Source organism: Altibacter lentus, from assembly GCF_000746845.1.
GTDB lineage: Bacteria > Bacteroidota > Bacteroidia > Flavobacteriales > Flavobacteriaceae > Altibacter > Altibacter lentus.
Genome location: NZ_KN050846.1, coordinates 3048874 through 3142700, shown reverse-complemented (window position 1 = coordinate 3142700; position 93827 = coordinate 3048874). Strand labels below are relative to the sequence as shown.

Genomic DNA, 93827 nt, shown 5'->3' with positions numbered 1-93827 from the left:
CCAATGAACTTTTTTATTTCCTTCGCTCAATCCAAATCGTGTTTTTATAGTCACTCATTGTTTTAGCGGGTGCAAATGTACAACAGTTTTTTAAACCTGCAATACTTTTTAAAAAATAATTTCAAAAAAATTTAGACCGTTGTATTTGCTGCTTTTTATAACAACTATTTGTTCTTCAAAGCGGGTGCAAAGATAGTGTGCTTTTTATCCTGTGCAAACTTAAATCCATATTTTTTTGAGATATTTTTACTACAAAATGATAAGGCTTTGAATGCATTGAACTTAGCGTAAAATTATTTTTTAATCCAGATTATACCTATATATATACACTATTTTTTGCGCTAAGGATTGAGCGGCTGTTTGAGCTCTTTCACTAAACAAGGTTTTGTGAAAAGCGAGCCGCGAAAGCCTGCCCTTTTTAGCTCTAAAAAGGGAGCGCCCAAATTCTTCAATTTCTAAGACTTGTTTAATTATCTCTTGGGATCCTATTGTATAAGGCAGAAACTCGTAGTATCTTTGCCCCTGCCTTTGGGCATCCTATTTAAAATGTAATGTATGATCGATATTACCTTACCAGATGGAAGTGTAAAACAATTTGAAGCCGGCAGTACTCCCATGGATGTTGCCAAGAGCATAAGTGAAGGCCTGGCGCGCAATGTGATTTCTGCCTCTTATAACGGTTCAACCGTGGAAACAAGCACGCCGCTGCACAAGGATGGCTCCCTGGTATTGTACACCTGGAATGATGACAGCGGAAAAAAAGCTTTTTGGCACTCTTCTGCGCACATTCTTGCACAGGCTTTGGAAGAATTATATCCCGGCGTAAAGTTGACCATTGGTCCGGCGATTGAAAACGGATTCTACTATGATGTGGATTTTGGTGCTGAAACGGTTTCTGAAAAGGACTTGCCTACTATTGAAGCTAAGATGCTTGAGATCGCTAGAGGTAAACATGAATTCTCTATAAGAGAAGCCTCCAAGGCTGAAGCGCTTTCCTATTATAAAGAGCAAGGGAACGAATATAAGGTTGAACTGATCGAAGCGTTAGAGGACGGCAGTATCACTTTTTGTGATCACGACACGTTCACCGATCTGTGTCGCGGGGGACATATTCCCAATACCGGGATTGTAAAAGCGGTGAAGCTCATGAGCATTGCAGGTGCCTATTGGCGCGGTGATGAGAACAACACGCAACTAACGCGTATCTATGGAATTAGTTTTCCGAAGCAAAAAGACCTCACTGAATATTTAGAGCTTCTGGAAGAAGCAAAGAAACGTGACCACCGTAAGCTTGGGAAAGAATTGGAATTATTCACTTTCTCCCAAAAAGTGGGTCAGGGATTACCGCTTTGGCTACCTAAAGGAGCAGCCTTGCGTGAGCGCCTGGAGAACTTCCTTAAAAAAGCACAGAAAAAAGCCGGTTATGAAATGGTGGTCACCCCACATATCGGTCAGAAAGAATTGTATGTTACCTCCGGACACTATGCAAAATACGGGGCCGACAGTTTTCAGCCCATCCATACCCCTAAGGAGGATGAAGAATTCCTGTTGAAACCCATGAACTGTCCGCACCACTGCGAGATCTATAAGAGCGGCCCCTGGTCGTATAAAGATCTCCCCAAACGATATGCAGAATTTGGAACGGTCTATCGCTATGAACAAAGTGGTGAATTACACGGTTTAACCCGCGTACGTGGTTTTACACAGGATGATGCACACCTTTTCTGCACGCCCGACCAATTGGATAAGGAGTTTAAAGATGTGATCGATCTGGTGCTGTATGTGTTCGGATCCTTAGGTTTTGAGAATTTTACCGCACAGGTTTCACTGCGCGACCCCAATACGCCGGAAAAATATATAGGCAATGTTGAGAACTGGGAAAAGGCGGAAGCTGCTATTTTAAGTGCTGCCAAAGACAAGGGATTGAATTACGTTGTTGTGGAAGGAGAAGCGGCATTCTATGGTCCTAAACTGGATTTCATGGTGAAAGATGCACTGGGCAGACAGTGGCAATTAGGAACAATACAGGTGGATTACAACCTACCGGAACGCTTTGAGTTGGAATATAAGGGCAGTGACAATGAAATGCACCGACCCATCATGATTCACCGTGCTCCTTTTGGAAGTATGGAGCGATTTATTGCAATATTACTGGAGCATACTGGAGGTAATTTCCCATTATGGCTCATGCCGGAACAGGTTGCAATCTTGTCGTTAAGCGAAAAATATGAAAAATACGCTCAAAAAGTTTTAAATTTGCTTGAAAATGACGAAATTCGCGCCCTTGTAGATAATAGGAACGAAACGATTGGCAAGAAAATACGGGAAGCTGAAATGAAAAAGCTTCCATACATGTTGATCGTAGGTGAGCAGGAAGAAAAAGATGGTACAGTTTCTGTGAGGAAACATAGCCATGGAGACTTGGGCACGATGACCATTTCTGAATTTTCGGAATTAATTAACACCGAAATTCAAAAAAATATCGTAGAATTCAATGTGTAACCATAATAATTTATAGTCATAGCAATACGAAGAAAAAGAAGCAGGGGCCCGGCAAGGGTCATTAAAGAAGATCAACACAGGATCAACCGAAAAATCCGTGCCGAAGAAGTGCGTCTCGTTGGAGACAACGTAGAGATAGGAGTATATCCTTTAAAGAAAGCGCAAGAGATTGCCGAAGAGCAGGAATTGGACCTGGTAGAAATTTCTCCTAATGCAAACCCTCCGGTTTGTAAGGTTATGGATTATAAAAAATTCGTCTACGAGCAGAAGAAGCGAGAGAAGGCGATGAAAGCCAAGGCGACCAAGGTCACCATTAAAGAGATTCGGTTTGGACCGAATACCGATGATCACGATTATGAATTCAAGAAAAAGCACGCCGAGAAATTTTTAAAGGATGGCGCCAAATTGAAAGCCTACGTGTTCTTTAAAGGGCGTTCTATTATTTATAAAGATCAAGGTGAGATCCTTCTGCTTAAGTTAGCTCAAGAGCTTGAAGACTATGGAAAGGTAGAACAAATGCCAAAATTAGAAGGGAAACGGATGATCATGTTCATTACCCCAAAAAAGAAATAATACTTCCTCAGAGAGGAGGACAACGATAAAGCGAAGTAATACTAAAAGAAGAAAACATGCCGAAACAAAAAACAAAATCCAGTGCTAAGAAGCGTTTTAAGCTTACAGGTACAGGTAAGATCAAAAGAAAGCATGCGTTTAAAAGCCACATCTTAACAAAGAAGTCTAAAAAACGTAAGCTTGCATTGACTCATGATACTTTGGTGCATGAGGCCGATGAGAGTAATGTTAAACAAATGCTTCGTTTGAAGTAATCGTTTAACCGGTTAACACAAATTAATAACCCTGGAGTTGGGCTACAAAAAAGACATAACGTCTATGTAAATAAAGTACACGTTTAGGTGTCGCCTGCTACAAAAAACAATTAAATTATGCCAAGATCAGTAAATTCAGTTGCTTCAAGAGCCAGAAGAAAAAAGGTAATGAAGCAAGCCAAAGGATACTTTGGAAGACGTAAAAATGTATGGACCGTTGCTAAGAACGCTGTTGAAAAAGCAATGTCGTACTCATACAGAGACCGTCGCGCAAAAAAGAGAAATTTTAGATCCTTATGGATCACCCGTATCAATGCGGGAGCACGCCAGCATGGCATGTCTTATTCTCAGTTTATGGGGAAACTCAAAGCTAATGACATCGAATTGAACCGTAAGGTTCTAGCCGATTTAGCGATGAACCATCCGGAAGCTTTTGAAGCGATCGTAAACAAAGTAAAATAAGATAATCTAACATTATTATTTCGCCCAAACCCGCTCTTTCCGAGCGGGTTTTTTATTGTTCCGTCGTTCCCCTTATTTTCCTTTTGCCTTCTCACTAACAAAGTTTCCGTATCTTAGTAAAAATCTTCGAATGGATTTACGAACCTTTGTTCTTTTCTGTGGGTTACTGTTTTTAGGACCTATGCTACTTGCACAAAAAGGGACCGGTAAATCGTATCGCATCGATCGTTATTCTTCAATCTATTTGCCGTTAGGAAAGATCTCTTTCGCCGATAGTATTGTTAGTTTTACTATGGGGGATCCTCCGCCCCTCGAAAAGTATGCCGATCCACAACAATCACTTCACGAACCTAACTACAAAAACTATCACTCGGCAAAATTCCTTTCATTAGGCTGTAAGGGAAGTATAACTCTGGCATTCACCGATAATGGCTTTATGAACCTTCCGGGAAACGACCTCTACATCTTCGAAGTAGGACCATCGAAAGAGTCGGCCAAGATCGAGATCTCTGTAGATGGTAATGAATGGCTCTATGCGGGTACCATTGCCGGCGGAAAATCTATTATCGATCTCAGCGACGAAAATATCGAGACCGAAACTGTTTTCTACTATATGCGTATCACCGATCTACAGGACCTTTGTAAAAGTAAAAGCGCCGGGGCCGATATCGATGCCGTAGGTGCCATCAACAGCGTTATAAAACTTTCTATCAATGCCGATGTTCTCTTCGATGTGGCCGAATTCAAACTGAAGCCCAGCGCACAACAAACGCTCGACACTCTTACACAACTCATTAAACAAGTGGACAAGGCAACTATCGTTGTGGAAGGCCATACTGATAGCGATGGTACGGATGCGTCAAACATGACACTTTCGGAAAATAGATGTTATTCAGTGGTCGATCAGCTACGAGCATTGCTCGGGTTTGAAGCATTGTACGATTATGAGATCCGCGCTATGGGGGAATCTCAACCCAAGGCAGACAATGATACTCCGGAGAACAAACAGCGGAACAGACGTGTAGAAATCACTGTCTTGCCTCCCAAAGATTACTATGACGCCCTACCTCAGGGGGATTAGGTCTTTTGTTTCTTCTTCTTGGCAGCCGGGAACAACACATTGTTCAATATAAGTCGGTATCCGGGTGAATTCGGGTGCAAGGCCAATTCGGTTTTAGCATCCCCTACTCTATGCTGATAATCTTCCGGGTCATGTCCTCCGTAAAACGTGAAGAATCCTTTCCCTTTTATTCCGTGGATATAACGCGCTTCATTATTAGATTTGTTCTGCCCCATAATCAACACATTCGCTTTTATCTGATCGCTGTCGTAGGAAGTTGTCTGTCCCATAAATCCTTTTACCAAAGATGTATGGTTTTGGACCAACATACAAGGAATAGGATCCCATTTAGCACTGTAATCCATCAAAGAGAAATAATCGGTCTCCTTTGCGATACTGCGTTTATTGGTCATATCAATAGATGAGAACTCATAGACCATTGGGCTGCGTTCCAAAATAAAATCGGTAAAAGCGAAGGTACGGCTATAGTCGATCTTACTTTGATAGCCGGGTTCGCTGGGATCCCCGTCGAACATGGGTTCGCAAATATCGACACCTTCTGCCGCCAATGCAATATCAAAACTGTCGGTCGCACTGCACATGGCAAACATAAAACCGCCACCTATCACATAATCCCTGATCTTTAAAGCCACATCTCTTTTTGCTTCGGAAACTTTTGTATAGCCCATTTTAGAAGCAAGTGCTTCGGCGCGTTCCTTATCTTCAATATACCAAGGAGCAGCACGATAGGCGCGATAAAACTTTCCGTATTGACCCGTGAAATCTTCGTGGTGTAGGTGCAGCCAGTCGTAAAGCAGTAATTGATCACCCATGACCTCTTCATCGTAAATGATGTCGTATGGAATTTCAGCATAGGTTAGCACCATGGTAACCGCGTCATCCCAAGGTTGGTTACCTTTAGGTGAGTAGACCGCGATCCTGGGAGCCTTTTCGAGTGAGACCGCTTCCATATTTTGTGACGGACTGCTAATTTCTGATAGTATCTGTTCGGTAGCTGCATCGGAGATCACTTCAAAGGAAACGCCTCGAATCTGACATTCTTTTTTTATTTCTTCGGAATCAGGCAAAAGGAAGGATCCGCCGCGATAATTGAGCAACCATTTTGATTTTACCTGTCGTTCCAGAGACCAATAGACAATTCCGTAGGCTTTTAAATGCTCTTTCTGGGATTCGGCATCCATGGGTATCAAAATATAGGAAGCATACGCCTGCCAGGTGAATACGAACAGAAAAAGAAGGGATATGATTTTTTTCATTTTATAAATATAGCTATTTAAAAAAGAGATTCCTGCCCCGGCAGGAATTCTATAACGTCAAAATTTAAGCCAAAAAGAGTATTCTTAACGGATTATTTTAGAAATGTGACCTTAGAATGGCACATCGTCGTCCCCATCGGCCGGTGAGAGATCATCGTTCATAGAACTACCGAATGCTTCTCCCGGAGAGGGCAGATGACTTGTCTTAAACGTATCATCATTTGCAGCATCGTTCATACGGGAATGGATCTCTGTGGGGAAGTCGAAGGTTTCCAGATTTTCGAAACGCCCCAAATGTCCCACAAATTTAAGTTTGATCTCGTCCAGTCCACCGTTACGGTGCTTGGCTACAATAAATTCGGCCTGTCCGGCTGTAGGCGTGCGTTCTTCATCATCCCACTCATCGATCTTGTAATACTCCGGTCTATAGATAAATGAAACAATATCTGCATCCTGCTCGATCGCTCCCGACTCACGAAGGTCGGATAACAACGGACGTTTGCTACCCCCTCGGGTCTCCACAGCCCGACTTAGCTGCGAGAGGGCGATGACCGGAACATTAAGTTCTTTGGCCAATGCTTTCAGGTTTCGGGAAATAGTAGAAATTTCCTGTTCTCTGTTCCCTCCTTTTTGGCTGCCTCCTGCAGTCATTAATTGCAGGTAATCGATCATGATCAATTTGATTCCATGTTGAGATGACAATCGGCGTGCCTTTGCACGCAGGTCGAATATGGACAACGAAGGTGTATCATCAATAAAGAGCGGGGCTTTTTCCAAACCCTTTACCTTCACATTTAATTGTTCCCACTCGTGTTTTTCGAGGTTTCCGGTACGTAGTTTTTCTGAACTGAGACCCGTTTCAGAAGAGATCAAACGTGTGATCAATTGCACCGAAGACATCTCCAGCGAGAAGAATGCTACCGGAATGTTGTGTTCCACAGCAATATTTCGTGCCATGGATAGCGTTAGGGCCGTCTTACCCATACCCGGACGGGCAGCTATAATGACAAGGTCACTGGGTTGCCAACCGGATGTAAGCTTATCTACTTTTGTGAATCCCGACGGGATGCCCGAGAGACCTTCTTTGTTGGCGATCTCCTCAATTCGTTTCTTTGCCTGGATCACCAAGCTTTGAGCTGTTTCGGAAGAACGTTTTATATTCCCTTGCGTAATTTCGTATAATTTTGACTCGGCATTGTCCAGTAGGTCAAACACATCGGTAGTTTCATCGTATGAGTCCTCAATGATCTCATTCGATATTTTTATTAAACTTCGCTGTATGTATTTCTGAAGAATGATACGCGCATGAAACTCAATGTGTGCAGAAGATGACACTTTTTGGGTAAGTTGTACCAAGTAAAACTCTCCTCCCGAAGCTTCCAGCTTTTGATCCTTCTTCAGTTGACTGGAAACGGTTAATAAGTCCACGGGTTCACTATTCTCGAACAAAGTATGAATCGCTTCGAAGATATGCTGGTGGGACTCTTTGTAGAATACTTCGGAGTGAAGAATATCGATCACCTCATCAACTCCTTTCTTGTCGATCATCATTGCTCCTAACACAACCTCCTCTAAATCAGTAGCTTGCGGAGGCAATTTTCCTTTTTCAAGCGAAATTACCTGTGACGGTCGGGCCGAAAATGAAGTGTGAGGTTTCAGTTTTTCCATTGAGCGAATGTAAAGAAAATGTTAAGAGCGGAACGACTTTTTTAAAGAACGATGTTCACCGGTCGTTAACAATTTAACTGTTGAAAACTTTGATTTATTGTTAATAAGGTACAAAAAAAACCGAAGCTTTCGCGTCGGAATTTTGAAAGGGTTTGGTATGATTGAAATTAGGATTTGAACTCACCCATTTTAGAATATTTTTCCATTCGGGTATTGACCAATTCTTTTGGTGATAAGTCTTTTAATTCCAAATATACCTTTTCGATGGCGTTGGCCACGGTAGTGTAGGTCTTTTCCTTATCACTATGGGCGCCTCCCACAGGTTCTTTCACGATCAGGTCAATTAGGTTTTGTTTTTTCATATCACTGGCGGTTAATTTAAGCGCTTCAGCGGCTTGTTCTTTAAACTCCCAGCTTCGCCAAAGAATGGACGAACAGCTTTCGGGAGATATCACAGAATACCATGTATTCTCTAACATAAGTACCCGATCTCCTACGCCAATCCCTAAGGCCCCTCCACTGGCACCTTCCCCAATGATCACTACAATAATAGGCACTTTAAGACGTGTCATCTCCAAAATATTTCGAGCGATCGCTTCTCCCTGTCCGCGTTCTTCTGCCTCTAATCCGGGAAAAGCACCCGGAGTATCAATTAGGGTAACTACGGGCACCCCAAATTTTTCGGCAGATTTCATTAGACGTAATGCCTTGCGATAGCCTTCGGGGTTTGCCATTCCAAAATTTCGGAATTGTCTGGTTTTTGTATTATACCCTTTTTGTTGACCAACGAACATATAGCTTTGGTCTCCAATTTTTCCCAGTCCGCCCACCATGGCTTTATCGTCTTTGAAATTTCGGTCACCATGCAATTCCAGGAAAGAATCCCCACAGATCGCTTTGATGTAATCCATGGTATAGGGACGGTTGGGATGACGGGAAAGCTGAACACGTTGCCAAGGCGTGAGATTCTTATAGATCTCCTTCTTGGTTTCGTTCAATTTTTTTTCTATCTGTTTACAGGTATTGGTAACATCAACATCGCTGTCTTCTCCAATCTGGCAAGCTTTGTCGTATTGCTCCTGCAGTTCTTTAATAGGTAATTCAAAATCAAGATATTCCATAGATCACTCCTTGAAGTATTGTTTGGCTTAGCTTACAAAGATAAAATTTTGTTTTTAGTCAGCACCCAATCGTCTTTTTTTTCTTTCCAATTTCATTTTAATGATTCCATTCGCCACGACTGTCAAGATAATTATAGCAGCGCCGTAATAGAACTGTGGGCTCATATTCTCTCGATCTCCTAAGATAAGAAGCGCCAGAATGATTCCGTAGACCGGTTCCATATTTATGGTTAGCATCACTGTGTAAGGACTAATCCATCTCATTACATGCACTGAGGCGATAAATGCATACGCAGTACATGCTGAAGCCAGAATAAAAAGATACATCCAATCACTGGAAGACAACTGAAAAAAGGAAACGTTGAAGCTTCCGCTAAAGACAAGGTAGACCGAAATACAAAGCATTCCGAAGAGTAATTCATAAAAAGAGATAGCCGTGGCACTATATTGTAAGGCATACTTTCCATTGATTACCGAAAACAGAGCCCCCAGAAAAGCCGAGCTTAAGGCAAGAACAATCCCCCAAAAATAATCTCCTTCCACATTGAAGATCACATAAAGCCCCACGACCACTAACATTCCGAAGAATACCTCATACCCAATAATCTTTCGTCGGTACAACAAAGGTTCGAGAAGTGAAGTGAAGAACGCCCCTGTTGACATGATCGCCAATGTCACTGAAACATTAGAAACTTTTATGGCGCCAAAAAAAGCCAGCCAATGAAGCGCTATGATCAATCCTGCTAGAAAGAATCCGGCCAGGGTGCGATATGTAAAACGAAGATCGATTTTTTTCCAACGCACATAGATATAGATCAAGGCAGCTGCCAGCAACATCCTATACCACACCAGTGGAATGGCATCAATAGATATCAAGGCTCCCAACACTGCCGTAAACCCCCAAATAAAAACAATGAAATGAAGGTGCAGGTAATTGAGAAGTTTATCGTTTCGCATTTTTAAGCAGATAAATGGCTAAAATACCAAATAGAATATTGGGAAACCATGTTGCAATAAAGGGTGAGAAACTACTCTGCTCTGCCATGGTGCCAAATATCTTATCGAAAAAGATAAAGACCATTCCAATACTTATCCCGATGGCAAGATTCACTCCCATACCACCACGGCGTTTCATGGAAGATACCGCAACTGCGATGATTGTTAAGATATAGGCCGAGACCGGTAGGCTCCAGCGTTTATATCGAACCACCTCATATCTATTTATATAACTGGACCCCCGCTCCTTTTCTCTTGCGATAAAATCGTTAAGTTCTGTAAAATTAAGTGTTTCGGCTATGTACTCCACAGGCGTAAGGTCTTCCAGTTCAAAAGAGAACGTGGTGTCGAGTTTCACTTCGCTTTGAAGTATATCCTCGTTCTCACCTATGGTTCTTTTGGTATAATTATACAAGGTATAGGTACTATCCTTCTCGTTGTATTTAATACGACTGGCGGCCAATTTATAGGTCATTTTATTACCTTCGAAATGTTCCAGTGTAAAATTGTTACCGGACATTTCTTTAACATTAAAATAGCTTACATAGATGTAATCATTGTCATTGATCTGCCGGTATACGTTATTTTGCTGTCGGTCTTTCTTGTTGTTCTTTAAATACTGAAACGTAAACTCATTAAAACCCTTACTTGCCATAGGGGCCAGATACATTCCCATGATCAAGGCGCCTATACATACGATCGTAGCACCAATCATATAGGGTCGAAGAAATCGATAATAAGACACCCCGCTACTTAAAAATGCAATGACCTCGGTATTGTTTGCCAACTTTGATGTAAACCAAATAACCGATAAGAAAAGGAACAGCGGAAAGAGTAGGTTTGCAAAGTATACGGTAAAATCCAAGTAATACTTCGCCACCTCAATAAAAGGAACTTCATTGGCCAGTATCTTATCTATTTTCTCTGCAAGATTAACGGTAATGCCAATGGGGATAAAAAGCAGTAACAGGAGCACGAAGGTTCCCAGGTATTTTCGCAATATGTATCGATCGAGAATACTCAGCATACTAGTTACAGGCGTTTATCCATTTGAGCCACCATTTTGTTTTTCCAAGAGGTGAAATCTCCGGCTAAGATATGTTTTCTCGCCTCACGAACCAACCAGAGGTAAAAGCCCAGATTATGGATGGTGGCGATCTGTCTACCAAGCATTTCGTTCACGGTAAACAAGTGACGCACATAAGCTTTACTGTAGGCTGTGTCTACCCAGGTAATATCCATCTCGTCGATTGGAGAGAAATCGGCTTCCCATTTTTTATTCTTAATATTTATGGTCCCGTGCGCCGTAAAAAGCATCCCGTTTCGACCGTTTCTTGTAGGCATGACACAGTCGAACATATCAATACCCAAAGCAATGTTCTCTAATATGTTAATAGGTGTGCCCACGCCCATAAGATAACGCGGTTTATCTTGTGGTAGTATTTCGGTGACCACAGCGGTCATTTCGTACATCTCTTCGGCCGGTTCGCCTACTGAAAGTCCACCAATAGCATTTCCTTTTGCTCCTACCGAAGCTATATACTCTGCAGATTGTTTTCTAAGATCCTTATAAGTGCTTCCTTGAACGATGGGGAAGAAGGTTTGTTCGTAATCGTATTTAAGAGGTGTTTTCTCTAAATGTTTAAGGCATCTTTCCAGCCAACGGTGCGTCATGTGCATGGACCGTTTGGCGTAATTATAGTCACAAGGATACGGAGTACACTCGTCAAAAGCCATAATGATATCGGCACCTATGCTCCGTTGAATTTCCATCACATTTTCCGGTGTGAAGACGTGGTAGCTTCCGTCTATATGGGATTTGAACTTTACCCCTTCCTCTTTGATCTTCCGGTTTGCCGAAAGCGAATATACTTGATACCCCCCGCTGTCGGTTAGGATGCTCCGGTCCCAGTTCATAAACTTATGGATTCCGCCGGCTTTTTCCAGTATATCGATCTGTGGCCGCAAATACAAATGGTAGGTATTGCCCAGAATTATATCGGGGTTGATCTCTTGAGTCAATTCTCTTTGATGCACGCCTTTCACCGTTCCCACCGTACCCACAGGCATAAAGATGGGAGTTTCTACGGCACCATGATCTAAGGTGATGGTTCCTGCCCGTGCTTGACTGTGTGTATCTTGACCCTCTATTTTAAATTGCATGCCTTATTTTTTCTGAAAGGGCAAAGATACTATCTATCGCAGGATAAACTTACGAAGCAACTGAAGAATTTTTCAGAATCCCCGCTGGATCAAAAAGAAAAATCTTTCCGAAGCGAATACCCGCGTTACACTTGTTAACTAAAAATATCAAATCGTTAATAACTGCTCTCTTTTCACCTTGTAAGCCCCTACTGAAACCCGTACTTTTGAGACTTAATTTGATACGATCAACATGCCAGATTTTAACTATCTTAATGATTTAGTGGTTCAGGTACGCAGAGACATTCTGCGACAGGTACATAAGGTGAATTCGGGTCATCCGGGAGGTTCCTTAGGTTGCACCGAGTTCTTTGTCGCTTTATACCAGGTACTCATGGAACGCAAAGAAGGATTTGATATGGATGGAACCGGAGAAGACCTGTTCTTTCTATCCAATGGCCATATCTCACCAGTATTCTATAGCGTATTAGCACGATCGGGCTACTTTCCGGTAGAAGAATTAAATACCTTTCGCTTACTGAATTCAAGACTTCAAGGACATCCAACAACTCATGAAGGGCTTCCTGGAATTCGTGTTGCATCAGGTTCATTAGGACAAGGAATCTCTGTCTCCATTGGTGCTGCTGAAGCAAAAAAACTAAACAAGGATCAACATCTAATTTACACGTTGTGTGGTGACGGTGAGTTACAAGAAGGTCAGAACTGGGAAGCAATCATGTATGCCGCCGCCAATGCTGTAGATAACCTCATTGTTACCATTGACCTCAACGGTCAGCAAATTGACGGAGCAACCAAAAATGTTCTGCCCCTTGGTAACCTAAAGGCAAAATTTGAAGCGTTTGGCTGGGAAGTTCTGGAGATCGAACAAGGAAATGATCTCGAAGCCGTTGTTGAAGGGATGAAACTTGCGAAAGATAAGACAGGTAGAAAAAAACCTGTATGTGTGCTTTTGCATACAATAATGGGTAACGGGGTCGATTTCATGATGCATACACATGATTGGCATGGAAAGGCTCCCAATGACGATCAACTAGAGGTGGCCTTGGGTCAAAACCCGGAAACCTTAGGCGATTACTAATTTCGAATTTAAAAGATCACCCGTTCCATCGGGCAATAGTTATGAAAAAATATACAGACAGCGGTAAAAAAGACACCCGATCTGGGTTTGGTGACGGACTCACGGCATTGGGGAAAACACATGAAAATGTGGTGGCCTTATGTGCCGATCTTACAGGATCTTTAAAAATGGATGCCTTTAAAGAGAACCATCCCGAACGTTTTTTTCAGGTGGGTATCGCAGAAGCCAATATGATGGGGATCGCCGCAGGATTGACCATAGGAGGTAAAATACCGTTTACCGGTACTTTCGCTAATTTTTCTACCGGACGTGTATACGATCAAATACGACAGAGTATTGCGTATTCCGGAAAGAATGTGAAGATCTGCGCCTCACATGCAGGAGTGACCTTAGGAGAGGATGGAGCGACCCATCAAATACTAGAAGATATAGGATTAATGAAAATGTTGCCGGGAATGACAGTGATCAACACCTGTGATTACAACCAGACCAAAGCGGCAACCTTGGCCATAGCCGACCATAAAGGGCCGGTATATTTACGTTTCGGAAGACCTAAAGTAGCCAATTTCACGGCTCCCGATCAATCCTTTAAAATAGGTGAAGCTGTTCACCTTCAAGAAGGGGCCGATGTCACTTTGGTGGCGACGGGACATTTGGTATGGGAAGCGTTGCAGGCAGCAGAGACCTTATACGAACAAGGCATATCTGCCGAAGTGATCAATATACATACCATTAAACCCCTGGACAATAAAGCGATACTTAACAGCGTTAAAAAAACAGGCTGCATTGTTACTGCCGAAGAGCACAACTTCTTGGGCGGACTTGGTGAGAGTGTGGCCAGAGTTTTAGCCGAAAGTACCCCAACTCCACAAGAATTTGTCGCTACAAAAGATACCTTTGGCGAATCAGGAACACCCGAAGAGCTAATGGATAAATATGGTTTAAATGCCGAAGCAATCGTGAAAGCGGCACTAAAAGTGATTGCACGCAAGTAATATCTTTTTTTGCGCCTGTCACGTGATAGGAGAAACCAAATCAAAAAAAAAGCCTCGCAATGCGAGGCTTTTTTAATGGCTACTTTTTTTTATTAATTGTCCGGATCCAGATAGTCCGGGGTTCCGTCACCATCCTGATCATGAAAAACAATGGCGGTAATAATCACTTGGCCGGTAGCACTATTGATCTCCCGATTTACTTCCACTTCAAGGGGTTCCAGAACAGGCTCCTCGTCTCCTTCATTAATGGTGTATGTATTAACGGTAATCTCATTCTTTGTTAAGCGACCATCGTTCTCATCGTCGGTATCGCCATAATTTGGCACTCCGTCGTTATCGGTATCGTCGTCTTCTTCCCATCCGTTGTTATTAAGGTCTTCAAAAGGTGTCGGGATGCCGTCTTCGTCTTGATCCCCGTATTGGGCTTCATATACTTTAAATGAAAAGATCAATTGATCGTAGAGTGCAATGATACTACCAGGAGGGTTGTTAAAATACCCAAGTCCTGAAGGAACAAAAACTGCGCCTACTCCAAAATTCTGAAAATCTACAGTACCGTCACTATTAATAATAGGTTCACCTTCGGCCGTGTTGAACTCGATCAAACCGTCCTGCAAGCCATTCAATATTGATGTTAGATCAAATCGTATAGGTGCATTGGCAGAATCGAACAGGGTTAAGTCCAGTTTTCTCCCTTCGAACTCTAAAGTCACAATGTCTGAAAACTCCACTTTTTCACCGCCGCCCTGACGTACATTCAAATAATAGAGTTTATACGAAACATCGGTATCAATACGGTCTTTTACCGTTTTAAACTCTACTTGTTCTATTAAAGGGGTCTTATTGGCGTTATCACCAACAAGGCTATCGAATTTTATCACGTAATCGAAGCCAATGGGAGGATTCTCAAACTCTTCGTAATTGTAAAAATGGGTTTCGAGAAAGGATTCAATATCGGTAAGTGCCACAAGGGACTCCTCACCGCGATCTCTAGGTGGTGTTATATTATCATCACCATCATCATTCTTGCATGCAGATACGATGAGTAATGTAAACACAAGAAAAGGTATTACTAAAAAAGCTTTTTTCATTCTATCATTTTTGAGGGCGCAAGATACAATTTTCAGTTATTTTTGCTCTAATGATTAACGGAGAATTAAGGGTATTTGTATGAGAGTTGATAAATATTTGTGGTGTATACGGTATTTCAAATCCCGAAGCATTGCCACGAATGCCTGTAAAAAAGGCAGTGTTCGCGTGAATGATGATATTGTGAAGCCCTCTCGGGAGGTATATCCCGGCGATACAATCACCCTTCGTAAAGATCAGATCAATTATCAATTGGAAGTACTTGATCTCCCGGAAAGTAGACTGGGCGCTAAATTGGTGGATATGTATCGAAAAGACACCACACCTAAAGAAGCTTTTGAAAGTCAAGAGCTTCTAAAATATGCCAAGGATTATTACCGTAAAAAAGGCGTAGGCCGTCCCACGAAAAAAGATCGAAGGGATCTGGACGATTTTACAGATTCGGAGCAATTGGACTCCTAACACTATTTACTATCTTTGACAAAAACAATGGGCATGGAACATTCCAATACGATCATTCTTGACAAAAAACAGATCGCACATAAAATTAAACGTATTGCCTATCAGGTCTACGAGACCAATGTAGAAGAAAAAGAAGTGATCATTGCCGGGATACGAAACAACGGTTTTGAATTTGCCAAAAAACTAAAGAAGGCAGTCGAATCGGTTTCACCGCTAAAAGTGACCCTTTGCGAGGTGTTTATTGACAAAAAGAAACCCACGAACCCTATACGCACAAGCTTGGACCCTTCAGACTATACCAACAAATCCTTATTATTAGTAGACGACGTGCTGCATTCCGGGACCACATTAATCTACGGAGTAAAGCATTTTTTGGAAGTTCCCTTGAAACAGTTCAAGACTGCTGTACTCGTGGATCGAAATCATAAGAAATTCCCGGTAAAAGCAGATTTTAAAGGGATCTCTTTATCGACCTCTCTCAATGAAAATGTTTCGGTTGTTTTCGAAAAAAACAACGACAGAGCCATCCTAGAATAGTTTGGAGACGATCTCCTCGACGACGGCAGCTGTATTTTTTTCTGAAGTATCCACCACAAAGGACGCCTGATTATAATAAAAGGAACGTTCGAATAGGTGTTTCCTAATAAAATCTTTTAAGACCGCCGAATCCTGAAGGTGTGCAATGAGCGGTCGTGACTCGCGTTCAGAATCTAATCGACTTGTAAGCACCTCCAAGGAAGTTTTTAAATAAACGGTCGTCACATCCTGGCGTTTTAGCAACCAGGCCATGGTATCTCCGTAACAGGGCGTGCCGCCGCCGGTGGCTATCACACCAATTTCGGCATCTTCTATCAAGTTTTTAAGTACTTCGTTCTCCTTTCTTCGGAAGTAGATCTCGCCTTTGCTCCGGAACAATTCACTTACATAACTTCCCTCCTTTTCCTCAATGGCCGTATCCAGATCGATAAAATTAGTGTTCAGGGTTGTGGCAAGACGTTTTCCTACGGTCGATTTTCCGCTTCCCATGTAGCCAATAAGTACGATTATCATGATGCTCTTCTCTTTAATTACTGAAGGTTCAGGCGATTCTAATTATTTCTCAAATTTAATTTAAAATAGCTTTGAAAAATAAATTTAATGATAGTATATTTGCACCCGCCTACCGAGAGGGAGGCATATAAAGGAAGACCTGGTAGCTCAGTTGGTAGAGCACCTCCCTTTTAAGGAGGTGGTCCTGGGTTCGAGCCCCAGCCAGGTCACCAAAAAAGTTAAACCCCTCGGTTTAACTTTTTTTTTACCGCTGCGCAGGCTACTTTATATGTATTGTGCAGTGTATGCATCCACCCGGGTGCTGGAATTGGTAGACAGGCACGGTTGAGGGCCGTGTGTACTCGTTACGTGTGGGTTCAAGTCCCATCCCGGGTACAAAAAGCCATCTTTGAGGATGGCTTTTTTTATTACCATACGGTGATGTTATTGAAATTCATCTTACGATACAGGCAGTTGCGAAAGCTCTTTTTTTTGCCGTCCCTCTCCTCGACGACGTTTCCACCATTTTATGACCTCATACCAGATCACAGATGCCAAACCAATGACCAGACACAGGATTATTTGACTCGTTGTTAGCCGTTCGAACTCAAAAAATGAAGCAAAGGGTGGGACCAATAAAAGCAATAGTGCAATAGTTACCGTTAACCCGATGATCCATGGAACCAGTCGATTTTTATACTTAAAGGTTGTAAAGACGGAATAGTAAAATGAACGATTTACAAACGTGAGAAAAATGTTTGCTGTAATTAATGTAGTGAATACCATGGTTCTGGTGATCGCTTCGGAAGCACCGGATCTTACCGCAATTTGATAGGCCAATAATGTTCCGATTGTAATTACAAGCCCCTGTATCACACTGGTAATTAATTCCTTCCAGTTAAAGAAAGTAGCTGAATACGGGCGGGGATCCCGCTGCATCGTATCTTCTTCCATAGGTTCATTCTCGTACACAATGGAACAAGTGGGTCCCATGATCAATTCTAAAAGGATCACATGTACGGGAGAAAATATATTGGGATACATCCATCCCAATGCCAACGGGAGCAATACGGTAAGAATAATAGGGATGTGAATAGAAATAATATATTGTATCGCCTTTTTCAAATTCGTATAGATCTTCCTACCCATCCCCACCGCTGTCACCATTTTGGAAAGATCGTCTTTTAAAAGTACCAGTGAAGCAGCCTCTTTCGCTATTTCGGTACCTTTTTTCCCCATGGCAATTCCAATATGGGCAGCCTTCAATGCCGGTCCGTCATTTACACCATCCCCGGTCATTGCGACTATTTCGCCATTTAATTTTAAAGTATTGATGATCTTGAGTTTTGCCTCAGGAAACATACGTGTAAATAGCATTGTTCTAGAAAGGACTTTGGACAGTTCTTCCTCCTGCATGTGCATCAATTGATCTCCAGAAATGTGTTTTTCAAAACCTTTAAATCCGGTTTGTTTGGCAATGGCAATGGTCGTTTCTGCGATATCTCCGGTAATGATCTTTACATCGATACCCGACGCATAGAAAGCTTCAAAAACCTCGCGAATGTGTTCTTTGGGCGGATCGTAAAATGCCACCAAGCCTCTAAATTGAAACGAAAAATCCTGTTGATGTACTGGCCAATTAGGTCCCATAAAGAAACTCTCACCCACCCCCAACACACGGTATCCCTGTAATGCAAATTGTGCTACTTGTTGCATCACTTCTTTCTTCGCTTCTTCGTGTAATGTTGAAACAGCCAACAAAGCTTCAGGAGCGCCTTTGGCTGCAATGATCTGTTCTCCTTTTGTGTTTTCAAAGATATGGGTCATCATGGGGGGCTTTCCTGCTAAGGGATATTCATGTATCATGCGATAGTGCTCACGTTCATCTTTTGAAGTTCTTTCAGCATATACTGCATGCAGGGACCGTTCCATAGGATCGAAAGGAATGGGTTCACTGGCCCACATGGCTATGGTGATAAGGTCCATTTCGTCCGCAGTAACTTCCTCTGTAATTGAACCCACACGACCCGATTCGATGGAATAAAGCTTATCGAGACGCATCTCATTTTGAGTAAGCGTACCCGTTTTATCAACACATATAACGGTGGCGCTTCCCAGTGACTCAACAGTTTTCATTTGTTTTACGATCACGCCCTCTTTCATAAGCCGCCAGGCACCCATAGCCATAAATGTTGTAAAAGCCACAGGGATCTCTTCCGGCAAGATGCTCATTGCCAAAGTGAGTGCTTTTAGCAGGCTGTCCAAGATGTTCTGCGTGTTGCTATAATTAATCCCCCATACGATTATAAAGACAAGGGTTCCCAGGACGACCATCTTCTGTACAAAATTATTTATCTGTAGTTCTAACGGACTCTTCTCTAAGGTCAACGCCTCAATGCTCTTGCCAATGTCTCCCAACATTGTAGCATTCCCTACCGCGGTTATGAGCGCAACCGCCAGGCCTCCTGAAACTTGTGTGCCTTTGTACACTTTATTATGCTGCGGGTTTTCATCTTTAAATACAGCAAATGACTCCCCCGTCAGAACCGATTCGTCCACCGAAAAATCGTTTGAATGAACAATGATTCCATCGGCGACGATCGTCCCTCCTTCTTCCATAATGCACGCATCTCCAATAACAACATCCTCACTGGAGATTTCAACTACCTTTCCTTCCCGAATCACTCGACATTGCGGCTGTACGATCTTTTTTAAACTTTCAATCGCATTGCGACTCCTGGAATCCTGAAAAAGAGAGATGGCAGCCACCAGTATAATAGCCGCCGCCAGGAAGATACCATCCCCTGTATTGCCCGTTACGAAGTAGATAGTAGCGGTTACCAAAAGGAGCACCACCATGGGTTCTTTGAGTAAACTCCACACCATTTTTAGGAGGGGATTGCCCTTTTTCCCTTCTAGCTGATTCCTACCGTATTTCTCCCGGGATCGTTGTACTTCTGCTTCTGAAAGGCCTTGTATATTTAGATGTTCTATAGCCATATTTTAAAAAGAACTTCACACGTCTCTCACGATCAAATATAGCAACGAACAGCATGGCGCCCTATGATATCGCTCATGGAACTTCTGTTCATTACTTATTCTGAAAAATTAAACAATTTAACTTCGTGTTCCATATCTTTTTAGTACTTTCACCTTATACTACAACTGAAGCATGACAGTTAAAACAGAATTCAGCATCAAGGATCTTGAAAATCTAAGCAGCGTTAAAGCACACACGATCCGGATCTGGGAAAAGCGCTACAATCTTCTGGACCCCGACCGCACCGATACCAATATTAGGACATATCAGCTTGAAAATCTAAAGAAGCTTCTTAATGTCACGTTCTTATACGATAAGGGGTATAAAATATCGAAGATCGCAAAACTTTCAGAAGAAGAACTGTTGGCGCTGGTACAAAAGGAGGCCGCCCTCGATCAAGAAGAATTTGCGATCAAGGCACTGAAAACTTCCATGTTCGATTTCGATTATGCGTTGTTCAACGCTACCTACGATCAATTGTTGGAAACCCATGATTTTAGAAGTCTATTCTTTGAGGTCTTTATCCCACTACTTACCGACATTGGAATGCTGTGGCAAACGGGTACGATCGATCCAGCACACGAGCGCTTTATCTCTGAGCTTATTAAGCAGAAAGTGATTTTAAACATTGAGCGGGCGCAACAGAACTTTGAAAAGAAACACGACCCGATCTTTGCGCTTTATCTTCCTTACGAGGAAATACATGAAATTGGATTGCTCTATGTGAACTACGAACTTATAGCTTCCGGTTTTAAATCGATCTATCTAGGTGCTAACATTCCTTTGGATAGCTTATTCCATGTGCTGAAACACCACCCTACCATCACCTTTATCTCGTACTTTACGGTACAACCCGAACGATCCACCTTGCCGGAATACTTTCAAGAATTCCAATCATCGGTTTGTTCTTCTGCCAATTGCTCCCTTTGGATCATGGGATCCCAGACTCACGCACTTGATCCCAAACAATTACCAAAATCGGTCACCAAGATCGCCTCTGTGGAACAATTACGTTCCCGATTGGAAACACTAAAAAAATCATAAAATTAGTCCGGAGAAGACACTTCTGTTTAAATATTACCTATTTTTGTTAAACAAACAATGAAAGACATCGTTATTATAGGTTCCGGATTCTCCTCCCTTGCCGCGGCCAGCTACTTAGCACGCGACGGACATACCGTGACCATATATGAAAAGAATGCTACTGTTGGCGGGAGGGCACGGCAGCTTCAGAAAGAGGGATTTACCTTCGACATTGGCCCTACTTGGTACTGGATGCCCGATGTCTTCGAACGATTTTTTTCAGACTTCAATAAAAAACCATCCGATTATTACGAACTCATAAAATTGAATCCTGCCTACTCCGTCTATTTTGGCACAAATGATTTTATTACCATTGAAGACACCTTAGAAAAGATCTGTGCTGCTTTCGAAAAAGAGGAGCCGGGAAGTTCGGTAAAACTTCGTGGGTTCATGGCAGAGGCACAGGACAATTACAACATTGCTATTAAAGATCTGGTCTACAGACCGGGCGTTTCACCTTTGGAATTGGTGACACCTGTGACCGTGAAGAAGATAGGGCAGTTCTTCAGCACCATCAGTAAGGAAGTCCGAAAGGAATTCGACAATCCTCGATTGGTCTCCATTCTTGAATTTCCGGTGTTGTTTCTGGGTGCAAAGCCTTCCAATACACCCGCTTTCTATAGTTTTATGAACTATGCTGATTTTGGACTTGGAACGTTCCATCCAAAAGACGGAATGTATACGGTAATTGAAGGAATGAAAACGCTTGCTGAAAGCCTTGGGGTAACCATCAAGACCCAACAGAATGTTGAGAAGATCGTTGTAAAAGACAAAAAAGCAATAGGTATTAAGGTAAATGGAGAAACGATCCCGGCCGACGTGGTATTGAGCGGTGCCGATTATCATCACACCGAGACCCTTTTAGAACCAAAATACCGCCAATATACCGAAGCCTACTGGAAGAAAAAGACATTTGCCCCTTCTGCCCTTTTATTCTTTGTAGGCTTTGACAAGAAATTAGCGAATGTAGCACACCATACCTTGTTCTTCGATGTCGATTTTCAGGCACATGCCAAGGATATTTACGATGAGCCACAATGGCCGGAGGAACCACTTTTCTATGCCAGCTTTCCTTCCATTACCGATACCAGCGCAGCCCCGGAAGAAAAAGAAGCAGGTATCTTCTTAATTCCGCTTGCACCCGGCTTGGATGATATCCCTGAATTGCGAGAGGAATATTTCGATAAAATAATGGAACGATTTGAAAGACTTACCAACCAGGAAGCCAAAAAATACGTTATATTTAAAGAGTCTTTTTGTATCAATGACTTCGTGGAGGCCTACAATTCATACAAAGGAAACGCCTACGGGTTAGCCAACACCTTGCTGCAAACGGCTTTTTTAAGACCGAAACTGAAGAGTAAGAAGGTCCGTAATTTGTTCTTTACAGGACAGCTAACGGTTCCGGGACCGGGAGTTCCGCCATCACTCATCTCCGGCAAATTAGTGGCCGGACTTATACAAAAAGAACAGTAGAACACCGAAACGTATGCTAAGGTCTTCTGAAAAAAAATTGAGATGAAAGAATTATTTGATATCGTATCCCAAACTTGCAGCAAGAAAGTAACGCACACCTACAGCACTTCCTTTTCTTTGGCTACTAAAATGCTTGCGCCTTCTATTCGGCAGCACATTTACAACATTTATGGATTTGTTCGGTTTGCCGATGAGATCGTAGATTCCTTTCACGATTACGATAAGGAGACTTTATTTCAGCGGTTTGAGCAAGATCTGGAGCATGGCCTTTCAGAAAAGATAAGTTTAAATCCTATTCTCAATTCTTTTCAGCATACGGTGCATGCTTTCGGAATAGAACGCGACATGATCGACGCCTTTATGCGCAGCATGCGGTTCGATCTTACCAAAAGCGTCTATCGTACAGAAGCGGAGTACCAAGAATATATCCACGGTTCTGCCGATGTCGTGGGACTGATGTGCCTGAAGGTATTTGTGCAGGGAGATGCTGAAAAATACGAACAGTTAAAAGAATCGGCCATGCATCTGGGATCGGCATTTCAAAAAGTGAACTTCCTGCGTGACCTGAAAGCGGATTACGAAGGTTTGAGCCGCACCTATTTTCCCAATACCAATTTGGAAGCGTTGGATGAACTTTCTAAAGAGGCGATCATCAACGATATAGAGGAAGATTTTAGAAAAGGGTATGAAGGAATCCTTCAATTACCTGCCGAAGCGAAATTTGGCGTTTTTATGGCGTACCGTTACTATCGGCGGTTGTTAAAGAAATTACGCAGAACCCCCGCCGTGGATATTAAAAACACTCGTATTCGCGTTCCTAATTATGAAAAGTTCGGGTTGTTGACACGAAGCTATGTGAAGTACCAATTGAAGTTGGTACGATGATGGAGCTAGGCGTTTGTGAAATTATTAAATTGAAGCTTTAATTTAGACATGGATATTGTTTTTTGGATACTTATATTTTTAGGCACCTTTAGTGCCATGGAATTCATGGCATGGTTTACCCATAAGTACATCATGCACGGTTTTTTATGGAGTTTGCATAAGGACCACCATCACAAGGACCACGGCAGCTGGTGGGAGCGTAATGATTTCTTCTTTATCTTCTACGCAGCCGTGAGCATTGGTTGCTTTGTGGGATGGCAGTATTACGGCTTTTGGGCCGGTCTGCCTATTGGATTGGGGATCTTTGCTTACGGAATCACGTATTTCTTTGTGCATGACATCTTTATCCACCAACGATTTAAGCTTTTTAGAAATGCGAACAACTGGTATGCCCGCGGGATACGACGTGCGCACAAGATCCATCACAAACACTTAGGGAAAGATAAGGGAGAATGCTTCGGAATGTTGGTGCCTCCTTTAAAGTATTTCAAAAAATAGCAGAATGAACTATCTGTATCTGTATTTGAATATAGGTTCCTTCCTTATTCCTTTCTTATTCAGTTTTCACCCCAAGCTTCAGTTCTATAAAAAATGGCGTTCGCTTTTTACAGGTATTGCCGTGATGATGGTCTTCTTCATTTCATGGGATGTGATCTTTACCCGCAATGGTATCTGGGGATTTAACGACGCTTATATTACAGGCTACAAATTGCTCAACCTTCCCATTGAAGAATGGCTTTTCTTTATCTGTATCCCCTATGCGTGCATCTTTACACATTATTCCTTGCAGTATTTCTTTCCGAAGGGATCCAACACCGGCTTTTCTTTTGCCTTTTCTGAAAAGACCACCCGTATCTTCTACGTACTGCTGCAAAGTGTATTGATCGTATCGCTCTGGTATTTCTACGATCGTTGGTATACACTTATTAATTTCTGCTATACTATTCTCATACTGGGACTTGTTTTTAATTACCAAAAGGAGGTGCTTTCTACTTTTCTGCCTACCTTTTTGGTGATCCTACTCCCCTTCTTTTTGGTGAACGGAGTCCTTACCGGAAGCTGGATCGAAGATCCTGTCGTATGGTACGATAATACAGAGAATATAGGGCTTCGTATTGGAACCATTCCTGTTGAAGACAGTGTGTATGCTCTGGGTATGCTTTTAACAGTGTTGGGGTGGATGGAATGGAAAAAGGTTAAAATTTAAGTGTTGGATGTTAAAAGCAGTAACAGCATTTTGGAACAGTCCGAACACTGGCGCAACCAACGAAACAGGTTTTACCACGCTTCCGGGCGGTATTATTAGTATTCCCTTTTAGATCACAGTTTAAATGAATATGGGTATTACTGGAGCTCTACGTATACAGGAGGCAACAATGCTTTTTTCTATGATGCTAAATAGGCATTCCAAAACATCTTGAGCACCCAAATTGGATCTTCATGTCGATGTGTAAAAGATAATTAGCGGAGGAACTAGTCTATTAAAAGTTTGATAAACGCCCCTAAAAGGCCACATCAAAGTGTAACGCTCCTGTGCCTTAAATTACTCTTAAGATTGGCTTCACTCCAATGATTATGTTCTATTTTGTATCTGGAATAGGTACTATGGAACCCCTAACTGAAATTTAAAATCTATGGTGTACGGCGTCTCTCTGTATACACTTGGGAAAAAAAGCAAGTTTTCTTATCTTTAATGGTTATTTAAGCAATAGGGTGTTGACTCCTCTCTTCGGCTTTATCCTCTTTGAGTAGCTACTGGAATCATATCCTATCTCCGCAAATAACCTAAAAAACCTTTAATCAAAAATTAATAATCATGTTTCATCGATTCACACTTTTTATTTTCATTATATTATTGATAAGCTGCAATACCCAAAACCGGGATCGATCAAATGAATCTTCAGATCAAAGAGAGGCCGAAGACCTAACCAAAGAAGAAGAGCTTTCGATGGCTGAATGGAAAGACTATGAAAATTCGTACCTCGGTCTAAGTTTGCGCTATCCGAATCGTTGGGAATTAATAGAGCGCACGGGATATTTGGATAATCGGGTTGTGGTTAACATCTTTAAAAATCATCAAGAGCAAGATTCCGAAAAACAACCTGTCCATCTGCACGAATCGGCAGATAAGACCTATCTCGCTATTTGGCCTAAGGGGATTGGCACCGAGATGCCTAGTGGCTCCCAAACTAAATATTCCGAAATCGAAGAACCGCAAGATGAATCCTTTCTTCTAAACGATGAGAGATCTACTGCATTTTTCCTTGAAAATGGTCAGCAATGGGGTGCGTTCTTGTCACCCGATTTGCAAATCACCAATTCGAATTGGGATGAATTTGGTTTTGTATTTGTACAGGCAGCCACAGATAATTTTTCAACCCAGTGTGTGGATGCCGAAAGCGGGGCAAAAATTCCCATGCGGGAATGTGACCCGATGGGCGGCGATACCGTTCTAAAAAAAGGGAATGTGAATCAAAACGACTGGCGCGTCCTCAAGAAGATAGTCGAAAGCATAACTTTTAACGCTACGGAAAAAGCACCTCTTACCGACCTTATAAAGGTGGAACAACCCTTGCCAAATATGAATATTAAATCGCCTTTGAAAATAAGAGGAACGGCCAGAGGATATTGGTTTTTTGAAGGCGACTTTCCTATTGTCTTACAAGATGCCAAAGGGAAAACGATTGCGAAGGGTTATGCAACCGCCAGCGATACATGGATGACTGAAGATTTTGTGCCTTTTGAAGCAACCCTTCAATACTCAGAAAACGTAACGCCCGATGATGAACGCGGATATCTTCTTTTTAAACGGGCCAACCCTTCCGGGCTTTCTCAAAATGACCGCACGTACTCCCTCCCTGTATTATTTCCTCCAAAAGAAAGATGATCAAATTTTCAATATGAGTGTATTGAGTCCTCGACGACTGTCAATTGTTTTTTGGCAAGGCGGCTTTCTTGAAAGTCTGAGAAAAACGAGATAAAGTAAAAACCTCCCTTTAAAAAGGGAGGTTTCTTCTGGAGTTGGAAACCTTCGCCTTATTTTGTGATTATAGACTTTATAAAATATTCTCCTTCCGAATTTTTCACACGAACGAAATATACACCTTTCTCCAAAGTACTAATGTCAAGTTGTTGATGATATGATTTGCTTATTATTTCCTGTCCCAAATTATTAAATACACTAACCCATACAAAGGTTTCACCTTGCTCGCGAAAATTAATAACAGATTCAGCGGGATTTGGATATATAATAAACGGAGCGTTTTTTAATGGTAATTCGAGAGTGCCCAATGTCGCTAAATCAATAGTATATTTCACCACACCCAAATCATAACTGCCAATATAGGCATCCACACTCTGCTCATGGAATTTATATGCCATACTACCCGATCCTACGTGAGCAATTGCTTCAAAAGGTAGTGCCTCCCAAGTTTCTCCACCGTCTAATGTATAAACTATTTGGCTCTCCACTCCATTGCCGGAAGGAATTGTAGCCACCGCGTGTGATGCATTTAATGGTGAGTAGTGCACTTTCCTTACGTTAGTTGTTATATAAACCTGCTCCCAACTGGCGGCGTCGTTAGTAGATCTGTATATTCCATCACTTGCAGTAATAAGATATTCGTTATTGTTATGGGGGTTTCTTTCTATATCAAAAATAATATCCGTCGCTGGGTCAATACCTAATCCGGTACTACTATCCTCCCATGTCTGTCCACCATCTACCGAACGGTATACGTGTGCTCCTACTGTGATGAATACGATGTTTGAATCTAAATCATCGATAAAAACATCAGTTAAGATATCGTTCTCAGGTAGGGTCACCGATGACACCTGCGGGTTATTCATATCATTGAAGTCAATCACTAACCCTCCTTCATTCAAGAATAATGCCCAGATCACATTGGCGTCATTAGGATCTGAGGTAAGATTAATAAGTTGGTCGAAAAAGTTTGTGTGCAATACGGTATAACTGCTTCCAAAATCATTGCTTACCTGCAAGGAAGAACCAATAAAACCACTCTCGTATTTGTAAATACGCCCGGGGATAATTTTATCAACCATATAAATGGGGGCATCAGAATTAAATACTAAGTTGACGGGTTCTACCCCAAATTGCTGTTCAAAGCCAGTTGTCAAATTCAAATGGATCAACCCTCTTTGAACACTGTGAAAGAGGTGATCATCCGTACCTTCTTGCAGTCCTACCACACCGCACGGATAAAATCGATTGTACAATCTATTAAAGGTTGTGCCAGCATCTTGAGAAAACAAAGGGTAATAATCTGCATTCACGAAGAGTTCGCCGTTCTGAAATGGACTGAAAGCCGCATGAACTCCATAGTAATAACCTTCAAGATTGTCTAATGGATATGTAGTCTTTTCATGGGTTGCCCAGTCGTCGAAGGTAATCACTACTTCATTTTCCTCCATTAGTAGTATATTATTGTGATCCAATGGATTATAGACAATTCCTGTGATATTATCTAACGTTCCTTCCTCCCAACTGATAGGAATCACGTTCCAAGTGGTTCCCCCATCTAAACTTCTGTACAGGTTTTCAACATGTCCATTGGCTTCATTTCCAATAAAAGTACCAAGTAGGATATTATTGGCATCTTGTGGATGGAAAGTGATAATATTATAGTTATTATCTGGTATTTTCTCCACCCAAGTATTTCCGCTATCTTGAGAAATAAACAACCCTCCTTCTTCATTATTAGGTCCGGCACCACGAGCAATAAAAAGCTTATTGGAGTTATCCGGACTAATAGCCACATTATTTGGGAATACCCCATTGTAATCCACATTGTAATAGATCATATTCCAAGACGCACCACCATCCATAGTATAATAAACTTTTGCATAGCCGGTTAGGCCAATCCTATATGCCTGATGTACCATAGCAATATCGTGGTTGTTTTCAAAAATGGCGTAGGAGTCGATCCAGACTTTATCGGAGCCAGTGGTTATAGGAGGTGAGTATTGACGTGTAATCTCACCAAGAGATAAATCATAAAAAAATACAGCATTTTCAGAAAGGTTTTCGTTGTACTGTACCGAAAAAGTTAAGGTATTATTCGATAATAGTTCCAGTCTTTGCAGATGAACACCATTGTTGGGATAACTGTATAGTATCTCCCAGGTGAGTCCCTTGTCATTAGACTGCATGATGTGATTTCCTAGTGTGATAGCAAATAATCGATTTTCAATGGTAGGGTGAAAGATGATATTGTACATTCGCCCGTAGTCTTCGGATCCCTTGAAAGTAAGCTGCGATTGGGAGTAAATGCTTCCTCCATATAGACCACTAATAAATGTTAATAGGATAATGAATTTTCTCATAAGTTTTCTTGTATTTGATTTTTACAGGATCAAATATTCAAAATAACAAATGCATTATAAGAAAATTAGACGCGAAAAAGTGTGACATGAATGGGTAAAATTGTGATACTATTTATTAGAACGCTGAAAGATAATCGTATAACTGGGAACTATCCTGAAGGTTCATTTTACGTGAAATTCGCTCCTTTCTCTTTCTGCAGGCACTGTCGGTGATATTTAAGACACTGGCAATTTCCTTTGTGGAGAGATTCATGTAGACATAGGAAATGAATCTAAGATCATTAGAGTTTAACGGTGGGTGCTTTTCTTTCACACTGCTTAAAAAACCTTGATTTACTTCTTCAAAATGTTTGATGAACTGCTCCCATTCATTATCTGTTTTAATAATTCCTTTCAACTTTCTAATATATGCCTTCAATTTGGTTTGTTGCTGAGCGCCATGAGAATCTTCAAGTTCATGAACCAATCTAGAAAGCATTTCATTTCGTTCTAGCAAATGAAGTGCCTTGGCTGATAGTTTTCGATTTCGTGTTTCGATTTCATTCTGTAGCCTTTCCTCTTCTAATAACGCCCTAACCTCTTCTTCCTTGAGTTTTTTCTCGAGCAGAGATCGATCCAATCGTTCCTTTTCCAATGCCAGACTCATTAACTCTTCATTTCTAGCATGAAGTACCTTGCGCTGTTGTCCCTTCGTATAATTGATTCGCAGTGCCCAAATAAACAATAAAATGATAATGACGGCTAAGGCAAGGAATATAATAAAGACATTTCGTTCGTCTCTTAATCGTTGGCGCTGATCCTGCAATTGATTACGGTAATTTTGAATCTCAAACCTTACCTTTCCTGTTTCAAAAAGACGTCCATTTTTTATGTTATGCAATCTTTGAGTTGCCATCAGAACCGAATCCTTGGCTATCAAGGCTTGCTCAAGCTGATTATCCTGCTTATAAATTTTGGCTAATTGTTCATATGCCATTAATTGGCTTTCCACATCATCCGACTCTAATAGCATGTCTTTTGCATATTGTATGGCTTCCGCATTATTCTGTGTTTCTAAAGACAACTCCGAGAGTAAGTTCAATGCATAAAGTTTAGTATCTTGCTGTGTTTTTCCAGTTAACTTGGCTAATTTCTCCAACATTTCCTTTGCAGAAATATACTGCCCTTCTTGCATCATGTTCTCTGCTCGGCCTAAATATGCTTTTTGAAGCATGTCTGGCTTATCTTTTAATAACGGGATGGCTATATCAAAATAGGATCTCGCTTTATCTAACTCATGCTTCTGGTTTGCAACAAGCCCTAAATTAACTGCATAATATGCTATCTTGGTCGTGTCGGCATTTTTGTTAGCAATGGTAAATGCACGTGAAAAGTATTCTAGCGCCTTATCGAAATTATCTTCTTTTAAATAGAGTACCGCGATATTGTTAAGGACGATCATCTCGTACTTTTCACCCAGTTCCTTAATAGCGATCGTATATGCTTGCAAGTAATGGTCGAGCGCTTCCCCTAGATCATGCATGGAATAATAATTGGCCCCCATGTTATTATAGGCTAGGAATCGCTGGTTATGCCAATTGTTCTCCCGTGCCATGGTTTGAGCTTTAACAAGTAGTTCCAAAGATCGCACATGATCTCCTTCTTGCATAAGCTTGACCCCTTTGGATATTAGACTGTCGCAGATTGCTTTACTCTCCTGCTGTGAGTAGACCGAACCCTGGATTAAGAGTACAATATATGAGAATAAAATACCGATTCGTAGCACCATTGATTTTCTGGCATTATCAAAACAATTCCAACAAAAATAGAAAATAGTCTTCTTACAAACCCTATCATCGATCTAGGAAAATTCATACCCCTAATTTCCGTATGGAACAATAGTAAACTAGTTTTTAGATACTGATTCTTACTCTAACACATTTGGATATTTTTACCTAAATACAGCATTGTAGATATGACGCTTTAAAAAGGCAGAAATATATGGGACTTTAGAATTCACCTTTCGGAATACGCCGATTTTCAATCAAAATCGTTAAATTGCTTTTTTTGAAAATTCGCCGCCGTGCACGCTCAATAAACGATTGTAAAAATGAAGAAAATTGTATTCGCAACAGCTTTTTGTCTGTCACTGTTCCTCCCAAAAACTGGAAATGCCCAAATAGATGACGACCAGCTAGGTGCATGGTATATGTACTTCGTCACTACTACCTTTAACGAAAGCCCCTGGGGACTACAGGGAGATATTCAATATCGGAATTGGGACATCATAGGGGATCTTGAACAATTGTTGATTCGAGGGGGTCTCACTTATAGTCCGAAGGAAGAAAAGCTAAAAGTAACATTAGGATATGCTCATATAACTACCGGGGCTTTTGGATCGGACAGCGAGACTACTTCAGAAAGCAGAATCTATCAGGAAGCGTTATTTCCGGTTCAATTTGGCAATCGCTTCTATACCAATCATCGTTTTAGATTCGAACAGCGTTTTGTGGAGGATCAAGATTTTAGAACGCGCTTTCGGTATAATTTGTTTTTAAACGTTGCATTAAACAAAACCGCAATGGAGAAGAATACAATCTATCTTGCGCTCTATAATGAACTTTTTATTAATGGACAACGAGACATAGGTAACGAGAGAACTGTTGAGTTGTTTGACAGAAATCGATTGTATACAGGATTGGGATACATCCTAAATAAAAATCTTAAATTTCAATTGGGCTTCATGAATCAGACCACGGATAATTGGAGTAAGAACCAATTACAGATTAGCGTGCATCAAACCATTTAAATACGAAAATGTAAAACATATTTCCCATGAACACGACTCCGGAACACGACAAACGAATGGCAGAACTAACTTTTGCTTCGGTATATCCACATTATATCACCAAAGTCGAGAAAAAGGGAAGAACAGTGAACGAACTACATGAAGTAATTAAGTGGTTGACCGGCTTCGATGAGGCCAAACTGCAAGAACTCATCGCAGACAAAGTAACCTTTAAAACTTTCTTTGAAAAAGCAGATATTAACTCCAATGCCCACCTTATTAAAGGTGTTATTTGCGGCTATCGAATAGAAGATATTGAAACACCCCTAACGAAACAAGTACGGTATCTGGACAAATTGGTGGACGAATTGGCCAAAGGAAGAAAAATGGAAAAAATTCTAAGAGAATAACATCCGCTTGACACCATATCCTATGCCACATGGAATAGAAACTTACAACAAAGCCCAATCTCATGTCGAGAAAGAAATCTGTGAGAAACTCCAACAGGTGATCGATTTACAATTGCCCGAAGCAGAAAGCAAGATCTGGCACGCACATCCGGTTTGGTTTCTCGACGGCAATCCTGTTGTGGGCTACAGCAAACTGAAAGACTGCATACGATTGCTGTTCTGGAGCGGACAAACCTTTGAGGAACCTCATTTAAAAGACGAAGGAAAGTTTAAGGCGGCCGAAATTCGCTTTACCGATCCCCATCAAATTGATATTTCCAGTCTTAAATGTTGGTTGCAAAAAGCCAGGGAAATACAATGGGATTACAAGAATATCGTGAAGAGAAAAGGAAGGTTGGATCGTTTAAAATAATTTACCTGGTCCTGCTTCTTTAAAAACACGCGGCAACAGAGTTGCCTTCTTATAATTCTAATGTTAAACGAATCAGTAAAGAACACGCATGTTGAAAGCATCCTTCTATAACATGATGAGCGCTTACACCAGCAACAGGAAGTATATTGACCACTGTTGGCAGGAAATAGAATTAAAATATTCTCACAGATCGAGATACTACCACACACTTGCACACTTGGAGATGATGCTTTCAGAATTGAAAAATGTCCTGTCGCAAGTACATCATCAGGATACCTTGCGATTTGCCATCTATTACCACGATATTATCTATAAACCCGGCAGGAGTGACAACGAAGCAAAGAGTGCTCTACGCTTCGAAGAACGAATTTCTAAAACTTCTTTTAAGTTCATCAAGGAGTGTAAAGCACAGATTGAAGCTACCAAAGAACACAAACGCTCTACTGATAAAGACACCAATATCCTAATGGATCTGGATCTGCTTATTTTAGGTCAAACTCCTGAAGTGTATGAGAGCTATTGTAACAATATTCGAAGAGAATTCTCAGCCTTCCCTAATTTCCTGTATCGCAAAGGAAGAAAGGAGTTTCTAGAACGTTTTTTAGCCCTGGATACTATCTATAAAGTCAATTATTTTAAGGAAAAATTCGAGGAGCAGGCCCGTAAGAACCTGCAAAGAGAACTTGAGAATTTATGATTCATCTGTAGACTCACACAAATTTTTTGCGATAGCTGCTGAAGCATCCGGCGTAAAACCTAAGATTCGTTTGTTAGTATTTTTTTATCTTGTACTTCACACTTCTGTAAAATATCGAAAACCGGTCTTTCTGAAAGTTTTAGAATCATGAGAAACTTTTTGTTCTTTATATTCGTCTCCTATTCATTCCTCGGGCAAAATGATAAAATAACTCAATTAAGCTTGCTGAAACTGGATCCCTCAGGTACCCATCCGGTTCACAGCATTCTTTTACATATTGAAGATACCGAAAATGGCCATGTATATTCTAAAGCCTTCGGAAGGAGTTCTGATGGCAGCAGAGCGATTTATCCAAACGACAGTTTCCGTATTGCCAGTGCTACCAAACTGTTCGTTGCGGTTATCATACTTCAACTGGCCGAAGAAGGAAAGCTCGACCTTGACGAGATATTTCTGAAATATCTTCCTCCCACAGGGACAGAGCAACTCAGGTCGCTTCATATCAACAAGGGTACAAATTTAACTCATAACATTACGGTAGAACAGCTACTGTCGCATCGTTCAGGCTTGGCAGATATATTTACCGATGCTGAAGAAGCCTTCGTAGAATACCTCTTTCGCGATCCGCAGAGACAGCATACCCCCGATTCAATTTTAGCAAACTACTTCGATCTTCAACTGCATACAAAGCCTCATTTCGCACCGGGTGAAGGCTGGCACTACTCCGATATGAATTATGTTCTGCTCGGTCTTCTTATCGAGCAATTCGAGCAAAGATCCCTTCCAGAAGTCATTCGCTCAAGGATCTTAGCACCTTTGAACATGCAGGCTACCTATTTTGAATTTTACGAACCGCCCATAAAACCTGCAACTCGCGTAGAACAATTTGTAGGCAATATCAATTTTTCCCGGATCAATACTTCTTTTGATTGGGCCGGTGGCGGCCTCGTAGCGACCAACGGTGATCTGGCGATATTTATTAAAGCATTGTTTGAGGGCAGTTTGCTTTCTGAAGCATCTCTGCAAGCCATGATGGATGTGCGACAAACGAAAGAAAATGAAAGCCCCTATGGACTTGGCATCTATCAAACTTCATATAACGGAGAACACTATTACGGCCATTACGGGTATTACGGCACCTACATTGGCTATGCCCCTGCAACGGGAATGATCCTCTCCTACTGCATCACGCAAACAGATCTGCCATTTAGCGCATACGAATACATTGGCACGGTACTTTCCGGTTTCCATTGAAGTGTTGTGAACGTTTTACTGAAAGGTCAGCGAAAAAGTACATGGCATAATAAATTAATTATCATATATTTAGAGGAACTAACCAAAGTACCATGAAATTTACCTTCCGAAGCTATTTACATTGGCTTTTCTTCGGAACTGCGAATCATTCTTTGAAAATTCGCAGGCTGCGAGCATATATAGTTCGATGCTTCCGAAGCGAGGCGTGCATACTTTCAGCAAACAGAACACATCCTGAATCCCATTTTTTAACCTACCCAGGTGCCTACATTTTCATGCAAAGCATTGTTCTAACTCAAAACCTTTCAGAATGAAAAATAAACCAACCCCTTGGAACAAGATGGAACTGCAAACGTATATCCTATTGCTCTGTGCAAGTGCAGATTCTGTTGCCAGTGAAGCCGAGATCCAGTTGATCCGTACCAAGGCAGATCCTGCCACCTTTAAAAAAATATACGAGGAGTTTAAAACAGATACCGAAGATGAAAGTCTGGAAAAGATAGAAGATAATCTGGAGTGGCATGATTACTCGAGCAAGGAGTTGGCGCAAATTCGAAAAGAAATGCATGCTGTATTTTCGGTAGACAAGCGATATCATATGGCAGAGCGCAATATAGATCGGATTTTGGATAATTTGTTGTATTGATCTTTTAGATGCGAAGCATTGGCGATAATTAAAACACTCATTGTAATTGATTGTTTTTATGCTATCCGGGACGCAGCTATTTATTGGATTGTAAGTGATTTTGAGGATAATTCAGTCACAACAACATAGGGGAATTTAGTAACTTTAAAAGATCCCCGCCATATTTAATATTTCAATTTTTTAGTATCGAGAAGCAAAAAGCCAAAGCGCAAATTATAACTCTATATGAAGGCAAAATCAATAAAAGGAAGCTCCACCCAAGAAATCGAAACGGCATTGGCAACAAATTTAGCGGATGGTTTCGCACCTACGCTCGCCTTGGTCTTTCTTTCTGTATCACAGGACAGAAAAACAATTACAAAGCTTTTGGATAATAAAGGTATTCAAGTGTTTGGGGTCACTACCAATGGAGAGTTTATAGACGGAGAAACCGAAAAGGGCTCTGTAGCCATTCTGTTACTCGATATGAACAAAGATAACTTTCAAATTTATTTTGAAGAATATCCCCGTAAAAATTATAGAGAAGTCGCTGCATCCATAGCAACAAAGGTGAAGACAAAATTCTCCACTCCTGCATTTTTAATCGGGACCAGTCATCCTGCGGTGGATGGGGAAGAAATTTTGCGTGGTTTGGAAGATATCGCCGGAATGGATTTAAATGCTTTTGGCGGGGCTGCAGGAGATGACTATACCTTTGAAGACACCTTTGTTTTTACAAACGGTCAAGAAACTAATGAAGGCATTGTATGTATTGCCCTAGATGAGACCAAGGTAGAAGTAAAAGGTATTGCCACCTGCGGCTGGAAGGCTGTGGGAACCGAAAAAACTGTTACAAAGAGTGAAGGTAATCATATCTACACCATCGAGAATGAACCTGCCCTTGATATAACTGTAAAATATGGAGGACTTGAAAATATAAGTCCAGGCAACAAAGACGTGCTCATGGAACTGGCTACAAATTTTGCCTTGCAATTACAAAGAGAAAAGGGTGATCCGGTGATGCGTCCACCGTTGGTTGTGGATTGGAATGACAAATCATATTATACGAGTGGTACCATTCCGCAAGGATCAAAAATCCGATTTTCTATTCCACCAGATTGGGACGTGATGGAAAAAGTAGTTAAAGGGGTTGAAGAGCTAAAAGAAACCCAAATGCCACAAGCAGATGCTTTAGTGGTCTTTAGTTGTGCCGGAAGGATTTTGGCATTAGGTCCAATGATGAAGGAAGAAATAGAAGGAGTAAAAAATGTGTGGAACGTGCCCATGGTAGGAATGTTCAGCAATGCAGAGCTGGGCCGCGCCACAGGAGGAAACTTAGAGATGCACAATTTAACAACTTGCTGCGTCGCCTTAAAAGAAAAATAACTAATACTCAATAACATGCAAAAAATAACAGTCCTGTATGGACATCCAACAGACCCCGAGGCTTTTGAAAAATATTACAAAAAGAATCACCTCCCCCTTACAGCTACCATGAAAGGTGTTGCTAGACTGGAATTGACGAAATTTTTGGGAACACCGGACGGGCATAAAGCCGAATATTACCGCATGGCCGAGCTGTACTTTTCCACTCCCCAACAAATGCAGGAAACTATGGGCTCGCCCGAAGGGCAAGCAACAGTTTTGGATTTATCCAATTTTGCAACAGGCGGAGTCAATGTAATTATAGGAACTGTAGAAAATGTAAAATAAATTAAAAAAATGATTGCAAAAACAATAAAGGCCCATTCAACTGAAGCCATTATTAAAGAAATTGATACCACAATTGCTGACGGCTTTAAACCCACCTTGGCCATTGTCTTCCTTTCCATGAAACAAGATTGGAAGACAGTAACCCATACGTTGGACAAACTGGGTATTGCTGTTTTTGGGGCTACTACTGCGGGTGAGTTTATCAATGGTGAGATTGAAGAAGGGAGTATCGCTGTTATGTTGCTCGATATTAACACTGCATATTTCAAACTGGAATTTCTTGAAACCGGCGAACAAACAACCTTAGAGAATGCACAAAAAATTGGCATGCAAGGGAAGAAAACATTTTCAAAGCCTGGATTTATTATTGTATCCGGATGGTTGAGCAATGATGGCGAAAATATTGTGGAAGGAATTAGTAAAGGATATGGAGGCGACGTTACCATTTATGGGGGGATGGCTGGCGACGACCTAAGTTTGACAGGTCCAATTGTTTTTACAAAAGGTAAAAGTAGTCCGCAAGGCCTCTTGGCACTTATTATAGATGAAGACAAAATTGAAATAAATGGCATTGCCTCTTGCGGTTGGCAACCTATAGGTACAACAAAAACCATTACAAAAAGTGAAGGAAATGTTGTTTATACCATAGACGATAAGCCTGCCCTGGATATGATCATGAAATATCTGGGTGTAGAATACGATTTCGATTCTGGCAACGAAATAGTAACCCAATTGGGAGCATACTACCCCTTGCAAATGGAACGGGAAAATGTGGCACCCGTAATGCGAACGGCTATGTTGGCCAATAGGGAGGATAGGTCCCTTATTTGTGCCGGCAATGTTCCACAGGGTTCCAAAGTAAAGTTTTCGCTTCCCCCGGACTTTGATGCAATTGAAATAGTGGTAGGAGAATGTAGGGAATTAAAAGAGGAAAGTCAGGAGGAGGCCGATGCGTTGATCATGTTCTCCTGCGTAAGCAGACACCTTGCTTTTGGGATTTTAATGAAAGAAGAAATAGAGCAAGTGCAGCAAGTGTGGGAATCACCCATGATAGGTTTTTTCACCTATGGAGAATTTGGTAAATCGAAAACAGGCAAGCATGAGTTTCATAACAATACATGCTGCCTGGTGGCATTAAAAGAAAAATAAAAAAGCAAGCTTACTTCTTAAAATAAGTTAATAAATGATTTCAAAAACTATAAAAGCAAACTCAACAGCTGCCATTATCAAAGAAATCGATCAGGCCACCTCCGATGGTTTCAAACCAACTCTGGCTATAGTCTTCTTATCCATTGAACAAGATTGGAACGCTGTGAGCGACGTCTTAGACAAGCGCGATATTGCTGTTTTCGGTGCCACTACTGCAGGTGAATTTATTGACGGAGAAGTTGAGCAAGGTAGCATTACCATGATGTTACTGGATATGAATAGTGGATATTTTAACGTAGAATTTCTTGAGACAAGCGCTGAAACCGCTTTCGATACTGCCAAGAAGCTCGGTTCTATTGGTAAACAAACATATTCGAATCCGGCGTTCATAATCGCAACCGGCGGTGTATTTATTGATGGCGAAAAAATTATTGTAGGTATCATGGAGGGATTCGGAAAACGGAGTGCATTGACTCCTGAGAGCGAGTTAACCGTATTTGGAGGGATGGCCGGAGATGATTTATTAGCCGAAAAGCCACTTGTCTTTACCAACGGAAAAAGTGAAGACAATGCCTTGATCGCCCTTATCATTGATCAAGATAAAATAGATGTGCGAGGTATTGCTACCTGTGGCTGGAAGGCGATTGGCACGACAAAAACGGTAACCAAGAGCGAGGGTAATATTGTGTATACCATAGACGATAAACCAGCACTGGACATGTTAATGAAATATCTTGGCGTGGACGTAAAGCTGGATGATAATACGGATATCGTGCCATTTCTAAATTCGTGGTATTATCCGTTGCAATTGGAAAGGGACAATGGAGATACTGTAATACGGGCAACAAGATTTGCCAACCGAAAAGACCGCTCCCTTATATGTACCGGAGGTGTGCCGCAAGGGTCTAAGATAAAATTTTCGCTACCCCCGGATTTTGATTCCATCGAAACAGTGGTTTCGGAATGTGCCAGCATTAAAGACAATCCCCAACAGCAGGCTGATGCCTTGATCATGTTTTCTTGTGTAAGCCGGCATTTATCTTTTGGAGCTTTAATGAAAGAAGAGATAGAACTTGTGCAAAAAGTTTGGGATGCACCTATGGTTGGCTTCTTTACCTATGGTGAATACGGAAAATCAAAAATAGGCATTAATGAATTTCATAACAATGCCTGTTGTGTGGTGTCTTTAACAGAAAAATAATCGAGTCATGAGATCTAAATCGATACACGGAGCATCAGTTTCGGAAATAAAAGCCAATTTGGAAAATTCAACGGCAGATGGTTTTGAACCCACCGCAGCCATCGTTTTTATATCCATCGAACAAGATAGGAAGGCCGTTTGCAACCTTTTGAAAGATCGAAATATTAGTGTTTTTGGTGCTACCTCATGCGGTGAATTTATAGACGGCAAACAAACCAAAGGAGAGACGGCTATTTTGCTTTTGGAGTTGCGCCAGAAGCATTTCAGCATCTTGCTTGAAGCACTGGGTGAAGGAACATTAGAGCAAGGCGCTTCCCGTTTGGCAAATAGAGTAAAAAAAGAATTCAGCAACCCCTCCATCATCCTTTGCCCTACCGGAATAGACAAAAATGGTGCATTTTTTAACGGAGATGAATTAGTGACCCATTTAGAAAAAAAACTTGGCCCGGATAAATTATTTTTTGGAGGAATGGCCGGGGACGATTGGAAATTAAATGGTACGTATGTGTTTACCGAGAAAGAAGAGACCGACCGTGGAATCGTCGCTTTAGTCCTTAATGGAGATGCCATTGAGATAAAAGGCATGGCAATAACTGGCTGGAAGCCCATGGGCATCTCAAGAACTGTTACCAAGAGCAAAGGAAACTTGTTACATGAGATTGACGGCATTCCCGCTGTCGAAATGTACTTAAAGTATTTGGGACGGACAGACCTCGAAGACAAAATAGGATATGATGTGTTAAAGGAATTGTCGTTTGAATATCCTTTTATTGTGGAAAGGGAAAACAATGAGACCATACTAAAGAGCCCAATGAAAATCAATCAAGACGAAAATGCTTTATTTATGGATATTGAAATGCCTGTTGGAACCAAATTCTGGTTTACAAAGCCGCCTGAATTGGATATTGTGGAAGAAGTTTTGGATAAGGTCAACCTCCTAAAGGGCAATCCGGACGAGCAAGCCGATGCATTGCTGGTTTTTTCATGCGCAGGCAGGCAACCGGTATTGGGGCCTTTGGTGAATGAAGAAAATGATGGACTCGCAAAAGTTTGGAAAACACCCATGGCGGGTTTTTTTACGTATGGTGAAATTGGACGATCCTATAACGGCAAACAAAACTTTCATTCGGGAGCTTGCTGTTGGGTCGCTATAAAAGAAAGGATTTAGATGAACCAACACCTTCAAACATTAAAAGATTTGATCCAGCAATCAAATGCCTTTTCCGAAGAGGAAAAAGTATTACTTCTGAAGGCTGTAAAGAACGCAGAAAACGATCTGATGATCTCAGAATTTAAACTGGAACGTACCGAAAAGGTCAAACGTACTACTGCGATCTTATTAGAGGAGACGATTGATGAGTTGGAACAAAAAAGAAAAACGATCGAAGTAGCCAACGAAGCCTTAAGCAAATCCCTGAAGGAGTTAAAAGCCACACAAGCGCAGCTTATTCAATCTGAAAAGATGGCTTCACTGGGAGAGCTCACTGCCGGTATTGCGCATGAAATTCAGAATCCCTTGAATTTTGTCAATAATTTTTCTGAGATCAGTATAGAATTATTGGAAGAGATGATGGAAGAATTAAATAACGGTGATTCCGAAGAGGTACACGCCATCGCCAATGATGTTATTCAAAATCTCGAAAAAATCAACCATCATGGAAAACGTGCCGATGGCATCGTAAAAGGAATGTTACTACACAGCCGAAGCAGCAGTGGTGTAAAAGAAGCCTCAGAAATCAATGTTCTGGTTGATGAATATTTGCGTCTGGCATATCACGGGCTTCGGGCAAAGGACAAGGCCTTTAATGCCTCCATGGAGACACATTTTGACACATCGGTGGATAAAGTAAACATTGTGCCACAAGATATTGGAAGGGTTATTTTAAATCTAATCACGAATGCATTTTATGCGGTTTCAGAAAAGAAAAAGACCGAAACAGATAAATTTCAACCAACAGTTTGGATAGAGACAAAAAACAAAGAAAAAGCAGTGGAAATTTCGGTGAGAGACAATGGCAACGGAATGCCGAAACATGTGGTTGAAAAAATATTCCAGCCCTTTTTTACTACCAAACCTACTGGTCAAGGTACCGGACTCGGACTTAGTTTAAGTTATGACATTGTCAAAGCACATGGCGGTGAGCTAAAAGTGGAAACCGAAGAAGGAAAAGGCACTGAATTTATTATTTTATTACCACTAACCAATTGATTATGAAAGTCGATAAAAAGACACGAACGGAAGTATTTAAAGTCTATGACACTTGGTTGCACGCCTATCTCAATGGAGATGTTGCTACCTATGACTCTTATTTTGAAGATGACTTTCATTTTATTGGCTCTACCAACAATGAAGAATTTTTAAACCGAAAAGACACCACACAGTTCTTTGCCGATACAGCAGACCAATTAGCAGGAAAATGCGATTTAAGAAACGAAACCAAGATCATGGAACAGTGCGAAGGCCTTGTTTTTATAACACATCTGTTCGATGCCTGGTTCAAGAATGGAAACGATTGGGCGTATTACGGACGATTCCGTTGTACAAACGCTCTAAAAGAGAACAATGAAGGCTGGCGTTTTATCTATCAACATTTCTCAACAACCGATTCAAAAACCGATGAAGGGGAAACCATTGGGTTCGATAAAGTAAATGCAGAAAACCAGGAGTTGCGTGAGGCCATTCAAAGACGCACAGTAGAACTGGAAGAAAAAAACCGTGAACTTGAAATTGAAGCTGCTCTGGAACGTGTTCGAAGTCGGGCCATGGCCATGCACAAAAGCGATGAACTTCTGGAAGCTGGCGCATTGCTCTACAAAGAACTCAACCAGCTTGGTGTGAAGAATCTCACCACAGGCTATACGCTGTTTGACGATAAAGTAAAAACTGGGTACAGCTATGGCGTGAACCCAGCCGATGGCACCATAAGGCATCAAGCTGTGGGCATGCCCCATAACGAGACCAAGATCATGAAGGCCATTGCAAAAAGCTGGAAAAAACAGGAACCCCTTTTCGTAATGGAATTGAATGAGGAGGAAACTATTAAGCACCAAACCTATATAGCCGAACATAGTACAAATTTTCCGCTTTCCGCCAAACAATTACTGGCCATTTCCCCAAAAGAGTTAAAGATTCATGCCTTCAATTTTAAACAAGGGTATTTGTTGATTGTAGGGGACACATTGCTCACTTCCGAACAACAGGAAATGGTCACCCGTTTCGCCAAGGTCTTTGAAATGACCTACCAACGTTTCCTCGACCTTCAAAAAGCCGAAATACAGGCACGGGAAGCAAACATTGAAGCAGCCTTGGAGCGCATTAGATCCAATGCTTTGGCGATGAAGGAGTCCTCGGACCTTTTGGATATTGTGGTCACACTCCGTACCGAATTTATAAAATTAGGACACGAAGCACATTATTTCTGGCACATGATGTGGCTCCCGAACAAATATGAAAAAGCCATGACCTCCGGCGACGGGACCCGTATTGGGTTTGTAATGGAACTGCCCAGAAAGATACACGCAGAGATTCCCCTTATTGCCAAATGGGAAAAAAGTAAAGACCCTATTGCCATTTACACCATGGATGTGGATGCCGCCATAGACTATGTGGATAAAATGATTGGTTGGAGCGATTTTCAAAATATAGACCCACGGGCCCCAACCCATGATGATATTAAGCATATTGGTGGGTTGACCTTTATTATGGCCCGCACCACCCACGGGGAAATTGGGTACAGTTTGCCGGGAGTGGTTAAAAATCCGCCCGAAGAAGATTTGGAAATTTTACAACGTTTCGCTGGAGCTTTCGATTTGGCCCACCGCAGATTTTTGGACCTTAAACAAGCGGAGGCACAAGCAAGGGAAGCCCAAATAGAGACTGCTTTGGAAAGGGTTCGTGCCAAAAGCATGGGAATGCAGAAAAGTGAGGATCTTTGGGAGGTTGCAGAACTGCTTTTCGAACAAGTCAAATACTTAGGGATCGATACCTGGTCCTGCGGAGTTAGCCTCTGGTATGATGACGACAGCTATTTTATGGGTTACAACCCGGGGCCAGACGGAAAAATAGGGGCACCTATGCCCATCCCCCTTACAGAAGATATATTCTTTACTACGATCCGTGATGCAAAAAGACGTGGTGAGGATTTTCTGGTGTTTGAATCCGCGGGTAAATCGCTAGAAGAAACCTATCGTTATATGGATACGCTACCTATCGTGGGCGAAGTGATGCGTGGCATCGTCAAAGCCGGATTTGACTTACCTGAATTTCAGGTTACCCATTGCGGTTTTTTCTCCCATGGGCATCTAATGTTCATTACCCTTGAGCACAAACCGGAAGCTATTGACATTTTTAAGCGCTTTACCAAAGTTTTTGAGCAAACCTACACCCGTTTCCTCGACCTTCAAAAAGCTGAAAAACAAGCTCGCGAAGCTCAAATTGAAGCTGCGCTGGAACGAACACGTACTCAAAGTATGCTCATGCAACATTCAGACCAACTGGATGCTACCTCAAAAGTATTTCACGAGCAATTGCAATTGCTGGGCATAGATACAGAATTTTCTTATGTGTGGCTGCCGGACGAGGCTAAAAATGAACATCAATTTTGGGTCGCCTGGAATTCAGAAAAAAAAGAAAGCTCATTAATCCAAAGCAAGGCAATTGTCTATCCGCTAGATAAAACTGAGCCATATACGGCTGCTTGTTTTGAAGATTGGGAGAGTGGCGCTTCTGTGTACATACATCACATTGAGCCTAAAGAAGTAAAAACTTTTTTTACTGCTTGGGAAGAACTGCTAAAAGATGCTAAAAATTTAAGCCCAGAATATTTCCTTAACGGACTCTATTATGCCGAGGCCTTCATGAAATACGGTTGTTTTGGCATAAACATAAAACGCCCTATCACTAACGAAGAAAAGCAAATACTACAACGGTTCAGCATCGAATTTGAACGCACCTACACCCGTTTCCTAGACCTTCAAAAAGCCGAGGCACAGGCAAGGGAAGCCCAAATTGAAGCTGCTTTGGAAAAAATACGTTCCCGTTCCCTGGCAATGACCAAACCAGATGAGTTACAGGAAGTGGTATCTGTTGTAGCCGAAAAATTGAAAGAATTAGGGGTGATATATGATGCCGGCGGTGTGATCCTTTGTACTTACTTCCCAGACAATAAAGATGTAATGCATTGGATTGCCGCTCCAGACTTTACTTATTCAGGCAATTATCTTGTACCCTATTTTAAAAATCCAATTTTTGATGATGCGTGGGAATCCAAGCTCCGAGGTGATGCTTATTTTTCAAAGGAATTTTCGGTAGAAGATAAAAATGCTTTTTTTAAATATGCCTTTGAACACAGTGATTATAGACACTTCCCAGATGAATTTAAACAACATGCGCTTCAGGCCGTCAAGCATACACTCACTGCAGCTTGGCAAAAAAATTCGGCCATCATTATCCCGTCTTTTTCAGGGGATAGGCCGTCTGAAAGTGAAGCCGATATCTTAAAACGTTTTTCCAAAGTCTTTGAACAGGCCTACATCCGGTTTCTGGACTTACAAAAAGCAGAGGAACTCACCAAGAAATCCAAGATAGAAGTGGCTTTGGAACGGGTAAGGGCAAGGGCATTGGCTATGCAGCAACCAGAAGAACTGAAAGAGGTAGCCCAGGTTTTACGTGCCGAAATGGGCTTGCTGGGCATCGAAGAACTCGAAACATCCAGTATTTATATCAATGACAAGGAAACCAATAAGACCGAATGCTGGTATGCCATAAAGGATCTGCGTTCTAAAAAGAAAAAGTTGGTGACCGATCATTTTAAACTCAATTTAAATGATACTTGGGTGGGAAAACAAATGCTTCAGTTTTACGATTCCAAAAACGAAGACACAAGCATCGTGATGACCGGTAAAAACAGGGTGGAATGGATTAGGTATTGCGAGGAACACTCAGCTCCCTTCCGTGGCCACTATGGCAAGATAATACCGGACAGAACGTACCATCTTTTCAAATTTTCTGATGGGGCTATTGGTGTGGCGACTCCGGGTGATATTTCTGAAGAAAACTGGGAACTTTTAAAAAGAGTAGCTGGGGTTTTCTCTTTGGCCTATTCCCGTTTCAAGGATTTAACTCAGGCACGTGTTGACTTACTAAAACTAAAAGACGAAAAGAAAAAAGCCGAGGATGCCCTTTCTGAATTGCAACTTACCCAAAAACAACTCATCCAAAGTGAAAAAATGGCATCACTGGGAGAACTTACGGCCGGGATCGCCCATGAAATCCAGAATCCGCTCAATTTTGTAAACAATTTTTCTGAAGTGAGTCAAGAGCTTATCGATGAACTCAAAGAGGAACTGGAAAACGGAAATATGGACGAAGTAAAAGAAATTTTGAACGATGTGATCCAGAACCTTGAAAAAATAAATCATCACGGCAAGCGTGCCGATGGTATTGTAAAAGGAATGCTGCAGCACAGTAGAAAAAGTTCTGCCGAAAAAGAACCCACAAATATTAACAAACTGGCAGACGAGTATTTACGATTGGCGTATCATGGACTTAGAGCAAAAGATAAATCGTTCAATGCAACCTTGGTAACAGATTTTGACGAAAGCATAGGAATGGTCCCTGTAATTCCGCAAGATATGGGCCGGGTCATCCTTAATCTTATTACTAATGCCTTTTATGCCGTAAGTGAAAGAAAAAAGGCTTCGGAAGAAAATCATTTTGAACCAACGGTTTCAGTTTCTACCAAAAAAGAAAAAGATAAAGTTATAATATCTGTACAAGACAACGGCAACGGCGTCCCAACCCCTGTGTTGGACAAAATATTTCAGCCTTTTTTTACCACCAAACCCACCGGAGAAGGAACGGGACTGGGCTTAAGTATGAGTTACGATATAGTCACAAAGGGCCATAGTGGAGAGTTGAAAGTGAAAACTAAAGAAAACAAGGGAACAGAATTTAAAATAATAATACCGATCACTAAAAATTGAACTTATGAAAATATTGGTAGTAGACGACGAAAAGGATGTTAAGGACCTTTTTTTACAAAGATTTCGTAAGGAAATACGCAAAGGGGAAGTAGAGTTTATGTTTGCATTTTCAGGGGAAGAAGCCTTGCAAACTTTAGACAATATACAGCAAGAGGCCGTATTGATTTTAAGCGATATCAATATGCCCGGGATGAGCGGATTGGAATTGCTTGAAAAAATCAAAAAAGATTACCTAAAACCACCTCCTGTAGTAATGATGATAACTGCTTATGGGGATGAGGAAAATTACAACACGGCCAAAAGATTGGGGGCGGACGATTTCCTCACCAAACCCGTGGACTTTAAATTATTAAAGGATAAATTACTAAACAGTTAGTTATGGCAAAAATATTAGTAGTAGACGATGAAGCAGATCTGGAAACGCTCATTAAACAGAAGTTCAGAAAACAAATTCGCGAAAAGGAATACGAATTTTTATTCGCCATAAATGGCGTGGATGCTTTAGAAAAAATTGACGGTGAACCCGATGTGGATATTGTCTTGAGCGACATAAATATGCCGGAAATGGACGGACTTACCCTCTTGAGCAAACTTACAGAACTAAGGCCACTACTTAAATCGGTTATTGTTTCGGCTTATGGCGATATGGAAAACATTAGAACAGCCATGAACAGAGGGGCCTTTGACTTTATTACAAAACCCATAAATTTTGAGGATTTGACACTTACCATGGAAAAAACAATAAAGCATACAAAACACATCAAGGAAACGCTCCAAGCCATAAAAGAGAACAATATACTTAAGATGTATGTAGATGAAAACGTACTTAATTTTATGGGGAGCCGCGAATACGAATCTACATTAATGGCTAATGAAACCATTGAAGCAACAGTGATGTTCATCGATTTATGTGGTTTTACCAAAATTAGCGAAACCGCCCCTGCGGATACCGTGGTCAATATGATCAATACCTACTTTGATGTGATGGTAAAGGAAATTATGGAACAGAAGGGCTTTATAGATAAGTTTATTGGCGATGCCATCATGGCTGTCTTTAGGGGTGACTATCATTTGGACAGAGCAATAGATGCGGCGTTGGGAGTAAGAAACAAGATAAAGGAACTACCTAAAATTAAAGATCTGCAGAATTTTGAACCCAAAGTTTCCATTGGCATAAAAAGCGGTGATATGATTTCAGGAAATATTGGTTCTGCCAGCCTTAAGCGATTGGACTATACCGTAATTGGTGACACGGTGAATACAGCAGCCAGGCTTCAGGATGCTGCCAAGGAGAACCAGATTGTAATAAGCGAAAATTGCTATGATACCGTCAAAGAAGCCTTTAAGTGCAAAAAAATTGGCAGTATCAACATGAAGAACAAGGCCGAACCCTTAATGGTTTACGAAGTACTTGAGTAAATTCTTAATTCTCCACATAAAAACCAATAATTATGGAAGATCCCGAAAAACCAAAAACACCTAATAAAAATTCTCAAGCCCCTGTAAAGAATGAGCATCTTGCTGATCTTGTAGACCATTATTGGGGAAGCATCAACTATGTAACGAGCCTTATTAAGGCCTCCGAATTGAAAGCCGGACTTATTCTTTCATTTTATGGAATCCTTTTGAATTTTATTTATCAAGGCACCGGTACCATTTTGGCAAATGTGTCCAATGATACCATATTTTATGTTTTGTTGGGCCTCTGGGTCTTTTGTACGGCAACGTCGGTCTATTACTGTATACGGTGCTTTATACCCAAAATTGAAGGTAATTATGATAAAAACATGTTCTTTTTTGGAGATGTTATTTCGAAATATGGTGGCATCAAGGAGTTTTCAAAAACATTTTATAAGGTAAGTAGTAATGAAGTCCAGTTATTCGAACAATTAGGGGAACAGATTTTTATCATTTCAAAAATTGCGGCGTGGAAGTTTCGAAATGTAAAACGAGCTATTAGGTTTTTGGCCATCGGACTCGCACTCCTGTTTGTTACAGCCGTGTATTATGCTGTATTGATATTTACCTAGATTGATTCATCTATGATAAAATTCTTTAGACATATACGCCAACGTCTTATTGGAGAAAACCGTTTCAGTAAATATTTGCTCTACGCCATTGGCGAAATAATCCTCGTAGTAATAGGTATTCTCATTGCGCTTCAGATTAATAATTGGAATGAAGAAAGAAAAGACAATACATTTGAAAAGGAGGTCCTTTCGCAAATTCAAGAAAACCTCGTACAGGATCGCAAAAATCTTTTAGATATAAAAATATGGCACCAAAGAGCTTTTGACGCATCGGAAAAGCTTGTAAATGATAGTATTAGAAATAATAATTTGGACAGCCTTCCTTATTGGTTAGGAGAGGTTGTGCATTTCAGCAGGTTTCAGTCCCTTACCAATTCCTACGAAGTATTGAAATCTGCTGGTCTTCAAATTGTAAAGGACAAGGAATTAAGGAAAAACTTAGGGGTTTATTACGATGACAAAGTAAACCACATAAATAAAGCGTTGGGCGATATTGAGTATGCTTTCAATAACCAGTGGCTACCCCTTATGGAAGCTCACGCCACAAATTTTGAATTTAAGAAAATACTTGAAGTCGGGGATATGAAGCGCTTTTTTTCGGAAACAGATGCGTGGAGGTTACTGATGTTAAACCGTGATAACATTGGAGCTTCCATAGGCAATCTCGAAGATACCATCGACTCGATTGATCGGGTGTTATCCCTTATGCCTAAAAATTTAAAAAATCCTGAATGATTAAATTCTTCCGACATATCCGTCAACGTCTTATTGGTGAAAATCGCTTCAGCAAATACTTACTTTACGCCATTGGTGAGATCATCCTCGTGGTTATCGGGATTTTAATCGCGTTGCAGATTAACAATTGGAATGAAGCCCGAAAAAACACTAAAACAGAAAACGAATACTATTGCAGATTACTCGAGGATTTTGAGCTTGACCGTAATAATATTAAGAGACTATCTGACGAATCAGACTATAAAATCAAAAAGAGCAAAGCACTACTTTTAGACTTACCTAAAAAAGAAAAATCCAAAGAATATCTTATAGACAATTATATTCAAGCGTTGCGAACCAATGCTTTTGTGCCAAGTAAAGTAACGATTTTAGATATTACCTCTTCGGGCAAGCTTAACCTTATAAAGAATGACTCCATTAAAAAAATTCTTATTCGGTATTATGCTGAATTGGACAACTTAGTTTACCAACTGGATTTAAATAGAAACCATAGTATAGAAAGGGCGTTTGATTACGAAGATGATAATCAAGTAGGATTTCAATACGCAGATTACGCCAAAGCCTCTTTAGGAAATGAAGTGATGGCTACCCTGCCTATAAATAACTGGCAATTAGATGAAAACTCGAAGGTCTATAAGCAGTTCCAGAACGACCTTGTTTTTTTTGTACTGATGAGTAATAGAGAAAAACAACATTTTCAGAAAATATTAAACGAAATGCAACCTGTATACAAACAGCTTCAAAAACTATGTAAGTAAATGATCAAATTCTTCCGCCATATTCGCCAATCCCTGATAAACCAGAACAGAACCAAAAAATATTTGCTCTACGCCATTGGTGAGATCATCCTTGTAGTTATTGGTATTTTGATCGCGTTACAGATTAATAATTGGAATGAGAATAAAAAAAATGATCAACAAGAGCAACTTATACTAACGCAGTTATTGGCAGAATATGAAAGTAATTTGCAGCAAATAGAAAGTAAAATTAGCCTTAGAAATGATGTTATTAAATCGTGTATTTCACTTCTAAATTATATTCATAAACGTCCTCAAAATATCACAACAGATAGTATAGATTATCATCTTTCTCGTGCGACTATGAGACCTACCTTTGATCCTCAGTTAGGTGTAAGTAATGAGTTGATAAATGCCGGCAAACTATATTTAATAGATAACACAACTTTACGAAACAGAATATCTTCATATTCGAGTTTTTTAAAAGAACTCAATGAAGAAGAGTTGAACATTTTTAGGTTTACTGAAGAAGAATTTTACGCTTTTTTAATTGACCAATATCAAATAGGTGGCTTTACTACTCAATTTTTATTTGATGAAGAACTAAGGTCTAGATTCACGATAGGTGAAAGTCTTAGTGATTTTTCAGAGTTAAAAAATTTAGTACCAAAGGCTAATTTCGAAAATCTTTTAAACCACCCTAACTTCGAAGATCACATCACTCGCTTACTTGGAATGACACCCTACACTAACGAACAGTCCATTGGGGTTAGAAATAAAACCCAAGAAATAATAGATTTAATTAATTCGGAAACAGCTAAAAACCAATGATTAAATTCTTTAGACATATCCGTAAACGTCTTATTGGTGAAAATCGCTTCAGCAAATACTTACTTTACGCCATTGGTGAGATCATCCTTGTAGTCATTGGGATTCTCATTGCATTGCAGATTAATAATTGGAAAGAAAATCAAAAATTACGTGATCAAGAAATTACATATCTAAACAATTTAAAGGGTGATTTAGAAACTCAAATAAATATGTTGGATGTTTATATTGATTATGAAAATATCATAATCGACCATTCAAATGATATTATAGAACATTACGAATTGAATGAAGGTTTTGATAGTATGGATAGTATTTTCCCAAAATTGAATGATTTAACAACGCGTTGGACTTTTTCTAATGCAAATACGACGCTTTTACAGATGTTAAATTCTAATCAAATTAATATCATTCAAAATATAGGTTTAAAAGACGAGCTCATAGCTTTTAATCAACAAATTGACTTGTTTGCCAAAAACACAAATATCAATAACACCAACCTTGTAGATAATTTAACAACTGGAACTTTTGTTGAAATTGGCGGGTTTGCTTCTTATGGGAATTCTGCCAGAATAGTTCAAAAATTTAATGATTTTTATCCTTTCAAAAATAAAATAGTTAACGATAATGAGCTTAAAGCGATAGTAATTCAAATCATAAACGAACCCAAAAACAAACTAGAGATTATGAACAAAGTTTCGTATAGGAACACGATATCTAGTTTGCAAAAGTCAGGAAACGAAGCTTTAAGAGTGAGAACAGAACAAATCTTAAAGATGGTTAAAAATGAAATTGATTTAAGAAACTAAAATGATAAAATTCTTTAGACATATTTGTGAAAATCTCCCCTCCCGAGAGGAGAAACGTAAATGTTATGATTAAATTCTTCCGCCATATAAGAAAGCGCCTCATTTCTGAAAGTAAATTCAGCAAATACTTACTCTACGCCATTGGTGAGATCATCCTTGTTGTTATCGGGATACTAATCGCGTTGCAGATCAACAATTGGAATGAGGCACGCAAAGAAAGAAACAGAGAAATTAATTATCTCCAAAACGTAAGGGCAGATTTGACCAAAGAGGTTGAAAATAACAAATCCTTTGCCTCCTACCGCTTTAGCAAAGCGCAAGCGTGCTCCACTCTATTAAATGGGATTACACCTGCTTCCATACAGGATGTTGAGGAATATACCAACCGCTATGAGCAGGTTTTTATATGGAATACCTTCCAGCCAAATAACAATACGTTCAAAGAGTTGTTAAGCTCCGGGAATATGAGTTTGATTACAAACGATTCCATTAAAAATGCATTGTTGGAACTTGACAAACGATATGCAGAAATCGCTACGGGAGAAGAACACATGCGAAGGGAATTTGAAGCGTATTTGTATGATACACACGTAGAAAACATAGCTGCACTTGGATTCTTTGATCTTAAAAAACCTGCATACGGATTTCCGGCTAGGTTAAGGATAGAAGATATTCCAAGGTCACAGCACGATAAACTAATTGAAGATGCCCGGTGGCAACACAATAACGAGGTCTTTAAAAACGGGCTCCGCTTGGCTCTAATGAACAACAGTTTCTTGGCTGGAATTCATAAAGATCTAATAGTCTTTATCGAAACAATCATTGGATTAATCGAAACAGAAATAGCCGAATGATCAGATTCTTTGAAAAATCACACCAAAATCTAAATATCGTAAACTTCGTGAAACAGTTTACAACCTTAATGTACAAGCCCATTCACTACTTCATCAATGAGCGTATTTCTGTGGTTGTTGTGCTCTTGATTTTAACTACTATTGGCTGTACAAAAAAGAACCGTTTGCCCGACCCTTTGGCTGCAGGATGGAAAGACCAAGCTGTATGTGAATTGCTTCAGGAAAACGACCATCTAAGGGTATTACGCTGTACCTTTGCCCCAGGTGTGGGGCACGAAAAACACTATCATGCCCCTCACATAGGCTATACAATAGCCGGAAGCCGCTTCAGGATAACAGATACAACAGGAAGCAGAGAAGTGGACGTTCCTACCGGATATCATTTTGACAACGAATATATCGAGTGGCATGAGGTTTTGAACATTGGAGACAGTACGGCGGTCTTTCTAATTATAGAATCGAAATAAGTAATTTTCAATTATCCCTTACCTATCATAATAGCATTTGTAAAAATTCAAATCGACCCTTTTATAATTAAATAGTTATTTTTAAAGAAGAAAGACCCTTCACACAGACAATGTCATGAATAAGATCGCACTATTTCTATTTTTTATAGTAACCCTCACTGCCCACTCACAAGATTGGGAATTTGAAAAACCAAATTATAAAGAGATCGAGAAAAATATTCAGGATGCAGACTCGCCTCTTTTCTATAAAACGCTCATGGATCGTTTTCAAAATGCCGATTCTACTTTAACTCTTCAAGAAAAAAGGCATCTCTATTACGGTTTTAGTTTTAGCGACCGTTATTCGCCATATGGACATTCTAAAAGCATGGACAGTCTTATGGTGATTCTTCAGAAGGATAGCTTATCCGGACAAGAATTGGATCGAGTCATCGGTCTATCAGACTCTTTGTTAGCCGAAAATCCATTCAATGTAAGAGCCATGAACTACAAGCTGTTTGCATTTGAGCAAAAAATGGAAAAAGCGAATTTCGAAAAGACCTATGTAAGAATGAGTACGGTCTTCGATGCGCTGCTCAGTTCGGGAAATGGGGTAAGCAAAGAGGAAGCATTTTACGTGATCTATACAAGCCATGAATACGATCTGCTCAACCTGCTCGGATTTCAATTTGGAGGTATGCAACAACTTATTGAGCACTACGATTATCTTACCGTTGCCAAAAATGAAGCGGGAATCGAGGGCTTCTATTTTGATGTAAGTCCGTGTTTAAATGCCATGTCCAAAATGTTTGGTGAGTAAAAAGAAATTATTTTAACAGGAAAATTATTTTTAGATGACAGCTATCGTGAGAACACATTCTGAAAATGACGATTTCATTTCATTAGTGCGTGAATTGGATAGTTATCTAGCCATCACCGATGGAGACGAGCATGCCTTCTATGACCAATACAACAAACTGGACAGTATCAAACATGTACTGGTAGCGTACGAACACAGAAAACCAGTGGGATGTGGCGCCATAAAACACTTTGATCATGAAACTGTCGAAGTAAAACGCATGTATACGATTCCGGCGGCACGGGGCAAAGGAATCGCCGGTGCGGTATTAAAAGAACTGGAAGATTGGGCACGTGAGTTGGGATATACACGCTGTATACTGGAAACAGGGAAACGCCAGGTGGAAGCTGTTTTGCTGTACCGCAAGAAGGGATATGTTCCCATCGCAAATTACGGGCAATACAAGGGGCAAGAGAACAGTTTGTGTTTCGAGAAACAATTGGACTAAATTCACTCTGCCAAAAGCGCATCGATGGCGGCATGCACCTTAGAAGCGTTCCAGTTGGCAGCGCCTTCTTTCCGCATTACTATGTTTCCTTCTTTTGAAATGAGTATGGTAGTAGGCAATGAACGTGTTTGTAATGCTTCGGGCGGTGATGAATTTGTTATATACACGGGCAGTTTGTAGCCTTTTTTCTGAAGGAATTGGGTCACTACCGGAATTTCTTCATCGGTTACAAAATAGAAATCTACACGATCCCCGTAGCGGTCGTATAGCTGCTGAAGGGAGGGCATTTCAGCAATACAGGGCGGACACCAGGTTGCCCAGAAATTGATTAAAACCACAGAACCTTCAGAAACCGAAAAATCGATCTCTTCCGCAGACAATGATCGTAAAGACCATTTATAATCGTTTAACGTTATTCGATCTTCCGAAGCTATTTCAGAAGGACTCCAGGCGATCAATCGCTGTACGAACACTTGTATAGGAACACGCGTTTGTGGTAGTACAAGTAAGGCTATTGCAACCAAAAATAGGAGGTTACTCCAGTGTTTCTTTAAAAACTTCATAGCGTTAAATAAAAAACTCCCGCAGTTGCGGGAGTGATAGTATAGAAATTTGAACTATTTGGCATTCTGCTTTTTGATCAGGTTTAATGCCGAACCTTCACGGTACCATTTTATCTGTGCTTCGTTATACGTATGGTTCGTTTTAATGGTATCGGTACTGCCATCGGCATGAACGATCTCGATGGTGAGAGGCTTCCCTTCAGAAAAATCGGAAATATCGACAAAGTTGAACGTGTCATCTTCCTGGATCTTATCATAGTCGGCTTCGTTCACAAATGTAAGCGCAAGCATCCCTTGTTTTTTAAGATTGGTCTCGTGAATTCGTGCAAAAGATTTCACCAATACAGCTGCCACACCTAAAAATCGGGGTTGCATTGCTGCATGCTCCCGTGAAGAACCTTCCCCATAATTGTGATCACCCACGACTATGGTCTTGATCCCTTTGGCCTTATATTCTCGTTGCACATCGGGCACACCCCCGTATTCGCCATTTAACTGACTCTTTACAAAATTTGTTTTCTTATTGAAAGCGTTTACGGCGCCGATTAGGGTATTGTTCGAAATATTATCTAGGTGTCCTCTAAATCGCAACCAGGGACCTGCCATCGAAATATGATCGGTCGTACACTTCCCAAATGCCTTTATTAAAAGTTTTACCCCCTGAAGATCACTATCTTTAATAGGCTCAAAAGGTTCAAGTAACTCTAAACGTTCGGATGTTGGACTTACCTTCACATCGATCTTGCTTCCATCTTCAACCGGTTCTAGATAACCGGCATCTTCCACTTCAAAACCTTTGGGTGGCAACTCGATGCCTCGAGGTTCATCCAGTTTTACTTCCTGCCCGTCCTCATTCAAAAGGGTATCATTCATAGGATCAAAATCAAGTCGTCCCGAGATGGCTATGGCTGCGACCATTTCCGGAGATCCCACAAACGCGTGCGTATTTGGGTTTCCATCTGCCCTTTTTGAAAAGTTTCGGTTAAAGGAGTGTACAATAGTGTTTTTTTCATCGCCTTTCAAATCACTTCGATCCCACTGCCCGATACAAGGTCCGCAGGCGTTGGTGAAAATAGTTGCTCCTAAATTCTCAAACACTTGCAGCAAGCCGTCACGTTCTGCTGTATAGCGAATCTGTTCAGACCCGGGATTGATCCCGAAGTCACTTTTAGGTTTCAATTTCTTATCGATGGCTTGTTGTGCAATAGAGGCGGCACGTGTAAGGTCTTCATAGGAAGAATTGGTACACGAACCAATCAAGCCCCAGTCTACCTTAATAGGCCAATCGTTCTTTCGGGCTTTCTCGCCGAGTTGTCCTACCGGAGTGGCAAGATCCGGTGTAAAAGGTCCATTAAGATGGGGTCGCAATTCAGATAAATTGATCTCGATCACCTGATCGAAATAAGCTTCCGGATTTTCGTAAACTTCAGGATCTCCGGTTAGGTACGATCTTAGTTTATTGGCCTCGTCTGCTATTTCAGAACGATCGGTAGCCCGAAGAAAACGTTCCATGGAGTCGTCATATCCAAAAGTGGAGGTGGTCGCGCCAATTTCGGCGCCCATATTACAGATAGTTCCTTTTCCGGTACACGACAAGTTACGTGCTCCCGGTCCGAAATATTCTAAAATAGCACCGGTCCCTCCTTTTACAGTAAGAATTCCGGCTACTTTCAAGATCACATCCTTAGAAGCCGTCCAACCGCTCAGTTCCCCCGTTAATTTAACTCCTATAAGTTTAGGAAATTTTAATTCCCAGGGCATCCCTGCCATAACATCTACCGCATCGGCACCCCCTACTCCTACAGCCACCATACCCAATCCGCCGGCATTCACCGTATGAGAATCGGTTCCTATCATCATTCCTCCCGGAAAAGCATAATTCTCAAGTACCACTTGGTGAATGATCCCTGCTCCGGGTCGCCAGAATCCAATACCATATTTATTGGAAACCGATTCCAAAAAGTCAAAAACCTCATTACTGGTCTCATTAGCTCGTTTTAGATCGGCTGCGGCACCTTGTTTGGCTTGAATCAAGTGATCACAATGTACCGTTGTTGGCACAGCGACCTTTTGTTTTCCGGCCTGCATGAATTGCAGCAACGCCATTTGAGCGGTAGCATCCTGACAAGCGATTCGGTCGGGTGCAAAATCGACATAATCCTTCCCTCTCCTGAACGCCTTGGTAGGCATTCCATCCCAAAGGTGATTGTAGAGAATCTTTTCTGAAAGTGTTAGTGGTTCTCCAACGATCTCTCTTGCTTTGTCTACGCGTTCTTTCATTTGGGCGTAAACATTTTTTATCATGTCAATATCAAAGGCCATAGTATACTTTAATTTTTTTTGAAGTGTAGCAAAAGTACAAAAATTAGAGATTATTTAAAAATATTTAATGAAAGCTTGTTATCACTGCATATAATTTATGATATATGTAAAATATATGTGAATTATTAAGCATATAATATTTTTTTATTGTGATAATTATGAAAATAATAATTTATTATCTTCGGAAATATTGAGTGATACCGGGTCGATCACGCAGATCCATCATGGGCTTCTCATAAAAACGATATAATAGAGAGGATAAAATTATCGTAATGCCAAAATAGACCATTACATAGAGTGCCTTGGCTTCCCGACCAAGCCCATCAATAGAAATTAGGTTTCGCATGATCTGTAAAATGATGGAGTAGTGAAGTAAATACATACTGTACGAGATTATGCTTATAAACGTCACGCTTTTACACCACCATCCACGGCTCTGTTTCCATTGAGAGAGATAAGGAAGCATAAAGGCCATAGCAAGTGAGCCAATAGGAAGGTAGAGCACATTCCATACAAAAGGATGCGTCTCATAACCAAGTTGAAAAAAAGCGATACAAAACAACATACCACAAAAAAGAACCATCCCGCTTAAAGCCAACACCCTTTTGTATTTTTTCCAAAGCAAGGGGCGTGTGATGGACACATAGGCGGCCAACACTCCAATGTAGATGGAATCGATACGGTAAAGGACAACGGCCTTTAGTTGGGTATTCCATTGATCCGGTGTTGTGGAACCCGTATTAAAATGATATACGAGTTTGGTGCTCATAAAAAAAGTAATGATGAGTAAGGTTACGTAAAGAAAGCGTGTAGTCTTTGCTATTTTAAGTGGTAGTGCCACGGAAAGATACAACAGAAACGGCCCGATGATATAGGCAAACTCTTCAATAGGTAAACTCCAGGACTCTGTGAAAAAAAGTCCCATTCCTGAGCTAAAATTCTGCAAAAAGAAAAAATAGGAAAACAAGGATTCGGGCAAGGATCTCCCCAAATATAATACCAGTAAAATATTAACCAGTAGAACAAGGTAATAATTTGGCAACGTTCGGAACCATCGTCTTACCAAAAAATATTTCAGTTGGTCCAGATGAAATGTTTCCGAAGTGAAGATCTTAAACAGAATGCGCCCAATAAGGAATCCACTTAGCACAAAGAACAGTTCCACGCCACTCACAGCCATAATTTTAAGCAATGGAACCAGACCGCCTCGGGCTTCCGGATAGATCCAGAGGGCATGACCCAGCACTACGCTAATAATTGCGATAGCGCGCATGAGATCCAATCCAAAAATTCGTTCGGAGTATGTTCGTGTCATCACTTTAGGGTAGCTTTCCTAAAGCGAAGGTAATGATTTGAAGTAAGTAGGCGTTCTAAAAAAGAGCTGTAATTATCTCTTCGATGGTGAGGCCTTCGGCTTCGGCCTTGTAGTTTTTTATAAGTCGGTGACGTAATATTCCTACGGCTACTTTCTGCACGTCTTCAATATCCGGTGAGAACTTTCCGTGTAAAGCAGCGTTCGCCTTGGCACCCAATATAAGATTTTGTGAGGCTCTGGGTCCGGCTCCCCAATCGATGTAATTCTTTACCTGCGCAGGTGCCGCCTGACTCTTAGGTCTGGTTTTTCCTACTAAAGTCACAGCGTATTCCACGACATTATCGGCGACCGGTATCCTTCGGATGAGCTGCTGGTATTGAATGATCTCTTCCGCAGAGAACAAAGGGTTGACCTTGGTCGTTTCCCCCGAAGTCGTTGTCTTTACTACTTCTACTTCTTCAGCAAAAGACGGGTAATCCAGATTCACGGCAAACATGAAACGGTCCAACTGCGCTTCAGGCAGCGGATAGGTTCCCTCCTGCTCTATAGGGTTTTGGGTAGCCAATACAAAATAAGGTAGATCCAGCTTATAATGATGTCCGGCCACAGTAACAGCGCGTTCCTGCATTGCTTCTAAGAGTGCCGCCTGAGTCTTTGGCGGGGTTCGGTTAATCTCATCGGCCAGGATAATGTTGGCAAAGATTGGTCCTTTAATAAATTTGAACTCTCTGTTTTGATCCAGTATCTCAGACCCCAGAATATCACTGGGCATAAGGTCCGGAGTAAACTGGATACGCTTGAATTTGAGACCCAATGCTTCGGCTACTGTATTGACCAATAAGGTTTTTGCCAGGCCGGGAACACCAATAAGCAGGGCATGACCGCCGGAGAAAATAGACAGCAGTACTTGTTCAACCACTTCATCCTGACCTACGATCACTTTTTTGATCTCTTGTCGTAAAGCCGAATATTTTTGTACTAATTGTTCTACTGCTGTTACGTCTGACATGCGCTACTACTTATTTTTTTAACCAATTACTTGAGAATTCACAATTCATGTAATCTTCGTTCACATGAATATAGGTCTCCTTAATTTTTTTGTCCTGCCATTCTCCAATTGCCTCGATCTGTTTTTCTTTAAGGGCGAGCTCCTTTATTTTTTCATAATCTTTCACATAATCTGCGGTATGCTCGTCATATTTATCGGTGACCATTAAAAGTTTAAAGCTGCTCTTTCCTGTGTAATCGCGGTCTGTAAACACTTTTGACACCTCATCTTCCTTTAGGTTATACACCTGTGCACTAAGCGTAGGGTCCATTTTTGTGAGATCGAAACGTGTATCTCCGGTTACGGGATTTACTAATTGTCCTCCGTTAAAACGTGTTTCTTTTTCATCGGAATATTGTCGTGCGGCATCTGCAAAGGTAATAGCGCCACTTACAATCTGGGTACGGATAGAATCGATCTTTGCACGAGCTTCATCGATAGTTGTTTGAGATACCTCCGGAAATAAAATCACATGACGAACGTCCACCTCTTGTCCGCGTATCTTTTCTACATACAAAATGTGATAGCCAAACTCGGTTTCGAAAGGTTCACTAACTTCCCCTTCAAGCAAAGAGAATGCTTGGTCCTTGAATTCTTTGGCAAGCGGAGAATTTCTGGTAATGCCTCCAATTAACCCACCTTTGGCAGCACTTCCGTCTTTAGAATACAACACGGCTTTGGTGGCAAAACTTGCTCCGTTATCCACTACATCTGCCCGCATCTCATTTAATCTGTCGATGACGTCCTGTTTGGCCTTTGCGGTAATTTCCGGTTCGATGACGATCTGTGCAACTTCCACCTCGGCACTAAAGACAGGGCGGTCTTCCTGAGGAATGGAATAGAAAAAATTTCGCACTTCTTCCGGGGTAACCTCCACTTTCTCTACAATGGTGCGTTGCATTTCGCTTGCCAGTTTCAAGGTCTTATTCACTTCAAAAAGTTCGGCGCGCAGATCGGCGAGATTATCCTTTCGGTAATAGGCTGCAACCTTTTCTTCACTACCCAGTTCACTAATCATGTATTGCAGTTGTTGCTCGATCTTTTGGTTGATCTCTGCATCAGGCACTAAGATACTGTCCTGTTTTGCATGGTGTGCATAGAGTTTGTCTTCCAGCAACTTTCCGAAGAGCTGACATCGCGTGATCCCATCTGTAGTGATCCCTTGTGCTTCCAATTCCAGATAACTCTTATCGATATCACTATCCAGTACAATATACTCACCCACCACAGCGCTCACACCTTCGGCTTTGAACCGTTTAAACAGCTGAATCGTATCTTTTTCAACCTGAGCTACCAAATCTGCATCGTTACTTTTAGCGACCCCTGTACTGTCCACAGTTACTACTTCCTGTGCGTTAACACCGAAAACAACTAACATCAACAGCATGCACAACCGGCTATTGTTCTTGATAGATTTCAAAATTTTTGTTTTTAATAGCATCATTAATAATATCTTTTTCTAGTTTTTTGATGAGTTCCAGCTTTCGCTTGTTAAGAATGATCTGTTTGATGGTAGGCCGAACGTAGGAAAGCGGTGCGATATCGTTCGTAGTAAGAACATCTTGAATTTTCACCAAATATACTCCTAATGAATCTTGTAATTGTGTAAAATTAGATTTTTTTAACAATTGGTCATTTTGACCCCCCAAGGCAGGTATTTCCTCCAGCAATGACTTCTTTTTCACCCATATGGAGTCATTGAAATTGAACTTTTTAAACTGAATACTGATCTCATTAAGTTCTCTTTGGTCCTTTTCGTTAAAGCGATCCAATTTTTGGCGTGCCGATGAAAGATTCGTATAGTTTTCTGCTACATGAATATAACGAACCTTCAGCAGTTCATCATTCAACTTGAAGTTCTCCTTATTCAACGCATAAAAATCCATGTACTCGGTTTCAGAAACCGTACTGTCCAGTTGCTTGGTGACAATAGCGTTCTTGTATGCCTCTGTAAAAAGTTCGTTCTTATATTCTTGCACCAGTTTGTTGTAGGTGTCCAGTTGATCCTGTGGCAGATTGATGGCGGCTTTATTCAGTAAAAGTTGCTGTCTCGCCCACCGATTGATATAGTTGGAGACGATAAGAGTACTGTCTTCTTTTGAAGTAGATTCTGAAACAAGTTGTTGAATATCTTCTTGGTATAGATAATTGTCGTTCACCCTAGCGATAGGTGTACGCGGTGTCTCCTGCTGAAAATATTCGCAGGACATCAGCACCATCGCACACATGAATATACCAACAACCTTTCCCATTAAGATTCCAGCTCTTTTGTTACTTTTTTCAACACTTTTTTGTTCACTTCCACCTTGTATTTTGAACGCAACGACTGCATCCAGTTTTCTTCAACATAATTCTGGTAGTCACTCAACACCTTGCCTCGTACTTCTTCTAAGGTCTTTGGCCCCGGAGGCAGGATCTTATCTACTTTTACCAGCACATACGACTCCCCAATTCGATACGTCTTGGAAACGCCGGTACGCACCTCAAAATCCTCGGGAAGATCGGCATCTCCAATTTCAAAAATGCCCGATGTAACGATCACGTTGATCTTCTCTTGTGTGTTCAATTTCGATTTGATCTCTTCGCTACTGCTGCCCTGCTCTAATAACTGAAGGGCACTCTTAGCTGCCTCACTGTTGGTCGCCGAAACGATCGTCCCTTCCACTCGCTGTCCCCATTGGTATTTATTACGTACCGAAGCAAAATAGGTCTCTAATCCGGTAGAGTCCTTCTTTGCTTTGTTCCACACGTTCTTGTTCATCACATCGAAAATAAGAAGTCCGTCACGATATTCTGAGATCACTGCGGCATAATCGTCATTCTCATCTTCCAACCGGTCGCGAAAATATGCTTTCAATTCGGCGGTTTCAAATTCGTCGTACATCACCTCTATTAAATTATCAAGAGTTTTAAAAGGCCTAAGTTCCCGTTGTCTTTTTACAATATAGTCTGCAAATGTGCGGTAATCTACCTCACGATCTCCCACGATAAAGATCACCTTGTTCTTTGAGGGTTCTAGCGTATCGTAAGTCCAACGTCGCTTTAAAGCATTCTCATCAAGGAATTCTTTAAAAAACGCTGTAGGATCATTCTTCATCTGAAAGCCATACTTCTCCTTTATCTTTTTATTGATCTGATTCGTGATCTTTTTAGAACGAGGCATGTCTGTTACTTTCTGAACAAGTCCATCCTTCATTTCTTCGTAGGTTAGGATAGGATGAACCTCATCCAAACGAATGATATGCCAGCCAAAATCTGTTTTAATTGGTTCTGAAATATCGCCTACATTTTCCAGGGCGTAGGCTGCATCTTCAAATGCAGTGGACCGAAGATCTCCTTTTCCAAACTTATTGAGTTTTCCTCCTTGCTTCCCTGAATTCTTGTCGTCTGAGAACTGCTTCGCCAAACTTTCAAAAGACTCTCCTTGTTGTAACAATTGATAGATTTCTTGAATGCGTTCTTTCGGGTTGAAGGTGCGCGTAGCATCTTCTTTGTCGGACACCATGATATGCGATGTTGTGATCTCCGGAGAACGCTTTCTCTTGTCGTGGACCTTTATGATATGATACCCGTATTGGGTACGTACCACGTCGGATATACCCCCCACAGCCGTGTTATAGGCTGCTGTTTCAAATGGGTACACCAGTGAAAACACCGAAAAATAACCTAATCTCCCTCCTGAATCCTTTGCCGCAGGTTCTTCGGAAGTTTCCTTCGCTAATGCTTCAAAATCTTCCCCGTTCATAGCGCGTTCCCGAATCTTTAAGATCTTGTTATAGGCAGCAAGCGTATCTTGGGGAACATCATCCAGGCCGGACAATACCAGAATGTGGCTGGCATCAACGTCTTCCAGGCTTCGGTTATATGCTTCCAAGGCGAGATCGTCCACAAACTTGTCCTCATACAGATAGTTTCTGGAGAATTGCTCTTGATATTTAGCGTATTCGGAACGATATCCTTCCTTTTCATGTAATTTTTGATCATAGGCTTCGGCAACCTTCAGTTTATAATCAATAAATAAATCCAAATAGCTCTCTACGTTCTTTTGCGACTCATCCTGGACCAGGTCCAGATTTTTCTTGTAAACACGTTTAAATTCCGAAGTATAGACAGGAACATCATCTATGGTTAGAAGTACTTCTTTTTTCTCTTGAGCGAACAGAGAAATGCTACACAAAAGCACAAAAAACAGGGATCCTAATTTTGTATTCATTTTTACATTCTATTTTTTTAAACTAATCTGGCAAAAATAACAAAAAGCAAGCGTTACGCAAGTCTGATTACAGGAACGTTTTTACATGGATTATAGTGCTTTCATGTTAACAGAAATTATACCAAAAAATGTAACTTGCAAGACAACTAAACGATCTAATCATGAAATACAGCAGTGAAATCATCATCAATCTGCCTCGGGAAGAGGTCATTGAGAAACTGGACAATGCAGAAAATATGAAACATTGGCAACGCGGACTTGTAGCCTATAAAATGCTCAACGGCACACCGGGTACCGAAGGAGCTACCATGGAGCTGCAATACAAAATGGGGAAACGCGATATGGTCCTTATAGAAACCATCCTAAAAAACCGGTTCCCCGAGGAATTCCATGCAACGTACGATGCCAAAGGGGTACATAACATCCAAAAAAACTATTTTAAAAAGATCGACGACCACACCACCAAATGGATCTCGGAAACTGAATTTGAATTTCAGGGTTTCGCCATGAAGCTCATGGGTTGGCTTATGCCGGGAGCCTTTAAAAAACAATCTATGAAGTACCTTACCGACTTTAAGAATTTTGCCGAAAATGGTACCTCTGTACAAGAACTGAAATGACAGCGCGCGTCAAACTTATTTGGGATTTTCGCGGCCCAAACGCACACCCGATTGCTGTACATCACGCCAAACATTTAGACGAATTCGCCGGTGCCGAAGGGATCCCCAATGCGCAAACAGGAATCGAAACCTTAAGCAATATGCACACCATCGCATTTCTAATCGTGCCCTGGGAACTTATGGAATCATTGCGCAGCAGGCTAAAACCCAATCGCGGACAAAAGGTGACTGAAACATGAATGCTTTTTTTAAAACACTGTTCGAATACAATCACAGTTGCAACCGCAACGTGATCACACTGCTTCTGGAATCTCCAAACGCCTATTCTAACAGAGCACAGACGCTGCTTAGCCATACAATCAATGCACACCACATTTGGAACAGCCGTATCCTAGCTTCGGTACCAACCTACGGTGTCTGGCATCTTTTTGAACTCCATGAACTTCACATTCTAAATGATACCCTCAAGGCCGAAAGTCTTTCGATACTTTCAAAGCATCCACTTGACAACATGGTTTCTTATACCAACACAAAGGGAGCCTCTTTTAGCAATAGCACTCAAGACATACTATACCATATTGTTAATCATAGCACCTATCATCGCGGACAGCTTATGAGCGAACTGAAGCTACAGGGCGTGTCCCCGATTGCTACCGACTATATTTTTTATAGACGAACGAATACACCCTTGTTGTAACAAGCTGTTAAAAAGTAAGTCTTTAGCAAAATTTTTAGTAGTATTGCAACCCAATAAAAATAGTATGATATGAAATTCTTCAAGTTATTTCTTTTATTCATTTGTGTAAGCGGCTTTGCACAATCTAAAGTAGGCACTATTGATGTTGATTTTATCTTGTCCAAGATGCCGGAACTACCTTCCGTACAGAAGCAAGTAGAAGAATACGCCAAGGGTCTGGATGCCGATTTCGAGAAAAAGATGGCTGAATATAACGCCTTGGTAGATACATACCAACAGGAAGAAGCTATGTATACCCTGCTTCAGAAGCAGGAAAAACAAAAAGAGATCGTAGCCATGGAAGACGATCTGGAAAAATTTCAGAAGAACGGGAGTCAGTTGATCGTGATCAGACAAGACGAATTACTTCGCCCGTTGTATAAGAAAATAGGCACAGCCATGGAGACCGTAGCCGAAGCCGGAAAATATACCCAAATACTTCAAATGAATGAAAATGTGGTGTATATTGATAAGAATTTTGACCTCACCGTTGCTGTACTTAACGAGCTGGGCATCACGCTGCCCGAGGAAAAGAAGTAGTTTTATTGTTTAAGCACTTTTATTGTAACACCTCCTGTTCCATTATCCAACTTTAATAAATGATTTCCAGCGGCGATCCCTGTAAAATCTAGGCCCTGCTTATGCTCTCCTGCCTCTTTCCCTTCGGAAGAGAGAAAAGTACGTATCAACTTTCCGGAGACATCGTATAATGTGATTGAGATCGTTTCAGCTTGAGAAAGGGTATATTCTAAGGTAGTTTCCGAAACAATTGGGTTGGGATAGATAAGCGCGGCGGTTTCAGAAATTGAGAAATCGATTGTTCCTAAGACCAATTCAGGTAGGTATCTTACCAAAACATAACCTCCAACGCCATTAGATACTTGACCGCCTAGAATAATTTTTCCATCCGCTTGTAATCTTGCATCTTGCGTAAAATTTTTAAATCCGTCAATATCTGTAGAAACTATACCATTATTTCCTGCTGACGTATCAATATCACCGTTACTTAAGAAACGAACCAAAACGTAATCAGCACTGTTCGTATCATAGCTGGTGCCAACGATTACAATTTTATTATCATCTTGCACTAAAATCTTAGAGGTTCTTTCTGTTTTTCCATTTAGATCTTTAACCACTACACCATTATTACCAAATTTTGTATCCAAAGTACCGTTAGACAATAATTTAATTATTCCGAAGTCATGATCATTTCCATTGGAAATACTTCCACCGACTAATATTTTATTATCTGGTAAGATAGCAATCGAATAAGCAACGTTATCACCAAAACCGTGATCGTAGCTAAATTTACCATTGGTTCCAAAGGAGTTATCTAGAATACCATTGGAGAGTAACCTAGCTATTGCAACATTATAAATATTTTCATTTCGTGCGATTCCTGCTACTAATATCTTACCATCATTTTGTAACGCAACATCTACAGCAGAATCACTATTCCCAAAAAAATCTATAGTAGAATTGCCACCGACACCAAAAGAACTGTCTAGGCTTCCATTTTCTAAGAATCTTGCTAACACAAATTCCCCAGTATTTTGGGCTCCTGAATTGACTCGCCCTACAACTAGAATCTTATTGTCAGGTTGTACAATTACATCATTTGCAAAAGCACCATTAAAACCAAGTGTTGTTTCAATTATGCCATCTGTTGAAAATTCACTATCTAACATACCCAATTCAGTATGTCTAGTTATAAAAATTTTTTCAATTAGCTCTGAAGATTCTTCATCTAAACTACGACCTACCGAAATAATTTTACCATCGTTTTGAAGACAAATACCTCCTACTATGCTCTCAATATCCCCCGTTTGAGTAAATGAGTGACCGCTATCTGCAAATGTCAAATCAATCGAGCCGTCATTATTAAACTGGGAAACAGTGTTATAAAACATTGAACCATCATAAAATAAACCAGCAGCTATAATTTTTTCATTTGATCTAATTTCCAGTGCAAATAACCCCCCCGACCTACCATCAATTATTTCCCATGCGATCCCATCCTCCCCAAACGTAGGATCCAAGGCGCCTTGTTGACTGAACCCTTGGAGAATGGCTCCTAGCCAAAATAGTGCCGTAACTAACTTGTGAAAATTCATAACTTATTTTTTTAAGATTTGCAAAGAGAATTGCCCACTACCATTACTCAGTTTTAATACGTAATTGCCGGTAGCAATGCCATCGAAGTTTAAAGTTTGTTTATGGTCTCCTGCCTCCTTCTCTTCGGAAGAAAGAAACGTACGTATCAACTTTCCGGAGACATCGTATAAGGTGATTGAGATCGTTTCGGCTTGAGAAAGAGTGTATTCTAAGGTTGTTTCCGAAGCAATTGGGTTGGGATAGATAAGGGTAGCGGCTTTAGAAATTGAGAAATCGATTGTTCCTAAGACCAATTCGGGTAGGTATCTAATTACAATTTGAAAAGTTTCGTTATTCTCATTTCTATAATCTCCAGCGACTACTATTTTTTGATCTGATTGAATTTCCATATTTGAGTCATTAAAATACCAGTCGGTCTTTAAATCAGAAATAACCCTACCATTAGCGCCGGCAGCCAGATCAATTTGACCATTGGACAACAATCGAATCATGGCGTTTCTGTAAAGGCCCACCTCATCGGCATAGGTCATACCCGAAATAACTATCTTGCCATCAGAATTGAGCGCCACCGCATTTAAACGATCGTTTCTATTTCCCGCCACATCTGCTATTAGAACACCATTATCACCAAAGTTCGTGTCAATGTTGCCATTTGGAAGATAACGAACCACGGCAAAATCGTTCGTACCACTTGTCCCGTTATCTGTTGTTCCGGCAGCTATAATTTTACCGTCGGGTTGTAAGGCCAGATCTTCAACGCGTTCATTGCTATTGGCTCCAAAATTTGTTGTAACGATTCCGTTAGTTCCAAAACTTGTGTCCAGGCTACCGTTTGGCAAATAACGAAGCAAAGCAAAATCAATATTATTACCGTTGTTACTAATACTTGCGACTAAAATTTTTCCATCTGGTTGCAGTAAAATGTCGTAAGCACCACTTCCCGAAGTACCCACTTGCGTTTTTACAATACCGTCATTATCGAAGGAACTGTCTAAATTTCCTTCATTAGTAAAGCGAAGTATCGTTACTACACTAATGTTATTGCTATTTTGAGAGCCTCCCCCTACGAGCACTTTATTATCGTTCTGAATAGCAATCGAGGTTGATAAATGATGAGAATTACTTAAATTGTTTATAATAACCCCATCATCACCGAAAGACGTATCTATGGAACCATCTGGGTTTAACCTAGCTGTTGCAAACATAGTTTGTTTACTGCCGTCCGGATTTAGATGATAATGACGCCCGGTAGCAGCTATCTTACCATTCGGCCCAACAGCCACCGCGTTCACATAGCTTTCAACATTTGCGATGAAAACCGAAGCCATTCCATCATCACTGAACGTTTCATCTAAAGTGCCATCGGTATTGTAACGGGTAATTCCAAATTGTGCACCACTACCACCTCCTCCAACAATAATCTTTCCGTCATTTTGTAAGGTCATCGCATTATTGATCCAATTATAACCGGGAGTATCATTGTATGCAATACCATCCTCCCCAAACGTAGGATCTAAAGCGCCTTGTTGACCATACCCTTGGAGAATGGCTCCTAGCCAAAATAGTACCATTAGTAACTTGTGAAAATTCATAAATTATTGTTTTAAAATTTTTAAAGAAAATTGCCCACTACCATTACTCAGTTTTAGTACGTAATGGCCGGTAGCAATGCCATCGAAATTTAAGGTTTGCTTATGGTCTCCTGCCTCATTCCCTTCGGAAGAGAGAAAGGTACGTATCAACTTTCCGGAGACATCGTATAAGATGATTGAGATCGTTTCGGCTTGAGAGAGACTGTACTCTAAGGTAGTTTCCGAAGCAATTGGGTTGGGATAGATAAGCGTAGCAGTTTCAGCTACTGAAAAATCTAACACCCCTAACACTGGTTCTGCTACGTATCTAAACAAAATTTTGAAAGGGGTTCCTTCTTCATCCCTATAACTCCCGGTGACTACAATCTTATCATCATCTTGAATACCCATGCATGATCCCTGAACAAACCATTCAGATTCTAAGGGAGAAATAATGCGTCCGTTATTACCTACCGATGTATCGACAGTTCCGTTTGGTAAAAGACGCACCAACGCATTTTTATAGCTATTTAAAGTTCCGTTTCTGGTAACGCCTGTTACTAAGATTCTGCCATCACTTTGTAAAGCCACGTCATACGCATAGTCATCATTATTCTCTTCAATATCTAAAATAAGTAAACCGTTATTACTAAAGGAATTGTCCAGAGTACCATTAGAAGTATATCTTGCTATACCATAATTACGATCAGTATCTCCAGAATAATATAATGTTCCCGTGGCGATAATTTTTCCGTCTGGTTGAACTGCAAGTCCTATGACTCTTTGATCATCACCTGTTCCAAAATCCGTGCTTACAAGACCTCCATTGCCAAAAGTTGCATCGAGAATCCCATTAACACCATATCGTGCCAAAGCAAAAATATCGTATCCATTAAAGGTTCCGGAAGTACCAACTAAAAATGTACCATCTGGAAGTAATTTAATATCATTTACAATATTATTACTTGAACCAATTTGTGTTTTAACAATCCCGTTGTCTCCAAATGACGTATCTATTGACCCATTATTATTATACCGCACTAATGTTGCTACATAATTACCATTTGTTGATCTTGAATTACCGCCTACTATAATTTTCCCATTGGGTTGACAAATTATAGATTTAGAAAAGCTGGAATAAGTTACATCTGTTAGTACACGACCATTATTTCCAAAAGATGTATCCAAAGAACCATCGGCGTTAAGCCTGGCAGTAGCGAATTGATTTCGTGTTTGACCGTTAGAAGGGTCAATGACCAAATGTCTACCACAAATAACAATTTTACCATCGTTCTGCAAGTCGACTCCCCATGCTTCCCCTTCCAAATAATCCCAAGTAATTACAGCAATTCCATTCGTTCCAAATGTTGGGTCTAATAATCCGTCGGTAGTATATCTTAAAATTTCGAAGCCACTTCCACTTCCAACTGTTACAATCTTACCATCAGGTTGCAAAACAAGAGCACTTGATATTAAACCATTCTTATAAGCTACACCATCCTCCCCAAACGTAGGGTCCAGCGCACCTTGCTGACTGAAAGTCAACAAACTGCACAGAAAAAATACGGAACTTAGTGTGGTAATTTTTAATCGCATGCAGAGGTATCTTTACTTAAAGATACCCAAATACGAAAAGGTTGCCAAAAAAAGATTGAAATTGTAAGAGTTTACCTTGAATAATTAGGAGCTTCCTTGGTAATAGTAACGTCATGCGGATGACTTTCATGGATGCCCGATGAGGTGATCTTAATGAATTTACCGGTTGTTTTTAAGGTCTCAATATCTTTAGAACCGCAATATCCCATCCCGGCACGAAGTCCGCCAATGAATTGGGTCATGCTTTCCACCAGATCGCCTTTGTAAGGTACACGTCCTACAATACCTTCCGGCACCAGTTTTTTGATATCATCCTCCACATCCTGAAAGTATCGATCTTTCGATCCTTGTTTCATCGCCTCTACAGAGCCCATTCCGCGATACGATTTGAACTTTCGGCCTTCGTAAATAATGGTCTCCCCCGGCGATTCTTTGGTTCCTGCCAGCAAGGATCCCAGCATAACACTGTCGGCTCCGGCAGCCAAGGCCTTGGGGATGTCTCCCGTATATCGAATTCCGCCATCGGCAATTACGGGAACGCCGCTTCCCTTGATCGCCGCAGCGACCTCCAGTACGGCTGAGAATTGTGGAAATCCTACCCCCGCCACGACTCGTGTGGTACAGATGGAACCCGGTCCTATCCCTACTTTCACGGCATCTGCCCCGGCATCGACCAGATATTTAGCAGCTTCGGCCGTGGCAATGTTTCCTACTACTACGTCCAATTGGGGAAACTTCTTTTTTACTTCTTTCAAGACAGACACAACACCTTTCGTATGCCCGTGTGCCGTATCGATGATAACGGCATCCACTTGTGCCGCTACCAGTGCTTCGGCACGTTCCACAGCATCGGCAGTGACGCCTAATGCCGCAGCGACCCGTAATCTTCCATACTGGTCTTTATTTGCCGTAGGTTTCTGCGTAAGTTTAGTGATGTCGCGAAAAGTGATAAGCCCTAATAAAGTACCATCATCATTCACTACCGGCAATTTTTCGATCTTGTTCTTCTGAAGGATGATCTCTGCTTCCTTTAAGGAAGTTCCTTGGGCAACGGTAACAAGGTTTTCGGAAGTCATTACTTCACTAAGCTTTCTATCGTAGTTCTTCTCGAACCGAAGGTCACGATTGGTTACGATACCTATTAACTTTCCGTGGGAATCGGTAATAGGGATCCCACCAATACTGTACTCCTTCATGGTCTGCTGGGCATCCCCTACGGTAGCATCTTTAGAGAGCGTTACCGGGTCCTGGATCATACCGCTTTCGGCTCTTTTCACCCTGCGAACTTCGGCTGCCTGCTGCTCGATGGTCATATTCTTATGTAGCACCCCAATACCTCCTTCACGGGCCATGGCAATAGCCATAGCGCTTTCTGTAACGGTGTCCATAGCTGCAGACACGATAGGAACGTTTAATGTGATGTTTCGCGAAAATTTGGTTTCAATGGAAACTTCTCGGGGTAATACTTCAGAATAGGCAGGCACTAAAAGTACGTCGTCGTAGGTAAGGCCTTCTCCAAGAATCTTGTCGTTGTGTGCAGTCATCGCAATTAAAATTAACTTCCGAAGTCCCGAAAGTGGTTACGTATTAATTGCGTGCAAATATACTATATAAAGTTGAGATTTATCGTCTTTTATATAATTGAATTAGCAAGGCGATAGCTCCCACGATATAAACCGCCGTCATTACCGTGCCGGAGATCATCACCACATACTTCATCCAAGAGATTCCTTGCCACATTAAATAGATCCCACCAAAGGTGAGTACGATCGAAACGAAGGGTTCGATCATTAAAAAAGCTTTTAGATTTTTGGGAAGGGAGGTGAGTGCCAATAGACCTCCCAAAAAAAAGAAGATAAAGGAGATCGATAAAATATGAGTATGGAGTATGGTAAGCATCTCGCGCTCTCCTTTTTTGAATTTCATCACCGCCGGATCCTCGATATCTTCATTCCCCAGGTAGTTCTCCTCAATACCTGCAGGTGTCGTGGTATCGGTTTGCCCCACGAATAATAAGCCCGTTCCATACCCAATGCTCAAGACCACTACAAAGGCTGCAATAAAATGTCTTATATGCTTCGGAAAGGTATGGATGCGCCCGTGCAGTTGCATTATAGTTTGTTTTGTTTCTGAAGGATGGAAATACTCTCTAAAAGATCGTTCATGGCCTTGGTCATATTACGTACCGAAATGGTCGCGCCACTAATAGGGATGATCTCCTGATTGTATCGCAGTTCCTTGGCACCGGCCGGAACGCCGTCAAATTGTTGTAACCAACGTTTACTGCCTATCTCCCCGCCGTACTCCTCACGGTAGATCAGCACTTTGCTCTTGGTAATGATGAACTGTTTATCGAATAGCACTAAATAATCGAACGTGGCGGTCTTACTGGGCGCATTCCCAATATAGCCATAGCCTGTAAATTTGTTATTTACAAAAACCTTGAACAGATTCTTATCACCGAATTGCGAAGGAATTTTTTCTTGATCGGCTTCAGAAATAGAAATGGTCTCTTTTCTAATGGCTTCTGTTTCGTAAAACTTCTCCATGACCTTATCGGCTTTCTTCTCTACATTCGATGGAATGGTAAATGCACTCAAGAAGAGTATTATAATAACAAGTAACGGCATTTTTTTGATCATGTTACAAAGGTATTTAACAATTCGGACTTCATAAAATTTTTAAATGGGAATACCTCTTGTGTGTACAAGAGGCATCCCGGCTAATGAACATTGCTTAGCAGCTTAGAACCAAACTCCGATCCCAAAGTTCAAACGATCGTCCACATCTCCGTTCTCTACATTGTTATCTCTAAACTGGTAGTCTCCTTTAAGCACCACCCCGGGGGCAATGTGATAGCTCAATCCGGTGGTGATATCGGTACGGTTGTACGCATCATTTCTCATAAGATCACCATCGGTATTTGCATGAGTATCGTAATTCTCGTATCGCGCGAAAGCGTAAAGTCGTTGCTTGGCTGTAAGTGGTAAGAGGTTATAGGCTCCTTCAATATAATATCCTTGCAAGGCACTCCCCAGGTCTCGTCCTGTGAGATCGTTATAAGCTTCGGTATCGTTCAATGAAGCGTAAATGAATTGCCCTCTTGCGGTAAAACGCTGAAAGCCATATCGTGCATCGAAGCCTACCATAGCGATCCCGATATCGGCTCCATCAAGCATATCCACATCGTCTTCTGCTTGAGTTCTTCCGAAATAACCCGACAATCCTAATCGCAATCCCGGGATTCCGTAGTAATCCAGCTTGGTAGAGAACGTTGGGGAATCAATTGTTGACTGTATCCCTTTTTGGCGTCCGCCACGTAAACCGCTGCTTCCGCTTAAAAATCCGTTGGCTCCGCCTTCTCCGTCTGAAACCGTAGATTTAAATCCGTTGAAGATATAGGCCTGGTATCCTAAAGAAGCATCCGGGAAACGCCCGGTGACCCCTACTCCAATCTCACGCCAGGTGGTAGGAACAATGCTGTTGTCTACGGCAGGTCTTTCGACACCATTGAATGTAGTTGGTTCGTGGAATTCGTTAACGATACCCATAGGTACCAACATCAATCCTCCGCGTAAACTCACATTATTGCTTACCGCATAGTTAACAAATGCTTGCTCTACAAATACTTCTTCAACATGTTCAAACTCGATCTCGGACACAAACTGTGTCTTTTCATTGAACTTATATCCCAATAGTACTACCAGACGCTGTACGTCCAATTCACCATTATCGCCTTCCGGCTGATTGTAATTGATCTCACCATAGGCACCAATGGTCACAGCTTTTCCGTAGTTTCCGGAAAGGATACGTTGTGCCGCGTTCTGTTGAAGTTGTGGGTCTACAGAAATAGAATCGTTGGCGGTTTGCGCCACGCTCAATGAAGTAACTAATAAAAGGGTTAGAATTGTTAGATTTCTCATGAATTTTATTTAGACTGAATATAAATAGATGTTTTTTCCAGCCGCAAAAATAAAATCAAAAAGGAGATCTCACAAGCTTATTTAGAATAAATTTAAATAAATTTTGATTTGTTTTTTTATTAATTTGAAAGTGAACTATTTATTGCTTGATATCTCCAGTTGCGCCTTATACTGAAGCCTTGCCACGGTGGCCCATTGCAATAAAAGAACGGTATCTTCTTCTGAAAGGTCCCCGTGGATCCAGGTGTAGGAATCCAAAGGCATTTCACCCTCTTTTACCATTTCGATCACTTCTTCCAGTTTGTGGTCTTTTTTCTTGGCAGAGTAGCTTTCCCATTGGGATACATTAAAATGGCCTTGACCGTGTTCTATGTGTTCTGCCAACCAAAATGAAAAGGGCGCTATTTCGGCATACCAGGGGTATTGTGTGTGATCGCTGTGACAGTCGTAGCAATTCTCCTTCAGTATAGAAGCTACCTGTGCCGAAGGCTTTGTTTCTCTTTCAAAAGTCATGACACTTTCATACCCTGCCTGATTCTTTTCCGGACGTATAAATTGAATAATGACCAAGGCGATCAAGGCCAAAACAAGGAAAATCTTTATTGCTTTTTTCATGGTTGCTGCTTTTTAGATTTTAGATAGAGTATTACTGCCTTTCGAATATCGGAAGCAGCTTCACTTTCCATAGGTTCATACACCTCCAATACACCCGGATGCTTTGGCGTGAGAAAAGGAATATCATACCCTTTTAATAAGAAATCACTAAAGGCGATGGTGTAGTTTTCATCTTCATCAATCGCTTCACCTCCCAGTAACCAACCTCCGGTAGAACTCTCCGCAATGTTATATCGTTGCAAATAGGCTCCTGTTCCACCGCTTGCCTTTCCGTAGTCCAGCACCTTTAACAGCAGGGCACCTTCCATCTGTACTTTTACCACATTCCCTCCAAAAGGCAACACCCTGAAAATATCCAAACTGGTCACTTCTCCTGCAAGCATATCGTCCAAGCGTATGGAACCGCCATTCACTAAGGCCCCATCAACATCATGGGTAAAAGATAATGCCATAGCATGGGTTATAATTGCTCCTAAGTTGGTCTGTACTCCTCTACTTGCACTATCGGTTCCATCCAAAGGCGGATAGGCCATATAGATCACTTCGTTAGGATTGTCGATCACCTCCGAGACTGATTGCTGTAATATCTTGTCCCATTTTGCCACGATAGCGGCTACTTCGGGTTTGGACGGCGTTCGCTCGTCTATGGGAAGTAACTTCGAATCGATCTGGAGCTTTTTTGTTTGAGTGCTATAGGTTAGCGTATGTACATAGACCGTTTTTGCATTGGCGTCTGCCTTTACGATCGTCCCGTTTTGGGTAGATACCTGCATGCTGTTGTGCTCATGACCGCCCATAAATAGCGGTACCTTCGGTAATTGACGGGCTAATTCTTTGTCTTGTTCCAGAGTGACATGGGTCAGCCCGAACACCAGGTCGGTGATGGGTTCCAGATCTTGATATGCCCGTTTTGCTTCGGAAAGTACATCACCATAAGACACAAATTCCTGCGGATTCGAATCCAGGGTCACACTAAAAAATCCAAGGGTGATCTTGGTTCCATCGGAATCGGATAGTTTAAAAAGTTGGGTATCGCCCACCGGAACCGCGGCACCGTCACGCCAGTACACGAAAGGAATGGTATCTCCGGCCAGCACGTGCCGCACATTGGCCGAAGTCCAGGGGAACTGTGATTCGTTCAATCGTTTTTGAAGGCTTGCTTCGCCTATGTCAAACTCATGATTTCCAAATGTCACCAGATCGAAATCCATAGCGTTCATCACTTCTATCATCTGTTTCCCTTGGATGCGTTCTCCTTCGTACTTAATGGTGCCCAATAGCGACGGATTTAAAAAATCGCCGGCCATGAGAAGAAACGTATTTGGATTTTGGCGTTGTATCGAATCCCGTACATAGGCAACACGAGCCAATCCGCCATATTTCCCTCCGCTTAAAGGGGCGATCTCGTATACATCATTAAGCTGAATAAAGGTAAACGTAATGATGCCATCGTCCTTTCCGTTCGCTACGGTATTCTGTTGTGGCTTGCAGGCCATTAATACCAATAGAAAAAGTAACGAAAAATAGTACTGTGGTTTCATATCAATGGTATTTTGTAAAAATCTTAGTGGCTTGGTTATGTGCACTTTCAAAAGACATAGGATTAATACCACTGTCAATCTTTTCCGCAGTAAAATAACTAAGCATCTTTTCTGTAGGCATGTTACCCGTCAATTCATCCTTGGCCATGGGGCAACCGCCAAAACCTTGAATAGCTCCGTCGAATCGACGGCAACCGGCTTTGTATGCTGCGTCCACCTTTTCATGCCAAGCGGTAGGCGTGGTGTGTAAGTGCGCCCCAAATTCTATGTGGGGGTATTGCGAAATGAGACTAGAGAATAAATAGGTAATGATCTCCGGTGTGGAGGTGCCAACCGTGTCACTTAAGGAAAGGATCTTTACCCCCATAGCCGAAAGTCGTTCGGTCCACTCGCCTACGATGGCGACATTCCAGGGATCACCATACGGATTCCCAAATCCCATGGATAAGTATGCAACGACTTCTTTCGAATGCTTGTCTGCCAGCTCGAGAATTTCCTGTAGGACATCAATGGACTGTGCAATGGTCTTATGCGTGTTCCGCATCTGGAAATTTTCAGAGATGGAAAAAGGGTATCCCAGATAATCGATTTCCGGATGCTGTACTGCTGCTTGCGCTCCGCGAACATTGGCGACAATGGCCAATAATTTACTTTGCGTCTGTGTCAGGTCTAATTGCGACAGTACCGCTGCTGTATCCTGCATTTGAGGAATCGCCTTTGGAGAAACAAAACTCCCAAAATCAATGGTGTCAAAACCGCATCGCAATAAAGACTGAATGTATTCTACTTTTTCGATGCTTGGTATCCAATCTTTAATGCCTTGCATGGCATCTCTGGGACATTCTATGATCTTGACGTGTTGCATTAGGATAAAGATATAAATTCCCGAGCAGGGAAAAATCTATTCGTTTAAAAAATCTAAGGGATCACGATATACAAAGCAATCCCCACAAACACAAGTATCTGAAGCCATTTCAAAACAACTCCAACGACCCTTCCTTTGGTAAGAAACCGCGAAATACTTCCGGCCAGCAATGCGATGGTGCTAAAAGTGAGAAATGAAACCACCATAAATGTGATTCCCAGAATATAGAATTGTAGAACGGTGTTTTCCGAAGGATCCCACAAAAAGGCCGGGAAGAACGCCAAGAAAAAGATCATGACCTTCGGATTTAAGAGATTCATGATCACACCTATCTTGAACAGCTCACCGTATGATTTTTTTGGAGCATCGCTCGAATACGAAACATCAGGAGTGCTTTTAAAAACTTTATAGGCCAAGTACAGCAAATAAAGCGCGCCTAAAATCTTGATCGTATAGAAAAGTGTTTCCGAAGCAGTGATCAACGCAGAAACTCCAAAAGCTAATAGGCTGGTGTGAACAATACACCCACTAATGAGACCCGCCGTGGTCGCAATACCACTTTTGGCACCGTGGGTCAATGATTGTGTAAGCACGTAAATATTATCCGGTCCGGGAGAAAGTGCTAACGCCAGCGTTGCCAGCATAAAAAGGTACAGGTGCTCAATCATTCCTGTGCTGCTTCAGTAGCGTTTTGTTTATCTCTTTTACGAGTTTGGGACCTTCGTAGATAAAGCCGGTATAAAGCTGCACCAAACTCGCTCCGGCATTCAATTTTTCAAGCGCATCCTTGGGCGAATGGATCCCTCCGACACCAATCACCGGAAAGGCATTTTGGCTTTTTTCACAGAGAAATTTGATTACTTCGGTCGATCGGTCTGCAAGAGGTTTCCCGCTCATACCGCCCGTTTCATGCTGTACTGGCGATCGCAGACCCTCACGGGAAATGGTAGTATTGGTTGCGATCACCCCGTCTATTTTAGTTTCTGAAACGATCTCGATGATATCCAGCAATTGTGCTTCGGAAAGATCCGGAGCGATTTTTAATAATATGGGTTTGCGCTGTGGCTTTTCTGCGTTCTGCTGCTGAAGCTTCAGCAAAAGCCGGGTAAGAGGTTCCTTATCCTGAAGCGCCCTAAGATTGGGCGTGTTGGGTGAACTTACATTCACCACAAAATAGTCGACATGGTCGAACAGCGCCTCAAAACAGATCACATAGTCGGTAACGGCTTCTTCATTGGGTGTCGCCTTGTTCTTCCCAATATTACCTCCAATGAGTACATGACCCTTTCCTGAAGGATTTTTCTTTAACCTTTCCACGGCTTCTTCTACCCCTCCATTGTTAAATCCCATACGATTGATGAGGGCCTCATCCTCTAACAAACGGAACAACCTCTTTTTCGGATTGCCCGGTTGGGGCTTCGGCGTAAGCGTTCCTATTTCAATAAATCCGAAGCCAAAATTGGACAGTTCGCGATACAATTTCGCATCCTTGTCGAAGCCGGCTGCCAGTCCCACCGGGTTTGGAAAGCTAAGCCCAAAAAGTTCACGTTCTAGCCTGGGGTCTTTTACATTGTAAATACTTCGGAAAAGGCCTCCCATCCCTATCCGGTTCATAAAACGAATGAGTGAAAATGTAGTGTGATGAATTTTTTCAGGATCGAAAAGATACAGGATGGGTCGAAGGATCGCTTTGTACATAGGCGTGAAAATCTTTTGCAAAAATAGTATTAAAGTGCGTAATAGTTAATTTGAATATGTTTTAATTTGTACTGAAAATCTAACTGTATGATCGACAAACAACACCTCATCAACCGATTTATAAGTTATGTCACCGTGGACACCGAAAGTGATCCTGAGAGTAACACAACGCCAAGCACCATGAAACAATGGGACCTTGCGAATGCGCTTGTGGAAGAATTAAAAAGTATTGGTATGGAGGAGGTAACCATAGATGAACATGCTTACATTATGGCAACCTTGCCTTCTAATGTGGATCACGAAGTACCGATTATTGGATTCATTTCACATTTTGACACCACTCCCGATTTTACGGGCGCCAATGTGAAGCCCCAGATCGTAGAGAATTACAATGGCAAGGACATAGTCCTAAATAAAGCCCAGAATATTATTCTTTCTCCGGACGATTTTGAGGATCTGTTGTTGTACAAAGGCAAGACCTTGATCACCACCGATGGCACCACGCTATTAGGTGCCGATGATAAAGCAGGCATCGCCGAGATCATATCGGCCATGGAATATCTTATCCAACACCCCGAAATTAAACACGGAAAGATTCGTGTGGGATTCACACCCGATGAAGAAATTGGTCGTGGGGCGCATAAGTTTGACGTTGAGAAATTTGGAGCAGCATGGGCCTATACCATGGATGGCAGTCAAGTAGGTGAACTGGAATATGAGAATTTCAATGCGGCTAGTGCCGTTGTAAGCATCAAGGGCAAGATCGTTCACCCGGGATATGCTAAGGGGAAGATGATCAACAGTATGTATATCGCAACAGACTTTATCAATTCGCTCCCCCGCCTCGAAACGCCTGAACATACCGAAGACCGACAAGGATTCTTTCACTTGTACAGTATCAAGGGCGGTGTAGACGACACCAAACTACAATACATCATTCGGGATCACGATCGCGAACATTTTGAGGCACGAAAAGAGATGCTACTGAAGCTGGCAGACGATATCAATGAACAATATGAACGCGAAGCCGTATCTGTTGAGATAAAGGACCAGTACTTCAATATGCGGGAAAAGATAGAACCCGTGATGCACGTCGTGGACATTGCCGAAGCGGCCATGAAAAAGGCAGGCATTACCCCATTGATCAAACCCATTCGCGGAGGAACCGATGGATCGCAGTTGAGCTACATGGGTCTTCCCTGTCCCAATATCTTCGCGGGAGGACATAACTTCCACGGCAGGTATGAGTACGTTCCTGTGGAGAGCATGCAAAAAGCGATTGAGGTGATCGTACATATCGCCCAACTCACAGCCGAACGAACCTAAGCTTCAGAAGAAAATAAAATCCATAAAAAAACCCTTCAGAAATTCTGAAGGGTTTTTTATTAATAGACTGTACCACTATTTTTTCGCAGGAGCATTTTCCTTATTGGTAAGTTCCATGGAAAGCGCAGAGCGTTCAAATTTTACTTTTCCGGCTCCCGTTTCAATAATACAAGTGCCATCTTCGTGAAGCTCCAGCAGTTTGCCGTGTAATCCACTTTTGGTGACCACTTTATCACCTTTTTTAAGTCCTTTATCAAAATTCTTTTCCTGCCGAAGTTTCTTTCGCTGAGGCAGTACGATAAAGAAAATGATAAAGACTGCAAATAATAAAAGGGGGCCAAGAAATTGTTGCATTTCTGCGCTCATAGTGTGTGTTTTATTGTGCGGAATTCGTTTGGATCATGGAAGAGGCATTTCCTGCCTGTCCTTCAGGAGCGTTTACGAACGCCTTAATCTTAAGGGTCTCTTTTCCGGCAGCAGTATTAGCCGTAATTGTTACGGTCTTGCTTACTTGATTCTTTCCGCTTCCGTTGAATTTTACCAGTAATTCACCTTTTTCTCCCGGTGCAACAGGTGCTTTGGTATACTCAGGTACAGTACATCCACAGCTACTTTTTGCATCGACGATCACCAAAGGAGCATTCCCTGTGTTGGTGAATTTAAATACGTGCTCTACGGGTGTATTCTGTTCGATAGTTCCAAAATCGTATTCGGTCTCTTCGAAAGTCATTACAGGCACTTCACCTGCTTTTGCGTCACGATCTGCAGCAGCAGCTACATTTTCTTCGTTCACTTTATCTGCTGCGTTCTCTTTACAAGAAGTAAAAGCAACTGCAGCGAGTACTGCTACTAATAAGATTGATTTTTTCATAGAATAAAAATTTTTAAGTTTTAAGCGTGGCTAAAGTACTTATTTTTTTGTTTTTATGTAAGACCCCTGCCAATTTTATTTAATTTCTTTGCTTCGGTAAATTCCTTTACGATCTTGTCCAGGATCCCATTAATGAACAGACTGCTCTTGGGCGTAGAGTATTCCTTGGCAATTTCAAGGTATTCGTTAATAGTGGCACGTACAGGAATAGAAGGGAAATTGAGAAATTCTGTAATTCCCATTTTTAGTATGATCATATCTAGTTCTGCGATCCTTTCGGTATCCCAGTTAGGTGTTTTGCCGTCGATCTCCTTACTCAACTTCTCTTCGTTAAGAATGGTCTTTCGGAACAAGGTCACGGCAAAATCTCGGTCCTCTTCATTTTTATACAGCTCCGGAAGCAACACCGTCTTGACATTCTTAGCCGATACTTTGGACAATACTTTTACCAAGGCAGTATTTACAATAGGAAAATCATCCAACCAGGTAAGGCGTTTATCTTCCAAATAGTCATAAAGCTTATCATTGGGAGCAATGATCTCCTTATACATTTTTACCACAAAATCCTTATCATCAGCAAAAGTAGGCGCACTCATAGCGAGATAGGCATCATACCATTCTTGCTGCCTTAATGACTTTAAAAGGATACGTACGTACTCATCGTCTTCTTTCCAGTAATTGAGTTTCTTCTTTTTGATCGCTTCTGAAAGGGAAGATTGCTCGGCTATAAGCTGAAGCAGTTTATTGTTCACAAAATTCTTGCTGGGATTCTTCTCTTTTGCCGTAGGCAAATGCTTGTTCTGCGATTTTACAAGATATTCCTGGGCTTGATCACGCATCTCGACCAGGATCTGAAGCATTATAAGATAAAGGTCCTCCATCTGGTCCAAGCTATACAGCAAGAACTTTTCCTGTTTCTCAATATCCTGATAGGCTGTTTGGTTGAAGGCATACACCGACTGTAATACTTTTACCCTAATATGTCTTCTTGTTAGCATATAGAAAGAACTTGTAAATAACAACGCACAAGAAACTCTTGTGCGTTGCAAAGATACTATTTTATGAAATGATTACTTATTATTTTTTTTTGCGTCAATTCGCGACTGTGCAATGTTCAAAGCGGCTTGATGTGTGGTCACATCATTGGTTTCGGCATTGGTAAGGATCTCTAATGTTGTATTATAGATATTTTCAGTCTTACGAATGATCTCCTGACGGCCGTAGTTCTCCAATTCGGCGTACACATTGATGATTCCTCCTGCATTGATAAGGAAATCGGGCGCATACACAATTCCTTTTTCCCGAAGTAAGAGGCCGTGCTTCTGCTCTTCTGCCAATTGATTGTTGGCGGCTCCGGCAATGATCTTGGCCTTAAGCTGGGCGATCGTACTATCGTTCACAGTGGCTCCTAAGGCACAAGGTGCGTAGATATCCATTTGCTCTGCATAAAGATTATGTCCGCCGTAGATCTCTACACTATACTTGTCGCGTACTTCTTCCAGACGATCTTGATTGATATCGGCAATATAGACCTTGGCACCTTCATTGGACAAATGCTCTACCAAAGCCTCACCCACATTTCCAATACCTTCAACAAAAACCACACGATCTTCCAGGACATCGCTTCCAAAGGTATACTTAGCCGCAGCTTTCATACCCATAAAAACACCATAGGCCGTAATGGGCGACGGATTTCCAGCTCCTCCTTTAGATTCGGAAATACCGGTAACATACGGTGTCACGGTACGTACCAAGTCCATATCTGATGTTTCCATCCCAACATCCTCTGCAGTGATGTACCTTCCGTTCAAGGAATGAACGAACTCACCAAAACGCAACATCAATTCGGGTGTCTTTTGAGTTTTGGCATCACCAATAATAACTGCTTTTCCTCCACCAAGGTTCAATCCCGTGATAGCAGATTTAAAGGTCATCCCTCGAGAGAGACGCAAAACATCGTTCAATGCATCCCATTCACTTTTATAGTTCCACATACGGGTACCGCCCAAAGCAGGCCCCAAAACGGTATTGTGGATCCCAATTATTGCTTTTAATCCTGTATCTTTGTCGTTGCAAAAAACAACTTGTTCGTGATTATCAAAGGACATTTGCCCAAAAACCGGGTCTATTTTTTGAAGTTCATTCGAATTTACTACTTCCGTCACCATATTAATTTTAAATTTATAACATCCTTAAAATGGACGCGCAAAAGTAGTGGTTTGGTAACAATCTCACAAAATAATTGTTGTTAAAATAAGAATTTGATAGCCTATAGAATTTTCCATAAATGAAAGAACTCCAATACCTTAACCGTTACTTCATTAAGTATCGCGGGCGGCTGTTATTAGGCCTTTTTATTACCATCATTGCACGGATCTTTGCATTGCTGGCTCCTATGTTGGTAGGAGATTCTATCACGGTGATTAAAAGATCGGTGAGTGGAGAAATAACCGATCAGGCCGCAATCGAATCGGCTTTGCTTACTAACATCCTCTTGATCCTGGGCACGACGCTTCTGGCAGCTCTCTTTACTTTCCTAATGCGGCAAACCTTTATTGTCGTTTCGCGATACATTGAATACGATCTCAAGAATGAGATCTTTCAGCAATATGAAAGGCTTTCCTTAAGTTTTTACAAACAGAACAGAACGGGAGACCTTATGAACCGAATTAGCGAGGATGTGTCCAAAGTACGTATGTACGTTGGCCCTGCCATTATGTACAGTGTTACGACCATTACCCTGTTTATTGTGGTGATTAGCTATATGTTCTACAAAGCACCGCTGCTCACGCTGTACGCCATCGCACCGCTACCGGTCTTGTCCATAGCAGTCTACCGATTAAGTGTGGCCATCCACAAACGCAGCACGGTCGTACAACAATATTTATCGAAACTAACCTCCTACACCCAGGAAAGCTTCAGTGGGATCTCGGTCATTAAGGCTTACGGCATAGAACCCCGCATCAACACTGAGTTCGTAAGTCTTTCAGAAGCAAGCAAGGAAAAGAACATCGATCTGGTGAAAGTACAGGCACTCTTCTTTCCGCTTATGATCCTTCTAATTGGTATTAGTAATCTGCTGGTGATCTATGTGGGAGGGAAACAATTTATCAACGGTGAGATCCAGGACCTGGGAACCGTAGTAGAGTTCTTGATCTATGTAAATATGCTTACTTGGCCTGTTGCCGTGGTAGGCTGGGTAACCTCAATGGTGCAGCAAGCTGAAGCTTCTCAAAAACGAATCAACGAATTTCTAAAGGAAGAACCTGCTATTAAGAACGAGGTGCAGCACGCCACACCGGTTTCCGGTGCCATCGAATTCAAGAACCTAAGTTATACCTATCCCGATACGAACATAACGGCGTTGAAGAATGTTTCCTTTTCGGTGCGACCCGGAGAGACTTTGGCGATCATTGGACATACAGGCTCCGGAAAATCGACAATCTTAGAATTGATAGGCAGACTGTATGATGTGGAAAGCGGACAGATTTGTATTGACGGAACCCCGATCAAGGAATTGAATTTGAACGATCTCCGCGGAAGCATAGGATATGTACCGCAAGATGCGTTTCTCTTTAGTGAATCGATCAAGGAGAATATTAAATTCGGTAAGGCAGATGCAACCGATAAAGAAGTGATGGAAGCTGCAAAGAATGCAGCCGTACATAAAAATATTGTAGGCTTCAGTAAAGGGTATGATACCGTCTTGGGCGAACGGGGTATAACACTAAGTGGCGGACAAAAACAGCGGGTCTCCATTGCACGTGCCATTATTAAAGACCCAACCATACTGCTGTTTGACGACTGTCTTTCTGCGGTCGATACCGAAACAGAGGAAGAGATCTTACAGAACCTTCATAAGATCTCACAGAACAAGACCACCATTATTGTAAGTCATAGGGTGTCCTCCGCAAAAAATTCCGATAAAATCATAGTGCTGGAAGACGGACAGATCATGCAGCAAGGCACTCATAACGAATTGGTCAACAGCGAAGGTTACTACAAAGAGCTCTATGCAAAACAGCTTTCAGAAAAAGAAATGTAAATTACCTTTGCGATATTTGTATTTTTTTTGGATTTTTGGCAGAACCTTAACAAATTGATAATTATGAGTGATCAGTACATGATGGAGAAAGAAGAAATATTCTCAAAAGTGATGCGAGCCGGAAGACGTACCTATTTCTTTGACGTTAGATCTACCAAAGCCGGAGATTATTATTTAACCATTACCGAAAGTAAGAAGTTTACCAATGACGATGGTTCATTCCACTACAAAAAGCACAAGATCTATCTTTACAAAGAAGATTTCATTGAGTTTAAAGATCATGTGGATGAAATGATCCAGTACATTCTTGATGAAAAAGGGGAAGAGGTTATTAGCGAGCGCCACCAAAAGGACTTTAAAAAGGACGATATGGCCACTACGCCCGAACAAGATGCTGACACCGATGAACCGGCAACATCTAATTTCACCGATGTTGAATTTGACGACATATAAATAGTTTTTTTTATAAAATTGAATGAACCGTTTCGATCTTTCGAAGCGGTTTTTTTATCTTTAACCTTTTTGCAAATTATATTATGAAAAAACTCTCCCTGCTTCTCTTACTGTTAATTTCTACTGGAATTGCTCAAAACGATACTGTTGACCTCAACTATTACCTGCCATCCGATGTTACCTACAACACCAATATTCCTACGCCTAAAAGCGTCATCGGTCATGAGGTAGGTGAATGGCACATCACTCATGATAAATTAGTACAATATATGTACGCTCTTGCCAATGCGAGTGATCGTGTTACCATAGAGGATAGAGGGACAACCTTTGAAGGTCGCCCGTTGTTATTGCTTACCATCACTGCTCCTTCCAATCATGCAAACCTGGAGACCTTGCGTCGAGAGCATGTAGCACTCACCGAGGCTAATGCAAGCACTCTCAATACAGCGAACATGCCCGTAGTTGTGTATCAGGGGTTTTCCATACACGGGAACGAACCTAGTGGTGCCAATGCCGGACTCGCTGTTGCGTATTATTTGGCAGCGGCTCAGGGGCCAAAGATCGACACCCTCTTACAAAATACCATAATCCTTTTCGATCCTTCATTCAACCCGGATGGTTTACAACGTTTTGCCAGTTGGGTGAATGTTCATAAAGCAAAGAACATCAACCCCGATCCGAATGATAGAGAATACAGTGAAGCCTGGCCGGGCGGACGCACCAACCATTACTGGTTCGACATGAACCGTGACTGGTTGCCTGTTCAATTACCTGAGAGTCGGGCACGTATAGAAACGTTCCACAATTGGTACCCGAACATACTCACCGATCATCACGAAATGGGAACGAACGCCAGTTTCTTTTTTCAACCGGGGATCCCGTCGAGAACGCATCCGCTTACTCCAAAAAAGAACCAACAACTTACCGGAGAGATCGCAAAGTTTCATGCCAAAGCCCTGGACAAGATCGGTAGCTTTTACTATACCGAAGAGAGTTTTGATGATTTTTACTACGGAAAAGGATCTACCTTTCCGGATATCAATGGAAGTATCGGGATTTTATTCGAACAAGCTTCCTCACGCGGTCATGCACAGGAAAGTGACAACGGAATCCTCACCTTTCCCTTCACCATCCGCAATCAGTTTACTGCTGCGCTTTCTACCTTGGAGGCTGCAGTAGCCATGCGTGAATCCTTGCTTGACTATCAACGGGAATTCTTCAGTAATGCTCGTAATGAAGCTTCAGGCGCAGGTGCTATTGTGTTTGGAGATGAGAAAGATGCGTCAAAGGTCTTTCATTTAGCTGAAATACTCCAACGCCATAAGATCAAGTTTCACGAATTAAATTCCGATTTCTCGGCAGATGGAAGAACATATAAAAAAGGATATAGTTATGTTATTCCGAAGAATCAAAAACAACATCGCCTCATCAATGCGATGTTCGAAAAAAGAACATCTTTTACCGATAGCTTGTTCTATGATATTAGTGCGTGGACCTTTCCGCTTGCTTTCAACGTAGATTACACCGAAACATCTATGGGGCGAGCTGCCGCTCAGGTAACAAACCTTACACAAAAGGAGGCTCCCGTGCCCGGCACTTCCGGTTACGCCTACCTGATGGAATGGCATGACTACTATGCTCCAAAAGCATTGAATGCACTGCTTCAAAAGGACATTCGGGCAAAAGTGGGGATGCAACCCTTTTCAATGAACGGCATCCAATACGATTACGGTACTATCCTGATTCCTGTACAAAATCAAAAATTATCCGGTGAGGCATTGGCGGATCTTATCAGAACGATCGCAAAAGAAACGCACGTCACTTTTACCCCGGTCACAACAGGACTTACCCAAGGGATCGACTTGGGAAGCAATCAGTTTCGATCGGTAGAAGCACCTAAGGTAGCTATGATCATTGGTGATGGGATCACTCCTTACGATGCCGGTGAGATCTGGCATCTTATGGACCAACGTTTCGATATGGCACTAACTAAGATCGATACCCGCGATTTTAGCCGAACAGACCTAAGTCGCTATACCGATATTATTATACCAAGCAGTTGGGGGAATGCTCTGGATAAAGAGGATGCAGAAAAACTAAAATCCTGGGTTGAAGCCGGCGGAACTTTAATTGGATACAAAAATGCCGGTCGTTGGTTTAACAGCAATGAACTTTTAAAAATGGAATTTAAAACCCGAAAAGATACGGCTACAAATATAAGTTTCGAACAAAGAAGTGATTATCGCGGTGCCCAAGTTATTGGCGGAGCTATTTTTGAAACAAAACTGGATCGATCTCACCCGGTAGCCTTCGGTTATAAGAATTCGACATTGCCGGTATTTCGAAACAGCACCCTTTTCTTAAAATCGGATGAAGACAGCTATAACAATCCTATTGTATATACGGACACACCGCTGCTTAGCGGGTATATCTCTACACCCAACCTGGAGGATCTCAAGAATACAGCTGCTGTAAAGATTGGTGGCTTGGGACGCGGACAAGTGATCTATTTTACCGATAACCATAACTTTAGGGCGTTTTGGTATGGCACCAATAAGTTATTGATGAATGCCATCTTCTTCGGCGACGAGATGTAAGGAGTCAATGCCTACGACCCTAGAACAAAGGACGGGTCTTTTATATCGTGCAGGAGAAACTATCTCCGTGATATATTCTTTCAAAATATGCGATTCGTCATATTTTAAGAGATGTAACCGCTTTATCTTACGAAATATTTAGTCGTACGGTCAGGATCGAACGACTGTATAATCGTGAGATATGGGAGAACACAAAGTACTTAGTACCCTTCAGCATAAGGACAGGGCCAAATTCATAGGACATCTATTGAACGATATAAAAGCATTAGAACAGATGCTGGAGAAAGGGCTTATTGAAGACGATATCGTACGTATAGGTTCGGAGCAGGAATTTTGTCTTCTTACGCCTCACTGGCGCCCTTCAGACCGTGCTGAAGCTATTTTAAAAGCTATTGACGATCCGCATTTTACTACCGAACTGGCGCGTTATAATCTGGAGATCAATCTCGATCCCGTTCGTTTAACATCCAACTGTTTCTCGTTGATGGAGTCACAACTCAACGAATTGTTGCAGAAAGCGAGTACTACTGCCAAACAATACGACACCCATGTGTTGCTTACCGGCATTCTCCCAACCATTAGTAAGAATGAACTGGAATTCTATTACATGACGCCTCAACCCAGGTACTGGGCCCTCAATGACATGATGAAGGAGTTACGCGGCAGTGACTTCCAGCTATATATAAAGGGCGTGGACGATCTAAGCATTCATCATGATTCGGTTCTATTTGAAGCTTGTAACACCAGCTTCCAAATGCATTTACAAATACCGCCACAGGATTTTATTTCCAGTTACAATTGGGCGCAGGCAATTTCAGGTCCTATTTTGGGTATAAGCACAAATTCACCCCTGCTTCTGGGCAGAGAATTGTGGGATGAGACCCGAATTGCTTTGTTCCAGCAAAGCATCGATACCAGATTCTCTTCGTATGCCTTGAAGGACCAACAAGCACGGGTTTCCTTTGGGACCCAATGGGAGTCCGGATCGATTGCAGACATATATAAAAATGATATCGCCATTCACAAGGTGATCTTATCTAAAGATATAGAGAAAGATTCTTTGGACATCTTGGCAGAAGGCGGAGTTCCCAAATTACCGGCACTCAATCTCCATAATGGAACAATCTATAAATGGAATCGTCCCTGCTACGGTGTGGGCGGAGGAAAGGCACATGTGCGTATAGAGAATAGATATATTGCGTCGGGACCATCGACGCTGGACGAAATGGCGACCTTTGTCTTCTGGGTAGGTCTAATGATAGGCCGCCCTTCCTCCTTCGATCACATGCCAGCCGTAATGGATTTTAGAGATGCAAAATCCAATTTTATCAAGGCTGCTCGAACAGGAAAACACGCTGTCCTTCAATGGATGGATAAAGCGTATTCGGTTAAGGACCTTATTCTGAAAGAACTCTTGCCCATTGCCTATTCAGGACTCAAAAAAGCAGGTATCGATTCTGCAGATATAGAACGATTTTTGAAAATTATAGAAATTCGGGCGAACGGAATTACCGGTTCCCAGTGGATGGTTCAAAACTTCAGAAAGCTGCGAAAGACAATGAAAAAAGATGATGCGCTGCGCATCCTTACCAAGTCAATGTACGAAGCCCAAGAGACAGGAAAGACGGTCAATGAATGGCCACAGGTAAACTATCGTGCCGGAGCATTGTCATCGGCACATCTTGTAGGTCATATTATGTCCACCCAGTTGTTCACGGTTAAAGAAAATGATCTTGCCAGTCTTGCCACTTCAGTAATGGAATGGAAAAATGTGCACCATGTACCGGTAGAAGGCAAAAGCGGTGCTTTAAGGGGTCTTCTCACCTGGACGCACATGGAAAAACATAAAAAAAATGAGGAGAACGACAGTACTTTGACCGTGGCCGATATCATGGTTAAGGATGTCACTACTGTGCGTTCAGACACTCCTATTTCGGAAGCCATAGCGCTTATGAAGGAACATGAATTTGGCTGTTTGCCGGTAGTCAAGGATAACGAAATGATTGGAATTATAACCATTAAAGATGTAATACCTTTTGACAATGACCGAACTTCCTAATACTGTTCAAAACAAAGTAGTGACACAACGCATCATTGGACATCTTACCGGAGCAGAACCCGGTCCCACAACGGTCTTCGTGGGGGGTCTGCACGGAAACGAACCCGCAGGGGTCATCGCCCTTCAACAATTGATGCAGGAGCTAAAACAAGAGAATATTACAATAAAGGGAAATATATATGCAGTGGCCGGAAATCTTTGGGCTTTACGTCACGGTCAAAGATTCCAACAAGAAGACCTTAACCGATTATGGACTCTTCCTACGATCAAAAAACTGATCGCAGGAAATTATAATCCTTCCGAAAACGAGGACAGGAAAGAACAATGTGAACTCTACGATACATTTTCAGAAATAGTTAAAAATGAAACAGGCCCGTTCTATTTCTTCGACCTTCACACCACATCCAGCAGGACCATCCCTTTTATCACCGTAAACGACAATCTGTTAAATCGAAGATTCACTTCGCAGTACCCCGTTCCAATTATTTTAGGGATCGAAGAATACTTGGTGGGCCCTTTGCTAAGCTACGTGAACGAACTGGGGTACGTCGCCTTCGGATTTGAAGGGGGGCAGCACGACGATCCGCAAGCGGTGATAAACCATAAGGCCTTTAGTTACCTGAGTCTGGCCTTTTCCGGGTGTATTCCGCAAACAGCAGTTCAGGTTAAAAGATCTGAGACTATCCTTAGAGACCAAAGTAAGGAGAAACGCGGTTTCTTTGAGATATTCCATCACTACCCGCTTCAGAAAACGGATACGTTTATCATGGAGCCCGGATTTACAAATTTTCAATCCATTGGGAAGGGACAGTTGTTGGCGCATAAGAACGGAAAACCGATCATCGCCCGGTACAAAGGCGAAATATTCATGCCCTTATACCAACAACAAGGAAGAGACGGTTTTTTTGTCGTGCGGTCCATCCCAAAGGTCTTTATGCATCTCTCCCGCTGGTTACGAAAACTTCATGTAGATGCGCTCCTCCCTATTTTACCGGGAGTCCGCTGGCAATCTAAAAAAAAGGACACGCTAATAGTGGACATCCGAATTGCACGATTTTTCACCAAAGATTTCTTTCATCTTTTGGGCTATAGAAGCCGTGAGATCGATCGGTTCCATATCCTTATGAAGAATCGTGAAAAAGCAGCCAAAACCGCTGCTTACAAGGATACCGAGTGGTATTCAAGAAATTAAACTTGTATTCCGTTTTACCCTCTTTTACAAAGTCGTATCTTTGCCGCTTTTTAAGAGAGAACTATGTGGCAAACAACCCTGAAGAATTTTACGCAGCACCCTAAGAATGATATCCTTTCGGGATTGACCGTAGCCTTAGCGCTTGTGCCCGAAGCAGTGGCCTTTGCCTTCGTGGCCGGTATCGATCCATTGGTGGGTTTGTACGGAGCATTTATGATGGGGATCGTGACGGCACTCTTTGGAGGACGTCCCGGTATGATCTCGGGGGCGACCGGGGCTATGGCGGTAGTGATGGTGCATCTCATACAAAAAGGAAATGAAGTGGGCGATGCGCTCACCATACCGGTTGAAAATCTTGGCTTACAGTGGTTGTTCATTACCTTGCTCTTTGTTGGCGCCATACAGATACTTGCGGGAGTCTTTCGTTTGGGAAAATTTGTACGACTCATCCCCCACCCTGTAATGATGGGGTTTGTGAATGGTTTAGCAATCGTTATATTCTTATCACAGCTGGGGCTTTTTAAAGTAAATGTAAACGGCTCAAAGGAGTTTATGCAGGGGTCTGACCTATGGATCATGCTGGGACTGGTAGGTCTCACCATGGCGATCATGTTTGCCCTTCCGAAGCTAACAAAAAAAATACCTGCAGCGCTCACAGCTATCCTCGTGGTTGCTGCGATCGTGATCTTTGGAGGTATCGAGGTGAGTACAGTAGGATCGTTTATTGAAGACGGAGGAGGCGACGGCTTACAGGGAGGATTACCAACGTTCCAAGATCAAATATTTACGCTATTATATACCTTGCAAGGGCACTGGGAGCTAATTCTCTCTACCGCCGTGATCCTTGCGGCAGTTGGTTTGATAGAATCTCTTATGACCTTAAATCTTATCGACGAGATGACCGAAACACGCGGAAGCGGAAATCGCGAATGCGTAGCACAAGGAGGCGCCAACATCTTAAACGGCTTGTTTGGTGGTATGGGAGGTTGCGCCATGATTGGTCAGTCAATTATAAATATCAACTCCGGCGGCCGCGGACGACTTTCCGGAGCTGTTGCTGCGATTGCGTTACTGTGTTTCGTGCTGTTTGGAGCACCCTTGATCGAGCAGATACCTATAGCGGCCTTGGTAGGTGTGATGTTTATGGTGGTGATAGGGACGTTTGCTTGGAGTAGTTTTCGCATTTTGCATAAGATCCCGTTAGCAGACGCCATTGTATTGATCGCTGTTTCTGCTATTACAGTATGGCAAGACCTTGCCGTAGCGGTAATTGCCGGGGTGATTATGAGTGCGTTGGTCTTTGCTTGGAAGAATGCTACTATGATACGTGCGCGAAAGCGCATCAAGGATGATGGCACCAAGGTCTATGAGATCTGGGGACCTCTTTTCTTCGGAAGTGTACAAAACTTCAATACGAAATTTGATTTTGCGACAGACCCTAATAAGATAGAGATCGATTTTATCGAATCAAAAGTAAGCGATCACAGTGGTGTGGAAGCATTGCGGAATGTTGCGAACAAATACCTTGAAGCCGGGAAAGAAGTGAAATTGACACACTTAAGCCCCGACTGTAAGACGTTATTGCTAAAATGGAACCCGGATTTCGAGTCTGTTATAGAAGAAGCTATCGATGACCCACGTTATTATGTGGTGACCGATGTGTTGGACAGCGAAGTGTGATCCTACAAGGCGGAATCGTCACGTTTCAAATTATTCTTGGTATCTCCTCCTTGGCTGTGATGCTTATTCTCTTCGTCCTTTAACCCTAACGGACCCTGTCCTTTCTTAGCTTGATCACGTCCGGGTATGTCGAGGTCGCTACCTGCAAAATCCACATCCCGTTTTCGTTCTTTTAATTGTTGATCGTCTCCCCCGTCTCCGTGCACATGCTCTTGCCGCAAGATGGTTTTATCGTGCTCGGTTATTTCTGAATTGTACTTCAATTTATTTTTCTTCTTGGTTTCCATGGTACTTTTCTTTTCAAGATAACCTAAAAAGTCTGCCTGACCCTGTGCTTTAACGCAACATAAAGCCAATTATAACACTTCCTTAGTATTTTATGGATTGTAAATGGGAAGACGACAACATTCTACTTGCATCAAAATATTCAGGATGTGTGTAATGAAAATGGTATTGAGATCTTATCACCCCACTACCGCGCGGCGCGTGACGGGAACATGACTACCATCCCGTCCAAATATCTGCCGGAGAACTATCAGGCGCCCAGTTTTTCTGTAAAGACAAAAAAGGAAGATTAAGAGATCTTTAAACCGTTCGCAACAGGTCTGTCGGTAGTCAACAGTGTGACCTCTTTGCCGTCCACAGCTCCCAGAACGAGACATTCGCTCATAAAACCGGCAATTTGTTTCTTCGGAAAGTTGACCACAGCGATCACTTGTTTGCCTAAAAGTTCAGATTTAGAATATAAGGAAGTGATCTGTGCCGAAGTTTTTTTCTCACCTATGGTGCCTCCAAAATCAATACGTAATTGATAGGAAGGATTGTGGGCTTCCGGAAAATCCCGAACGTCTGTGATGGTCCCCACACGCATTTCGACCTTTTCAAATTCGGCCCACGATAACGGATTAGTCATAGTTGATCCTTAGTTTTTTGATCATTTCGGGCGAGGTCGTTCCTCCATCGGCACTGTAGTTATCAACCAGCAATCCTTTTCTACCATCGGTTGTTTCAATGAGATATAAAATGGAATTATCGTCCGGATTCGACATACCTTCGAAACGGTAATATCGCACTACGTTGCATTCTCCGGCCTTCCATTTGTTCTTTAAGGATTTGGATTCTATACCTTCTTCCACAAGATTGAAGTCTTCCGTGAATCCTTCTTTTTGAAGCTCGGTAATCGCTACGGAAAGGGATGGATATGAGTTTTTCATGGGTTGTGAGTTTGTATAAAGTTACGGCTACAAAGACAGATGCCCAAAAAATTATAAATACTTTAATAGTTGTAACTTTAAGGTGTATTTTACAACTAATCTGAAAAATAGATCTCATGGCCCGCACCGAAT

At 41.6% G+C, this 93827-nt stretch carries 89 protein-coding genes and 2 tRNA genes (1 of these 91 running past the window's edge); 54 read left to right on the top strand and 37 right to left on the bottom strand.

All coding sequences use genetic code 11. The features are described from left to right. Positions 1-555 precede the first annotated feature (555 nt). The 5 genes from thrS to JS40_RS14975 all read left to right on the top strand — a co-directional run bounded on the left by thrS (position 556) and on the right by JS40_RS14975 (position 4872). Positions 556-2502, top strand: a complete 1947-nt coding sequence (gene thrS / locus JS40_RS14670; RefSeq protein ID WP_034261801.1) for a threonine--tRNA ligase — start codon at positions 556-558, stop codon at positions 2500-2502. 60 nt (positions 2503-2562) lie between these two features. Beyond that, positions 2563-3075: a translation initiation factor IF-3 gene (gene infC, locus JS40_RS14665; protein ID WP_262482559.1), complete on the top strand. Its 513-nt coding sequence runs from the start codon at positions 2563-2565 to the stop codon at positions 3073-3075. A 56-nt stretch (positions 3076-3131) separates the two neighbouring features. Beyond that, positions 3132-3329, top strand: a complete 198-nt coding sequence (rpmI, locus tag JS40_RS14660; RefSeq protein WP_034261796.1) for a 50S ribosomal protein L35 — start codon at positions 3132-3134, stop codon at positions 3327-3329. Positions 3330-3446: 117 nt separating this feature from the next. Then, positions 3447-3791: a 50S ribosomal protein L20 gene (gene rplT / locus JS40_RS14655; RefSeq protein WP_034261793.1), complete on the top strand. Its 345-nt coding sequence runs from the start codon at positions 3447-3449 to the stop codon at positions 3789-3791. A 130-nt stretch (positions 3792-3921) separates the two neighbouring features. Further along, positions 3922-4872 carry an OmpA family protein gene (locus JS40_RS14975; RefSeq protein ID WP_084677521.1) on the top strand — a complete coding sequence of 317 codons (951 nt, stop codon included), beginning with the start codon at positions 3922-3924 and terminating at the stop codon, positions 4870-4872. Here JS40_RS14975 and JS40_RS14640 read toward each other — a convergent pair. The 6 genes from JS40_RS14640 to tgt all read right to left on the bottom strand — a co-directional run bounded on the left by JS40_RS14640 (position 4869) and on the right by tgt (position 12076). Further along, a complete protein-coding gene (locus tag JS40_RS14640; RefSeq protein ID WP_034261789.1) occupies positions 4869-6128 on the bottom strand; it encodes a hypothetical protein in 1260 nt (419 codons plus the stop codon). The genes JS40_RS14975 and JS40_RS14640 overlap by 4 nt on opposite strands. Before the next feature lie 111 nt (positions 6129-6239). Then, the gene (gene dnaB / locus JS40_RS14635; RefSeq protein ID WP_034261786.1) at positions 6240-7796 is read right to left on the bottom strand and encodes a replicative DNA helicase; all 1557 of its coding nucleotides are present in this window, start codon (positions 7794-7796) and stop codon (positions 6240-6242) included. Between the two features lie 167 nt (positions 7797-7963). After that, positions 7964-8917 carry an acetyl-CoA carboxylase carboxyltransferase subunit alpha gene (locus JS40_RS14630; protein ID WP_034261783.1) on the bottom strand — a complete coding sequence of 318 codons (954 nt, stop codon included), beginning with the start codon at positions 8915-8917 and terminating at the stop codon, positions 7964-7966. Between the two features lie 54 nt (positions 8918-8971). Continuing rightward, a complete protein-coding gene (locus JS40_RS14625; protein ID WP_034261780.1) occupies positions 8972-9874 on the bottom strand; it encodes a DMT family transporter in 903 nt (300 codons plus the stop codon). Then, complete coding sequence (locus tag JS40_RS14620) at positions 9861-10937, bottom strand: LptF/LptG family permease (protein ID WP_034262645.1); 1077 nt, start codon at positions 10935-10937, stop codon at positions 9861-9863. Before JS40_RS14620 ends, JS40_RS14625 begins: the two co-directional genes overlap by 14 nt. Positions 10938-10945: 8 nt before the next feature. Beyond that, positions 10946-12076 carry a tRNA guanosine(34) transglycosylase Tgt gene (tgt, locus tag JS40_RS14615; RefSeq protein WP_034261778.1) on the bottom strand — a complete coding sequence of 377 codons (1131 nt, stop codon included), beginning with the start codon at positions 12074-12076 and terminating at the stop codon, positions 10946-10948. 232 nt (positions 12077-12308) lie between these two features. On the opposite strand from tgt, the gene JS40_RS14610 reads away from it, so the two are divergent. Then, positions 12309-13154 (top strand): transketolase, encoded by an 846-nt coding sequence (locus JS40_RS14610; protein WP_034261775.1) that lies wholly within the window; start codon positions 12309-12311, stop codon positions 13152-13154. 41 nt (positions 13155-13195) lie between these two features. After that, positions 13196-14149, top strand: coding sequence for a transketolase family protein (locus JS40_RS14605; RefSeq protein ID WP_034261773.1), 954 nt, complete (start codon positions 13196-13198; stop codon positions 14147-14149). Positions 14150-14241: 92 nt separating this feature from the next. Here the strand turns inward: JS40_RS14605 and JS40_RS14600 are convergent, their stop codons facing one another. Continuing rightward, on the bottom strand, positions 14242-15240 hold the full coding sequence (locus JS40_RS14600; protein WP_051957644.1) for an FKBP-type peptidyl-prolyl cis-trans isomerase: 999 nt from the start codon (positions 15238-15240) through the stop codon (positions 14242-14244). A 79-nt stretch (positions 15241-15319) separates the two neighbouring features. On the opposite strand from JS40_RS14600, the gene JS40_RS14595 reads away from it, so the two are divergent. Both JS40_RS14595 and JS40_RS14590 read left to right on the top strand, forming a co-directional pair. Further along, complete coding sequence (locus JS40_RS14595; RefSeq protein ID WP_034261770.1) at positions 15320-15700, top strand: RNA-binding S4 domain-containing protein; 381 nt, start codon at positions 15320-15322, stop codon at positions 15698-15700. A 33-nt stretch (positions 15701-15733) separates the two neighbouring features. Next, positions 15734-16237 (top strand): phosphoribosyltransferase family protein, encoded by a 504-nt coding sequence (locus tag JS40_RS14590; protein WP_034262639.1) that lies wholly within the window; start codon positions 15734-15736, stop codon positions 16235-16237. Here JS40_RS14590 and JS40_RS14585 read toward each other — a convergent pair. Then, entirely contained in the window at positions 16229-16750 is a 522-nt protein-coding gene (locus tag JS40_RS14585) for a shikimate kinase (RefSeq protein WP_034261767.1), read from the bottom strand. The genes JS40_RS14590 and JS40_RS14585 overlap by 9 nt on opposite strands. A 136-nt stretch (positions 16751-16886) precedes the next feature. On the opposite strand from JS40_RS14585, the gene JS40_RS14580 reads away from it, so the two are divergent. Together JS40_RS14580 and JS40_RS14575 are read left to right on the top strand one after the other, a co-directional pair. After that, positions 16887-16962: transfer RNA gene (locus JS40_RS14580), tRNA-Lys, on the top strand. A gap of 80 nt (positions 16963-17042) precedes the next feature. After that, positions 17043-17125: transfer RNA gene (locus JS40_RS14575), tRNA-Leu, on the top strand. A gap of 63 nt (positions 17126-17188) precedes the next feature. Here the strand turns inward: JS40_RS14575 and JS40_RS14570 are convergent. After that, complete coding sequence (locus JS40_RS14570) at positions 17189-19729, bottom strand: cation-translocating P-type ATPase (RefSeq protein ID WP_051957642.1); 2541 nt, start codon at positions 19727-19729, stop codon at positions 17189-17191. A gap of 172 nt (positions 19730-19901) precedes the next feature. On the opposite strand from JS40_RS14570, the gene JS40_RS14565 reads away from it, so the two are divergent. The 6 genes from JS40_RS14565 (at position 19902) to JS40_RS14540 (ending at position 26100) form a co-directional block, all read left to right on the top strand. Then, entirely contained in the window at positions 19902-20813 is a 912-nt protein-coding gene (locus JS40_RS14565; RefSeq protein WP_034261764.1) for a MerR family transcriptional regulator, read from the top strand. Positions 20814-20870: 57 nt separating this feature from the next. Further along, the gene (locus tag JS40_RS14560; protein ID WP_034261762.1) at positions 20871-22328 is read left to right on the top strand and encodes a phytoene desaturase family protein; all 1458 of its coding nucleotides are present in this window, start codon (positions 20871-20873) and stop codon (positions 22326-22328) included. A 42-nt stretch (positions 22329-22370) separates the two neighbouring features. Beyond that, positions 22371-23213 (top strand): phytoene/squalene synthase family protein, encoded by an 843-nt coding sequence (locus tag JS40_RS14555; protein ID WP_034261759.1) that lies wholly within the window; start codon positions 22371-22373, stop codon positions 23211-23213. Between the two features lie 48 nt (positions 23214-23261). After that, the gene (locus JS40_RS14550; protein WP_034261757.1) at positions 23262-23711 is read left to right on the top strand and encodes a sterol desaturase family protein; all 450 of its coding nucleotides are present in this window, start codon (positions 23262-23264) and stop codon (positions 23709-23711) included. A 4-nt stretch (positions 23712-23715) separates the two neighbouring features. After that, entirely contained in the window at positions 23716-24420 is a 705-nt protein-coding gene (locus tag JS40_RS14545; protein WP_034261756.1) for a lycopene cyclase domain-containing protein, read from the top strand. 609 nt (positions 24421-25029) lie between these two features. Beyond that, positions 25030-26100: a Gmad2 immunoglobulin-like domain-containing protein gene (locus JS40_RS14540; RefSeq protein WP_034261753.1), complete on the top strand. Its 1071-nt coding sequence runs from the start codon at positions 25030-25032 to the stop codon at positions 26098-26100. A gap of 149 nt (positions 26101-26249) precedes the next feature. Here the strand turns inward: JS40_RS14540 and JS40_RS14535 are convergent, their stop codons facing one another. Continuing rightward, positions 26250-28559, bottom strand: a complete 2310-nt coding sequence (locus tag JS40_RS14535) for a T9SS type A sorting domain-containing protein (RefSeq protein WP_034261751.1) — start codon at positions 28557-28559, stop codon at positions 26250-26252. Between the two features lie 115 nt (positions 28560-28674). Further along, the gene (locus tag JS40_RS14530) at positions 28675-30327 is read right to left on the bottom strand and encodes a tetratricopeptide repeat protein (protein WP_034261748.1); all 1653 of its coding nucleotides are present in this window, start codon (positions 30325-30327) and stop codon (positions 28675-28677) included. A gap of 321 nt (positions 30328-30648) precedes the next feature. On the opposite strand from JS40_RS14530, the gene JS40_RS14525 reads away from it, so the two are divergent. The 24 genes from JS40_RS14525 (at position 30649) to JS40_RS14410 (ending at position 53517) form a co-directional block, all read left to right on the top strand. Then, a complete protein-coding gene (locus tag JS40_RS14525) occupies positions 30649-31347 on the top strand; it encodes a DUF2490 domain-containing protein (protein WP_084677520.1) in 699 nt (232 codons plus the stop codon). 26 nt (positions 31348-31373) lie between these two features. Further along, entirely contained in the window at positions 31374-31736 is a 363-nt protein-coding gene (locus JS40_RS14520; RefSeq protein WP_034261746.1) for a DUF2200 domain-containing protein, read from the top strand. Positions 31737-31758: 22 nt separating this feature from the next. Then, a complete protein-coding gene (locus tag JS40_RS14515) occupies positions 31759-32148 on the top strand; it encodes a DUF1801 domain-containing protein (RefSeq protein ID WP_034261743.1) in 390 nt (129 codons plus the stop codon). A gap of 88 nt (positions 32149-32236) precedes the next feature. Beyond that, positions 32237-32845, top strand: coding sequence for an HD domain-containing protein (locus JS40_RS14510; RefSeq protein ID WP_034261741.1), 609 nt, complete (start codon positions 32237-32239; stop codon positions 32843-32845). 147 nt (positions 32846-32992) lie between these two features. Then, positions 32993-34099, top strand: coding sequence for a serine hydrolase domain-containing protein (locus tag JS40_RS14505; RefSeq protein WP_034261740.1), 1107 nt, complete (start codon positions 32993-32995; stop codon positions 34097-34099). Positions 34100-34409: 310 nt separating this feature from the next. Beyond that, a complete protein-coding gene (locus JS40_RS14500) occupies positions 34410-34745 on the top strand; it encodes a hypothetical protein (RefSeq protein WP_034261738.1) in 336 nt (111 codons plus the stop codon). A 225-nt stretch (positions 34746-34970) separates the two neighbouring features. After that, on the top strand, positions 34971-36110 hold the full coding sequence (locus JS40_RS14495; protein ID WP_034261736.1) for an FIST signal transduction protein: 1140 nt from the start codon (positions 34971-34973) through the stop codon (positions 36108-36110). A gap of 15 nt (positions 36111-36125) precedes the next feature. Further along, positions 36126-36437, top strand: coding sequence for an EthD family reductase (locus tag JS40_RS14490; protein WP_034261734.1), 312 nt, complete (start codon positions 36126-36128; stop codon positions 36435-36437). 9 nt (positions 36438-36446) lie between these two features. After that, positions 36447-37586 carry an FIST signal transduction protein gene (locus JS40_RS14485; protein ID WP_034261732.1) on the top strand — a complete coding sequence of 380 codons (1140 nt, stop codon included), beginning with the start codon at positions 36447-36449 and terminating at the stop codon, positions 37584-37586. Between the two features lie 34 nt (positions 37587-37620). Further along, positions 37621-38787 carry an FIST signal transduction protein gene (locus JS40_RS14480; RefSeq protein ID WP_034261731.1) on the top strand — a complete coding sequence of 389 codons (1167 nt, stop codon included), beginning with the start codon at positions 37621-37623 and terminating at the stop codon, positions 38785-38787. 7 nt (positions 38788-38794) lie between these two features. Next, a complete protein-coding gene (locus tag JS40_RS14475) occupies positions 38795-39955 on the top strand; it encodes an FIST signal transduction protein (RefSeq protein ID WP_034261728.1) in 1161 nt (386 codons plus the stop codon). Then, positions 39956-40996, top strand: coding sequence for a sensor histidine kinase (locus JS40_RS14470; RefSeq protein WP_034261725.1), 1041 nt, complete (start codon positions 39956-39958; stop codon positions 40994-40996). It begins immediately after the preceding gene. 2 nt (positions 40997-40998) lie between these two features. Next, on the top strand, positions 40999-45771 hold the full coding sequence (locus tag JS40_RS15315; protein ID WP_084677519.1) for an ATP-binding protein: 4773 nt from the start codon (positions 40999-41001) through the stop codon (positions 45769-45771). Between the two features lie 4 nt (positions 45772-45775). After that, on the top strand, positions 45776-46147 hold the full coding sequence (locus JS40_RS14460; RefSeq protein ID WP_034261722.1) for a response regulator: 372 nt from the start codon (positions 45776-45778) through the stop codon (positions 46145-46147). 2 nt (positions 46148-46149) lie between these two features. Continuing rightward, entirely contained in the window at positions 46150-47190 is a 1041-nt protein-coding gene (locus tag JS40_RS14455; RefSeq protein WP_034261720.1) for an adenylate/guanylate cyclase domain-containing response regulator, read from the top strand. Positions 47191-47222: 32 nt separating this feature from the next. Further along, positions 47223-47801 (top strand): Pycsar system effector family protein, encoded by a 579-nt coding sequence (locus JS40_RS14450; RefSeq protein ID WP_034261717.1) that lies wholly within the window; start codon positions 47223-47225, stop codon positions 47799-47801. Positions 47802-47813: 12 nt separating this feature from the next. Continuing rightward, positions 47814-48536 (top strand): DUF6090 family protein, encoded by a 723-nt coding sequence (locus JS40_RS14970; protein WP_051957641.1) that lies wholly within the window; start codon positions 47814-47816, stop codon positions 48534-48536. Beyond that, entirely contained in the window at positions 48533-49294 is a 762-nt protein-coding gene (locus tag JS40_RS14965; RefSeq protein ID WP_051957640.1) for a DUF6090 family protein, read from the top strand. The genes JS40_RS14970 and JS40_RS14965 overlap by 4 nt, the downstream gene beginning before the upstream one ends. Further along, positions 49295-50104: a DUF6090 family protein gene (locus tag JS40_RS14960; RefSeq protein WP_051957639.1), complete on the top strand. Its 810-nt coding sequence runs from the start codon at positions 49295-49297 to the stop codon at positions 50102-50104. Continuing rightward, on the top strand, positions 50101-50910 hold the full coding sequence (locus JS40_RS14955; protein WP_051957637.1) for a DUF6090 family protein: 810 nt from the start codon (positions 50101-50103) through the stop codon (positions 50908-50910). Before JS40_RS14960 ends, JS40_RS14955 begins: the two co-directional genes overlap by 4 nt. A 65-nt stretch (positions 50911-50975) precedes the next feature. Then, positions 50976-51764 carry a DUF6090 family protein gene (locus JS40_RS14950; RefSeq protein WP_152558198.1) on the top strand — a complete coding sequence of 263 codons (789 nt, stop codon included), beginning with the start codon at positions 50976-50978 and terminating at the stop codon, positions 51762-51764. Then, entirely contained in the window at positions 51761-52231 is a 471-nt protein-coding gene (locus tag JS40_RS14420; RefSeq protein WP_233273969.1) for a cupin domain-containing protein, read from the top strand. The genes JS40_RS14950 and JS40_RS14420 overlap by 4 nt, the downstream gene beginning before the upstream one ends. 115 nt (positions 52232-52346) lie before the next feature. Further along, positions 52347-53030, top strand: a complete 684-nt coding sequence (locus JS40_RS14415; protein ID WP_034261714.1) for a DUF4919 domain-containing protein — start codon at positions 52347-52349, stop codon at positions 53028-53030. A gap of 34 nt (positions 53031-53064) precedes the next feature. Next, positions 53065-53517: a GNAT family N-acetyltransferase gene (locus tag JS40_RS14410; RefSeq protein ID WP_034261712.1), complete on the top strand. Its 453-nt coding sequence runs from the start codon at positions 53065-53067 to the stop codon at positions 53515-53517. 2 nt (positions 53518-53519) lie between these two features. Here JS40_RS14410 and JS40_RS14405 read toward each other — a convergent pair whose 3' ends face one another. The 7 genes from JS40_RS14405 to JS40_RS14375 form a co-directional block, all read right to left on the bottom strand. Beyond that, positions 53520-54080, bottom strand: a complete 561-nt coding sequence (locus tag JS40_RS14405; RefSeq protein ID WP_034261709.1) for a TlpA family protein disulfide reductase — start codon at positions 54078-54080, stop codon at positions 53520-53522. Positions 54081-54134: 54 nt separating this feature from the next. Further along, positions 54135-56402, bottom strand: a complete 2268-nt coding sequence (locus tag JS40_RS14400; RefSeq protein WP_034261707.1) for an aconitate hydratase — start codon at positions 56400-56402, stop codon at positions 54135-54137. A 175-nt stretch (positions 56403-56577) separates the two neighbouring features. Beyond that, positions 56578-57717 (bottom strand): acyltransferase family protein, encoded by a 1140-nt coding sequence (locus tag JS40_RS14945; RefSeq protein ID WP_084677518.1) that lies wholly within the window; start codon positions 57715-57717, stop codon positions 56578-56580. Between the two features lie 55 nt (positions 57718-57772). Next, positions 57773-58726, bottom strand: coding sequence for an AAA family ATPase (locus tag JS40_RS14390; protein WP_034261704.1), 954 nt, complete (start codon positions 58724-58726; stop codon positions 57773-57775). A gap of 10 nt (positions 58727-58736) precedes the next feature. Then, entirely contained in the window at positions 58737-60206 is a 1470-nt protein-coding gene (locus tag JS40_RS14385; RefSeq protein ID WP_034261701.1) for a peptidylprolyl isomerase, read from the bottom strand. Further along, the gene (locus JS40_RS14380) at positions 60163-61017 is read right to left on the bottom strand and encodes a hypothetical protein (RefSeq protein ID WP_034261698.1); all 855 of its coding nucleotides are present in this window, start codon (positions 61015-61017) and stop codon (positions 60163-60165) included. The genes JS40_RS14385 and JS40_RS14380 overlap by 44 nt, the downstream gene beginning before the upstream one ends. Next, positions 61017-62978, bottom strand: a complete 1962-nt coding sequence (locus JS40_RS14375) for a peptidylprolyl isomerase (protein WP_034261695.1) — start codon at positions 62976-62978, stop codon at positions 61017-61019. The genes JS40_RS14380 and JS40_RS14375 overlap by 1 nt, the downstream gene beginning before the upstream one ends. 161 nt (positions 62979-63139) lie before the next feature. Here JS40_RS14375 and JS40_RS14370 point away from each other — a divergent pair, with 161 nt between their 5' ends. The 4 genes from JS40_RS14370 (at position 63140) to JS40_RS14355 (ending at position 64874) form a co-directional block, all read left to right on the top strand. Continuing rightward, on the top strand, positions 63140-63598 hold the full coding sequence (locus tag JS40_RS14370) for an SRPBCC family protein (RefSeq protein WP_034261693.1): 459 nt from the start codon (positions 63140-63142) through the stop codon (positions 63596-63598). Next, positions 63595-63837, top strand: a complete 243-nt coding sequence (locus tag JS40_RS14365; RefSeq protein WP_034261690.1) for a hypothetical protein — start codon at positions 63595-63597, stop codon at positions 63835-63837. The genes JS40_RS14370 and JS40_RS14365 overlap by 4 nt, the downstream gene beginning before the upstream one ends. Beyond that, on the top strand, positions 63834-64295 hold the full coding sequence (locus JS40_RS14360) for a DinB family protein (RefSeq protein WP_034261687.1): 462 nt from the start codon (positions 63834-63836) through the stop codon (positions 64293-64295). The genes JS40_RS14365 and JS40_RS14360 overlap by 4 nt, the downstream gene beginning before the upstream one ends. 69 nt (positions 64296-64364) lie before the next feature. Further along, positions 64365-64874 (top strand): OmpH/Skp family outer membrane protein, encoded by a 510-nt coding sequence (locus JS40_RS14355; protein WP_034261686.1) that lies wholly within the window; start codon positions 64365-64367, stop codon positions 64872-64874. 2 nt (positions 64875-64876) lie between these two features. On the opposite strand, the gene JS40_RS14350 is transcribed toward JS40_RS14355, so the two are convergent. From JS40_RS14350 to JS40_RS14295, 12 genes are all read right to left on the bottom strand, one after another. Beyond that, on the bottom strand, positions 64877-66448 hold the full coding sequence (locus tag JS40_RS14350) for a T9SS type A sorting domain-containing protein (RefSeq protein ID WP_034261684.1): 1572 nt from the start codon (positions 66446-66448) through the stop codon (positions 64877-64879). A gap of 3 nt (positions 66449-66451) precedes the next feature. Continuing rightward, a complete protein-coding gene (locus JS40_RS14940; protein WP_051957633.1) occupies positions 66452-68041 on the bottom strand; it encodes a T9SS type A sorting domain-containing protein in 1590 nt (529 codons plus the stop codon). Between the two features lie 3 nt (positions 68042-68044). After that, positions 68045-69616, bottom strand: a complete 1572-nt coding sequence (locus JS40_RS14340; protein WP_034261681.1) for a T9SS type A sorting domain-containing protein — start codon at positions 69614-69616, stop codon at positions 68045-68047. 71 nt (positions 69617-69687) lie between these two features. Beyond that, a complete protein-coding gene (gene guaB, locus JS40_RS14335) occupies positions 69688-71160 on the bottom strand; it encodes an IMP dehydrogenase (RefSeq protein WP_034261678.1) in 1473 nt (490 codons plus the stop codon). Positions 71161-71239: 79 nt separating this feature from the next. Next, positions 71240-71728 (bottom strand): hypothetical protein, encoded by a 489-nt coding sequence (locus JS40_RS14330; RefSeq protein ID WP_034261676.1) that lies wholly within the window; start codon positions 71726-71728, stop codon positions 71240-71242. Beyond that, positions 71728-72258: an FMN-binding protein gene (locus JS40_RS14325; protein ID WP_034261674.1), complete on the bottom strand. Its 531-nt coding sequence runs from the start codon at positions 72256-72258 to the stop codon at positions 71728-71730. Before JS40_RS14325 ends, JS40_RS14330 begins: the two co-directional genes overlap by 1 nt. A gap of 102 nt (positions 72259-72360) precedes the next feature. Continuing rightward, the gene (locus JS40_RS14320; protein ID WP_034261673.1) at positions 72361-73539 is read right to left on the bottom strand and encodes a porin family protein; all 1179 of its coding nucleotides are present in this window, start codon (positions 73537-73539) and stop codon (positions 72361-72363) included. Between the two features lie 135 nt (positions 73540-73674). Next, complete coding sequence (locus tag JS40_RS14315) at positions 73675-74154, bottom strand: heme-binding domain-containing protein (RefSeq protein ID WP_034261671.1); 480 nt, start codon at positions 74152-74154, stop codon at positions 73675-73677. Next, positions 74151-75695, bottom strand: a complete 1545-nt coding sequence (locus JS40_RS14310; RefSeq protein WP_034261669.1) for a bifunctional metallophosphatase/5'-nucleotidase — start codon at positions 75693-75695, stop codon at positions 74151-74153. Before JS40_RS14310 ends, JS40_RS14315 begins: the two co-directional genes overlap by 4 nt. A 1-nt stretch (position 75696) precedes the next feature. Then, positions 75697-76560, bottom strand: coding sequence for a hydroxymethylglutaryl-CoA lyase (locus JS40_RS14305; RefSeq protein ID WP_034261667.1), 864 nt, complete (start codon positions 76558-76560; stop codon positions 75697-75699). Between the two features lie 53 nt (positions 76561-76613). Further along, on the bottom strand, positions 76614-77228 hold the full coding sequence (locus tag JS40_RS14300) for a LysE family translocator (protein WP_034261665.1): 615 nt from the start codon (positions 77226-77228) through the stop codon (positions 76614-76616). After that, complete coding sequence (locus JS40_RS14295) at positions 77221-78258, bottom strand: quinone-dependent dihydroorotate dehydrogenase (RefSeq protein ID WP_034261663.1); 1038 nt, start codon at positions 78256-78258, stop codon at positions 77221-77223. The genes JS40_RS14300 and JS40_RS14295 overlap by 8 nt, the downstream gene beginning before the upstream one ends. A gap of 87 nt (positions 78259-78345) precedes the next feature. Here JS40_RS14295 and pepT point away from each other — a divergent pair, with 87 nt between their 5' ends. Continuing rightward, positions 78346-79584 (top strand): peptidase T, encoded by a 1239-nt coding sequence (pepT, locus tag JS40_RS14290; RefSeq protein ID WP_034261661.1) that lies wholly within the window; start codon positions 78346-78348, stop codon positions 79582-79584. A 75-nt stretch (positions 79585-79659) separates the two neighbouring features. On the opposite strand, the gene yajC is transcribed toward pepT, so the two are convergent. From yajC to JS40_RS14270, 4 genes are all read right to left on the bottom strand, one after another. Continuing rightward, positions 79660-79950, bottom strand: coding sequence for a preprotein translocase subunit YajC (yajC, locus tag JS40_RS14285; protein ID WP_034261659.1), 291 nt, complete (start codon positions 79948-79950; stop codon positions 79660-79662). Positions 79951-79960: 10 nt separating this feature from the next. Further along, entirely contained in the window at positions 79961-80455 is a 495-nt protein-coding gene (locus tag JS40_RS14280; RefSeq protein ID WP_034261657.1) for a DUF1573 domain-containing protein, read from the bottom strand. 53 nt (positions 80456-80508) lie between these two features. Continuing rightward, on the bottom strand, positions 80509-81453 hold the full coding sequence (gene nusB, locus JS40_RS14275) for a transcription antitermination factor NusB (RefSeq protein ID WP_034261656.1): 945 nt from the start codon (positions 81451-81453) through the stop codon (positions 80509-80511). Between the two features lie 72 nt (positions 81454-81525). Beyond that, positions 81526-82623, bottom strand: a complete 1098-nt coding sequence (locus tag JS40_RS14270) for a Glu/Leu/Phe/Val family dehydrogenase (protein WP_034261654.1) — start codon at positions 82621-82623, stop codon at positions 81526-81528. A gap of 119 nt (positions 82624-82742) precedes the next feature. Between JS40_RS14270 and JS40_RS14265 the strand changes: the two genes are divergently transcribed. The 6 genes from JS40_RS14265 (at position 82743) to JS40_RS14240 (ending at position 92481) form a co-directional block, all read left to right on the top strand. Further along, entirely contained in the window at positions 82743-84500 is a 1758-nt protein-coding gene (locus JS40_RS14265; RefSeq protein WP_034261651.1) for an ABC transporter ATP-binding protein, read from the top strand. Between the two features lie 63 nt (positions 84501-84563). Further along, the gene (locus JS40_RS14260; RefSeq protein ID WP_034261647.1) at positions 84564-84953 is read left to right on the top strand and encodes a PUR family DNA/RNA-binding protein; all 390 of its coding nucleotides are present in this window, start codon (positions 84564-84566) and stop codon (positions 84951-84953) included. Between the two features lie 83 nt (positions 84954-85036). Then, a complete protein-coding gene (locus JS40_RS14255) occupies positions 85037-87550 on the top strand; it encodes a M14 family metallopeptidase (protein ID WP_034261644.1) in 2514 nt (837 codons plus the stop codon). Between the two features lie 181 nt (positions 87551-87731). Then, complete coding sequence (locus JS40_RS14250; protein WP_034261641.1) at positions 87732-89609, top strand: glutamate-cysteine ligase family protein; 1878 nt, start codon at positions 87732-87734, stop codon at positions 89607-89609. Next, positions 89593-90801: a succinylglutamate desuccinylase/aspartoacylase family protein gene (locus JS40_RS14245; protein ID WP_051957632.1), complete on the top strand. Its 1209-nt coding sequence runs from the start codon at positions 89593-89595 to the stop codon at positions 90799-90801. The genes JS40_RS14250 and JS40_RS14245 overlap by 17 nt, the downstream gene beginning before the upstream one ends. Before the next feature lie 63 nt (positions 90802-90864). Next, complete coding sequence (locus JS40_RS14240; protein WP_034261635.1) at positions 90865-92481, top strand: SulP family inorganic anion transporter; 1617 nt, start codon at positions 90865-90867, stop codon at positions 92479-92481. Positions 92482-92483: 2 nt separating this feature from the next. Here the strand turns inward: JS40_RS14240 and JS40_RS14235 are convergent, their stop codons facing one another. Beyond that, on the bottom strand, positions 92484-92768 hold the full coding sequence (locus tag JS40_RS14235; protein WP_034261632.1) for a hypothetical protein: 285 nt from the start codon (positions 92766-92768) through the stop codon (positions 92484-92486). Between the two features lie 126 nt (positions 92769-92894). On the opposite strand from JS40_RS14235, the gene JS40_RS15530 reads away from it, so the two are divergent. After that, the gene (locus JS40_RS15530; RefSeq protein ID WP_316932522.1) at positions 92895-93059 is read left to right on the top strand and encodes a hypothetical protein; all 165 of its coding nucleotides are present in this window, start codon (positions 92895-92897) and stop codon (positions 93057-93059) included. Here JS40_RS15530 and JS40_RS14230 read toward each other — a convergent pair. Both JS40_RS14230 and JS40_RS14225 read right to left on the bottom strand, forming a co-directional pair. After that, positions 93056-93394: a tRNA-binding protein gene (locus tag JS40_RS14230; protein WP_034261630.1), complete on the bottom strand. Its 339-nt coding sequence runs from the start codon at positions 93392-93394 to the stop codon at positions 93056-93058. The genes JS40_RS15530 and JS40_RS14230 overlap by 4 nt on opposite strands. Then, positions 93387-93695 carry a hypothetical protein gene (locus tag JS40_RS14225; RefSeq protein ID WP_034261629.1) on the bottom strand — a complete coding sequence of 103 codons (309 nt, stop codon included), beginning with the start codon at positions 93693-93695 and terminating at the stop codon, positions 93387-93389. The genes JS40_RS14230 and JS40_RS14225 overlap by 8 nt, the downstream gene beginning before the upstream one ends. A 116-nt stretch (positions 93696-93811) precedes the next feature. Between JS40_RS14225 and JS40_RS14220 the strand changes: the two genes are divergently transcribed. Further along, positions 93812-93827, top strand: the start of a protein-coding gene (locus JS40_RS14220; protein ID WP_034261628.1) for a thioredoxin family protein. Its footprint extends 542 nt past the window's final position; only the first 16 of its 558 coding nucleotides appear in the window; its start codon is at positions 93812-93814; its stop codon lies off the right edge, out of view.

What these genes read in the sequence shown, in the direction of transcription:
- thrS (WP_034261801.1), top strand. Translation starts at nt 556, where the DNA reads ATGATCGATATTACCTTACCAGATGGAAGTGTAAAACAATTTGAAGCC.
- rpmI (WP_034261796.1), top strand. Translation starts at nt 3,132, where the DNA reads ATGCCGAAACAAAAAACAAAATCCAGTGCTAAGAAGCGTTTTAAGCTT.
- rplT (WP_034261793.1), top strand. Translation starts at nt 3,447, where the DNA reads ATGCCAAGATCAGTAAATTCAGTTGCTTCAAGAGCCAGAAGAAAAAAG.
- JS40_RS14975 (WP_084677521.1), top strand. Translation starts at nt 3,922, where the DNA reads ATGGATTTACGAACCTTTGTTCTTTTCTGTGGGTTACTGTTTTTAGGA.
- JS40_RS14640 (WP_034261789.1), bottom strand. Translation starts at nt 6,128, where the DNA reads ATGAAAAAAATCATATCCCTTCTTTTTCTGTTCGTATTCACCTGGCAG.
- dnaB (WP_034261786.1), bottom strand. Translation starts at nt 7,796, where the DNA reads ATGGAAAAACTGAAACCTCACACTTCATTTTCGGCCCGACCGTCACAG.
- JS40_RS14630 (WP_034261783.1), bottom strand. Translation starts at nt 8,917, where the DNA reads ATGGAATATCTTGATTTTGAATTACCTATTAAAGAACTGCAGGAGCAA.
- JS40_RS14625 (WP_034261780.1), bottom strand. Translation starts at nt 9,874, where the DNA reads ATGCGAAACGATAAACTTCTCAATTACCTGCACCTTCATTTCATTGTT.
- tgt (WP_034261778.1), bottom strand. Translation starts at nt 12,076, where the DNA reads ATGCAATTTAAAATAGAGGGTCAAGATACACACAGTCAAGCACGGGCA.
- JS40_RS14610 (WP_034261775.1), top strand. Translation starts at nt 12,309, where the DNA reads ATGCCAGATTTTAACTATCTTAATGATTTAGTGGTTCAGGTACGCAGA.
- JS40_RS14605 (WP_034261773.1), top strand. Translation starts at nt 13,196, where the DNA reads ATGAAAAAATATACAGACAGCGGTAAAAAAGACACCCGATCTGGGTTT.
- JS40_RS14600 (WP_051957644.1), bottom strand. Translation starts at nt 15,240, where the DNA reads ATGAAAAAAGCTTTTTTAGTAATACCTTTTCTTGTGTTTACATTACTC.
- JS40_RS14595 (WP_034261770.1), top strand. Translation starts at nt 15,320, where the DNA reads ATGAGAGTTGATAAATATTTGTGGTGTATACGGTATTTCAAATCCCGA.
- JS40_RS14590 (WP_034262639.1), top strand. Translation starts at nt 15,734, where the DNA reads ATGGAACATTCCAATACGATCATTCTTGACAAAAAACAGATCGCACAT.
- JS40_RS14585 (WP_034261767.1), bottom strand. Translation starts at nt 16,750, where the DNA reads ATGATAATCGTACTTATTGGCTACATGGGAAGCGGAAAATCGACCGTA.
- JS40_RS14570 (WP_051957642.1), bottom strand. Translation starts at nt 19,729, where the DNA reads ATGGCTATAGAACATCTAAATATACAAGGCCTTTCAGAAGCAGAAGTA.
- JS40_RS14565 (WP_034261764.1), top strand. Translation starts at nt 19,902, where the DNA reads ATGACAGTTAAAACAGAATTCAGCATCAAGGATCTTGAAAATCTAAGC.
- JS40_RS14560 (WP_034261762.1), top strand. Translation starts at nt 20,871, where the DNA reads ATGAAAGACATCGTTATTATAGGTTCCGGATTCTCCTCCCTTGCCGCG.
- JS40_RS14555 (WP_034261759.1), top strand. Translation starts at nt 22,371, where the DNA reads ATGAAAGAATTATTTGATATCGTATCCCAAACTTGCAGCAAGAAAGTA.
- JS40_RS14550 (WP_034261757.1), top strand. Translation starts at nt 23,262, where the DNA reads ATGGATATTGTTTTTTGGATACTTATATTTTTAGGCACCTTTAGTGCC.
- JS40_RS14545 (WP_034261756.1), top strand. Translation starts at nt 23,716, where the DNA reads ATGAACTATCTGTATCTGTATTTGAATATAGGTTCCTTCCTTATTCCT.
- JS40_RS14540 (WP_034261753.1), top strand. Translation starts at nt 25,030, where the DNA reads ATGTTTCATCGATTCACACTTTTTATTTTCATTATATTATTGATAAGC.
- JS40_RS14535 (WP_034261751.1), bottom strand. Translation starts at nt 28,559, where the DNA reads ATGAGAAAATTCATTATCCTATTAACATTTATTAGTGGTCTATATGGA.
- JS40_RS14530 (WP_034261748.1), bottom strand. Translation starts at nt 30,327, where the DNA reads ATGGTGCTACGAATCGGTATTTTATTCTCATATATTGTACTCTTAATC.
- JS40_RS14525 (WP_084677520.1), top strand. Translation starts at nt 30,649, where the DNA reads ATGAAGAAAATTGTATTCGCAACAGCTTTTTGTCTGTCACTGTTCCTC.
- JS40_RS14520 (WP_034261746.1), top strand. Translation starts at nt 31,374, where the DNA reads ATGAACACGACTCCGGAACACGACAAACGAATGGCAGAACTAACTTTT.
- JS40_RS14515 (WP_034261743.1), top strand. Translation starts at nt 31,759, where the DNA reads ATGCCACATGGAATAGAAACTTACAACAAAGCCCAATCTCATGTCGAG.
- JS40_RS14510 (WP_034261741.1), top strand. Translation starts at nt 32,237, where the DNA reads ATGTTGAAAGCATCCTTCTATAACATGATGAGCGCTTACACCAGCAAC.
- JS40_RS14505 (WP_034261740.1), top strand. Translation starts at nt 32,993, where the DNA reads ATGAGAAACTTTTTGTTCTTTATATTCGTCTCCTATTCATTCCTCGGG.
- JS40_RS14500 (WP_034261738.1), top strand. Translation starts at nt 34,410, where the DNA reads ATGAAAAATAAACCAACCCCTTGGAACAAGATGGAACTGCAAACGTAT.
- JS40_RS14495 (WP_034261736.1), top strand. Translation starts at nt 34,971, where the DNA reads ATGAAGGCAAAATCAATAAAAGGAAGCTCCACCCAAGAAATCGAAACG.
- JS40_RS14490 (WP_034261734.1), top strand. Translation starts at nt 36,126, where the DNA reads ATGCAAAAAATAACAGTCCTGTATGGACATCCAACAGACCCCGAGGCT.
- JS40_RS14485 (WP_034261732.1), top strand. Translation starts at nt 36,447, where the DNA reads ATGATTGCAAAAACAATAAAGGCCCATTCAACTGAAGCCATTATTAAA.
- JS40_RS14480 (WP_034261731.1), top strand. Translation starts at nt 37,621, where the DNA reads ATGATTTCAAAAACTATAAAAGCAAACTCAACAGCTGCCATTATCAAA.
- JS40_RS14475 (WP_034261728.1), top strand. Translation starts at nt 38,795, where the DNA reads ATGAGATCTAAATCGATACACGGAGCATCAGTTTCGGAAATAAAAGCC.
- JS40_RS14470 (WP_034261725.1), top strand. Translation starts at nt 39,956, where the DNA reads ATGAACCAACACCTTCAAACATTAAAAGATTTGATCCAGCAATCAAAT.
- JS40_RS15315 (WP_084677519.1), top strand. Translation starts at nt 40,999, where the DNA reads ATGAAAGTCGATAAAAAGACACGAACGGAAGTATTTAAAGTCTATGAC.
- JS40_RS14460 (WP_034261722.1), top strand. Translation starts at nt 45,776, where the DNA reads ATGAAAATATTGGTAGTAGACGACGAAAAGGATGTTAAGGACCTTTTT.
- JS40_RS14455 (WP_034261720.1), top strand. Translation starts at nt 46,150, where the DNA reads ATGGCAAAAATATTAGTAGTAGACGATGAAGCAGATCTGGAAACGCTC.
- JS40_RS14450 (WP_034261717.1), top strand. Translation starts at nt 47,223, where the DNA reads ATGGAAGATCCCGAAAAACCAAAAACACCTAATAAAAATTCTCAAGCC.
- JS40_RS14970 (WP_051957641.1), top strand. Translation starts at nt 47,814, where the DNA reads ATGATAAAATTCTTTAGACATATACGCCAACGTCTTATTGGAGAAAAC.
- JS40_RS14965 (WP_051957640.1), top strand. Translation starts at nt 48,533, where the DNA reads ATGATTAAATTCTTCCGACATATCCGTCAACGTCTTATTGGTGAAAAT.
- JS40_RS14960 (WP_051957639.1), top strand. Translation starts at nt 49,295, where the DNA reads ATGATCAAATTCTTCCGCCATATTCGCCAATCCCTGATAAACCAGAAC.
- JS40_RS14955 (WP_051957637.1), top strand. Translation starts at nt 50,101, where the DNA reads ATGATTAAATTCTTTAGACATATCCGTAAACGTCTTATTGGTGAAAAT.
- JS40_RS14950 (WP_152558198.1), top strand. Translation starts at nt 50,976, where the DNA reads ATGATTAAATTCTTCCGCCATATAAGAAAGCGCCTCATTTCTGAAAGT.
- JS40_RS14420 (WP_233273969.1), top strand. Translation starts at nt 51,761, where the DNA reads ATGATCAGATTCTTTGAAAAATCACACCAAAATCTAAATATCGTAAAC.
- JS40_RS14415 (WP_034261714.1), top strand. Translation starts at nt 52,347, where the DNA reads ATGAATAAGATCGCACTATTTCTATTTTTTATAGTAACCCTCACTGCC.
- JS40_RS14410 (WP_034261712.1), top strand. Translation starts at nt 53,065, where the DNA reads ATGACAGCTATCGTGAGAACACATTCTGAAAATGACGATTTCATTTCA.
- JS40_RS14405 (WP_034261709.1), bottom strand. Translation starts at nt 54,080, where the DNA reads ATGAAGTTTTTAAAGAAACACTGGAGTAACCTCCTATTTTTGGTTGCA.
- JS40_RS14400 (WP_034261707.1), bottom strand. Translation starts at nt 56,402, where the DNA reads ATGGCCTTTGATATTGACATGATAAAAAATGTTTACGCCCAAATGAAA.
- JS40_RS14945 (WP_084677518.1), bottom strand. Translation starts at nt 57,717, where the DNA reads ATGACACGAACATACTCCGAACGAATTTTTGGATTGGATCTCATGCGC.
- JS40_RS14390 (WP_034261704.1), bottom strand. Translation starts at nt 58,726, where the DNA reads ATGTCAGACGTAACAGCAGTAGAACAATTAGTACAAAAATATTCGGCT.
- JS40_RS14385 (WP_034261701.1), bottom strand. Translation starts at nt 60,206, where the DNA reads ATGCTATTAAAAACAAAAATTTTGAAATCTATCAAGAACAATAGCCGG.
- JS40_RS14380 (WP_034261698.1), bottom strand. Translation starts at nt 61,017, where the DNA reads ATGGGAAAGGTTGTTGGTATATTCATGTGTGCGATGGTGCTGATGTCC.
- JS40_RS14375 (WP_034261695.1), bottom strand. Translation starts at nt 62,978, where the DNA reads ATGAATACAAAATTAGGATCCCTGTTTTTTGTGCTTTTGTGTAGCATT.
- JS40_RS14370 (WP_034261693.1), top strand. Translation starts at nt 63,140, where the DNA reads ATGAAATACAGCAGTGAAATCATCATCAATCTGCCTCGGGAAGAGGTC.
- JS40_RS14365 (WP_034261690.1), top strand. Translation starts at nt 63,595, where the DNA reads ATGACAGCGCGCGTCAAACTTATTTGGGATTTTCGCGGCCCAAACGCA.
- JS40_RS14360 (WP_034261687.1), top strand. Translation starts at nt 63,834, where the DNA reads ATGAATGCTTTTTTTAAAACACTGTTCGAATACAATCACAGTTGCAAC.
- JS40_RS14355 (WP_034261686.1), top strand. Translation starts at nt 64,365, where the DNA reads ATGAAATTCTTCAAGTTATTTCTTTTATTCATTTGTGTAAGCGGCTTT.
- JS40_RS14350 (WP_034261684.1), bottom strand. Translation starts at nt 66,448, where the DNA reads ATGAATTTTCACAAGTTAGTTACGGCACTATTTTGGCTAGGAGCCATT.
- JS40_RS14940 (WP_051957633.1), bottom strand. Translation starts at nt 68,041, where the DNA reads ATGAATTTTCACAAGTTACTAATGGTACTATTTTGGCTAGGAGCCATT.
- JS40_RS14340 (WP_034261681.1), bottom strand. Translation starts at nt 69,616, where the DNA reads ATGCGATTAAAAATTACCACACTAAGTTCCGTATTTTTTCTGTGCAGT.
- guaB (WP_034261678.1), bottom strand. Translation starts at nt 71,160, where the DNA reads ATGACTGCACACAACGACAAGATTCTTGGAGAAGGCCTTACCTACGAC.
- JS40_RS14330 (WP_034261676.1), bottom strand. Translation starts at nt 71,728, where the DNA reads ATGCAACTGCACGGGCGCATCCATACCTTTCCGAAGCATATAAGACAT.
- JS40_RS14325 (WP_034261674.1), bottom strand. Translation starts at nt 72,258, where the DNA reads ATGATCAAAAAAATGCCGTTACTTGTTATTATAATACTCTTCTTGAGT.
- JS40_RS14320 (WP_034261673.1), bottom strand. Translation starts at nt 73,539, where the DNA reads ATGAGAAATCTAACAATTCTAACCCTTTTATTAGTTACTTCATTGAGC.
- JS40_RS14315 (WP_034261671.1), bottom strand. Translation starts at nt 74,154, where the DNA reads ATGAAAAAAGCAATAAAGATTTTCCTTGTTTTGGCCTTGATCGCCTTG.
- JS40_RS14310 (WP_034261669.1), bottom strand. Translation starts at nt 75,695, where the DNA reads ATGAAACCACAGTACTATTTTTCGTTACTTTTTCTATTGGTATTAATG.
- JS40_RS14305 (WP_034261667.1), bottom strand. Translation starts at nt 76,560, where the DNA reads ATGCAACACGTCAAGATCATAGAATGTCCCAGAGATGCCATGCAAGGC.
- JS40_RS14300 (WP_034261665.1), bottom strand. Translation starts at nt 77,228, where the DNA reads ATGATTGAGCACCTGTACCTTTTTATGCTGGCAACGCTGGCGTTAGCA.
- JS40_RS14295 (WP_034261663.1), bottom strand. Translation starts at nt 78,258, where the DNA reads ATGTACAAAGCGATCCTTCGACCCATCCTGTATCTTTTCGATCCTGAA.
- pepT (WP_034261661.1), top strand. Translation starts at nt 78,346, where the DNA reads ATGATCGACAAACAACACCTCATCAACCGATTTATAAGTTATGTCACC.
- yajC (WP_034261659.1), bottom strand. Translation starts at nt 79,950, where the DNA reads ATGAGCGCAGAAATGCAACAATTTCTTGGCCCCCTTTTATTATTTGCA.
- JS40_RS14280 (WP_034261657.1), bottom strand. Translation starts at nt 80,455, where the DNA reads ATGAAAAAATCAATCTTATTAGTAGCAGTACTCGCTGCAGTTGCTTTT.
- nusB (WP_034261656.1), bottom strand. Translation starts at nt 81,453, where the DNA reads ATGCTAACAAGAAGACATATTAGGGTAAAAGTATTACAGTCGGTGTAT.
- JS40_RS14270 (WP_034261654.1), bottom strand. Translation starts at nt 82,623, where the DNA reads ATGGTGACGGAAGTAGTAAATTCGAATGAACTTCAAAAAATAGACCCG.
- JS40_RS14265 (WP_034261651.1), top strand. Translation starts at nt 82,743, where the DNA reads ATGAAAGAACTCCAATACCTTAACCGTTACTTCATTAAGTATCGCGGG.
- JS40_RS14260 (WP_034261647.1), top strand. Translation starts at nt 84,564, where the DNA reads ATGAGTGATCAGTACATGATGGAGAAAGAAGAAATATTCTCAAAAGTG.
- JS40_RS14255 (WP_034261644.1), top strand. Translation starts at nt 85,037, where the DNA reads ATGAAAAAACTCTCCCTGCTTCTCTTACTGTTAATTTCTACTGGAATT.
- JS40_RS14250 (WP_034261641.1), top strand. Translation starts at nt 87,732, where the DNA reads ATGGGAGAACACAAAGTACTTAGTACCCTTCAGCATAAGGACAGGGCC.
- JS40_RS14245 (WP_051957632.1), top strand. Translation starts at nt 89,593, where the DNA reads ATGACCGAACTTCCTAATACTGTTCAAAACAAAGTAGTGACACAACGC.
- JS40_RS14240 (WP_034261635.1), top strand. Translation starts at nt 90,865, where the DNA reads ATGTGGCAAACAACCCTGAAGAATTTTACGCAGCACCCTAAGAATGAT.
- JS40_RS14235 (WP_034261632.1), bottom strand. Translation starts at nt 92,768, where the DNA reads ATGGAAACCAAGAAGAAAAATAAATTGAAGTACAATTCAGAAATAACC.
- JS40_RS14230 (WP_034261630.1), bottom strand. Translation starts at nt 93,394, where the DNA reads ATGACTAATCCGTTATCGTGGGCCGAATTTGAAAAGGTCGAAATGCGT.
- JS40_RS14225 (WP_034261629.1), bottom strand. Translation starts at nt 93,695, where the DNA reads ATGAAAAACTCATATCCATCCCTTTCCGTAGCGATTACCGAGCTTCAA.